Source organism: Burkholderia sp. USMB20, assembly GCF_000949135.2.
GTDB lineage: Bacteria > Pseudomonadota > Gammaproteobacteria > Burkholderiales > Burkholderiaceae > Burkholderia.
The window spans coordinates 971,158-1,086,500 of record NZ_JTAN02000019.1; the positions used below are offsets into that span (position 1 = coordinate 971,158).

Here is a 115,343-nt window from a genome sequence, read left to right on the forward strand (position 1 = left end):
ATCGACGGCGAGGTCGTCGAATTCGGCTCGCTCGGTCTCGACGCGCCTGGCCTCGACCTGCTCGCCGTGATGATCGGCAGCGAAGGGATGTTCGCGATCGTCACCGAAATCACGGTGAAGCTGATCCCGAAACCGCAGACCGCGCAGCTCGTGATGGCGAGCTTCGACGATGTCGTGAAGGGCGGCGAGGCGGTCGCCGCGATCATCGCGTCGGGCATCATCCCGGCGGGGCTGGAGATGATGGACAAGCCGGCCACCCAGGCCGTCGAGGCGTTCACGCACGCGGGCTACGACCTCGACGCGAAGGCGATCCTGCTGTGCGAATCGGACGGCACGCCCGAAGAAGTCGCGGAGGAAATCGTCCGCATGACGGCCGTGCTGCGCGAGCATGGCGCGACGCGCATCCAGGTGTCGCGCAACGAAAGCGAGCGGCTGCGCTTCTGGTCCGGCCGCAAGAACGCGTTCCCGGCCGCCGGGCGCATTTCCGCCGACTATTACTGCATGGACGGCACCGTGCCGCGCCGTGCGATCGGCCCGCTGCTCGCCCGCATCGAGCAGCTCGAGACGCGCTACGGGCTGCGCTGCATCAACGTGTTCCATGCCGGCGACGGCAACATGCATCCGCTGATCCTCTACAACGCGAACGATCCGGACGAGCTGCACCGCGCCGAGCAGTTCGGCGCGGAAATCCTCGAATGCTGCGTGGAATTCGGCGGCAGCGTGACGGGCGAGCACGGCGTCGGCATCGAAAAGCTGAATTCGATGTGCGTGCAGTTCTCGCCGCAGGAGCGCGATGCGTTCTTCGCGGTCAAGCGCGCGTTCGATCCGGCCGGGCTGCTGAACCCCGACAAGGGCATCCCGACCCGCGCGCGCTGCGCCGAATACGGCCGCCAGCACGTGCGCGGAGGGCTGCTGCCGCACCCCGACCTGCCGCGCTTCTGAGCGCCGCGCGGTGCGCGGCCCGTGCCGCCGCGCGGGCCGCGATGTGCCGCCCTGCCCGCGCCGGCCGTGCGCGCGGCGACGCCCGCATGCATTCGTCATGCGTGGCTTAGGGATAGTCGCGATGTGGATTCGCGCCACCCCGGTACAATCGACCGGACAACAACGAGGCAGCAATACAACATGGAAGAGGACGACATCGTCGCCGGATGGGCCGAACGCGTCCGCGCCGCCAGTGCCGACGGCCGGCCGCTGCGGATTCGCGGCGGCGGCACCAAGGACTGGTACGGCCAGGCGCTGGACGGCGAAATACTCGACACGCGCGCGTTTCAGGGCGTCGTGTCGTACGACCCGGCCGAACTCGTCGTCACGGTCCGCGCGGGCACGCCGCTCGCGCAGCTCGAGGCCGTCCTCGCCGAGTGCGGCCAGATGCTGCCGTTCGAGCCGCCTCACTTCGGCCGCGCGGCCACCGTCGGCGGCTGCGTCGCGGCGGGCCTCGCGGGGCCGCGCCGCGCGACCTGCGGCGCGCCGCGCGATTTCGTGCTCGGCGTCACGCTGATGAACGGCCGCGGCGAAGCGCTGCGCTTCGGCGGGCAGGTCGTGAAGAACGTCGCCGGCTACGACGTGTCGCGGCTGATGGCCGGCTCGCTCGGCACGCTCGGGCTGATGCTCGAGCTGTCGATCAAGGTGCTGCCGGTGCCCGTCGCCGAAGTCACGCTGAAGTTCGAGATGACCGCGACCGACGCGGTGCGCAAGCTCAACGAATGGGGCGGCCATCCGCTGCCCGTCAGCGCGAGCGCGTGGCGCAACGGCACGCTCGTGCTGCGGCTGTCGGGCGCCGAGGCGGCCGTGAAATCGGCGAAGACGCTGCTCGGCGGCGAAGTCGTCGACGCGGTCGAGGCCGAGCGCTTCTGGGCAGCCGTGCGCGAGCACACCGACCCGTTCTTCAACGGCATCCCGCCCGGCTATGCGCTGTGGCGGCTCGCGCTGCCGTCGATCACCGAACCGATGCACCTGCCCGGCACCCAGCTGATGGAATGGGGCGGCGCGCAGCGCTGGTGGATCACCGACGCCGACGCGCAGACGGTGCGCATGAGCGCGAAGCAGGCCGGCGGCCATGCGACGCTGTTCCGCGCGGGCGAGTCGTACGACCGCAGCGCGGGCGTGTTCACGCCGCTGCCCGCGCCGCTGATGAAGATTCACCGCGGGCTGAAGGCTGCGTTCGATCCCGCACGCATCTTCAACCGCGGCCGGCTTTACCCTGATCTCTGAGGGATCGATGCAAACGAACCTCGCCGATTTCATCCGCAATACGCCCGACGGCGACGAGGCCGACGCGATCCTGCGCAAGTGCGTGCATTGCGGCTTCTGCACCGCGACGTGCCCGACCTATCAGCTGCTCGGCGACGAACTCGACGGCCCGCGCGGCCGCATCTACCTGATCAAGCAGATGGTCGAAGGCGCGCCCGTCACGCGCAGCACGCAGCAGCACCTCGACCGCTGCCTCACCTGCCGCAGCTGCGAGACGACCTGCCCGTCGGGTGTCCAGTACGGCCGGCTCGTCGAAATCGGCCGCAAGCACGTCGAGGCTCAAGTGCAGCGCCCGGTGCAGCAACGACTCGTGCGTCGCGTGCTCGCCAGCCTCGTGCCGAACGCGGCGCTGTTCTCGCCGCTCATGCGGCTCGGCCAGCACATGCGGCCGCTCTTGCCGAAACGGCTGCGCGACAAGGTGCCGCCGCGCACGCGGCTGCTCGAATGGCCGCAGCGCCCCCATTCGCGCAAGATGCTGATGCTCGCCGGCTGCGTGCAGCCGTCGATGCTGCCGAACATCAACATCGCGACCGCGCGCGTGCTCGACGCGCTCGGGGTCGAGACGATCGTCGCGCCCGACGCGGGCTGCTGCGGCGCGATCCGCCTGCACCTGAACTATCACGACGAAGCGCTCGACGACGCGCGCCGCAACATCGACGCGTGGTGGCCGTACGTCGAGCAAGGCGCCGAGGCGATCGTGATGAACGCAACGGGCTGCGGCGCGACGGTGCTCGAATACGCGCACCTGCTGCGCGACGATCCGGCCTATGCGGAGAAGGCGCAGCGCATCGTCGCGCTGACGCGCGACATCTCCGACGTGCTGCTCGCGTTCGAGGCCGAGATCGCGACGCTCGCGCGGCGCCGCGCGATCCATACCGTCGCGTACCACCCGCCGTGCACGCTGCAGCACGGCCAGCAGTCGCGCGGCAAGGTCGAGCGCCTGCTCGAGACGCTCGGCATCGACGTGCGGCTGCCGGCCGACAGCCATCTGTGCTGCGGCTCGGCCGGCACCTATTCGCTGACGCAGCCGTCGCTGTCGTACCGGCTGCGCAAGCAGAAGCTGCTGAAGCTGCAGGCACTCGAGCCGCAGATGATCGTGTCCGGCAACGTCGGCTGCATCGCGCACCTGCAAAGCGGCACGCAGATTCCGGTCGCGCACTGGATCCAGCTCGTCGAACATCTGCTGTACGGCTGACGCGGATGGCCGGCCCCGCCGGCGCCCCGTCCGTATAATGGGCGAACCGATGCAGCGCGTGCCGTGCCGCATCCGCTGCCGCGTTCGTCACCGCGTTCGTCGCCGCATTCGTCATCATTCGCCGCCGTACTCGCTTCCCGTGCCTGCTTCCATGCCCGTCATGTCCGATTTCGCCGTCCGTCTCGATTCCGTTCACCGCCGCATCGCCGACGCCGCCCGCGCGGCCGGCCGCGATCCCGCCACCGTCTCGCTGCTCGCCGTGTCGAAGACGTTTCCCGCCGACGACGTGCGCGCCGCGCATGCGGCCGGCCAACGCGCGTTCGGCGAGAACTACGTGCAGGAATCGATCGACAAGATCGACGCGCTCGCGGATCTGCGCGCCGCGCTCGAATGGCATTTCATCGGGCCGCTGCAATCGAACAAGACGCGCCCGGTCGCCGAACGGTTCGACTGGGTCCATTCGGTCGACCGGCTGAAGATCGCGCAGCGCCTCGCCGAACAGCGCCCCGCGCACCTGCCGCCGCTCAACGTATGCGTGCAGGTGAACATCAGCGGCGAGGCATCGAAGAGCGGTGTCGCGCCGGCCGACGTGGCCGACGTCGCGCGCGCGGTCGCCGCGCTGCCGGCGCTGCGCCTGCGCGGCCTGATGGCGATTCCCGAGCCGGCCGACGATATCGATGCGCAACGCGTGCCGCATCGCACGCTGCGCGCGCTGTACGACGCATTGCGTGCCGACGGCCTGCCGCTCGACACGTTGTCGATGGGCATGTCCGCCGATCTCGAGGCCGCGGTGCTCGAAGGCGCGACCATCGTGCGCGTCGGCACCGCAATCTTCGGCGCCCGCGATTATTCGCACTGAGCGCCGCCCTTTTCCGCCTTCCCGTTCACTCACTTGCTCAATTCGACACCATGAAAATCGCATTCATCGGCGGCGGCAACATGGCCGCGGCCCTGATCGGCGGCCTGATCAAGCGCGGCGTCGCCGCTGACGGCCTGTATGCCATCGACGTCAACGAAGACGCCCGCGCGCGCACCGCGCAGCAGTTCGGCATCCGCACCGGCGCGGCCGTGGACGCGACGCTCGCGGACTACGACGCGATCGTGCTCGCGGTGAAACCGCAGGTGCTGAAGGACGTCGCGCAGGCGCTCGCGCCGCACCTGACGTCGCAGCTCGTGATCAGCATCGCGGCCGGCATCCGCGGCACCGACCTCGCCCGCTGGCTCGGCGACTACGCACGCGTCGTGCGCACGATGCCGAACACGCCGGCGCTGGTCGGCATGGGCGTGACGGGCCTCGCCGCGCTGCCGGGCGTCGACGCGGCCGGTCGCGAGCTCGCGTCGAACGTGCTCGGCGCGGTCGGCGAGATCGTCTGGTTCGACGATGAAGCGCAGCTCGACGCGGTCACGGCGATCTCGGGCAGCGGCCCGGCGTACGTGTTCTATTTCATCGAAGCGCTGCAGGAAGCCGCGCGCCGCCTCGGCATGAACGACGAACAGGGCCGCGCGCTGGCGGTCGCGACGTTCGCGGGCGCCGCGCAGCTCGCCGCGCAGTCGGGCGAACCGGCGAGCGTGCTGCGCGAGCGCGTGACGTCGAAGGGCGGCACGACGGCCGCCGCGCTCGCGTCGTTCGACGCGCAAGGCGTGAAGGAAGCGATCGTGCGCGGCGCGCTCGCGGCCGAGGCACGCGCGAAGGAAATGGGCGACGAGCTCGGTCGCGCGTAAGCGCCGCGTCGTCGGCGGGGCTTGCCCGGCCGCGCCAGCAAAAAAAGCGGCCGCGGCCGCTTTTTTGTTGGCATCGCGCGCCGGCGAGGCGCCCGTACCGCTTCAATTGGCAGCCGGCCCCGCCAGCAGGTAATGCACGGCGATCCCCGCGAACAGCACGCCGCCGAGCCAGTTGTTGTGCCGGAACGCCGCGAAGCACGGCATCCGCTCGCGATCCTTGATCAGCGTGTAGTGATACAGCGCGCAGCCGACCGCCGCGGCCCAGCCGGCCCAGTACGCGAGACCGAAGCCGAGCGTCACGCCGATCCACACGTAGATGCCGAGCGTCACCGCATAGCACGCCATCACGGCCGCGACGTCGAAGCGGCCGAACGTCAGCGCGGACGTGCGAATGCCGATCTTGATGTCGTCGTCGCGGTCGACCATCGCGTATTCGGTGTCGTACGCGACCGACCAGAAGATGTTCGCCACCAGCATCACCCACGCGAGCGTCGGCACCGTGTCCTGCACGGCCGCGAACGCCATCGGGATGCCGAAGCCGAACGCGATGCCGAGATACGCCTGCGGAATCGCGAAGAAACGCTTCATGAACGGGTACGAACCGGCGACGAACAGCGCGACGACCGACAGCTCCTTCGTCAGCGTGTTGAGCGGCTGGATCAGCAGGAACGCGATGAACGACAGCACCACCGCGATCGCGACGGCTTCCCATGCGCGGATCTTGCCCGACGTCAGCGGCCGGTCGGCCGTGCGCTTCACGTGACGGTCGAAATCGCGGTCCGCATAGTCGTTCATCGCGCAGCCGCCGAGCGCATCAGCAGCGTGCCGAGCGCGAAGATCACCAGCAGCGGCCAGCGCGGATGACCGTCCGACGCGATCCACAGCGCGTTGAGCGTCGGCCAGAGCAGCAGCAGGCTGCCGATCGGCTTGTCCATCCGGACGAGCCGCAGGTACAGGGGAAAGCGGGGGAGCATGGCGAACCACCGGGAAGAGAATCCCGGCATTTTAGAGCCGAGCGGCGGTTCGCGTCATGTCGGGACGGCCCGCAGCCGGGTGCGGCGGCGCGCGCGCAGGCTGCTCGGGCCCGCTGCACGCGGCCGAGCAGCCGCGTACGTCAATCAGGGGACAGATGCGTGGGCAGGGCGGGCCCGCCCTGCCCGACATTCGATGCCGATGCGGGCAATCCGACCCCGCTTCGACTTCGGGACACCGCCCAGTTGACACTGGCCGCACGACGCACGGCCGGTCACGCCGGATTCAGGCAAGCAGCGACCGCAGCATCCACGCGGTCTTTTCATGCGTCTGCAGGCGCTGCGTCAGCAGGTCGGCGGTCGGCTCGTCGCTCGCCGCATCGGCGATCGGGAAAATTTCGCGCGCGGTGCGCACGACCGTCTCGTGCCCTTCGACGAGCTGGCGGATCATCTCTTCGGCCGCCGGCACGCCGTTCGCTTCCGGCACCGACGACAGCTTCGCGAAATCCGCGAACGTGCCCGGCGCGACGACGCCGAGCGTGCGAATGCGCTCGGCGACCAGGTCGACCGCGAGCCACAGTTCGTTGTACTGCTCTTCGAACATCAGATGCAGCGTGTTGAACATCGGACCCGTGACGTTCCAGTGGAAGTTGTGGGTCTTCAGGTACAGCGAAAACGTATCGGCGAGCAGACGCGACAGGCCGTCCGCGATCTTCTTGCGGTCCTTGTCGCTGATGCCGATGTTGATCTGCGTGGCGTTGCCTTTCCTGGCCATCTTCGGGACTCCTCATTCGAAATGTTGAACCGGCGAAAACGCGTCGAGCAATCCGCATGCCGCGCCGTGCGGCATCCGTTCGCGACGTGCCAGTCTAGCGCGGCGCGCGATTCGCTGCGCTCAGCCGCCGAGCGCGTGCAGCGCCTGCGCGACCAGCTCGGCCGCCCCGCCGATGACGATCGCGAAACCGACGATACGGCGCGCCAGCTCGGCCGGCGTGAACGCGGCGCGCATGTTCAGCATCATTTGCGTCATGGTCGTCACTCCTTCGACAAGACCTTGAATCGGAAGAAAAAACGGCCGGTCGTGCGACCGGCCGTTTCACGTTACAGCATGACTGCGTCAGCACATCGCGACTTTCACGCGAGGTCGAAGCGGTCGAGGTTCATCACCTTGTTCCAGGCCGCGACGAAATCGCGCACGAACTTCTCGTGCGCGTCGGCGCTGCCGTACACCTCGGCCAGCGCCCGCAGCTGCGAGTGCGAACCGAAGATCAGGTCGACGCGCGTGCCGGTCCACTTGACCTGGCCCGTCGCCCGATCGCGCCCTTCGAACACGTCGTTCGCGGCCGACACCGGCTTCCACTCCGTGCCCATGTCGAGCAGGTTCACGAAGAAGTCGTTGGTCAGCGCGCCCGGACGATCGGTGAACACGCCGTGCTTTGCGTCACCGACGTTCGCGCCGAGCACCCGCAGGCCGCCGACGAGCACCGTCAGCTCCGGCCCGCTCAGCGTCAGCAGCTGGGCCTTGTCGACCAGCAGCGCCTCGGCCGGCGTCTTGTACGCGTGCTTCAGGTAGTTGCGGAAACCGTCCGCAACCGGCTCGAGCACGGCCATCGCCTCGATGTCGGTCTGCTCTTGCGACGCGTCCATCCGGCCCGGTGCGAACGGCACCGTCACCGCGACACCCGCGTTCTTCGCGGCCTGTTCGACGCCGGCTGCACCGGCGAGCACGATCAGGTCGGCGAGCGACACCTTCTTGCCGCCCGTCTGCGCATCGTTGAACGCCTTCTGCACGCCTTCGAGCGTCTCGAGCACCGCGGCAAGTGCCGCCGGCTGGTTCACTTCCCAGTCCTTCTGCGGGGCGAGGCGGATGCGCGCGCCGTTCGCGCCGCCGCGCTTGTCCGAACCGCGGAACGTGGAAGCCGACGCCCACGCGGTCGATACGAGCTGCGCGACCGACAGGCCCGACGCGAGCACCTTCGCCTTCAGCGCCGCGACGTCGGCGGCGTCGATCAGCGGGTGGTCGACGGCCGGGATCGGGTCTTGCCACAGCAGGTGCTCGGCCGGCACTTCCGGGCCCAGATAGCGCGCACGCGGACCCATGTCGCGGTGCGTGAGCTTGAACCAGGCGCGCGCGAACGCGTCGGCGAACTCGGCCGGGTTCTCGTAGAAGCGGCGCGAGATCTTCTCGTAGGCCGGGTCGAAACGCAGCGACAGGTCGGTCGTCAGCATCGTCGGGCGATGCTTCTTCGCCGGATCGAACGCATCGGGAATCACCTCGTCGGCGCCCTTCGCAACCCACTGGTGCGCGCCGGCCGGGCTCTTCGTCAGTTCCCATTCATAGCCGAACAGGTGCTTGAAGAAGTCGTTGCTCCACTTCGTCGGCGTCGACGTCCACGTGACTTCGAGGCCGCTCGTGATCGCGTCGCGGCCCTTGCCCGATGCGTACGTGCTCTTCCAGCCGAGGCCCTGCTGCTCGATGCCCGCCGCTTCCGGCTCGGGGCCGACGTTCGTGGCGGGGCCGGCGCCGTGCGTCTTGCCGAACGTGTGGCCGCCGGCGATCAGCGCGACCGTCTCTTCGTCGTTCATCGCCATCCGCGCGAACGTCTCGCGGATGTCGCGGGCCGCCGCGACCGGGTCGGGGTTGCCGTCCGGGCCTTCCGGGTTCACGTAGATGAGGCCCATCTGCACGGCCGCGAGCGGGTTCTCGAGATCACGGTCGCCCGAGTAGCGGCTGTTCGGGCCGCCGCTCAGTTCCAGCCAGATCTTTTCCGAACCCCAGTAGACGTCGTCCGGTTCCCACGTGTCGACGCGGCCGCCCGCGAAGCCGAAGGTCTTGAAGCCCATCGATTCGAGCGCGACGTTGCCGGTCAGGATCATCAGGTCGGCCCACGAGATGTTGCGGCCGTACTTCTGCTTGATCGGCCACAGCAGCCGGCGCGCCTTGTCGAGGTTGCCGTTGTCCGGCCAGCTGTTCAGCGGCGCGAAGCGCTGTTGCCCGCCGCCCGCGCCGCCGCGGCCGTCGGCGGTCCGGTACGTGCCGGCGCTGTGCCAGGCCATCCGGATGAACAGGCCGCCGTAGTGGCCGAAGTCGGCCGGCCACCAGTCCTGCGACGTGGTCATCAGCGCCTGCAGATCGCGCTTCACCGCCGCGAGGTCGAGCTTCTTGAACGCTTCCGCGTAGTCGAAATCCTTGTCCATCGGATCGGACAGCGCCGAGTGCCGGTGCAGGATGTTGAGATTGAGCTGGTTCGGCCACCAGTCCCTGTTCGACGTGCCGCCGGCCGCCGTATGGTTGAACGGACACTTCGATTCGGTCGACATGCTTTTTCTCCTTTGCTTGACTCGTAAGCCCCCACTTGCCGGGCGCGGTTCATGGAGCATTGCGGGGGGATGAAACGGAACAGGTTGATCCTGTCGTACTACGGGGTGTCAGGCCGCGCGGCCTTCGATGCGGGTTGCGGGACTTCGGACATGCAACGCTCCCTCATGGCTGAACGGCGGTGAGTCGGGGAACACCGAACCGGCATGCAACGGCACTCATCCGCCATACGTACGGTCCGCCAGGTACGCGAACGCAATCGGGCGCAGGCTCCGGGCCGCGGCCCTCGCACGATTGACGACCTCGTCGCGCGACGGGATGTTCCGCTGCGCGTGCTGCAGTACCGACCGCATCATGACATCCTCCTTTGACGCTTGCATTCAACGTGCGAATCGAACCGCCGATCCGACGCGATCCATGAGAATGATTCTAATTACATCTATCGATTATTTGAATTTAATAAATTTTATCTATTCAATAGGCAAAAATAAACGGGGTCGCCAGACCCCGTTCATCCGCCTGCTTCGGGAGCACTGCTCCCTGCTCAGTTCACTCAGTTCACTCAGTTCACTCAGTTCATCGTCGCCGGCATGTCGAGCTTCGCGACGCCCGGCAGCTCGCACGCGGCGATCGCCTCGCTGATCGCGTCGATCGCGGGCATCCGCGTGAAGCTCTTGCGCCACACCAGCACGACGCGGCGATCCGGCACCGGTTCGTTGAACGGCACGTACGACAGCAACTCGGCGTCGGGGCCGTTCGCGCGCGGACCAACCTCGGCGACCGACATCCGCGGCAGCACCGTGATGCCGACGCCGCTCGCGACCATGTGGCGAATGGTTTCAAGCGACGAGCCCTCGAAGGTCTTCTGGATGCCGTCGGCCGTCTGCGAGAAGCGCATCAGCTCCGGGCACACGCCGAGCACGTGATCGCGGAAGCAATGGCCGTTGCCGAGCAGCAGCATCGTTTCCTGCTTCAGGTCCTCGGCATCGATTTCCTCGCGCTTCTCCCACGGATGGCCGGCCGGCAGCGCGACGACGAACGGCTCGTCGTACAGCGGCCGCACCATCAGGCCGGTTTCGGGGAACGGCAGCGCCATGATCGCGGCGTCGATCTCGCCCTGCTTCAGCAGTTCGAGCAGCTTCAGCGTGTAGTTTTCCTGCAGCATCAGCGGCATCTGCGGCACGCGCTGGATCATCTGCTTGACGAGCGTCGGCAGCAGGTACGGCCCGATCGTGTAGATCACGCCGAGCCGGAACGGGCCGACGAGCGGGTCCTTGCCCTGCTTCGCGATCTCCTTGATCGCGAAGGTCTGCTCGAGCACGCGCTGCGCCTGCGTGACGATCTGGTCGCCGATCGGGGTCACGCTCACTTCGCTCGCGCCGCGCTCGAAAATCTGCACGTTGAGCTCGTCTTCGAGCTTCTTGATCGCCACCGACAGCGTCGGCTGGCTCACGAAGCACGCTTCGGCCGCGCGACCGAAGTGCCGTTCGCGCGCGACCGCGACGATGTATTTCAATTCAGTCAGGGTCATTGTGGGTCAATCAGGGATATACAGGCGATAGGTTTAATTTATACACCCGTTGGCACCGGTTCGCCAAGTTTCTCTGTATCGCAACACGCCGAATCAGCGCTGAATGGCGGTTTTAAATCCGACCCTGAATGCGCGAATCAGGCCTTCAGATATTGCTCGCGCGCGCCGAGCCAGCGGGCGAGATGCTGCGTGACCACGTCGGGATACGCGGCGATCAGCCGCGCCGCCGCGTCGCGGGCCGGATCGATCAGCCAGCCGTCGGTCTCGAGGTTCGCGAAGCGCAGCATCGCCGCGCCGGACTGGCGCGCGCCGAGGAATTCGCCGGGGCCGCGGATCTCGAGGTCGCGCCGCGCGATCTCGAAGCCGTCGGTCGTCTCGCGCATCGTCTTCAGCCGCTCGCGGCCGGTCAGCGACAGCGGGCCCGTGTACAGCAGCACGCACACCGACGCCGCGGTGCCGCGCCCGACGCGGCCGCGCAGCTGGTGCAACTGCGCGAGGCCGAAGCGCTCCGCGTGCTCGATCACCATCAGCGAGGCATTCGGCACGTCGACGCCGACTTCGATCACGGTCGTCGCGACGAGCAGCTGCACGTCGTTGCGCGTGAAGGCCTCCATCACGGCCGCCTTGTCGGCCGGCGACAGCCGCCCGTGCACGAGCCCGACCTTCAGCTCGGGCAGTGCCGCGGCCAGCGTTTCATAGGTTTCGACGGCCGTCTGCAACTGCAGCGTCTCGCTCTCCTCGATCAGCGGACACACCCAGTACACCTGGCGGCCGGTCAGCGCGGCCTCGCGCACGCGGGCGATCACCTCCTCGCGCCGCGCGTCGCCGACGAGGCGCGTCAGCACCGGCGTGCGGCCCGGCGGCAGCTCGTCGATCGTCGACACCTCGAGGTCCGCGTAATACGTCATCGCGAGCGTGCGCGGGATCGGCGTGGCCGACATCATCAGCTGGTGCGGCTGGAAATCGCGCGCGCCGTTGGCCGCGTTCGCGGCCTTCGCGCGCAGCGCGAGACGCTGCTCGACGCCGAAGCGGTGCTGCTCGTCGACGATCACGAGGCCGAGCCGCGCGAATTCGACGGTGTCCTGGATGATCGCGTGCGTGCCGATCACGAGCTGCGCGGTGCCGAGCGCCGCGGCCTCGATCGCCGCGCGCTTCTCCTTCGCCTTCAGGCTGCCCGCGAGCCATGCGACCGTGACGCCGAGCGGTTCGAGCCACGCGCGCAGCTTGCGCGCGTGCTGTTCCGCGAGGATTTCGGTCGGCGCCATCAGCGCGGCCTGGTAGCCGGCGTCGATCGCCTGCGCGGCCGCCAGCGCCGCGACGACCGTCTTGCCGCTGCCGACGTCGCCCTGCAGCAGCCGCTGCATCGGGTGCGCGAGCGTGAGGTCGTGCGCGATCTCGTCGACGACGCGCGACTGCGCGCCCGTCAGCGTGAACGGCAGCGCCGCGTAAAGGCGTGTGGTCAGCGCATCGGCATCGGTCGCGGCGCGGCGCGGCATCGCGGGCGCCGCGCGCGTGCGGCGCTCCTCGTGCGCGCGCTTGAGCGACAGCTGCTGCGCGAGCAGCTCCTCGAACTTGATGCGGGTCCACGCCGGATGCGAGCCGTCCATCAGCGCGGCTTCGTCGGAATCGATGGCCGGGTGGTGCAGGATGCGCACGGCCTGCGCGAGCGTCGGCACGCCGAGCGGCTTCAGGTAGTCGCGCTCGATCTCGGGCGGCAGCAGCTCGGGCAGCGGCGTGCGCTCGACCGCGTTCTCGATCGCCTTGCGCAGATACGCCTGCGACACGCCGGCCGTGCTCGGATAGACGGGCGTGAGCACCTGCGGCAGCGGCGCATCGGCCTCGACGACGCGCACGGCCGGATGCACCATCTCCATCCCGAAGAAGCCGCCGCGCACGTCGCCGCGCACGCGCAGCCGCTGGCCGACGGCCATCTGCTTGACCTGCGAGCCGTAGAAATTGAGGAAGCGCAGCACGAGCTGCTCGCCGTCGTCGTCCTGGATCTTCACGACGAGCTGCCGACGCGGCCGGTACGCGACCTCGTTGTCGAACACGACGCCTTCGGTCTGCGCGATGCCGCCCGGCAGCAGTTCGCCGATCGGCGTGAGCGTGGTTTCGTCCTCGTAGCGCATCGGCAGATGCAGCACGAGATCGATCGAGCGCGTGAGGCCGAGCTTCGCGAGCTTGTCGACGGTCTTCACGGGTTTGTCGGCGGCCGGCTTCTTCTTGCGTTTCGCACCGGATTGTCCCGCTGCGCCCGCCTCGTCGCTGCCCGCGCCCGGTTCGGCGTCGGGCGCGGCCGCGGCCGGCTGCGCGAGCCGGCCGTCGGCACCGCGCTTCGGGCCCGTGCGGCGCGGCGCGATACTGCGCGGCGGCTCGTGCTCCCCCGCGCTGCGCGCGGGCAACGCGGCATCGTCCGCGTCGAACGGATCGGCGGAATCGGCAACGGCGGCGGTGGAACGGCGTGGTGACACAGGCATCGGATCGTCTGGGTGCTTCGCAAGGCAAGTACAATAGCGGCTTTCACGTCGTCCGAACGAACGACGCCGGCCAGGCCGCGCATCCCGCCATCATAGCGGCTCGCGCGCCCCATTCATGCGTTTCCGCCCTGTCGGCGGCGCCCGCCGGCCGTTTCGAACCAGCCCGCATGTTCACGCTTTCCGATTTCGATTTCAATCTGCCTCCCGAGCTGATTGCGCAAACCGCGCTGCCAGACCGTACCGCGAGCCGCCTGCTCGAGGTCGACGGCACCGTCGAGCCCGCGCGCCTCGTCGATCGCCGCTTCGCCGAGCTGCCGTCGTGCATCGCGCCCGGCGACCTGCTCGTGTTCAACGATACCAAGGTCCTGAAGGCACGCTTCTTCGGCCAGAAGGCCAGCGGCGGCAAGATCGAGGTACTGATCGAGCGCGTGACCGGCACGCACACCGCGCTCGCGCAGATCCGCGCGAGCAAGTCGCCGGGCGCCGGCACGACGCTGCGCCTCGCCGACGCGTTCGACGTGACGGTCGGCGAGCGCGTCGAGCCGTTCTTCACGCTGATCTTCCCTGAGCCGTGCCTCGACCTGATCGAGCAGTTCGGCCGCCTGCCGCTGCCGCCCTATATCGAGCACGATCCGGACGCGACCGACGAAACGCGCTACCAGACCGTCTACGCGAGCAATCCGGGCGCGGTCGCCGCGCCCACGGCCGGGCTCCATTTCGACCAGCCGCTGCTCGAGCAGCTCGACGCGATGGGCGTCGAGCGCGCGACGCTGACGCTGCACGTCGGCGCCGGCACGTTCCAGCCGGTGCGCGTCGACAACATCGCCGAGCACAAGATGCACAGCGAGTGGTATGACCTGCCGCAGTCGCTCGTCGACAAGATCGCCGCGACCCGCGCGCGCGGCGGCAATGTGATCGCGGTCGGCACGACCTCGATGCGCGCGCTCGAAGCCGCGGCGCGCAGCGCCGACGAAGCCGGCCGCCCGCTCGCGGCGACGCAGGCCGAGACCGACATCTTCATCACGCCCGGCTACGCTTTCCGGATCGTCGACCGGCTCGTCACGAACTTCCACCTGCCGAAGTCGACACTGCTGATGCTGGTGTCGGCGTTCGCGGGCGTCGAGACGATCCGCGCCGCGTACCGGCACGCGATCGACGCACGCTACCGCTTCTTCAGCTACGGCGACGCGATGCTGCTCACGCGGCGCGATACGCCGGAGGCGCCGCGCGCGTAAGCGCGGCAGGTGCGACGACACGCCGGCCCGCGACCGCGCTGCGGCCGCTGCGCGTCGCGCCGTCGCGCCGTTGTCCCCGCGCTGTCGCCCCCGTTTTGCTGCGGTACGCGCTACGATGGCGCGCACCCGCTTTTCCCCGCCGCCGGTTGCCCGGCGGCGTTTCCAACGTGCGCCGGACTGTTTTCCGGTGGCAAGGAGAATGACGCGATGACCGAAGGTTCATCCCACGATACGCACGCTCATCCGCACGCCCCCGTGCAGGACCGCCCCGCGAACGGGCTCGAATTTGAACTGCTGACGACCGACGGCCATGCGCGCCGCGGCCGCGTGAAGCTCAACCACGGCGTGGTCGAGACGCCGATCTTCATGCCGGTCGGCACGTACGGCACCGTGAAGGCGATCCAGCCGCGCGAGCTGCACGAGATCAAGGCCCAGATCATCCTCGGCAACACGTTCCACCTGTGGCTGCGCCCCGGCCTCGACACGATCGACGCGCATGGCGGCCTGCACGGCTTCATGGGCTGGAACAAGCCGATCCTGACCGACTCGGGCGGCTTCCAGGTGTTCTCGCTCGGCGACCTGCGCAAGATCACCGAGGACGGCGTGACGTTCGCGTCGCCGATCAACGGCGACAAGCTGTTCCTGTCGCCGGAAGTGTCGATGCAGATCCAGAAGGTGCTGAACTCGGACATCGTGATGCAGTTCGACGAGTGCACGCCGTACGCGACCAACGGCGTGCCGACCACGCACAAGGAGGCGGCCGAGTCGATGCGCATGTCGCTGCGCTGGGCGAAGCGCTCGCTCGACGAGTTCGACCGGCTCGGCAACCCGAACGCGCTCTTCGGGATCGTCCAGGGCGGGATGTTCGAGGACCTGCGCGACGAATCGCTCGCGGGCCTGTCGGAGCTCGGCTTCCACGGCCTCGCGATCGGCGGGCTGTCGGTCGGCGAGCCGAAGGAAGACATGATGCGGGTGCTGCGGCACGTCGGCCCGAAGCTGCCGGCCCACAAGCCGCACTACCTGATGGGCGTCGGCACGCCGGAGGACCTGGTCGAGGGCGTCGCGAACGGCATCGACATGTTCGACTGCGTGATGCCGACCCGCAACGCGCGCAACGGCTGGCTGTTCACGCGCTTCGGCGACGTGAAGATCCGCAACGCGACGCACAAGAACTCGCTGAAGCCGCTCGATGCGAGCTGCACGTGCTACACGTGCCAGAACTTCTCGCGCGGGTACCTGCATCACCTGCACCGCGTCGGCGAAATCCTCGGCGCGCAGCTCAACACGATCCACAACCTGCACTACTACCTGCAGCTGATGAGCGAGATCCGCGACGCGATCGAGACCCATACGTTCGACGCATTCCGCCAGCGCTTCGCGGAGGATCGCGCGAGAGGGGTCGACTGACGGGCCGGCGGCCCGCAGCGCGCCCGTCACATAGGACGTGTACTAAATAATGCGTTCTGAGTGCCGGTCGCGACCGCCAAACATTACAATTGCCTTTCTAAACAAGTCGCAACGGTGTCGTTTCACGCTTAACAGCTTGATCCGAAAGCGCATTTGCCGAGCCGTTCGCGCATGGGGCCGGTGGTAGAATAACCGGCTTATTTTTCGATCTTCCCCTACGGAGAGACCAACGTGCCGTTCATTTCCAATGCCTTCGCGCAAGGCGCCGGTGGCGCCGAATCGAGCCTGATGAGCTTCCTGCCGCTCATCCTGATGTTCGCGGTGCTGTACTTCATCATGATCCGTCCGCAGATGAAGCGCCAGAAGGAACACCGCAACATGCTCGCGGCCATGGCGAAGGGCGACGAAGTCGTCACGAGCGGCGGCCTCGTCGGCAAGGTGACGAAGGTCACCGAAGGCTACATCGGCGTCGAGATCGCCGAAGGCACCGAAATCACCGTGCAGAAGGCTGCGGTCACGACCATTCTGCCGAAGGGCACGATCAAGTCGCTGTAAGGTTTTCACCGAGCGTCCGGCTCCCCGCGCCGTGCCCGCCTGACAGCGCGGGCCGCCGCGGCGCCGGACGCGACGCTTTCACGCCAACCACCCGTTCGGCCCCCTCATGAATCGTTATCCACTCTGGAAATATGTCGTGATGGTCGTGGCGCTCGCCATCGGCCTTCTGTACACATTGCCCAACTTCTTCGGCGAAGCGCCGGCGGTGCAGGTGTCGAGCGGCAAGGCCACGGTCAAGCTCGACTCGACCACGCTGACCCAGGTCGAATCCGCGCTCGCGTCCGCGCAGATCACGCCGGACGACGTCACCTTCGAGAACACGGCGTCCAACGCGAACATCCGCGTGCGCCTGAAGGACACCGATACGCAGCTGCGCGTCAAGGACCTGCTGCAGAAATCGCTGAACACCGACCCGAACGATCCGCAGTACGTCGTCGCACTGAACCTGCAGAGCGCGTCGCCGCGCTGGCTGACCGCGCTGCATGCCCTGCCGATGTATCTCGGCCTCGACCTGCGCGGCGGTGTGCATTTCCTGCTCCAGGTCGACATGACGGGCGCGCTCACCAAGAAGCTCGACTCCGACGCGTCCGACGCCCGTGCGCTGCTGCGTGACAAGAACATCCGCGACGGCGGCGTGAGCCGCGTCGACCAGTCCGTCGTCGTCAACTTCAGCGACGCGCAAACGGCCGAAGACGCCCGCAAGGTGCTCGCCGCGTCGGTCACCGAACTGCAATGGGCGACCCAGCCCGGCGGCGGCGGCACGCAAGTCGTCGGCACGTTCACGCCGGCCGTGCAGAAGGCCGTCGAGGACGCCGCGCTCAAGCAGAACCTGACCACGCTCCACAACCGCGTGAACGAACTCGGCGTGTCCGAGCCGATCCTGCAGCAGCAGGGCAGCGACCGTATCGTCGTCGAACTGCCGGGCGTGCAGGACACCGCGAAGGCGAAGGACATCATCGGCCGCACCGCGACGCTCGAGGCGCGCCTCGCCGATCCGCTCAACACGCACCCGAACCCGAACGACCCCGTGCCGCCGGGCGAGGAGCTGTTCACGCAGGGCAACCAGGCGCCCGTGCTGCTGAAGAAGGACGTGATCTTCACCGGCGACCGCATCATCGACGCGTCGGCCGGCTTCGACGAACACCAGCGTCCGTCGGTCAACATCCGCCTCGACTCGGCCGGCGGCCGCTCGGTGCGCGCGGTGTCGCGCGAGAACATCGGCAAGCCGATGGCGATGGTGCTGTTCGAGAAGGGCAAGGGCGAGGTGCTGACGGTCGCGACGATCCAGTCCGAACTCGGCGACCGCTTCCAGATCACGGGCCAGCCGACGCCGCAGGCGGCGGCCGATCTCGCGCTGCTGCTGCGCGCCGGTTCGCTCGCCGCACCGATGGACATCATCGAGGAACGCACGATCGGCCCGAGCCTCGGCGCGGACAACATCAAGATGGGCGTTCACTCGGTGATCTGGGGCTTCTGCGCGATCGCCGTGTTCATGATCGCGTACTACATGCTGTTCGGCGTGATCTCGGTGATCGGCCTGTCGGTGAACCTGCTGCTGCTCGTCGCGGTGCTGTCGCTGATGCAGGCGACGCTGACGCTGCCCGGTATCGCCGCTATCGCGCTCGCGCTCGGTATGGCGATCGACTCGAACGTGCTGATCAACGAGCGCGTGCGTGAAGAACTGCGCGCCGGCCAGCCGCCGCAGCTCGCGATCCAGGCCGGTTACGCGCATGCGTGGGCGACGATTCTCGACTCGAACGTCACGACGCTGATCGCCGGCCTCGCGCTGCTCGCGTTCGGCTCGGGCCCGGTTCGCGCATTCGCGATCGTGCACTGCCTCGGCATCCTGACGTCGATGTTCTCCGCGGTGTTCTTCTCGCGCGGGATCGTCAACCTCTGGTACGGCGGCCGCAAGAAGCTGAAGTCGCTCGCGATCGGCCAGGTGTGGAAGCCGGAAGGCGCCACGGCCGGTGCCGCAGGCGCAGCGTTCGGCGCGGCCGACGAATCGACCGACACCGCGCGCGCCGCGAAGCTCGCCGCACCCGCGAAGGGCGACGCACCGCGCGCCGGCAAGCCGCAGCTGCGCAACCGCGCGCAGCAGGGCGTGTCGCCGAAGAAACCGGGCTCGACCCAATAAGGCCCCGGAGACGAAGCCATGGAATTTTTCCGCATCCGTAAAGACATTCCGTTCATGCGGCACGCGCTGGTGTTCAACGTGATCTCGCTGGTCACGTTCCTCGCCGCCGTGTTCTTCCTGTTCCACCGCGGGCTGCACCTGTCCGTCGAATTCACCGGCGGCACGGTGATCGAGGTCCAGTACCAGCAGGCCGCGCAGCTCGAACCCGTGCGCGACACGCTCGGCAAGCTCGGCTATGCCGATGCGCAGGTGCAGAACTTCGGCACGTCGCGCAACGTGCTGATTCGCCTGCAGCTGAAGGAAGGCCTCACGTCCGCGCAGCAGAGCGACCAGGTGATGACCGCGCTGAAGGCGCAAAGCCCCGACGTGACGCTGCAGCGCGTCGAGTTCGTCGGCCCGCAGGTCGGCCGCGAGCTTGCGACCGACGGTCTCCTCGCGCTCGCGTGCGTGGTGATCGGCATCGTGATCTACCTGTCGATCCGCTTCGAATGGAAGTACGCGGTCGCCGGTATCATCGCGAACCTGCACGACGTCGTGATCATTCTCGGCTTCTTCGCGTTCTTCCAGTGGGAGTTCTCGCTGGCGGTGCTCGCGGCCATCCTCGCGGTGCTCGGCTACTCGGTCAACGAGTCGGTCGTCATCTTCGACCGGATCCGCGAAACGTTCCGCCGCGAACGCAAGATGAGCGTGCAGGAAGTGATCAACCACGCGATCACGACCACGATGTCGCGGACGATCATCACGCACACGTCGACGGAAATGATGGTGCTGTCGATGTTCTTCTTCGGCGGCCCGACGCTGCACTACTTCGCGCTCGCGCTGACGGTCGGCATCATGTTCGGCATCTACTCGTCGGTGTTCGTCGCGGGCTCGCTCGCGATGTGGCTCGGCATCAAGCGCGAAGACCTGATCAAGGAAAAGAAGACCGCGCACGATCCGGACGATCCGAACGCGGGCGCGCAGGTTTAAGCGCCGTACCGCTTCGGCTGATACCGGAAGGCCGGTCCCTCGTGGACCGGCCTTTTTTCATGGGCGAGCCGCCGCCCTCCTCGTCCGTCGCGACTGCACGGACCGTCGGCTACAATCGCGTCACCGTCCCGCCCCGCCACCCGCCGAAGCCGCGGTCCTCATGATGCCAGCCACGCGTGTCGTTCATCGCATCGTCGCCTGGAGTACCGGTGCAGCCGCCGCGGCTGCGTTCGTTGCATGCGCATCGGCCGCGCGCGCGCAATCCGCGTCCGCGCCGCCTGCCGTCCCGCCTGCCGTCCCGCCTGCGGCCCCGTCCGCGGCCGCGGCGGCCGCTGCTGCCGCCGCGTCGCAACCGTCACCCTGCCCGCCCGACTGGGAACCGCAGCTCTGCGAACTGAAGGCCGCGGTCGACGTGCTGAAGAAGCAGCACCTGACCGACGTCGACATCGGCGCGCTGCTCGACGCCACCGTGCACGAGGGGATCAAGACGCTGCCGCACGCGCGCTTCTTCAACGCGAAGGAGGAGCAGGAACGGCGCGACGACGAGCGCCGCGCGCGCGACGGCACGCCGGGCATCGGCATCGTGTTCGAGACACGGCCCGACGGGCTGCACATCCTCGACGTCATCCCCGACGCGCCCGCCGAACAGGCCGGCGTGCGGCCCGACGATCTCGTCGTCGCGATGAACGACCGGAGCGTCGTCGGCATCGACAGCAGCGAGGTCGTGAAACTCGCGAAGGGCGACGCGGGCGTGCCGCTCAAGCTCACGGTCCGGCGCGGTCCGAACCACGCGACGCTGACCTTCGCGCCGGTCCGCGCGATCGTCCGGCCACACCCGGCGACGACGAAGCGGCTCGCCGGCGACATCCTGTACACGCGGCTGTCGAGCTTTCCGGAGCCCGCGGTCGGCAATACGATCGATGCGGTGCAGGCCGCGCGCCGCGCGGGGCCGCCGGTGAAAGGCGTGATCCTCGACCTGCGCATCAACGGCGGCGGCGCGCTGAATGCGGCGATCGGCATCACCGCGCTGTTCGCCGGGCGCGACCGTACCGCGATGGTCACGCTCGAGCGCGACGGCACGAAGCGCCGCCGCTTCACGACCAACTGGCCCGACTACGAACTGCCGGTCATGCGCGGCCAGGATCCGCTCGCGCCGCTGCAGGCCGACGACTGGTGGCGCACCGTGCCGCTCGTGGTGCTCGTCGACGGACAGAGCGCGTCGGCCGCCGAAGCGACCGCGGCGGCACTGAAGGATCTCGGCCGCGCGCGGCTGCTCGGGATGCCGACCTACGGAAAGGGACTCGCGCAGACCGGCGTCGACCTGATCGACGGCACGCGCCTCGCTTTCACGTTCGCGCGCAACCTGCGGCCGAACGGCTGCCCGATGGACGGCTACGGCGTCGTGCCGGACTGGCTCGTGCCGCCGCGCCGCGACTCGGACGTCGACGGCGTGCTGCTGTGGTACCGCGAAGTCGATCTCGCCCGCGCGCCGTATGCGGACCGGGTCGCGCCCGACCCGTTCGCGCAGGTCCGCAAGGCGCGGCAGGCACTGCGTGAAGCCCGCGTGCGCGCGAAGATCGATACGGCGAAGAGCGCGGCGCTTCCGCAGCGCGAATTCGGCACGGCAAGTGACTGGCAGCTCCGGCAAGCGCTGAATGCGCTCGCGCAGCGCGCGGTCGCGACGATCGAGGCGAAACCATCGTTGATGCCGGCGAAGCCGACGTGCGAGCCGGAAGGCTGACCTGCCAATACGATTGCAGGCCCCGGCTCAATCCGGCCCGGTCATCAGGCACGACAAAACCACCGCACCCTCGGAAAGCGGCTGACGCACCGCCAGCGTCGCCGCGACCTCACCGGAACCCGAACCGCCGCCGCAACACCACCAGCGCCGCGAGGCTCAGCACGGCCGCGAACATCAGGTAGAAGCTCGGCGCGGTCTTCATCCCGGTCGCGCGGATCAGCCACGCGATGATGAACGGCCCGAAGCCGCCGAAGATCGTCACCGCGACGTTGTACGCGAGCGACATCCCGGTCGTGCGCGTCTGCACCGGAAACACTTCGGACAGCAGCCCCGGCAGCGCCGCGAAATAGCCGGTCATCAAAAACGCAAGCAGCACCTGCAGCGCGATCAGCGTGCCGAAGCCCGGATGCGCGACGAGATACGCGAACGCCGGATAGATCAGCACGAGAATGCCGACGGCCGGCGCGAGCATCACGCGTACGCGGCCGTAACGATCCGACCAGTGGCCGACGAGCGGCGCGAACGCCATCTGGATCACGCCGACGACGAGGATCGCCGCGAACGCGGCCGACGGCGCGAGGCCGAGCTGCTTCACGCCGTAGGTCGGCATGAACAGCACGAGATAGGTCGCGACGGTGCCGAGCACCACCACGCCCATCGCGGCGACGAGCCGCGCCTTGTGCGACGCGAACGTGTCGCGCAGCGGGTTCGCGGTGCTTTCCGCCGCGAGGAATTCGGGCGTCTCGTCGACCTTCGAGCGGATGTAGTACGCGACGGGCCCGAGCAGCAGTCCGAAGAAGAACGGGATGCGCCAGCCCCACGCGGCCATCTGCTCGGCCGTGAGCTGCGCGTTCAGCACGGTGCCGAAACCCGCCGCGAGCAGCGTCGTGAGCCCCTGGCTCGCGACCTGCCAGCTCGCGAAGAAACCGCGCCGCCCGGGCACATGCTCGGCCAGGAACGCGGTCGCGCTGCCGAATTCGCCGCCGGCCGAAAAGCCCTGCATCAATCGCGCGGCGACGAGGATCAGCGGCGCCGCGACGCCGATCGTCTGGTAGGTCGGCAGTACCGCGATGACCAGCGTGCCGGCCATCATCAGCAGGATCGACAGCGTGAGCGCGGCCTTGCGGCCCGCGCGGTCGGCGTACGCGCCGAGCACGATCGCGCCGAGCGGGCGCATGAAGAACGACACACCGAACGTGCCGAGCGTGAGCAGCAGCGACACGGTGTCGTTGCCGGCCGGAAAGAACAGCTTCGAGATCGTCACCGCGAAGAAGCCGTAGACGACGAGGTCGAACCATTCGAGCGCGTTGCCGATCGACGCGGCGACCACCGCGCGCCATACGCGCGACGACGAAGCAATGGAGCTGGACTGCGTGACGGCGTGCATCGGCGATCTCCTTGTCGTTGTACGTTCTGTCCGACGCGTCCGTTCTCGCGCCGCGAGCTGTGCGCACGATTATAGGCGCGCAAAAAAAACCGCCGCGCCCCCGAACAACGGGAGCGCGGCGGCTGGCACGCGACGGGCCGGCGAGCGTGACGCGGCGGCCGGCCCGGCCGGGCGCGTTACTGCTGCTTGACGGCTTCGGCCGTGATCAGCAGCTTCGTCTTCATCTTGAAGCCGTACTGCTTGCCGTAGTCGAGGCCGAAATCGTCGCGGCTGAATTCGCCGACCGCGTCGACACCGCACACTTCACGCTTGAGCATCGGATGCGGCATGCACTTGAACGAATCGATCTTCAGGGTGAGCGGCTTCGTGACGCCGTGCAGCGTCAGGTTGCCGACCACCGACACCGGCTTGTCGCCGTCGAACTTGATGGTGCCCTTGTAGTTCGCCTGCGGGAACTTGGAGACGTCGAAGAACTCGGCCGTCTGCAGGTGCTCGTCGAGCTTCGCGCTGCCCGTCTGGATCGACGCGACGTCGGTCGTCACGTCGACCGTGCCGGTCTTCGCCGCGCGGTCGAGCGTCACGCTGCCGCTCGACTTGTCGAACTTGCCGCGCCAGACCGACAGGCCGCCGAAGTGGTCGGCCTCGAAGCTCGGGTACGTGTGGCTCGGGTCGAACTGGTACGTCGCGCTGTCGGCGAATGCCGAGAACGACAGCGAGGCGGCCAGCGCGCCCGCGGCGATGATCAGATGCTTTTTCAAATGCTTTCTCCTTGGAACAGCGCCGCGCCCTCGCGCGGCATTCGGGGTGATGCGACAGCCCGCCGCTTACTTCGTGGCGACGAGATGGAACTTGATCTGCACTTCGTCGGCGACGATCGACGTGTCCTTCCACTCGCCGGTGCCGACGTTGAATGCCGAACGCTTGATCGGCAGCACGCCGTCGAAGGTCTGCGTCGCGCCGCTCTGCGTGACCGTGACGGGCACGGTGACGGTTTCGGACTTGCCCTTGATCGTCAGCTTGCCGGTCACGTTGTACTTGTTGCCGCCGGCCGGCGCGATTGCCGACGACGCGAAGGTCGCCTGCGGATACGCCTTCGCGTCGAACCAGTCCTTGCCCGCGACCTGGTCGTTGTACATCTTGTCGCCGAGGTCGAAGCTCGCGATGTCGATCGACATTTGCGCGCTGCCCTGCGCCGCCTTCGCGGGGTCGAACTTCACCTGCGCGGAGAACTTCTTGAACGCGCCTTCGGTCGGCACGTTCATCTGCTTCGACACGGCGGACACCTTGCTCTTCGAGAGATCGACGTCGGCATGCGCCGCGGCCGACGCGACAAGTGACACCGCGGCGAACGCGGTCAGCATGGAGCGGGAGAAAGACACTTTCATGGGATCCTTCATTTGGCGGAGGGAAGCATCCGCGACAGCAGGCCGTCGCGGTCCAACAACTGGTGCTTGAGCGCCGCGAGCACGTGCATGGCGACGAGCGCAAGCAGAATGTAATTCAAGGACACGTGCAGCGTCTTGAAGGTTTCCTTCAGCACCGGATCGGGATCGATCAGGCGCGGCAGCGGCACGATGCCGAGGTAGACGACCGGGATGTTCGACGCCGAGCTGTACAGGTAGCCCGTGACCGGAATCACGATCATCAGCACGTACAGCAGCATGTGCACGCCGTGCGACACCGCGCGCTGCCACGCCGGCGTGTCGCCCGGCAGCGGCGGCGGCACGTGGGTCGCGCGCCACAGCACGCGCACGACGGCCAGTGCGAACACCGTCACGCCGATCCACTTGTGCCACGAGAAGTACTTCAGCTTCGTCGGCGTGAAGCCGGGGATGTCGGTCATGACCCAGCCGAGTGCGAAGCCGCAGACGATCAGCAGCGCGATCAGCCAGTGCAGCGCGATCGCGGTGTGCGCGTAGCGTGCCGGCCCGGCCGGCGGCGATTTCGATGCCATCTTGGATTCCTCAGTTGAGCGAACGGCTGCGCCGGCCCATTCGTCCGACGCTTGTCAAGGCCGCCATGCTACCGCAACCTTTTGCCACGCGCGGACTCTGAGGACACGCGCGCCAGCCGGCTGACATGTTTACGCCATGTTACCGACCGGTCACGCGGCAACCGGGCGTTGACACGTCGAAAAAGCCGTTTTGGTAAGATTGGCGCGGGTTCCGGCCCCGTCGACGCGTCTCCCGCCCGTCGCACAACCGCTTTTCCCATGCAACGACACGACCTGATTGCCTGCCACGAATGCGACGCACTGTTGCATAAACCGCACCTCGCGCGCCGCGAAATCGCACGCTGCCCGCGGTGCGACGCGCTGCTCTATCGCGACAGCACCACGCAGATCGAGCGAATCAGCGCGCTGGCGGTCGCGGCGCTCGTCACGTTCATCATCGCGCAGGGGTTCCCGATCCTCGAAATGGACCTGAACGGCACCCGCGTTCAGACGACGCTGATCGGCGCGATCGACGCGCTGTGGCATCAGGACATGGAGATCGTCGGCGTGATGGTGTTCTGTTCGACCGTGCTGTTCCCGCTCGTCGAGATGGCCGCGCTGCTTTACGTACTGCTGCCGATCCGGCGTGGCGTCGTGCCGCCGGGCCTGAACTTCGTGCTGCGCATGATCCAGTTCGTGCGGCCGTGGGGGATGATCGAGGTGTTCATGCTCGGGATCCTCGTGACGATCGTGAAGATGGTGAGCCTCGCGCGCGTCGTGCCCGACGCGGCACTGTTCGCGTTCGCCGCACTCACGCTGATGACCGCCGTCGTGCTGATGTTCGATCCGCGCACGCTGTGGGACATGGCCGACGACCTGCGCGCCGGGCGCTCGCCCGTGCGGCCCGACACCACCCCGCCGCGACCGGAAGCCCCCCGCCGATGACGACGCCGACCGCCGCCCGCGAGGGCTACGCCAGCTGCCACGCATGCGGGCTCGTGCAGACGATCGACCAGCCGCACGCGCATTGCGCGCGCTGCGGCAGCGCGCTGCACATCCGCAAGCCGAACAGCATCATGCGTACGTGGGCGCTGCTGATCGCGGCCGCGATCCTCTATATTCCGGCGAACCTGCTGCCGATCCTGCACACGTCGTCGATCGTCGGCTCGCAGGAAGACACGATCATGAGCGGCGTCATCTATTTCTGGACGTCCGGCGACTGGCCGCTCGCGGTCGTCGTGTTCGTCGCGAGCATCCTCGTGCCGATGCTCAAGCTCGGCGTGCTGACGATCCTCGTCACCAGCGCGCAGCGGCGCGCCACGTGGCGGCCGCTGCAGCGCACGCGCCTGTTCCGGATCGTCGAGCGGATCGGCCGCTGGTCGATGCTCGACATCTTCGTCGTGACGCTCACCGTCGCGCTCGTCCATTTCCGTTCGCTCGCCGTCATCACGGCCGGCCCCGGCGCGCTCGCGTTCGGCTCGGTCGTGATCCTGACGATGCTCGCGTCGATGCAGTTCGATCCCCGCCTGATCTGGGATCCAGTCGAAACCTCAGGGAAACACCATGAATAGTCCGCAAGGCCCGCAGCACGATGCGTCCCGGCCGCCCGATCCCGCGATCTCGACGAAAAGCGGCTGGCTGCCGTCGCTCGTCTGGCTCGTGCCGCTGATCGCCGCGCTGATCGGCATCGGCCTCGTGATCAAGTCCGTGCGCGAGCGCGGCCCGGAAATCTCGATCAGCTTCCACAGCGCGGAAGGGCTCGAGCCGGGCAAGACGCAGGTCAGGTACAAGGACGTCGAGATCGGCACGGTCAAGACGATCAAGCTGTCGAAAGACCTGTCGCGCGTGCTGGTGCAGGTGCAGCTGAAGAAGGAAGCCGAGGACTTCGCGATCAAGGGCTCGCGCTTCTGGATCGTGCGTCCGCGCATCGGCGCGACCGGCGTGTCGGGGCTCGGCACGCTGCTGTCGGGCGCGTACATCGGCGTCGATGCCGGCCACGGGCAGGACACGCAGACCGACTTCACCGGCCTCGAGACGCCGCCGCCCGTGACCGGCGACCAGAAGGGCACGCAGTACGTGCTGCGCGGCGATTCGCTCGGCTCGGTCGACATCGGCTCGCCCGTCTACTACCGCCGCGTGCAGGTCGGCCAGGTGGTCGGCTTCTCGCTCGACAAGGACGGCACCGGCGTCACGTTCAACGTGTTCGTCAATGCGCCGTACAACCAGTACGTCGGCGTGAACTCGCGCTGGTGGCAGGCGAGCGGCGTCGACCTGCGGCTCGATTCGAGCGGCCTGAAGCTGAACACGCAGTCGCTCGCGACGGTGATCCTCGGCGGCATCGCGTTCCAGACGCCGCCGAACCAGGACAGCGGCGCGACGGCGCCGAACAACACGACCTTCCGCCTCGGCTCCGACGAGGCCGACGCGATGCGCGATCCGGACGGCCAGCCGCTGCAGGTCGTGATGAACTTCAACCAGTCGCTGCGCGGGCTCGCGGTCGGCGCGCCGGTCGACTTCCGCGGCATCGTGCTCGGCGAAGTCACGAACATCGGCATCGACTTCGATCCGAAGACCAAGAACTTCCTGATGCCGGTGACGATGAACGTGTATCCGGAGCGGCTCGGCCCGCGCTTCCGCGAAACGATCGAAAGCAAGGGCGAACCGGCCCGCCGCGAGATCGTCGAGCGCCTGGTCCAGCACGGGCTGCGCGGCCAGCTGCGCACGGGCAACCTGCTGACGAGCCAGCTGTACGTCGCGCTCGACTTCTTCCCGAAGGCGCCGGCCGTGAAGATCGACACAGCGCGCCAGCCGCTCGAGCTGCCGACCGTGCCGAACACGCTCGACGAACTGCAGCTGCAGGTCGCCGACATCGCGAAGAAGCTCGACAAGGTGCCGTTCGACCAGATCGGCGCGAACCTGAACAGCGCGCTGTCGAATGCCGACAAGCTGTTCAAGCAGCTCGACACGCAGGTCGCGCCGGAAGCGCGCGACACACTGTCGGCCGCGCGGCAGACCTTCTCGACCGCTGAGGTGACACTGCAGCAGGATTCACCGCTGCAGTCCGACGTGCGCGGTGCGCTGAAGGAACTCACGCGCACGCTGCAATCGCTGAACGCGCTCGCCGACTATCTGGAGCGCCATCCCGAATCGCTGCTCAAGGGCAAATCAGGAGATCGATAATGACGACGACACGCGTGAACGTCCTCGCGAGCGGCGCGGCGGCAGTGTTCGCCGCACTCGCGCTCGCCGCGTGCAGCTCGCCGCCCGCGCGGTTCTATACGCTGAGCCCGGCCGACGCCGCGGCGCCCGTGCGCACCGCGCCCGCCAACCCGCCGTTCCTGATCGAGGTGCCGTCCGTCGGCGTGCCCGAACAGGTCGCGAAGAACCAGCTCGTCGTGCAGAAGAACGCCGCGCAGGTCGACGTACTCGAGCAGGAACGCTGGGCCGCGCCGCCCGCTGACGAAATCCGCCGCGCGCTGTCCGATGACCTCGCCGCGCAGCTCGGCACGATCGACGTCGCGAATTCCGCGTATCCGGCCGGCGTGCCCGTCTATCGGATCAGCGTGAACGTGCAGCGCTTCGAGTCGTGGCCCGGCAAGCGTGCGGCGATCGATGCGGTGTGGAGCGTGCGCGCGGTCGGCACGCAGGCACTGATGACCTGCCGCACGAGCGTCGCGGAACCGGTCGCCGACGGCTACGACGCGCTCGTCGCCGGTCACCGGCGCGCGCTCGACGTGATTGCATCGCAGGCCGCGTCCGGCGTGCGCGCGCTCGCCGCGCGGCGCGGCTCGACGGCTGCCTCGACCCCGTCGACGACCGCGTCCGGCAAGGCAGCGGCCGCCGCGCCCGTCATACCCTGCCCGGCCAATCCGACGCCCGGCGGCGACGCGAGCGCGAGCGTCAAGTCCGGCGCGTAAGCGCGGCGCGCGGCCGGCGTCCGGTGCCTGTGCGCCCGCGACCGGATTCGGCACGCGCCGCCCGATAGTCCTCGTCGGCATCGATCCGCGTGCGCGCGCCGCCGCGCACGCGAACCCGCCGCCCTCGTCGCCACGGCCGACGCAGCACGGCATCCATCGGCCGGACGGCCTCTTTGCAGTGTTTGTCAAAATCCGCCGGAACCGGCGCCATGCAATGCGGTCGGCTTGCGTTTTCGCGCCCGATTGACGATCCTACGCACTTTCCGGCGCGTGCCGCGTGCCACCTGTCGCGCGCGCCAGCCGGCGGCGATCCGCCCGTTGTGGCCGGTCCGGCCGCCGCGTCTCCCGGAGCTCGCACGCGTGTTCGCGTGCACCGCATCGGGGCAGCCGCATCGCGGGTCGCCGCGCATCGCCCGGCATCCCGACCAGCTTCACCGTTCTCGCCGGCGCCGCGCCGTGTGTTCCCGGCCGGCATCCCGAACCCGCCCGTCCAGGGCTATCGCTATTCCGTTTATGTTTCGTTCCCTGACGACCCTGATCAAGAAGTGGCGCGCGTCGCGCAATGCGGGCCACCAGCTCGATGCGCTGCTCGCGCATGCCGACGCGGACGCGCCGTACGCCGAGCGCAGCGAATGGCTGATCGAGCTCGCGCACTGGCTGCGCCGCAACGGCGCGATGCAGGCCGCGCACGACACGCCGGCCGCACGCGATGCCGACGCACGCGCGTATCCGGCGCACGCGCGGCTGCGCTACCTGTTCCACGTGCTCGACCGCAACCCGGCATGGAAATCGCACGCGGCGCGCATCCTGCGCGGGATCCTGCGCGAATGCGACGGCATCTCGCTGCTGTGCGACGCCGGGATGCCCGTGCATTCCGGTTTCTTCGGCGCGCTGTTCGAGCGCATCGACTCGTCGCTGATCCCGCCGGCGCCGAACCGCCGCGAGCTGACGGCGCTGTTCACGCTGATGTTCCCGACGCCGGAAGACGCGCAATGGATCGACGCGCTGCCCGACGACCTGCTTGCCCGCCTCGCCGAGCTGATCTCGTTCGACGTCACCGACGAAGAACGCCACGAGCCCGGCTCGTTCTCGCGCGACCTGCTGGCCGCGCTGCACAACCTGACCTGCCAGATCAGCTCGACCGGCCTGTCGCAGACGGTGCGCAGCCGCCTGTCCGACGACGACGCGCGCAAGCCGCTCGAAACGCAGCCGTTCTATCGCCTGACGCGCGCGATGCTCGCGGTCGAGACCGCGCACGCGGCCGTCGAGGACGGCGGCGACCCGAGCAAGCTGCTGCACGAGGTGAATTACCTGCGCGTGCTGCTCGACGAATGCCGGATCGCGGTCGACGACGTGTTCGCGCACCTGTACCGCAACGGCGTGTCGGTCGACATCGTGTTCCAGGTCGAACGGATGCGCATGCGCATCCTGCGCGCGGAACTGCTGCTCAACGCGTGGATGGCACGCGACGACCTGCGCGGGATGGCGCGCCTGACGGCCGAGCTCGTCGACGCGAACCAGAACAGCCAGAGCGTGTCGCACCTCGTGCGCAGCAACTTCTCGCTGTTCGCGCGCAAGCTCGTCGAGACCAACGCGGACACCGGCGAGCACTACATCTCGCGCGGCCGCGCCGAGTATCTGAAGATGCTGCGGATGGCCGCGGGCGGCGGCCTCGTCACCGTCGCGACCGTGTGCGTGAAGTTCGCGATCACGGGCGCGCACCTGCAGTCGATGCTCGAAGGGCTGCTCGCGGGCGTCAACTACGCGGCGAGCTTCATGCTGATGCACTTCCTGCACTTCACGCTCGCGACCAAGCAGCCCGCGATGACCGCGCCGACGCTTGCGCGCGAGCTCGACGACACCGGTCACGAGGAAGGCGTGAAGGCGTTCGTCGCGTCGGTGATCGCGCTGATCCGCACGCAGGCCGCGGCGATCTCCGGCAACGTGCTCGTCGTGCTGCCCGTCTGTCTGCTCGTGCAGCTGTTCGCAGGCAACCTGCTGCACGCGAACCTGATCTCGCCGGAGAAGGCGCACGCGACGCTGCATTCGTTCTCGCTGCTGGGCCCGACGCCGTTCTATGCGGCGCTCACGGGCGTGCTGCTGTGGGCGTCGAGCCTGCTCGCGGGCTGGGCCGACAACTGGTTCGTGCTGCACCGGGTCGGCGACGCGCTCACGTACAACCGCCGGCTGCGGCTCACGCTCGGCGCGGCGGGCGCCGCGAAACTCGCGCACTTCTGCCGCTCGAACGTCGCGGGCGTGGTCGCCAACGTCGGCCTCGGCCTGATGCTCGGCCTGATCCCCGCGATCGTCACCGTGTTCCTGTTCCCGTTCGAAGTGCGGCACGTGACGCTGTCGGCCGGCTCGATCGGGATCGCGCTCGGCGTGCTCGGCAAGGGCGCGCTGAGCACGCCCGAACTCTGGTGGGCCGGCGCCGGCGTGCTGAGCATGGCGATCCTCAACGTGCTCGTGAGCTTCGCGCTCGCGTTCACGATGGCCGTGCGCTCGCGCAGCCTGCGCCGCACCAAGGTGCGCGCGCTGGTCGGCGCGATCGTCCGCACGGTGGCTCGCGAAGCCGTCCGCGCTGTTCTGGCCGGCCGGCGGAACGGCCGCGCGGCCGGCCAGCCGGGCTCGCACTGAGCGTTCGACGCGGCGCGCCCGCCCGGGCGGGCGCCGCCGCCGGCCCGGCGGCCGCCGTCACGGCCGCCGACCCGCGCCGGCGTCCCGAATCCGACGCAACGGCCGGCCCGGGCGCCGCGCCGCGTACAATAGTGGACTTTTGCACGTCCTCACCCGCCTTATGTCCTCGCCCACCCTGTACGAATTCTTCGCTCCCTGCCCGCGCGGCCTCGAAGCGGCGCTTGCCGCCGAGCTGGCCGAAATCGCCGGCCGCCATCTGGACGGCGCGCCGTTCACCGCGGGCGCGCAGGTGCCGGGCGGCGTCCACTTCCGTGGCGGCTGGGCCGCCGGCATGGCCGCGAACCTCCATTCGCGAATCGCGAGCCGGATCCTGCTGAAGATCGCGCACCGCCCGTACCGCAACGAACAGGACGTCTACGCGCTCGCGCTCGAGCAGCCGTGGGAACGCTGGTTCGCGTCGACGCAGACGCTGCGCGTCGACATCACCGCGATCAAGTCGCCGCTGAAGAGCCTCGAGTTCGCGACGCTGCGCGTGAAGGACGCGATCTGCGACCGGATGCGCGACAAGACCGGTTCGCGCCCGAGCATCGACACCGGCGCGCCGGACGTGCGCGTGTTCGCGTTCCTGACGGCCACCGAGTGCACGCTGTACCTCGATACGTCGGGCGAGCCGCTGTTCAAGCGCGGCTGGCGCCTCGACAAGGGCGCGGCGCCGCTGCGCGAGAACCTCGCGGCCGGCATCCTGCGCCTGACGGGCTGGACGCCCGGCACCGCGCTGTACGACCCGATGTGCGGCAGCGGCACGTTCCTCGCGGAAGCCGCGCAGATCGCGCTCGGCGTCGCGCCGGGCGTCGAGCGCCGGTTCGGCTTCGAGAAGCTCAAGCAGTACGACATCACCGCATGGCAGGGCCTGAAGGTCGCGGCGCTCGACGCGAAACGCGCGGCGCGCGGCAAGCGCGATTCGCTCGGCGTGTACGGCAGCGACATCTCGGGCGACATGCTCGAGAAGGCGCGCGCGAACCTCGAGCGCGCGGGCGTGCCGTCGGTGTGGCTCAAGCAGGTCGACGCGCGCGGCATGACGCCGCCGTGCGACGGCCCGGGCATCATCCTCGCGAACCCGCCGTACGGCGAGCGGATCGAGGTGCGCGGCCGCAGCGCGCGCGGCGAGGTGCGCGAGACGGGCCGCAACCGCGGCAACGACGACGCATTCCGCCGCACGCACACCGACGCGCCGGACAGCGAGTTCTTCAACGCGCTCGGCGATGCGCTCAAGCAGCGCTTCACCGGCTGGCAGGCGTTCCTGCTGACGTCGGACCGCTCGCTGCCGGGCCAGCTGCGCCTGCGCGAATCGGCGAAGACGCCGCTGTTCAACGGCGCGCTCGAATGCCGGCTGTTCCGCTTCGACCTGATCGCCGGCAGCGTGAAGGCACGCCCGGCCACGCCGGAAGGCGACGCCTGATACGCGAGGCGGCGGTTGCGGCCGCCTGCTGACACCGTGACGATGCCCGGCCAATCGGCCGGGCATTTTTCTTTCCGCCGCACCCAGGCGAGCGGCGCCACGCGCGCCGCCGAGGTTCCGCGCGGTCGGTGTGGGAGCGAAGCCGTCATTTGTCAGCGTCGCCGCGACTACTGACAGCACGCTGTCAGCAGCCCCCGGTCACACTGCAATCCCGGCGCAATGCAAGGCTGGTTTCCATCAAGAACCCGAACAACACGGAGCTCGTCATGACGTCCGCAACTGCAACCGACACCGCAACCCTGGAACGCGCGATCGCGTGGTTCGACATCCCGTCCCTCGATTTCGACCGGGCGATCCGTTTCTACGAAACCGTGCTGCAGACGACGCTGCAGCGCGAAGTCATCGGCGGCGTGCCGATGGCCATGTTCGATCACGAAGCGTCGAGCACGGGCGGCAGCATCGTGTTCGATCCGCAGCAGATGAAGCCGAGTGCGAACGGCGTGCTCGTCTACCTGAACGCCGGCGAGTCGGTCGTCGCGGCACTCGAACGCGCGAAGCGCGCGGGCGGCGTCGTGCAGGGTTCGGTCGTCGAGTTGCCGAACAACTACGGCTACATCGGCTACCTGATCGACACCGAAGGCAACCGCGTCGGCCTGCACGCGCCGAAATGCCACTGAGCGCGTCCACCCTCCGGCGGGCGCGGCGCTATCATCGCGAAGTCCCCGTAGCCGTTGGAGTCGAGGTGCAGCCATGACGCGCCGTGCCGACCGCCTGTTCCAGATCGCCGAGCTGCTGCGCGGGCGACGTCTCACGACCGCGCAGCAGCTCGCCGACTGGCTGTCGGTGTCGCCGCGCACGGTCTATCGCGACGTGCGCGACCTGCAGCTGTCGGGTGTGCCGATCGAAGGCGAAGCCGGCATCGGCTACCGGCTGAACCGCAACGCGAGCCTGCCGCCGCTCACGTTCACGGCCGAGGAGCTCGCGGCGCTCGCGGCCGGCGCGCGCATGCTCGAGACCTGGGGCGGCGCGCGCTTCGCGGGCGGCGCGCGTTCGGCGCTCGCGAAGATCGCGTCGGCGATGCCGGCCGACAAGCGCACCGCGCTCGATCGCCTGCCGGTGTTCGCGCCGTCGTTCCACATCGACGAGACGTTCTGCGCGAAGGTCGACGCGATCCACCAGGCGGTCGACACGCATCACGTCGTCAGCTTCGACTACCGCGACCGGCTCGGCGCGCACACGAAGCGCCGCGTGTGGCCGCTCGGGCTCGTCTACTGGGGCGGACGCTGGACGATCGGCGCATGGTGCGAGCTGCGCGACGACTTCCGCACCTTCGACATCGCGCGGATGGGTGATATCTCCGTGCACGAGCAGTTTCCGGACATGGAAGGCCGGCGGATCGCCGACTACATGCGGATCGCGGAAGCGCCGATGCGCTGAGGCGGGTAGGCTCGGGCCGCTGCCCGCTGAATGACGCGCCGCTGTTCGGCTGTTCGGCTGTTCGGCTACCTGGTTGTCCGGCGGTCTGTCTGGCTGTCCGGCCGCCCGACTGTCTGGTTGTCCGGCTGTCTGTCCGGCTGCCCGACTGTCAAGCCACCTCGCCGCCATTCGCACGCCGGGGCGTCCGCGCCCCGGTCGCACCCGTCACTCGCCGAACACCACCGACCGCTTCGGCCGCTCGTCGACGTGCAGCGAAAACACGTCCGGGCGCGCATAGTGCCCGACCACATCGAAGTCGTAACGCGCGCGCACGAGTTCATCGGTATCGATACGCGCGGTCACGAGCCCGGCCTCGCCGATCAGCGGCTCGGTCAGCAGGTCGCCGAGCGGCCCGACGATCACGCTGCCGCCGCGGATCAGCGGCCGCTCCGGATCCCAGCCCGGCACGTCGATGCCGAGCGCGCGCGGCGACGGCTGCACCTGGCAGGCGCTCACGACGAAGCAGCGTCCCTCGTGCGCGATGTGCCGCATCGAGCTTTGCCACAGGTCGCGCTCGTCGACGGTCGGCGCGCACCAGATCTGCACGCCTTTCGCATACATCGCGCAGCGCAGCAGCGGCATGTGGTTCTCCCAGCAGATCACGGCGCCCGCGCGGCCCGCGGCCGTGTCGACCACCGGCAGCGTCGAGCCGTCGCCCTGCCCCCAGATCAGCCGTTCGGTGCCGGTCGGCATCAGCTTGCGGTGCTTCGCGACGAGCCCGTCGCGCGGATCGAAGAACAGCGCCGTGCAGTACAGCGTGCTGCCGCCGCGCTCGATCACGCCGACCACGAGGCTCGCGCCCGTGCGCTGCGACAGCGCGGCCAGTTCGTCGGTTTCGGGGCCCGGCACGTCGATCGCCTGCGCGGCGTAGCGCGCATACGCGTCGCGGCCCTCGGGCAGCCGGTAGCCGAGCCGCGTGCCGAAGATCTCGCCTTTCGGATAGCCGCCGAGCACGGCTTCGGGCAGCACGACGAGCGACGCGCCGCTGTCGCGGATCGCGGTTTCGTAGCCGAGGATCGTGTCGAGCGTGGCGCGCGTGCCGGCGGGCGATGCGCCGATCTGCAGCGCGGCGATGACTGAGGTGGACATGACGACGTCTCCGGTGAATGGGGTGACGCCATCTTTATCGATATCATTTCATCGATCAAATCGATACAACGATAACTGACATGAATACGGATGATATCGCCCGGCTCGACCTGAACCTGCTGAAGGTATTCGAGGCGCTGTACGAGGAAGGCGGCGCGAGCCGCGCGGCGCTGCGGCTCGGCCTCACGCAGTCGGCCGTCAGCGCGGCGCTCGCGCGGCTGCGCGTGATCTACGCCGACCCGCTGTTCGTGCGCACCGGCCGCGGGCTCGCGCCGACGCCGCGCGCGGACGAGCTCAAGCCGATCCTGTCCGACGCGCTCGACCGCTGCCGCGCGAGCCTCGCGATCGCGGCCGACGGCGGCGAGCGGGTCGGCCGCACGATCTCGATCGGGCTGTCGGACGACTTCGAGATCGCGCTCGGCCGCGCGCTGATCGACGCGGTCGCGCGGGAAGCCGCGGGCATCCGGCTGATCTTCCGGCAGACCCACAGCGGCATCGCGGGCGACGCGCTGCTGCGGCACGGCGTCGATCTCGCGATCGCATCGGGCGGGTTCTCGGCGAACGGGCTCAGCCGGCGCGCGGTCGCGACGGGCGGCTACGCATGCCTGATCGATCCGGTCGGCCGGGCGCGCGCGCCGCGCACGCTCGCGCTCGCCGATTTCCTGCGGCGCGATCACCTGCTCGTGTCGTCGGGCGGCGTGATCGGGATCGTCGACGAGGCGCTGGCCGCGCTCGGCCACAAGCGGCGCGTGGCGGCGTCGACCACGCATTTCGCGGCGCTGCCGTACCTGCTCGCCGGCTCCGACGCGGTGGCGACGATACCGGCGCACGCGGCCCGCGCGATCGCGCAGTCGACGTCGCTGCGTGCGCTCGCGTGCCCGGTCGAGCTGCCGCGCTACCCGGTGGAAATCGGCTGGCGCACGAGCACGCAGCGCGACCCGGCGATCGTGCGCGTGCGGGACACGATCGCCGCCTGCGTCGCGACGATCGTCGCGCCATAAAAGGGCGCGATACGGCGTGCACTGGTGAGGCGAGGGCGCAAGACCGGGGTCGGATTCGTCTAACGTAATGGCCGGCAGCGTCCGGGCGCAACCGGTAAAATGCCGATCCATGAAACCCGAAATCTGGACCCCGCATGTGACCGTCGCGGCGCTCATCGAGCGCGCCGGTCGCTTTCTCGTGATCGAGGAAGAAACCTCGACGGGCCTGCGCATCAACCAGCCGGCCGGCCATCTCGAGGCCGGCGAGACGCTCGCCGACGCCGTGATCCGCGAGACGCTCGAGGAAACCGCGCATCCGTTCGTCCCCGATGCGCTCGTCGGCGTCTATCTCGCGCACTACGACCGCCCCGGCAGCGCCGGCGCGACCTACCTGCGCTTCACGTTCTGCGGCACGGCCGGCGAGCCGCTGCCGGGCCACGTGCTCGACGACGGCATCGTCCGCACGCTGTGGATGAGCGCCGACGAGCTGCGCGCGTGCAGCGAGCGTCACCGCTCGCCCGCGGTGATGCGCTGCGTCGACGACTATCTGGCCGGGCGGCGCATTCCGCTCGATTTCGTGCACACGCATTCGGTCGCGCCGCGCCCGGAAGCATTCGACCGTCAGGCGGTAAACAAATGAGCAAGCGCCGTGTAGTAGTGGGCATGTCGGGCGGCGTCGATTCGTCGGTGACCGCGTGGCTGCTGAAGGAACAGGGATACGACGTGGTCGGCCTGTTCATGAAGAACTGGGAAGACGACGACGACGGCGAATACTGCTCGACGCGCCAGGACTGGATCGACGTGGTGTCGGTGGCCGACCTGATCGGCATCGACGTGGAAGCCGTGAACTTCGCGGCCGAATACAAGGACCGCGTGTTCGCCGAATTCCTGCGCGAATATTCGGCCGGCCGCACGCCGAACCCGGACGTGCTGTGCAACGCCGAGATCAAGTTCAAGGCGTTCCTCGACCACGCGATGTCGCTCGACGCGGAAATGATCGCGACCGGCCACTACGCGCGCGTGCGCGAGCGCGACGGCCGCTTCGAACTGCTGAAGGCATTCGATCATACGAAAGACCAGTCGTACTTCCTGCACCGGCTGAACCAGGCGCAACTGTCGAAGACGATGTTCCCGCTCGGCGAGATCCCGAAGACGAAGGTGCGCGAGATCGCCGCGCAGATCGGCCTGCCGAACGCGAAGAAGAAGGACTCGACCGGTATCTGCTTTATCGGCGAACGGCCGTTCCGCGACTTCCTGAACCGCTATCTTCCGACGAAACCCGGCCCGATGAAGACGCCGGACGGCAAGGTGGTCGGCGAGCACATCGGCCTCGCGTTCTACACGTTCGGCCAGCGCAAGGGCATCGGCCTCGGCGGCAGCAAGAGCGGCAGCGGCGAGCCGTGGTTCGTCGCGGCGAAGGACATCGCGTCGAACACGCTGTACGTCGTGCAGGGCCACGACCATCCGTGGCTGCTGTCGCGCGAGCTCGTCGCCGGCAACGTGAGCTGGGTCGCGGGCGAACCGCCGGCCGACGGCTTCGCGTGCGGCGCGAAGACGCGCTACCGGCAGGCCGATGCGGCATGCGCGTTCGGCGCCGCCGCAACCGGCCCGGCCGGCGAAGCCCGCTTCTCGCTCGCCTTCGACGACGCGCAATGGGCGGTCACGCCCGGCCAGTCGGCCGTGCTGTACGACGGCGAGATCTGCCTCGGCGGCGGCATCATCGAGTTCGCGGCCACCGGCCAGCCCGGCCAGACGGCGCCGGCACCGGCGGCCGCCCGCGCGGGTGCGCTCGCCGAAGCACGCTGACATCCATTCGGTTTAGACTTGCGGCACGCCGCGCCCGGCGGAACACGATTCCGCCGCGGCCGGTGCGCCGCCGCGCAGCGTACGCATGGCGGCATTTCAAGATTCTTACGGAGTCCCCATGCTTTCCAGACGCTACCTCGCGATGTGGTGTGCCGTCCTGCTGCTCGTTGCCGCGGCCGCGCTCGCGTCGATCCACGTGCTTTCCTGGCTGTGGATCATCATCCCCGTCGCCCTCGTCGCCGTCGGCCTGTACGACCTGAACCAGGACCGCCACGCGATCCTGCGCAACTACCCGCTGTGGGGCCATTTCCGCTTCCTGTTCGAGTTCATCCGGCCTGAAATCCGCCAGTACTTCGTCGAGGACGATACCGACGAGAAGCCGTTCTCGCGCGCGCAGCGCAGCCTCGTCTACCAGCGCGCGAAGAACGTCGCCGACAACCGTCCGTACGGCACCGAACTGAACGTGAAGTCCGTCGCGCACGAATGGATCAGCCACTCGCTCGCGCCGACGAAGCTGCCGAACCACGACTTCCGCATCCGGGTCGGCGCGAATCGCGCGCAGCCGTACGACATCTCGATCTTCAACATCTCGGCGATGAGCTTCGGCTCGTTGTCCGCGAACGCGATCCGCTCACTGAACCTCGGCGCGAAGAAAGGCGGGTTCGCGCACGACACCGGCGAAGGCTCGCTGTCGAAGTACCACCGCGAGAACGGCGGCGACATCATCTGGGAAATCGCGTCCGGCTACTTCGGCTGCCGCAACGAGGACGGCACGTTCAACCCGGACAAGTTCGCGAAGCAGGCCGCCGATCCGCAGGTCAAGATGATCGAGATCAAGCTGTCGCAAGGCGCGAAGCCGGGCCACGGCGGCGTGCTGCCGGCCGCGAAGATCACGCCCGAGATCGCCGAGACGCGCGGCGTGCCGATGGGCAAGGACTGCATCTCGCCCGCGACGCACTCGCAATTCTCGACGCCGCGCGGGCTGCTCGAATTCGTCGAACGGCTGCGCACGCTGTCGGGCGGCAAGCCGACCGGCTTCAAGCTGTGCATCGGCCATCCGTGGGAATTCTTCGGGATCGCGAAGGCGATGCTCGAGACGGGCATCGTGCCCGACTTCATCGTCGTCGACGGCGCGGAAGGCGGCACCGGCGCGGCGCCGCTCGAATTCACCGACCATGTCGGCGTGCCGCTGCAGGAGGGCCTGCTGCTGGTGCACAACACGCTCGTCGGGATCGGCGTGCGCGATCGCGTGAAAATCGGCGCGAGCGGCAAGATCATCAGCGCGTTCGACATCGCACGCACGCTCGCGATCGGCGCGGACTGGGTGAACTCGGCACGCGGCTTCATGTTCGCGGTCGGCTGCATCCAGGCGCAGCACTGCCACACCGACCGCTGCCCGACCGGCGTCGCCACGCAGGACCCGGTGCGCCAGCGCGCCCTCGTCGTGCCCGACAAGGCCGAGCGCGTGTTCAACTTCCACCGCAATACGCTGCACGCACTGCAGGAACTCGTGCAGGCGGCCGGCCTCGGCCATCCGTCCGAGCTGCGCGCGCATCACATCGTGCAGCGCGTCGCGCCGCACGAGGTGCGGCTGATGTCGCAGCTGCTGAAGTACCTGAAGCCCGGCGCGCTGCTCGACGGCCAGACCTGCGGCTATACGCTGTACGACAAGTGGTGGCCGATCGCGCGCAGCGATTCGTTCGTGCTCGGCGAAACCGTTTACACGTCGATCGAGTAACGCGCGAGCGCCCGCCGCCGGGCGGCTCGCCAAAAAGAAAAGCGCCCCGCGGGGCGCTTTTCTCTTGTCTGCCCGATCCGCCGGCGGCGGCAGGTCAGCCTTGCGGCAGCGTGTCGACGAACGTCTGCCGCTGCGACAGCTTCACGAAATGCTTGTCGAGGTTCGGATGGCGGTCGCGCCAGTTGAGTTCGGACATCCGGAAGTCGAGGTAGCCGAGCGCGCAGCCGAGTGCGATGTCGGCGAGCGTGTAATGATTACCGACGCACCACGTCTTGCCGCCGAGGCCCTGCGACATCGCGACGAGCGCGTCGTCGATCTTGCGCTGCTGGCGCGCGATCCAGCTCGCGCTGCGCTGCGCTTCGTCGCGCAGCGTGTGTTCGAGACGGATCGCCACGGCCGCGTCGAGCACGCCATCGCCCAGCGCTTCCCAGCACCGCACTTCGAGCCGTTCGCGCCCCGACGGCGGAATCAGCTTGCCGACCGGCGACAGCGTGTCGACGTATTCGCAGATCACGCGGGAATCGAACACCGCGGCACCATCCTCCATCACGAGACACGGGACCTTGCCGAGCGGATTCGATGCATGAATGTCCGTCTCCGGCGCCCATACGTTCTCGAGCTCCAGCTTGTAGTCGATCTTCTTTTCAGCAAGCACGATCCGCGCCTTGCGGACGTACGGGCTGCTGAGCGAACCGATTAATTTCATCATCTGCCTTTTCAAGGGAACTGCCGAGAGTATACGTTGTCGCCGATCATAACCGGCCGGCGCGGCCCGATAGAAAATCGCCCGTCCGGCCTGTGGATGGTTTGCAACAGCCGCCGCCGAGCCCCGTCCGGCGCGGCTTGCGGCCGTGTCTCTCACGCGCCGCGTCCGGCGGCGCTACAATCGCACGATGAATGCGCCCCTCGATACCGCCATCGCCGTCGACGTCTACCGCCAGCGCCGTGAACGCGTGCTTGCCGCACTGCGCGCCGCCGGCGGCGGCGTCGCCATCGTTCCCACCGCGCCGGAAATGCTGCGCAACCGCGATACGGCCTTTCCGTACCGGCATGACAGCTACTTCCACTACCTGACGGGCTTCACCGAGCCGGACGCCGTGCTCGTGCTGAACGCGGCCGGGTCGCACGGCGCGCCGGAATCGATCCTGTTCTGCCGCGCGAAGAATGCCGACCGCGAGATCTGGGAAGGTTTCCATTACGGGCCCGAGGCCGCGCGCGATGCGTTCGGCTTCGACGCGGCCTACGCGGTCGACGTGATCGACACCGAAATGCCGCGCCTGCTCGCCGATGCGGGCACCGTGCACTACCGGTTCGGCGCGTCGGCCGAGTTCGAGCGCCAGCTCGCCGGCTGGATCGATGCGGTGCGCGCGCAGGCGCGCAGCGGCGTCGCCGCACCGGACGCGCTGCTCGACCTCACGCCCCTGCTCGACGACATGCGGCTCGTGAAGGACGAACACGAACTCGCGATCATGATGCGTGCCGCACACATCTCCGCGCTCGCGCACCGTCGCGCGATGCAGGTGTGCCGCCCGGGGATCCGCGAGTACGAACTCGAGGCCGAGCTGCTGTACACGTTCCGCAAGCATGGCGCGCAGGCGCCCGCGTACGGCTCGATCGTCGCGGCCGGCGCGAACGCGTGCGTGCTGCACTACCCGGCCGGCAACGCGGCCGCGCGGGACGGCGACCTGATCCTGATCGATGCCGCGTGCGAACTCGACGGCTACGCGTCGGACATCACGCGCACGTTCCCGGCCAACGGGCGCTTCTCGCCCGCGCAGCGCACGCTGTACGACATCGTGCTCGCCGCGCAGCAGGCCGCGATCGACGCGACGCGCGCGGGCGTGCCGTTCGAGGCGCCGCACGACGCGGCCGTGCGGGTGCTGGCACAAGGGCTGCTCGATACGGGCATCATCCCGAAGACGCGCTTCTCGAGCGTCGACGACGTGCTCGCCGAGCGCGCGTACGCACGCTTCTACATGCACCGCACCGGCCACTGGATCGGCATGGACGTGCACGATTGCGGCGACTACCGCGAGCGGCTCGCCGCGCGCGACGCCAACGGCGCGCTGCCGTGGCGCACGCTGAAACCCGGTATGACGCTCACCGTCGAGCCGGGCCTGTACGTGCGCGCCGCCGACGACGTGCCGTCCGAATACTGGAACATCGGCATCCGCATCGAGGACGACGCGATCGTGCGCGAGCACGGTTGCGAGCTGATCACGCGCGACGTGCCGGTGGCGGCCGACGAGATCGAGGCGCTGATGCGTGCGGGCGCGGCGCACGGCGCTTGAGCGTGCCGCAGGTTGCCATCGCGCCGGTGCCGGGTCGCCGTTGGCCCGGTGTTGATCTGCCGTTGACCCGCAGTTGACCGTTACCCCGTTTCACGAACACAAGATGACGACGCTTTCCTCCCCGCCACAGCCGGACATGACCTCGCCATCGTCGGGCGCCCCCGTCGGGCTCGCCGCTCGCCGGCTGGTCGCCCGACGCCAGGCGACGCACACGCGTCGATCGGCCTGATCGACGCGCGCGAGCGGCCGCGACGCGAACGAACCCGCGCGCGATCGCCGTGTCGCACGGCAGCCGCGTGCTGCTCGACACGCTCGGATGCCGGCCGACGCAACGCCGATCGAACACATCCACGTGTCGCAGCGCGGCCATTTCGGCCGCACGCTGATCGATCGCGACGAGCACGACCTCGCCGCGCTCGGCTACGTCGTGCGCTACGGCTCGATCGTGCAGGCGCTCGCGCAGGCCGTGCGCGGCACGCGCGTCGACTGGCTCACGTCGACCACCGCACACACGCCGCAACAGGACGCCGACGGCGTCACGCTGACGCTCGACGGCCCGCAAGGCGAGCGCACGCTGCGCGCGCGCATCGTCATCAACGCGGAAGGAGGGCTGTTCCACGAACAGCAGGCCGATACCGGCAAGCAACGCCGCGACTATGGCCAGACCGCGATCGTCGGCACGGTCACCGTCTCGGCGCCGCGCCCGAACGTCGCCTGGGAGCGCTTCACGCACGAAGGCCCGCTCGCGCTGCTGCCGCTTGGCGGTGCCGACTATTCGCTCGTGTGGTGCTGCACGCCCGACGAGGCGGCCCGCCGCGCCGCCCTTCCCGACGACGCGTTCCTGCGCGAACTCGGCGCTGCATTCGGCGAGCGGATGGGCCGATTCGTCGCGATCGCGGGGCGCGCATCGTTCCCGCTCGGATTGAACGCGGCGCAGACGCTCGTCAACGGGCGCATCGCGATCGTCGGCAACGCCGCGCAAACGCTGCATCCGGTCGCCGGCCAGGGGCTGAACCTCGGACTGCGCGATGCGCACACGCTCGTCGACGCGCTGTCCACGCAGGGCTTCGAAGCGACCGCGCTCGCCACCTTCAACGCACGGCGCGCGCTCGACCGGCGCTTCACGATCGGCGCGACGGACACGCTCGCGCGCCTGTTTACCGTCGACGCCGGCCCTCTTCCGCTGCTGCGCGGCGCGGCGCTCACCGCGCTCGAATTCGTGCCGCCGCTCAAGAAGGCGATCGCACGCCAGATGATGTTCGGCCAGCGCAACTGACACGCCGCGCGTTGCGCGCCGTCAGGCCGCGCAAACCGGGTCAAATCGGCGGGGCATGGGAATACGGTAAAATACCCGTTTTCCCTCTGCCCTTTTTTGTCCGCGACGCCCGGCGCTCGCGGGCGGTGCCATTGCGATGCCCGTTATCGGCTCTCACGTATTGCGTAACAACCTGTTCGTCGCCCCGATGGCCGGCGTGACGGATCGTCCGTTCCGCCAGCTGTGCAAGCGGCTGGGGGCCGGGTACGCCGTGTCCGAGATGGTCGCGTCCAATGCGCAGCTGTGGAAGAGCGCGAAGACGATGCGACGGGCGAACCACGAAGGCGAGGTCGAGCCGATCGCGGTGCAGATCGCCGGCGCCGATCCGGCGATGATGGCCGAAGCGGCCCGCTACAACGTCGACAACGGCGCGCAGATCATCGACATCAACATGGGTTGCCCGGCGAAGAAGGTCTGCAACGTCGCGGCCGGCTCCGCACTGCTGCAGAACGAGCCGCTCGTGCAGCGGATCGTCGAGGCCGTCGTCGCGGCGGTCGGCACGGGGCCGGATGCGGTGCCCGTCACGCTGAAGATCCGCACCGGCTGGGATCGCGAGCACAAGAACGCGATCACGGTCGCGCGCCTCGCCGAGGCGGCCGGCATCTCGATGCTGACCGTGCACGGCCGCACGCGCGCCGACCTCTACCGCGGCGACGCGGAATACGACACCATCGCGGCCGTGAAGGCGGCCGTGCGCATCCCGGTCGTCGCGAACGGCGACATCACGTCGCCGGCAAAAGCGAAGGCCGTGCTCGACGCCACCGGCGCCGACGCACTGATGATCGGTCGCGCCGCGCAAGGCCGGCCGTGGCTGTTCCGTGAAATCGATCATTTCCTGCAAACCGGCGAGCTGCTGCCCCCGCCGCGGATCGACGAGATCCAGCACGTGATGAACGAACACCTGGAAGACCACTACGCGTTCTATGGTGAATTCACGGGCGTCCGTACTGCGCGCAAGCACATCGGCTGGTACACTCGCGGCCTTTCCGGTGCCAACGGGTTCCGGCACAGGATGAACACGCTCGATTCCACCCGCGAGCAACTCGCCGCCGTCAATGCATTCTTCGAGGCGCAAAAGGCGCTGTCGGACCACCTCGTCTACGTCGATGACGAAGAGGAAAACGGCCAGGGCGAGTCGGACGACCATAACCAGTTAGCAGCATGAGCAAGCACAACATCGAACAATGTGTCCGCGAGAGCCTGGACGTGTATTTCCGGGATCTAGACGGCTCCAATCCGCACGACGTCTATGAAATGGTGATGTCCTGCGTCGAAAAGCCGATGCTCGAGGTCGTGCTCGTACAGGCCGGCGGCAACCAGTCGCTCGCCGCGGAGTACCTCGGCATCAATCGCAATACGCTGCGCAAGAAGCTGCAGCAGCACGGCCTGCTGTAGGCGGCCGTCCCGTCCCCGTTTCCCTGGCTATTGGTGGTTCCATCATGATCAAGCAAGCGCTCATTTCCGTTTCCGACAAGACCGGCATCGTCGACTTCGCGAAGTCGCTGTCCGACCTCGGCGTCAAACTCCTGTCGACCGGCGGCACCGCGAAACTCCTCGCCGACGCGGGCCTGCCCGTGACCGAAGTCGCTGACTACACGGGCTTCCCGGAAATGCTCGATGGGCGCGTGAAGACGCTCCACCCGAAGGTGCACGGCGGCATCCTCGCCCGCCGCGACCTGCCCGAGCACATGCAGGCGCTGGAGCAGCACGGCATCCCGACGATCGACCTGCTGGTCGTGAACCTGTACCCGTTCGTCGCGACGATCGCGAAGGACGACTGCACGCTCGCCGACGCGATCGAGAACATCGACATCGGCGGCCCGACGATGCTGCGCTCGGCCGCGAAGAACCACCGCGACGTGACGGTCGTCGTCGACCCGGCCGACTACGCGGTCGTGCTCGACGAAATGAAGGCGAACGGCAACGCGATCGGCTATGCGACCAACTTCCGCCTCGCGACCAAGGTGTTCGCGCACACCGCGCAATACGACGGCGCGATCACGAACTACCTGACGAGCCTGACCGACGAGCTGCAGCACGCATCGCGCAGCGCATACCCGGCCACGCTGAACATGGCGTTCGACAAGGTGCAGGACCTGCGCTACGGCGAGAACCCGCACCAGAGCGCGGCGTTCTACCGCGACCTCGCGGCGCCGGCCGGCGCACTGGCGAACTACCGCCAGCTGCAGGGCAAGGAACTGTCGTACAACAACATCGCGGATTCGGACGCGGCGTGGGAATGCGTGAAGACGTTCGACGCGCCGGCCTGCGTGATCATCAAGCACGCGAACCCGTGCGGCGTCGCGGTCGGCAACGATTCGGCCGACGCGTACGCGAAGGCATTCCAGACCGACCCGACGTCGGCGTTCGGCGGCATCATCGCGTTCAACCGCGAAGTCGACGAGACGGCCGCGCAGGCGGTGGCCAAGCAGTTCGTCGAAGTGCTGATCGCGCCGTCGTTCACGGACGCCGCGAAGCAGGTGTTCGCCGCGAAGCAGAACGTGCGCCTGCTCGAAATCGCGCTCGGCGACGGCCATAACGCGTTCGACCTGAAGCGCGTGGGCGGCGGCCTGCTCGTGCAGTCGCTCGATTCGAAGAACGTGCAGCCGAGCGAGCTGCGCGTCGTCACGAAGCGTCAACCGACCGCGAAGGAAATGGACGACCTGCTGTTCGCATGGCGCGTCGCGAAGTACGTGAAGTCGAACGCGATCGTGTTCTGCGGCAACGGCATGACGCTCGGCGTCGGCGCAGGCCAGATGAGCCGCGTCGATTCGGCACGCATCGCGAGCATCAAGGCGCAGAACGCGGGCCTCACGCTGGCCGGTTCGGCCGTCGCGTCGGATGCATTCTTCCCGTTCCGCGACGGTCTCGACGTCGTCGTGGCGGCAGGCGCGACCTGCGTGATCCAGCCGGGCGGCTCGATGCGCGACGACGAAGTGATCGCCGCGGCCGACGAGCACGGCATCGCGATGATCCTGACGGGCGTGCGCCACTTCCGTCACTGATCGCACGCGGCCCGCGCGGCCGCCGCACGAAAACCCGGCGGCATCATACCCGCCGGGTTTTTTATTGCGCGGCGCCGGCGCACGCAGCCGCACCGCCGGCCTCGCGCACCATTCGTTGTAGTATCGCGGCATCAGGTTTTTCTCCTCACTCATGCGAATTCTCGGCATCGACCCCGGCCTGCGCGTCACCGGCTTCGGCGTCATCGACGTCAGCGGCCACCGGCTCGCCTATGTCGCAAGCGGCGTGATCCGCACGCCCACGGCCGACCTGGCTACCCGGCTCGGCACGATCTTCCAGGGCGTATCGACGCTCGTGCGCGAACACGCGCCCGACCAGGCCGCGATCGAACAGGTGTTCGTGAACGTGAACCCGCAGTCGACGCTGCTGCTCGGCCAGGCGCGCGGCGCCGCGATCTGCGGGCTCGTCTCCGGCGGCCTGCCGGTGGCGGAGTACACCGCGCTGCAACTGAAGCAGGCGGTCGTCGGTTACGGCCGCGCGACCAAGTCGCAGATGCAGGAGATGGTCACGAGACTGCTCAACCTGACCGGCCAGCCTGGCAGCGACGCGGCCGACGCGCTCGGGATGGCGATCTGCCACGCGCACAGCGGCAATACGCTCGGCACGATCGGTGGCCTCGCGCCGGCGCTCGCGAAAAGGGGGCTGCGCGTGCGGCGCGGACGGCTCGTCGGCTGACGCGACGGCACGCATCCCCTCGGCGCGGCGCGCGGCTACCCGCATCGCGCGTATTGCGCCTGCCACCGTCCTGCCTACCCGCCCGCCTGATCGCCTGATCGCCTGATCGCCCCGCGTCGCGCGGCGCCCCGACCTGACGGCCAACCCATCGGCATCGCGCCGCAGCTGCGCTACACTCGCGCTTTCTTCCTCGCATCCCGCCATCCATGATCGGTCGCATCGCCGGCATCCTGCTCGAAAAGAATCCGCCTCACCTGCTCGTCGACTGCAACGGCGTCGGTTACGAAATCGACGTGCCGATGAGCACCTTCTACAACCTGCCGCAAACGGGCGAGCGCGTCGTGCTGCTCACGCAGCAGATCGTGCGCGAGGACGCGCACCTGCTGTACGGCTTCCTGACGCCGCAGGAGCGCACGACCTTCCGCGAACTGCTGAAGATCACCGGCATCGGCGCGCGCATGGCGCTGGCCGTGCTGTCCGGCATGAGCGTGCAGGAGCTCGCCCAGGCGGTGACGATGCAGGACGCCGCGCGCCTCACGCGCTTGCCCGGCATCGGCAAGAAGACCGCCGAGCGCCTGCTGCTCGAGCTGAAGGGCAAGCTCGGCGCGGACCTCGGCGCACTCGCCGGCGCCGCGTCCCAGTCCGACCACGCGACCGACATCCTCAACGCGCTGCTCGCGCTCGGCTATTCGGAAAAGGAAGGCCTCGCCGCGATCAAGAACGTGCCGGCCGGCACCGGCGTGTCCGAAGGCATCAAACTCGCGCTCAAGGCACTGTCGAAGGTGTAACGGCCGCCGGAGCCGGCTGTCGGAGCCAGTGTCGCGCCGTCGCGCGGCACGCGCCAGTCGGCCGTTCGGCCAGTTCGGCCGCGCGACGGCGCGCGGTACAATGGCCGCATGATTGAAACCGACAAACTCGCCGCCGAGCGGATCATCGCCGCTACGCCCGCCTCGTCGCACGAGGAGGTGTTCGAACGCGCGCTGCGCCCGCGCCAGCTCGACGACTACGTCGGCCAGGAAAAGGTGCGCGGCCAGCTCGAGATCTTCATCGAGGCCGCGAAGCGCCGCGCCGAGCCGCTCGACCACGTGCTGCTGTTCGGGCCGCCCGGCCTCGGCAAGACCACCCTCGCGCACATCATCGCGCGCGAGATGGGCGTGAACCTGCGCCAGACGTCGGGCCCCGTGCTCGAACGCGCGGGCGATCTCGCCGCGCTGCTGACCAACCTCGAAGCGAACGACGTGCTGTTCATCGACGAGATCCACCGGCTGTCGCCGGTCGTCGAGGAAATCCTGTATCCGGCGCTCGAGGATTACCAGATCGACATCATGATCGGCGAAGGGCCGGCTGCGCGCAGCGTGAAGCTCGACCTGCAGCCGTTCACGCTGGTCGGCGCGACCACGCGCGCGGGGATGCTGACCAACCCGCTGCGCGATCGCTTCGGGATCGTCGCGCGCCTCGAGTTCTACGATGCCGAGCAATTGTCGCGCATCGTGCGGCGCTCGGCGTCGCTGCTGAACGCGCAGATCGATCCGAACGGCGCGCTGGAGATCGCGAAGCGCTCGCGCGGCACGCCGCGGATCGCGAACCGGCTGCTGCGCCGCGTGCGCGACTATGCGGAAGTGAAGGCCGACGGCCAGATCACCGCGGCCGTCGCCGACGCCGCGCTCGCGATGCTCGACGTCGACCCGGTCGGCTTCGACCTGATGGACCGCAAGCTGCTCGAGGCGATCCTGCACAAGTTCGACGGCGGCCCGGTCGGCATCGACAACCTCGCGGCTGCGATCGGCGAGGAGCGCGACACGATCGAGGACGTGCTCGAACCGTACCTGATCCAGCAGGGCTTCCTGCAGCGCACGCCGCGCGGGCGCGTCGCGACGCTGCTCACGTACCGCCACTTCGGGCTCTCCGCGCCCGACGCCGGCAACCCCGAACGCGGGATGTGGGATACCGCCGACGGGAAGTAACCCGCTGCCCGCGCCAAGCTCGCCATGACCACGCCGCCCAGCCCGCACCCCGCCCCGCCCACACCGGGCCCGCGCTGGGTCGAACCGATCCGCAAGCGGCTCGTGGCCGGCATCACGCACCTGACGACGGGCGGCGGCGGTCCGTCGATCGATCTCTCGTCGCCGCCCGGAGACCCGGGGCTGTTCGGCCCCGACGCGATCTGCTGGCGCGTGCATGCCGATTTCACGTCGATGATGACGGGCGGCATTGCCGCGCTGCTGCTGCAGGCGCTCCATCCGCTCGCGCTCGCGGGCGTCTGGGATCACTCGTCGTTTCGCACCGACATCCTCGGCCGCTTGCGGCGCACCGCCACGTTCATCACGGGCACGACGTTCGGCAGCCGCGCGGACGCACTCGCGCTCATCGAGCGCGTGAAAACGATCCACGCGCGCATATCGGGCACGGCGCCCGACGGCCGGCCGTATCGAGCCGACGATCCGGCGTTGCTGACGTGGGTGCATGTCGCGGAAGTTTCGAGCTTCCTCGCCGCGCATTTGCGCTATGTGAATCCGTCGCTGTCGGGCGAGCTGCAGGACGGCTACTACGCGGAAACGGCATTGATCGCGGAGTTGCTCGGCGCCCGGGATGTGCCCCGTTCACGCGCCGAGGTAGCGGCCTATTTCGCGCGCATGCAGCCCGAACTCGAAGCCGGGCCGCACACCTTCGAGGTCATGGACATCCTGCTGAATGTGCCGGTCGCAACGCCCGCGCTGCGGCCAGCCGCGTCGCTGATCATGCATGCGGGAATCGACCTGCTGCCGCCCTGGGCGCAGCGCATGCTCGACGTGTCGACGTTCGCGCCGCTGCGACGCGCGGTGGTCCGGCCCGGTGTGCGGGCAGTCGCGCCCGTGCTGCGCTGGGCGCTCGTCAACGGCGCGTCGAAGCGCGCACGCCGCCGCGCAACCGCGACACCGCCCGACGGCACCCCGCCCGCCTGACGATCTGCTTCTTCCGCCGGGCGAAGCCGGTACGACCGGATCAAAGTACCTTGCGATACCCGTCGTCGTCGTCGCTCGCGGCGTCCAGGTGCGACACGTCGGCCCATTGCACGACCTGTGCGCGACCATCGACGTAATCGACGACGTTGATGCTCGTGTTGAGCAGCTGATAGCTGCGCGGCGCCGACAGGTCGATACCGTTGGCGAAGCGGTACACGCAGTCGAGCACGCCGCCGTGTGCGACACACGCGATCCGGCCGCCCGGATGCGCGGCGACGATCGGCTCGAGCGCATGCAGCACGCGATGATAGAACTCGCGCTGCGACTCGCCGCCGTCGGGCGCGAAGCCCGGGTCGCGCGTCTGCCACGCGGCGTAGGCGTCCGGAAACAGCGTCTCGATCTCGGTGCTGTCATGCCCCTGGAACACGCCGTACGCGCGTTCGCGCAGCCCTTCGCGCAACTGCAGCGGCAGCCCGAGCGCATCGGCAAAGGGTTGCGCGGTTTGTTGCGCGCGCATCAGGTCGCTCGAATAGATCGCGTCGATCCGCTGCCCTTCGCGCGCGTCCCGCGCGAGCCGGACGGCCAGCCGCTGCGCCTGCGCGAGCCCCGTGTCGGCCAGCGGAATGTCGATATGGCCCTGGATGCGCTTGACGCGGTTCCAGGCCGTCTCGCCATGGCGAATGAAGAGAATCTGCGTGGTGGCCATCGCGGCGCGTCTCCGGGAATGAATCAGGGCCGCACTTGCAGCCAGAACGTCACGGGGCCGTCGTTGACGAGCGACACCTGCATGTCGGCGCCGAACTCGCCCGTCTCGACGACCGGATGACGCTCGCGCGCGGCCGCGACGAAATAGTCGAACAGGCGCGCGCCTTCGTCGGGCGGCGCGGCCGGCGTGAAGCTCGGCCGCAGCCCGCTGTTGGTATCGGCCGCGAGCGTGAACTGCGACACGAGCAGCAGGCCGCCGGCGCCGCCCGCGCCGTCGATGTTCGACACCGGCAGGTTCATCTTGCCCGCCGCATCGCTGAACACGCGATAGCCGAGCAGCTTCGCGAGCAGCTTGTCGGCCGCGGCCTCGGTGTCGCCACGCTCCGCGCAGACGAGCGCGAGCAGCCCAGCGCCGATCTCGCCCGTCGTGCGGTCGCCGACGCGCACGTCGGCGCGCTTCACGCGCTGGATCAGCGCGATCATGCGGTCAGCGTGACGCGCGCGAAGCGGCGCTTGCCGACCTGGACGACGAACTCGCCGGCCTCGACCTTCAGCCCCTTGTCGGAGACGGTCGCGCCGTCGATCTTCACGCCGCCCTGCTCGATGTTGCGCAGCGCTTCGCTCGTCGACGGCACGAGGCCCGCCTGCTTCAGCAGCTGGCCGATCGCGAGCGGCGCGCCCGCGAGCGTGACCGACGGGATGTCGTCCGGCACGCCGCCCTTCGCGCGGTGGTTGAAGTCCTCCAGCGCACGCTCGGCATCGGCCTGCGAGTGGAAGCGCGCGACGATTTCCTGCGCGAGCAGCACCTTGAAGTCGCGTGGGTTGCGGCCGCCTTCGGCGTCGCGCTTGAAGCCCGCGATTTCTTCGATGCTGCGGAACGACAGCAGCTCGAAGTAACGCCACATCAGCGTGTCCGAGATGCTCATCAGCTTGCCGAACATGTCGGTCGGCTTCTCGCTGATGCCGACGTAGTTGCCCTTCGACTTCGACATCTTCTCGACGCCGTCGAGGCCTTCGAGCAGCGGCATCGTGAGAATGCACTGCTGTTCCTGGCCGTACTGCTTCTGCAGTTCGCGGCCGACCAGCAGGTTGAACTTCTGGTCGGTGCCACCGAGCTCGAGGTCGGCGTTCAGCGCGACCGAGTCATAGCCCTGCATCAGCGGGTACAGGAATTCGTGGATCGAGATCGGCACGCCGCCCTGGAAGCGCTTCGTGAAATCCTCGCGCTCGAGGATCCGCGCGACCGTGTAGCGCGACGCGAGCTTGATCATCCCGTCCGCGCCGAGCGGCATCGACCATTCGCTGTTGTAGCGGATCTCGGTCTTCGCGCGGTCGAGCACGAGCGCAGCCTGCTCGAAGTAGGTTTTCGCGTTCGATTCGATCTGCTCGCGCGTGAGCGGCGGGCGCGTCGCGTTGCGGCCCGACGGGTCGCCGATCAGCGACGTGAAATCGCCGATCAGGAAGATCACCGTGTGGCCGAGGTCCTGCAGCTGACGCATCTTGTTCAGCACGACCGTATGGCCGATGTGGATGTCGGGTGCGGTCGGGTCGAGGCCGAGCTTGATGCGCAACGGCGTGCCGGTGGCCGCGCTGCGCGCGAGCTTCTGCGCGAACTCTTCCTCGATCAGCAGTTCGTCGACGCCGCGCTTCGTGACGGCGAGCGCATGGCGGACTTCGTCGGTGATCGGGAAAACAGGCTTGGAACTGGGTTCGGTGCTCATCGGGGCCAGGAAGAATGTCGCAAAGACAGGGATTTTCCCATAACTTGCGCGTGCATCGCTTAACGACGCGTCAGGTTGCGCGGATAATCGGGCGCAAGGCGCGTGGCACCGGCCCGCGCCGCTCGATCCAGGAGGACCCAACGTGCCGCAACGACATCCGCAACCCGCCCATCCGGCCGACGGCATCTACTTCGGGCTGATGTCGGGAACCAGCATGGACGGCGTCGACGGCGTCGCCGTGCGTTTCGAGACCGGCCGCGCGCCGGTCGTGCTCGCGGAAGCGTTCGTCGGCTTCGCCCAATCGCTGCGCGACGCGCTGTTCGCGCTGCAGCAGCCCGGCGACAACGAGATCGACCGCGAATCGGTCGCGGCGAATGCGCTCGTCGCGCGCTACGCGGTGTGCTGTCACGAGCTGCAGCGCACGGCCGGCCTGTCGCGCGACGAGATCCGCGCGATCGGCGTGCACGGCCAGACGGTCCGGCACCGTCCCGAGCGCGGCTACACGCGCCAGCTCAACAATCCGGCGCTGCTCGCCGAACTCACCCATCTCGACGTGATCGCCGATTTCCGCAGCCGCGACGTCGCGGCCGGCGGCCACGGCGCGCCGCTCGCGCCGGCGTTCCACGCGACGGTGTTCGGCGCGCCGGGCGAGACGCGGGTCGTCTGCAACCTCGGCGGCATCAGCAACATCACGATCCTGCCCGGCGAAGGCGGCGACGTGCGCGGCTTCGACTGCGGGCCCGCGAACGCGTTGCTCGACGAATGGGCGACGCGCCATCTCGGCAAGCCCTACGACGACGGCGGCAAGTTCGCCGCGCGCGGTACCGTGCACGCGGCGCTGCTCGACGCGCTGCTCGACGAACCCTACTTCGTCGCGCCGCCGCCGAAAAGCACCGGCCGCGACCTGTTCAATCCCGCGTGGCTCGACGCGAAGCTCGCCGCGTTCGCGCAGGTCGCACCGGAAGACGTGCAGGCGACGCTGACGGCACTCACCGCCGTCTCGGTCGCGCGCGAGATCGCCCGGCACGCGGCCGGCTGCAAGGCCGTGTTCGTCTGCGGCGGCGGCGCCCGCAACCCGGTGCTGCTCGATGCGCTCCGGCATGCACTGCACGAGGCCGGCGTGCCGGCGACGGTAGAGACGACGGCCGCGCTCGGCGTGCCGCCGCAGCAGGTCGAGGCGCTCGCGTTCGCGTGGCTCGCGTACCGCTTCACCGCGCGCCAGCCCGGCAATCTCGCGAGCGTGACGGGGGCCGCGGGCGAGCGCGTGCTCGGCGCACTTTATCCGCGCTGATACGAGAAAACGACGAAACGAGCGGGAGCCCCGATGCGGCGCGTCCGGGACGCGCCGACAGGCCACCCGCGCGGTTCGTCGCGTACAACGGACGCAAAAAAAACGGGGCATCAAGCCCCGTTTTTCATTCCGGCGAACCGGACAGGATCCGTCGTGCGTTCAGACCGAGAACGACGAGCCGCACCCGCAGGTGGTCGTGGCGTTCGGGTTCTTGATCACGAACTGGGCACCGTTGAGGTCGTCCTTGTAGTCGATCTCGGCGCCGACCAGGTACTGGTAGCTCATCGAGTCGATCAGGAGCTGGACGCCGTTCTTGTTCATCACGGTGTCGTCCTCGTTGACTTCCTCGTCGAACGTGAAGCCATACTGGAAGCCCGAGCAGCCGCCACCCTGCACGAACACGCGCAGCTTCAGGTCGGGATTGCCCTCTTCGTCGATCAGTTGCTTGACCTTGTCGGCCGCGGCGTCGGTGAAGACGAACGGTGCCGGCATTTCGGTGGTCGTTGCTGCGGATTCGGTAACAGCGTTCATGCGAACTCTCCAAAAAGCTTTAGCCGCTATTGTAGGGCCGATCAGAAGATCGTGCTGATGTCCATGAAATCAATAGGTTCTTGTTGATTTCAGTAAAGGAAACCGCCCGCGGGGCGCCGCCGCGCGGGCATAAAAAAACCGCCAGCGCGAAAACTGGCGGTTTTTCCGGCGGACGCCGCCCGGAAGCGGCGCGGCCATGAAGCGGAATTAACGCTTCGAGAACTGCTTTGCGCGACGTGCCTTGCGCAGACCAACCTTCTTACGCTCGACTTCACGTGCATCGCGCGTGACGAAGCCTGCGTTCGACAGCGACGGCTTCAGCGTTGCATCGTAGTCGATCAGCGCGCGGGTGATGCCGTGACGCACTGCGCCTGCCTGACCCGTTTCGCCGCCGCCGTTGACGTTGACCTTGATGTCGAACGTCTGGCCGTGGTTCGTGAGTTCCAGCGGTTGACGCACGATCATCAGCGACGTTTCACGCGAGAAGTAGTCGGCGATGGGCTTGCCGTTGACGATGATGTCGCCCTTGCCAGCCTTGATGAAGACACGTGCGACTGCGCTCTTGCGGCGGCCCGTACCGTAGTTCCAGTTACCGATCATGTGGGCTCCCCTTAGATCTCGAGCGCCTTCGGCTGTTGAGCCGAATGCGGATGCGTAGCTTCAGCGTAGACCTTCAGCTTCTTGATCATCGCGTAGCCGAGCGGGCCCTTCGGCAGCATGCCCTTGACCGCCTTCTCGAGCGCACGGCCCGGGAAGCGTTCTTGCATCTTGCCGAACGTCGTTTCATAGATACCGCCCGGGTAGCCCGAGTGACGGTAGTACTTCTTGTCCAGAGTCTTGTTGCCCGTGACCTTCAACTTGCTCGCGTTGATGATGATGATGAAATCACCAGTGTCGACGTGCGGGGTGAACTCAGGCTTGTGCTTGCCGCGCAGACGGCGTGCCACTTCGCTGGCAACACGGCCGAGAACCTTATCCGTCGCGTCAATCACGTACCATTCGCGCGTCACCTCATGGGCTTTTGCGGAAAACGTCTTCATGATCGATCCAAAAAAAATGCTTTGCCCGATGTGTTCTTCCTGCTTGTCTGTGTGCGCTTCGAGGCGCGGTGCAGGCTCTCCCTGTTCTTTTTCCGTGGGCATGAATGCGGAAAAGCCCTGAATTATAAAGGAAATACCGCAGCGCGGTCAAAGAGAATCCACGCCCCGTGCCGGCGGCGCCCGAAATGGGCCAAAATCCGGTCGTGCCCCGATACACCAGGCGAACCGAGCGCCTGGGGCGGCACCCATCGACGCGCGGCACCTGACCTGGCCGCGCCAGACCGGCCGATCACGGAAAACAACAAACAAGCATGATGAAACAACGACTTACGCCCTTTCTCGCGGCCGCGTTGCTGGCCGCCGCGGCGCCCGCCGTCGCCGCCCGGGCCGGCTGCGAGGCCAAGCTCGACGCTCTCGACGCCCGCATCGCCGACGCCCGCCACGCCCATGCCGAAGATCGCATCGCCCGCCTGCGCGCGGTGCGCGAACGCGTGCGCCACTTCTGCGCGCGCGGTCATGGCCATGCATCGGCCGCACACGTTCCGCCCCCTGCCGCCCGTTCGACGGACACGCCGCCCGGCGCGGCATCGCAGCCAGCCGCGCGGCGGCCGGCGTAAACGGGAGTCAATGACGGATATCGACGCGCGCAAACTGCGCGCCGATGCTTGCATGGGACGAAAAAAAGCCCGAACGGCTGGTTCGGGCTTAATCCACCTTAGGAGGAGGGTGGAGGAGACATGCGGAGGTTGCCGCAGCGCGACAACCAATGAGGCTGATTATACGAACGCGTCGCCGACTTCACAAGAAAATTTGCATTACGAAATGCAACACCATAATGCGGAATCCGGTGAGCCTCACGCGATGAATGGATTTTCCCTTTTAAAATCAATCGACTGGGAAGAAAGCGCGCAGCAGGAAGCCCGCCACGCCTAGAGTAAAACCCCTAAAGACAGCAGGGAAATCGCCGTTCGGCGCCCCGCCGGGCGCCGCACGCGGCGGCATGGCGTGGCGCGTCGTGCAGCGCATCAGCCGAGCGAAGCGCTGCGGGCTACAATGCCGGATCGAATCCGAATCAGGCAACGCTGGAGTGCAAGCATGGAATGCAAAGTAAGCTGGATGGGTCAGGACGGCATGGCGTTTTCCGCCCAGACCGGAAGCGGGCACCTCGTCGCGATGGACGGCGCGCCGGAAGGCGGCGGCCACAACCTCGCGCCGCGCCCGATGGAAATGGTGCTGGTCGGCACCGGCGGCTGCACCGCGTACGACGTCGTGCTGATCCTGAAGAAGAGCCGCCAGGAAGTCACCGGCTGCTCGGTCACGCTGAAGGCCGAACGCGCGAGCGAAGATCCGAAAGTGTTCACGAAGGTCCACTTCCACTTCACCGTCACCGGCCGCAACCTGAACCCGGCCACGGTCGAGCGCGCGATCAACCTGTCGCACGACAAGTACTGCTCCGCGTCGATCATGATCGCGAAGACCGCCGAACTCACGCATTCGTTCGACATCGTCGCCGACTGAACGCACGGCAGCCACGCATGAAAAAAGGGCCGGCGCTCCTGACGGAGCGCCGGCCCTTTCGCATTCGAACGGCAAAGCAGGCCGATAAGCCGGATTCTGTGCACGCTGCACGCCGAAGCGCGCGGCGCGTGGCAGCCATTCCTCTAGGCGCGCCATTGCTGACGCGCTCAAGCTTCCTACCCGCAGACGAGACGGGGGCCCCGTCCTGCATCCGAAAATGCGCGCCTGCCTACTTGGAATTGCTCCGGGTGGAGGTTACCGTGCCGGCGAACGTCGCCGTCGCCGCGGTGCGCTCTTACCGCACCGTTTCACCCTTACCTGATCCCGGCTTGCGCCGGGCCATCGGCGGTTTGCTTTCTGTTGCCCTGTTCCGCGTGTCGCCACGGATGGCCGTTAGCCATCACCCTGCCCTGTGGAGTCCGGACTTTCCTCGCCCCCGCCAGCCCGAAGGCGGCGAGGCCGCGACTGCCTGGCCTGCTTTGCGTCGCGCATTCTAGCACTGTGCGCCGCCGCCGGCAGCGCGCGAGCGGCGGCCGCTGCGGAAAACCGCCGGATCGTCGTAGAACGCGGGCGCGGCATTCGCTTCGCACCAGCCCGGCACGCCGAGCACCGGCAGCGGCGCGAAATCGCGGCTCGTCAGGTCGCGGGTCGCCAGTTCACCGGCGATCCGCGCATCGACATGCGCGGCACGCTGCACGTCGGGCCACGAAAAATAGTCGTCGCCCACTTCGACGATCCATGCGTGCGCGGTGCACGACTTGTAGGGCGCAACGAGCTTCTCGAGTAGCGCATGGCCGACGAGCCGCGCCTCGCAGCGCGTGCCCCACGCGTCGCGCGCCGCCACCAGCAGCTGCTGCCAGCTGAAGCCGCGCAGCGCGTCGGCGAGCGTGCGGTCGGCCGTCACGAACAGCGCGGCATTTTCGTCGAACAGCGTCAGCGCATCGCGCAGCGTGCCGCGCACCGGCCCGACGCCGCCCGCGGCATCGATCGCCACGGCCTGGCGTGCGTTCAGCGCGGCCTTGGTGCGCGGATACGCGAACCAGACGAGCGCATTGAAGAAGTCGTGAAGATTGTGGCGGGTCGGGACGCCGCCGGTCGCGGCGATATGGGTTTCGTATGCGATGCCGGGCGGCAGCTCGGCCTGCGGCACGAAGCGCAGCGGCTTGCCGCGGCCGCTGACTCGGGCATCACCGCGCATTGCGCCGTTCAGTGCGTCGAGCAGCGCGGCCTCGCCGGCGAGCGCGGCCGCCTGAAGCGTGCGGCCCGGTGCCGCGTAACGCGCGAGCCACGGCGCGGACCAGTCGATCCGCGCGAACGCCGCCGCGCCGCCGCCGGCCGCGTGGCCGGCCGCGCGCGGCGGCGTGCCGGTCACGCGAACTTCCAGCCGATCGATTCGCCGGCGCGCAGCGGCACGACCGGCGTATCGCCCGCGAACACCTCGCGCGGCAGTTCCCAGGTCTCGCGGCGCAGCGTGATCGTCTCGGTGCTGTGCGGCAGCCCGTAGAAATCGGCGCCGAAGCGGCTGGCGAAATTTTCCAGCTTGTCGAGCGCGCCCGCCTTGTCGAACGCTTCCGCATACAGCTCGAGCGCGTGCAGCGCCGTGTAGCAGCCCGCGCAGCCGCACGCGGTTTCCTTCGCGTCGCGCGCGTGCGGCGCGCTGTCGGTGCCGAGGAAGAAGCGCGGGTTGCCCGACGTCGCGGCTTCGACGAGCGCGACGCGGTGCGTTTCACGCTTCAGCACCGGCAGGCAGTAGTAATGCGGGCGGATCCCGCCGACGAACAGCGCGTTGCGGCTGTACAGCATGTGCTGCGGCGTGATCGTCGCGCCGAGCAGGCCCGGCGCCGCATCGGCGTCGCGCACGTAGTCGGCCGCGTCCTTCGTGGTGATGTGCTCGAACACCACCTTCAGGCCGGGGAAATCGCGGCGCAGCGGCGTCATCACGCGGTCGATGAACACCTTCTCGCGATCGAACATGTCGATCGCCGGATCGGTCACCTCGCCGTGCACGAGCAGCGGCATGCCGGTTTCCTGCATGACCTCGAGCGTCTTCGCGCACTTCGCGAGATCGCTGACGCCGTGGTCGGAGTTCGTCGTCGCGCCGGCCGGATACAGCTTCACGCCGTGCACGAAGCCGCTGTCGCGCGCGCGGCGGATTTCGTCGGGCGACGTGTTGTCAGTCAGGTACAGCGTCATCAGCGGCTCGAACGCCATGCCCGCCGGCAGCGCGGCCAGGATTCGCTCGCGATAGGCCTGCGCTTGCGCGGTGGTCGTGACGGGCGGCTTCAGGTTCGGCATGACGATCGCGCGGGCGAACTGGCGCGCCGTGTGCGGCAGCACCGCGGCCAGCATGTCGCCGTCGCGCAGGTGCAGGTGCAGGTCGTCGGGACGGGCGAGCGTGAGCGTCGCCGGAGAGGAAGCGTTCGAGGCAGTCATAGGAGGCGTCGTGAGGAACGGGCTGGCCATCTGCGGGGCCGGAACGCGCGTGTGCGGGCCGACTGACGGCAAACCGCAACACGGGGCCTTCGGCCGGCGGAATCCGCTTTTTACCGCTCAAGGCTCGGTGATATGCTAGAAGCCACATTGTACCGGGGTTCACCCGGTTGGTTACCCTGCTTCCGCCCCCGCCCCAAGTAAAATGTGCCAACTCCTAGGAATGAACTGCGCCGCGCCGACGGACGTCACATTCTCCTTCACAGGTTTCGCGGCCCGGGGCGGCCTCACCGATCACCATGCCGACGGCTGGGGGATCGCGTTCTTCGAGGACAAGGCCTGTCGCCTCTTCGTCGACCACCAGGCGTCGGCCACGTCGCCGCTCGCCGAAATGGTCAAGCGCTACCCGATCAAGTCCAAGAACACGATCGCGCACATCCGCAAGGCCACGCAAGGCCACATCCTGCTCGAGAACAGCCACCCGTTCATGCGCGAGCTGTGGGGGCGGCACTGGATCTTCGCGCATAACGGCGATCTGCAGGAGTACGAACCCGATCTCGACGGCAGCGTCTACCACCCGGTCGGCACCACCGACAGCGAGAAGGCGTTCTGCGTGCTGATGCAGGGGCTGCGCGAAGCGTTCCCCGGCGCGCAGCCGCCGTTGCCGGAGCTGTTCGAGCGCGTCGGCGAGCTGACGCGCGACATCACCGATCACGGCGTGTTCAACTTCCTGATGTCGAACGGCCAGGCCCTCTTCGCGCACTGCTCGACGCGGCTGCACTACCTCGTGCGGCGCTGGCCGTTCTCGACCGCGCATCTGGTCGACGAAGACCTGTCGATCGACTTCGCGAAATACACGACGCCCGAGGATCGCGTCGCGGTGATCGCCACGCAGCCGCTGACCGACAACGAAATCTGGACCTCGTTCGAACCGGGCGAGCTGATCATGTTCCAGTGCGGCGACGTCGCCGCGCGGATGCAGATTCCGGTGCCCGAGTGCGTGCTCGAGAAACTGCGCAACCCGGCGCTCGACGCGTCGGCGTCCGCGCCGTGCGGTACGCAGCACGCCGCACTCGCGGCCGGCGCCGACGGCGATTCCGAGGACTCGATCGATTTCTGAGCGCGCCGCGCCGCCGCCGGGCGCGCCCTTCGTGCGTTGCGCTGTTCCGCCAGCGTCGCGGCCCGGCGAACCCGCGTCATGGTCGGATCGTCGAACCACGCATCCGGCGCCCGGCATCCGCCGATGATTGCCCGCATTGAAAATCTCCCCCGACAACTCCATTCAGGCTGCCCTTTCAAGCACGCGTGCGTCGCCACACGACATTCACTTTTATTTAATTAATTTTCAAGTGAAAATGATTAACCGTCGAAACAAATAAAACAAGACATTCTAAACCGGACAATCCGCAAGCCTCAGCTTAAAGCAAAATCCCCACGCCTATCGTGCGCCAGCCTACCGAACCGGCGCTTCCACCTGTTCTATAAAAAATCCACCAAGCCCTTACCCACAAAGGCTTTCAGTTCGATTACCCACACAACTCAGAAATACCACTCAATACCGTTACCATCCCCACATTTCCTGATTTTTTTGAAAATCGCCCGCCCCGCCAATTAGTAGACTCGCTCCATCTTCGGTGTAACGAAACCCGACCGGCGCGTCATGCAGCCACGGCTGCCGCATGTCCATTCGCGTCACGCGGCACCGTGGAATGCGCATTCGCCGCATGCGGCGAATAACACGTCAAAACAAGAAAGAGGGCATGTCGTGAATCACTCATTTCGATCGATCTGGAGCGACGCCGCCGGCTGCTGGGTCGCGGTCGCGGAAACGACACGGGCGCGCGGCAAGCGTTCAGGCCGCGAATCGGGCGCAAGCACCCGCGCCGGCCGCACGGCGATCCGCCGCTCGCCGCTGCGCGTCGCCGCGCTCGGTGCCGCGCTGGTCGCGCTGTCGGCCGGCTCCGCGTACGGGTCGAGCTGCGGCGACGGTTCGGCAGTCGCGAGCGGCGGCAGCTGCGCGCTGGGCAGCGTCAGCCCGACCGTGAACGACAACCTGGCCGGCGCCGCGACCGTGTCCGGCGGCGACGCGGTCGGCGTGACGGGCGCATGGACGGCGCAGAACAGCGGCGACGCAGGCTACACGCGCATCCCGTTCGGCACGACGACGATCGTGTCGGGAAATCCGGATCAGCCGCTGGTGTCGCTCGGCGGCAAGACGCAAAACATCGGCACGCCCGACACGATCACGGGCACCCATACGTCGGTCGCCACCTACGACTCGTCCGCGTTCTCCGCGTCGACGGTCGGCACGACCGACGTGCCCGTCTACCGCGACGTCAACGGCGACCAGTACGTGAACACGCGGATCGGCACCGTCGACCGTTCCGGCGGCACGCTGAACGTGTCGATCGGCAATCCCGCCAACGCGCCCGGCTCGGCCGGCAACGCAATCACGATGGCCGCGAAGCAGACGGACCTCACCGTCGCGGACGGGACGGGCGCCACCCCGAGCGTCGTCAACTGGAATTCACGCAACCAGGTCTGGTTCACCACCGGCGACTACCTCGCGAGCGGCGGCTCCGTCGGCAACCTCCAGCTCGACGTGCCGGCCTATGCGGGCACCTTCACCGCGTTCGACGGCAGCACGTGGACCGTCAGCGACGCCGCGTCGCTCGCCGCCTACAACGACTTCCTCGTGCGTTCGGTCCGGAGCGGCGCGCTCGGCTCGCAGGCCGCGTACGACACCGCGTTCGGCCAGGCCGTCACGTTCTCGAAGGAGACCTTCCAGTACGCGAACAGCGTGTCCGCCGGCGACAAGAACACGCTGCCGATCGATCACCTGTCGGCAATGCACGGCACCGGCGCGAACGCGACGCTGCAGATCGGCAAGGACGGCCAGATCGACTTCCGCGGCACCAACACGATCGCATCGAGTTCGGCCGTCCTCGCGGAAAACGGCGCGCACTTCGTCAACGACGGCAGCCTGTCGGGTGATTTCACGCTGGTGCGCCTGCTGAGCGGCGCGAGCGGCGTCAACAATGGCGTGATCTCGTCCGGCTACGCGTCCGGCGACAATTTCGACACGAGCAGCGGCACGCCGCCCGACAACTTCGGGTTCCATGCGTACACCGAGGGCAACGGCGTGTACGCGAACGGCTCGGGCACCTCGTTCGTCAACCACGGCGTGATGAACGTCGGCGCATGGACGCTCGCCGGCGACCGCCCCGACCTGCAGAACTACGCGGTGGCCGTGACGGGCGGCGCGAACGCGTCGAACGCCGGTACGATCAACGTCGGCGTCAACGCGACGACGCTCGACAGCCAGGTGATCGGCGGCTTCGCGGCGGGCGGCACCTTCACGAACGCGGCCGGCGGCACGATCTATCTCGGCCGCGCGGCCCAGTACGGGCCGGGGGCGGCGGCGAACGACGTCGCGCTGTCCGCGCATGCGTACGGGATCCTGCTCGGCGCGTCGGGCACCGCCAGCAACCTCGGCTCGATCGTGATCGGCTCGCAGACGCAGAACGGCGCCGGGATGGCGAGCATCGGCTCGTCGTCCGGCACGCTGCGCAACGCGGGCACGATCGTCGTGAACGGCGCGGCGCCCGGCACGCCGTTCGCCAACGTCGGCATGCTCGCGGCCAACACGGCCGCGACCGTGACCAACACCGGCACGATCACGCTGAACGGCGTGAACGGCATCGGCATCATGGTGGTCGGCACCGGCTCGACCCCGACGGCCGCAACGTCGACCGGCACGATCAACGTGGCCGGCGGGCTCGATCCGGCATCGGACACGCGCAACTACGGCGTGTGGGCCGAAGGGCCGCGCGCGAAGGCCACGGTCGACGGCGCGCTCAACCTGACGGGTACTGGCGCGATCGGCGTCCATGCGCGCTCGGGCGCGACGATCAACGTCGACGCGAACGCGGTGCCCCACTTCATGTCGGGTACGAACCAGATCGGCTTCTATGCGTATGGCGCAGGCTCGAAGATCAATGTCGCCGCGCAGCACCTGAGCGTCGATACCGACGATTCGACCCTGTTCCGCATGGCGGGCGGCGCGGCCTATACGGGAGCATCGGCCGCCGGCACGCTGACGACGGACGTCAACGGCCAGCGCGCGCGCGGCGTGCTCGCGACCGGTGCCGGCACGACGCTGTCCACCGGCCACGCCACCTACAACGTCAACGGCGCGAACGGCATCGCGGTAGCAGTCGAAGGCGGCGCGAAGGGCACGATCGACTCGGGCGCGACCATCAACCTGAATGCGGCCGGCGCGATCGCGGGCGTCGTCGACGGCCAGGCGCACGACCTCGCCAGCGCGAATGCCGGCGCGCCGGTCGCGACGACGCTGACCAACGATGCCGCGGTCACCTCGTCGACCGCTGGCGTGACGGGTTTCGTCGCGCAGAACCTCGGCACGCTCGATAACCGCGACACGGTGCTGCTGAGCGGCGCAGGCTCGACGGGCGTCGTGGTCGGCACGCTCGGCACCGTGAACAACGCGTCGGCGATCCGCGTGGCCAACGGCACCGGCGCGCTCGTGCAGGGCGCGTCGGCGACGCTCGCCAACGCGGGCACGATCGAGGCCGACGACGGCGTCGCGGGCGTGCACCTGACCGGCACGGGTGCGTCGGTCGCGCTGTCGGGCGCGGGCACCGTCGTCGCGAACGGCAGCGCCGACGGCGTGCTGATCGACTCGACCGTCTCGAACGGCGGGATCGCGGCCGGCGCGACGTCGATCGCGGCGGGCGGAGCCGGCAAGGGTATCGACAACCTCGGCACGAACACGACGATCGCGCTGTCGGGCACGCAGATCGGCACGACCGGCAATGGCGCCGACGGGCTGTCGTCGACGGGCACGGGCGCGCGCATCGCGACCGACGCGGCGACCGTCGTACGCACCGCCGGCGACAACGCACGCGGCCTCTTCGTGACGGGCGCGGATTCGACGCTCGCGGCCGACGGCACGACCGTCGCGACGACCGGCGCCGGCGCGCATGCGATCGTCGCGGGCAGCGGCGCGACCGTGTGGCTGTCGGGCACGAAGGTCTCTGCGGCGGGCGCGGCAGCCGACGGTCTCGTCGCCCACAACGGCGGCCGTATCGGCGACACGGGTTCGTCGCTCGCGAGCGCGGCCGGCAACGGCGCGACCGTCGACGGCGGCGGCGTGCTCGCGCTGACGGGCACGACGCTCAAGGGCGCGACGGCCGGCGTCATGAGCACGGACACGCTCGCGACCGGCGCGACGAGCTCGGTGCGCGTCGACGGCGGCAGCGTCGCGTCCGTCGCCGGGCCGGCGTTCGCCGCACGCGGCGGCAGCGTCGACATCGCGGTGCGCAACGGCACCGTCGTGACGGCCGGCAACGGCACGCTGCTTGACCTCGCGAACGGCAGCACCGCGACCTTCAACGCATCGGCCGTGAATCTCGCCGGCGACATCGTGTCGGACGCGTCGAGCACCGGCAACGTGTTCCTGACGAACGGCACGACCCTGACCGGCACGATCGACCCGGTCGCGCTGAGCGTCGACGGCTCGAGCACGTGGCACATGACCGGCAGCTCCGTGCTGAGCAGCCTGAACAACGCGGGCCTGGTCGCGTTCGCCGCGCCGTCCGGTTCACCGACGGCCGCCGGCAGCTACCGGACGCTGACGACCGGCAGTTACGTCGGCAACGGCGGCACGATCGCGCTGAACACCTACCTCGGCGCCGACGCATCGCCGACCGACCGGCTGATCGTGAACGGCGGCACCGCGAGCGGCACGACCGGGCTGAAAATCGCGAACACGGCCGGCACCGGCGCGCAGACGACGGGCGACGGGATTCCGGTGGTCGTCACGGCCAATGGCGGCACGACGACCGCGTCGGCGTTCCATCTCGCGGGCCCCGTACAGGCCGGCGCGTACGAATACCGTCTCTACCGCGGCGGACAGGGCGATGCGAACGGCTGGTACCTGCGCTCGCAACTGGACCCGACGGACCCCGGCGATCCGGTCGGCCCGTCCGTCATCGAGGGCGGCGACAACGGCGGCAATCTCGCGTACCGTCCTGGCGTCGCGGGTTATGCGATGACGCCGCTGCTGAACGCCGACTACGGCTTCTCGACGCTTGGCAAGCTGCACGAGCGCGTCGGCGACATCTACAACCTCGAGAAGCAGGCGCCGGGCAACCGCGACGGCGTGTGGGGCCGCATCGGCGGACAGAGCCTCGACGCGAACGCGGGCCGCTTCGCGGCCGACGAGCGCACGTTCTTCGCGCAGTTCGGCAAGGACTGGACGCTCGACCAGGCGCCCGCCGGCGGCAGCACGCATGCGGGCGTGACGGCGAGCATCGGCGTCGCGAACGCGAGCTTCAGCGACACGGCACGCGCCGACGCGGCCGGGCTGTCGACGTCGACGGGCTCGGTCGAGATGCACGCGCAGAGCGTCGGCGGCTACTGGACGCGCTACCTGTCCGACGGCACCTACTTCGACAGCGTCGGCCAGGTCACGCACTACGGCAACCGCTATCGCGACAGCTACGGCAACGAGGCCTCGCAGAACGGCTTCGGCATCGCGCTGTCGCAGGAGGTCGGCAAGTCGTTCGGGATCGGCGGCACGCCGATCGCGGTCGAGCCGCAGGCGCAGCTGATGTACCAGTACCTGAAGCTGAACGGGTTCAACGACAACGTATCGGCCGTGTCGGGCACGACGACCCACGCGCTGCGCGGACGCGTCGGCGTGCGCGTCTTCCGGCCGAACCTCGACGCGAACGCGGGCGGCGGCGCCGCGACACCGTACTTCACGGCCGACGTGCTGCACGACTTCCTGTCGCCGGGCCAGACCGTCGTCGGCGGCACGCCGTTCGCGACACACCTGGGCCGCACCTGGTACGAGCTCGGCCTCGGCGTGACCGCGGGCTTCGGCAAGTCGGGCGCGTTGTACGCGAACGTGAAATATGCGCGCAACATCGGCGGCGATTACCGGCGCGGCGTGACCGGGCAGGTCGGCTACCGCTACAGCTGGTAACGCCCGACGCGACGCCCCGTCCACTGCCATCGGCGGGCGACGGGCAGCCCGCGAAAAAAACCGCCCGGTGTTCAGCCGGGCGGTTTTTTTCATCGGCGTGCATGCGGCACACGCGCTGCACGAACGCTCAGTGCAGGATTTTCGCGAGGAAGTCCTTCGCGCGATCCGACTTCGGATTCGAGAAGAAATCGTCCTTGCGGTCGTCCTCGACGATCGCGCCCTTGTCCATGAAGATCACGCGATGCGCGACCTTCTTCGCGAAGCCCATCTCGTGCGTGACGACCATCATCGTCATGCCTTCCTGCGCGAGTTCGACCATCACGTCGAGCACTTCGTTGATCATCTCGGGATCGAGCGCGGACGTCGGCTCGTCGAACAGCATCGCGATCGGGTCCATCGACAGCGCGCGCGCGATCGCGACCCGCTGCTGCTGGCCGCCCGACAGCTGGCCCGGAAACTTGTGCGCATGCGCCTTCAGGCCGACGCGATCGAGCAGCTTCATGCCCTTCTCGGCCGCTTCGTCCTTGCCGCGGCCGAGCACCTTGACCTGCGCGAGCGTCAGGTTCTCGGTGATCGACAGGTGCGGGAACAGCTCGAAATGCTGGAACACCATCCCGACCTTCGAGCGCAGCTTCGACAGGTTCGTCTTCTTGTCGCCGACCGACTGGCCGTTCACGAGGATCTCGCCCTGCTGGAACGGCTCGAGGCCGTTCACGGTCTTGATCAGCGTCGACTTGCCCGAGCCGGACGGGCCGCACACGACCACCACCTCACCCTTCTTGACCTCGGTCGTGCAATCGGTGAGGACCTGAAACTGGCCGTACCACTTGGAAACGTTCTTGATGGAAATCATCTTGTGACCTTTTTCTGGAGACCTTTGACGAGGGCAGACGCCACCGAGCAAACCACGAAATAGCATGCGCCCGCGAACAGGACCATCTCGACGGTCGTGCCGTCGCGATCGCCGACGTTGGCGGCCGTGCGGAAGAAGTCCGCGAGACTGATCACGTACACGAGCGACGTATCCTGGAACAGGACGATCGCCTGCGTGAGCAGCAGCGGCACCATCGCGCGGAACGCCTGCGGCAGGATCACGAGGCGCATCGCCTGCGCGTAGTTCATGCCGAGCGCGAACGCGGCGTTGACCTGCCCGCGCGGCACCGCCTGGATGCCGGCGCGGATGATCTCGGAATAATACGCGGCTTCGAACAGCGAGAACGCGACCATCGCCGACGCGAGGCGAATGTCGATCGTCGGCGACAGCCCGAGCACGCCCTGCAGCACCTGCGGCACGATCAGGAAGAACCACAGCAGCACCATCACGAGCGGGATCGAGCGGAACACCGTCACGTACGCCTTCGCGAACCACGCGAGCGGCTTCACGCCCGACAGCCGCAGCAGCGCGAGCAACGTGCCCCAGACGATGCCGACGACGATCGCGATCAGCGTGATCTTGAACGTGACGATCGCCCCCGTCCACAGCGTCGGTATTGCGCCGGGAATACTACTCCAGTCGAACTGATGCATCACTTGCCTCCGATGTAGCCGGGCAGCCGCGTGCGGCCTTCGATCCAGCGCATGAACGCCATCACGACGAGGTTGATGATCACGTACGCGAGCGTGACCGCGATGAACGACTCGTAGGTCTGCGCGGTGTAGTCGACGAGCTGGCGCGCCTGCGCGGACAGGTCGAGCAGGCCGATCGTCGACGCGACCGCCGAGTTCTTGAAGATGTTCAGGAACTCGGACGTGAGCGGCGGCACGATGATCCGGTACGCAACCGGCAGCAGCACGTAGCGGTACGTCTGCCATTGCGTGAAGCCCATCGCGAGGCCGGCCGCGCGCTGGCCCTTCGGCAGCGCGTTGATCCCCGAGCGCACCTGTTCGCACACGCGCGCGCCCGTAAACAGGCCGAGACAGATGATCGACGAGGTGAAGAACTGCGTGGTCGGCGGCAACTGCTTGATCCAGGTGCCGATCGATGCGGGCAGCAACTCGGGCACGACGAGGTACCAGATGAAGAACTGCACGATCAGCGGGATGTTCCGGAAGATCGACACGTACACGGTGCCGATCGCGGACAGCCATTTGTTCGGCACCGTGCGCAGCACGCCGAACAGCGAGCCGACGATCAGCGCGATGACCCAGGCGACGAGCGACACCTCGATCGTCACCCAGAAGCCGGACATCAGCCATCCGAAATAAGTCGTCGGCTCGCCGGTCGAGACGGGGCTCAGGAAGACGCCCCAGTTCCAGTGGTAAGACATGGGCAAGACTCCAGCAAAAAGAAACGGAAGAAGCGTGGCCTCTTCCGTTTCAGTAGCGTCATTTCTGCGTCAACGGCCGCGTGGTCAGTCGAGCGCCTTGTCGTTCGGGTTCGCGTACAGCTTCTTCATCGAATCGGACAGCGGGAAGTTCAGGTTCAGCCCCTTCGGCGGGATCGGGTTCTCGAACCACTTCGCGTAGATCTTCGCGGCTTCGCCCGACTTCTCGACTTGCGAGATCGCGTCGTCGACGACCTTCTTGAAGTCCGCATCGCCCTTGCGCATCATGCAGCCGTACGCCTCTTCCGACTGCGGCGTGCCGACGATCACCCATTCGCCCGGCTGCTTCGCCTTCGCGCGCTCGCCCGCGAGCAGCGCGTCGTCCATCATGAACGCGACCGCGCGGCCCGACTCGAGCGTGTTGAACGAGTCGCCGTGATCCTTCGCGCTGATGATGTTCATGCCCAGCTGCTTGTCGTTGTTCATCTTGCGCAGCAGGCGCTCGGACGTCGTGCCGGCGGTGGTCACGACCGTCTTGCCCTTCAGGTCGGCGAAGTCCTTCACGCCCGAATCCTTCTTCGTCATCAGGCGCGTGCCGATCACGAAGATCGTGTCGGAGAATGCGGCCTGCTGCTGACGCTCCAGGTTGTTGGTCGTCGAGCCGCACTCGATGTCGACCGTGCCGTTCTGCACGAGCGGGATGCGGTTCTGCGACGTGACCGGGATGTTCTTGACCTGCAGGTTCGGCAGGTTCAGCTTTTTCTTCACCGCGTCCACGACCTTCAACTGGAATTCGCGCGAATAGCCGACGACCTGCTGGTTCTGGTCATAGTAGGAGAACGGAATCGACGATTCGCGGTGGCCCAGCGCGATCACGCCCGTGTCCTTGATCTTCTTCAGCGTGCCGGTCTCCTGTGCGTGCGCGCCGCTCGCGAACGCGCACAGCGCCGCGACCATCAGGACTGCCTTGTGGTATTTCATTTTGGTCATCTCCTTGGCTAAAACCCGCGCCAGTGTATCAAAGTAATATTTTTGAAAGTACTGGTTGTTAACCGCACTACGAATCGCGCTGTGCGAAGCCGTCCTCCCGGCTCCGGGCGCCCGTTTCGGCACCTGAATGCGCGCGCGGGCGATGCCGGATTCGGCATCGCCCGCGAGGGTTCATGCACGCAATCGGGTGGATTGCGTCATGCTTTGATCGTAGTCAACCGATCGGCGATCGGCAACGACCGATCAGGGGTACAGGCCGCGCATTTCGCGCGCCATCAGGATGCGCTTGCACGCGACGATGAACGCCGCCGTACGCACCGTCACCTTGTGCTCTTCCGCGACCGCCCACACGCCGGCGAACGCTTCGCGCATCACGCGCTCGAGACGGTGGTTGATCTCGTCTTCCGTCCAGAAGAAGCTCGAGAAGTCCTGCACCCACTCGAAGTACGACACGGTCACGCCGCCCGCGTTCGCGATCACGTCGGGGATCACGAGCACGCCGTTCGCGCTCAGGATGTCGTCCGCCGCCGTCGTCGTCGGGCCGTTCGCGCCTTCGACGATGATCTTCGTGCGGATCTTCGCCGCGTTCTTTTCGGTGATCTGGTTTTCCAGTGCCGCCGGGATCAGGATGTCGGTCTCGACCGTCCAGAACTCGTCGTTCGGCATCGGCTCGGCGCCTTCGAAGCCCGCGACGCCGCCCGTGCGTGCGACGTGGTCGAGCAGCTTGTTCGAATCGAGGCCGGCCGGCTGGTAGATCGTGCCCGTGTGATCCTGCACCGCGATCACCTTCGAGCCCGCTTCCTGGAACAGCTTCGCCGCGATGCCGCCGACGTTGCCGAAGCCCTGCACCGCGATGCGCGCGCCTTCGATTTCCAGGCCCTTCTTCTTCGCCGCTTCGGAGCCGACGACGAACACGCCGCGGCCCGTTGCTTCCTTGCGGCCGAGCGAACCGCCGAGCGCGATCGGCTTGCCGGTCACGACGCCGGTCGACGTCTGGCCCTGGTTCATCGAGTACGTGTCCATCATCCACGCCATCACCTGTTCGTTGGTGTTGACGTCCGGTGCCGGAATGTCGGTGTTCGGCCCGATGATGATGCCGATTTCGCTGGTGTAGCGGCGCGTCACGCGCTCGAGCTCACCACGCGACAGCTTGCGCGGGTCGACGCGGATGCCGCCCTTCGCACCGCCGTACGGCACGTTCACGGCCGCGTTCTTCACCGACATCCATGCCGACAGCGCCATCACTTCCGACAGCGTCACGTCCTGGTGGTAGCGCACGCCGCCCTTGCCCGGGCCGCGCGACACGTTGTGCTGCACGCGATAGCCTTCGAAGTGCGCGACGGTGCCGTTGTCGAGCTCGATGGGGCAGTCGACGATCAGGATGCGCTTCGGACGCTTCAGCGTCTCGAGCCAGCGCGACAGCGAGCCGAGGTACGGCGCGACGCGATCGACCTGCTGAAGGTAGTTGCCCCACGGGCCGAGATCGTCGGCGTGAAGGTAGGACGGGATGGACTGCAGTTGCGAAGACATGGACACTCCAACGTTCAACGGATTGCGCACATTGTCGAAAAACCCGTTTTTTTTATCCAATGCCGTTTGCTTATTCGATTATGCGTTTCTTGCATGATCGTGATTTTTCGCAAATCCGCGGTCGATTTGCGCAAGAACGCCCGCGATCGGCCATGCATCGCGTGCGTGAAAAATCGTCGGTGAAAGTCGCGGGATGCCCGCCGGGCGGGCGTTCGACAGGCGTCGAAAGCGGCTCGTCAGTCGGTCGCGCCCGACCGGCACGGTTAACCGCCCACGGTTAACCGGTGGTTTCGCGCAGTTCGTCGCGCACGACGTCCCACAGCGCGCGCACGAGTTTCTGGTGCGGATCGTCGCCCTGCAGCGCGAGCTTGTCGCAGTACAGGCGGATCTCCATCGTCAGCGTGAACGGATGGGTGCCGCCGCGCGCGGAACGGTCGAGCCGGATCAGGCGGCCGCTCGCCACCGCATCCTCGACCGCGCTGTGCGGCAGGAACGCGACGCCGTGGCCCGCGAGCGCCATCGCCTTCAGCCCCTCCGCCATGTCGGTTTCGTAAACACGATCGAGGAACAGCGACGTCGGTGCATTCGCCACGATGACTTCGGTCATCCGGCCGAGATACGCGTTCGGCGTATACGACAGGTACGGCACGCGCGCCTCGGCCGTGCCCGGCAGCGTATAGCGCGGCCGGCCCGCGCGGCCCGGCGCCGAAAACGCGCTGATCGGCTCGCTGCCGAGCACCAGCATGTCGTAGCGGGCCGGGTCGAGCGCGACCGGGTGGCTCGGGTGGTGGTAGCCCATCACGAGATCGCAGCCGCCCTCGACGAGCGACAGCACGGCATCGTGCACGTTCAGCGCGCGCAGCCGCGTGTGAACCTGCCCCATCTTCGCCTCGATCCGCTGCAGCCAGCGCGGAAAATACGTGAGCGACAGCGTGTGCGGCACCGCGAACTCGATCGTCGGCACCGGCGCGCCGACGTGGCCGCGCAGCAGCGTGCGCGCCTCGTGCGCCTGCGACAGCATCGTCAGCGCCTGCTCGTAGAAGATCTGGCCGGCCTGCGTGAGCCGCGTCGGATAGACCGAACGATCGATCAATTCGGTCGCGAGCCACGCCTCGAGCGCCTGGATACGCCGCGAGAACGCGGGCTGCGACACGTGCCGCAGTTCGGCGGAGCGGCTAAAGCTGCGCGTTTCCGCGAGCGAGACGAAGTCTTCGAGCCATTTCAGTTCCATGCAGGCGGGCGCGGCGGGCGGCGGTCGGGGAGAAGCCTGCATTCTACCGGCGGGCGGGCCGGCCGGCGCGTGGCGGGCGCCCCGGCGAGCCGGCGCGGGCGCTGCGGCAGGCGTCGGCGCGCCGCCGGCGCCGGCGCGTGCCGATCGCCCGCGCCGGCGCCGGCCGGACCGGTTCGGCCGGGATCGCCCCGCGCCAATGGTAAAATGCCGGATTCTTCCCCCCCTCGCTCGACCCGGCCCCAAGGCCCGCCCGATCATGTCCGACACTCGTCCCGATACGCTTTTCGCCCTCACCGCGCTCTCGCCCATCGACGGCCGCTACGCCAGCAAGACCGAAGCGCTGCGCGACTGGCTCTCCGAAGCCGCCTTCATGCGCCACCGCGTCACCGTCGAGGTGCACTGGCTGATCGCGCTGTCGCGCGCCGGCTTCGCGGAAGTCCCGCGCTTCTCCGACGCGTCCGAACAATTCCTGCTGCAGCTCGCCGAGCGCTTCACCGCGCACGACGCCGCCCGCATCAAGGAAATCGAGCGCGTGACGAACCACGACGTGAAGGCCGTCGAATACTGGCTGAAGGAATCGGTCAAGGGCCAGGCCGAACTCGAGAAGGCCAGCGAATTCATCCACTTCGCGTGCACGTCCGAAGACATCAACAACACGTCGCACGGGATGATGCTCGCCGGCGCGCGCGAGCACGTGATCGTGCCGGCGCTGCGCACGGTCCACCAGCGCCTCGTCGCGCTGTCGCACGCGCTCGCCGAGCAGCCGATGCTGTCGCGCACGCACGGCCAGCCGGCCAGCCCGACGACGCTCGGCAAGGAACTCGCGAACGTCGCCGCGCGCCTCGCACGCGCGATTACGCGCATCGAGAAGGTCGAGATCCTCGGCAAGATGAACGGCGCGGTCGGCAACTTCAACGCGCACCTGTCCGCGTATCCGGAATTCGACTGGGAAGCGTTCTCGCGCGACGTGATCGAGAACCGCCTGAAGCTCACGTTCAACCCGTACACGATCCAGATCGAACCGCACGACTACATGGCCGAGCTGTTCGACGCGGTTGCGCGCGCGAACACGATCCTGCTCGACCTCGATCGCGACGTGTGGGGCTACATCTCGGTCGGCTACTTCAAGCAGAAGACGAAGGCCGGCGAAATCGGCTCGTCGACGATGCCGCACAAGGTCAACCCAATCGACTTCGAGAACTCGGAAGGCAACCTCGGCCTCGCGAACGCGACGCTGCGCCACCTCGCCGACAAGCTGCCGGTGTCGCGCTGGCAGCGTGACCTGACCGACTCGACGGTGCTGCGCAACATGGGCGTCGCGCTCGGCTATTCGCTGCTCGCGTACGACTCGCTGATCCGCGGCCTCGACAAGCTCGAGGTCAACCCGCAGCGCCTGAACGAAGATCTCGACAACTGCTGGGAAGTGCTCGCGGAGCCGGTGCAGACGGTGATGCGCCGCTACGGCATCGAGAACCCGTACGAACAGCTGAAGGAACTGACGCGCGGCAAGGGCATCACGCGCGAAGCGCTGCAGGAATTCGTCGCCACGCTGGCGATCCCGCAGGATGCGAAGGACCGCCTGCTCGCGATGACGCCGGCGTCGTACATCGGCAAGGCCGTCGAACTCGCGAAGCGGATCGCGTAAGCGCCGCCGTCGCCGGACGGAAAAAAAGCCCGATGCGAAATTGCTCGCATCGGGCTTTTTCTTTGGCGGCTCGCGCGCGCTCGACGAAAAAAGGCGCCCCGAGGGGCGCCTGTCTCACTGCGGCATCACGATTGCCGCGAACCGCGCTCAGTGCGCGTGGCCGATCTTCGCCATCACCTGATCGACGATCTGTTCGGGCGTCAGCTCGATGCTGACCTCGATCGCCTCGTCCGGGCCCGGCTCCTCGAGCGTATCGAGCTGGCTCTTCAGCAGCGACGGATCGAAGAAATGGCCGGTGCGGCTTTTCAGGCGCTCGTGCAACACCTCGAACGAGCCCTTCAGATACACGAACCGCACGTCGGTGTCGGTGCCGCGCAGCACGTCGCGGTACGACCGCTTCAGCGAAGAGCACGTGAACACGGCCGTCTCGCCGGCACGCTGCTTTTCCTCGATGGCCGCGCGGATCGTGCGCAGCCACGGCCAGCGGTCGTCGTCGGTCAGCGGAATGCCGTTGTGCATCTTTTCCTTGTTCGCCGCGCTGTGAAACGCGTCGCCGTCGGTATAGCTGCACGACAGGCGTTCTGCCAGCATTTCGCCGATTCGCGATTTGCCCGCGCCCGACACGCCCATTGCGATCAGAATCATTGACTACCCCTTGTTACAAAACCACGCTCAGCAGCAGCGTAAAGCTCAGACCGAGCACCGAGATGATGGTTTCAAGCAGCGACCAGGTCTTGAACGTCTGGCCGACCGTCATCCCGAAGTATTCCTTGATCAGCCAGAAGCCGCCGTCGTTCACGTGCGAGAAGATCAGCGAGCCCGAGCCCGTCGCGAGCACCAGCAGCTCCGGACGAACCGCCGCGCCCGACGCCGCCGCGATCGGCGCGACGATGCCGCAGGCCGTCGTCATCGCGACCGTCGCCGAACCCGTCGCGAGACGCATCAGCGCCGCGACGAACCAGCCGAGCAGCAGCGGCGACAGGTGCGCGTGCTTCGCGGTCTCGACGATCTGCTGCGAGATCCCGCTGTCGCGCAGGACGCCGCCGAAGCCGCCGCCCGCACCGACGATCAGCGTGATGCCGGCGATCGGTGCCAGGCACTCGCCGCAGAACTTCTGGATCTGGTCGCGGTTGAAACCCTGCAGCTTGCCGAACGTGAAGAAGCTCACCAGCACGGCGATCAGCAGCGCGACGTCGGAGTTGCCGGCAAAGCGCAGCAGGCTGTTCGGCAGCGACTTCGGCGTGAAGATCAGGTCGGCCCAGCTGCCGACCAGCATCAGGATCACCGGCAGCAGGATCGTGAACAGCGTGATGCCGAAGCTCGGCAGTTCGCGCTGCTTGCCTTCCGTGTGCGATTCGACGAACTGCGCGGCGAGCGGATTGTTCTCCGGCAGCTTGACGAATTTCGAGATCATCAGCGCGAACAGCGGGCCCGCGACGATCGCGGTCGGCACGCCGACGATCAGGCCGAACGCGATCGTCTTGCCGATGTCGGCACCGTATTGCTGGACGGCCAGCAGCGCGGCCGGGTGCGGCGGAATCAGCCCGTGCACGACGGACAGGCCCGCGACCATCGGCAGGCCGACGACGAGCAGCGACTTGCCGGTGCGCTTCGCGACGTTGAACGCGATCGGGATCAGCAGCACGAAGCCGACTTCGAAGAACACCGGCAGGCCGACGATGATCGCGACGAACATCATCGCCCAATGGATGTTCTTCTCGCCGAACCAGTCGATCAGCGTGGTCGCGATCCGCTCCGCGCCGCCCGATTCGGCCATCATCTTGCCGAGCATCGTGCCGAGGCCGACGACCACCGCGATGTGGCCGAGCGTGTTGCCGTTGCCGGTCTCGAACGACTTGACGATCTTGTCCATCGGCATCCCGACCACGAGGCCGAGGCCGAGCGAGACGATGATGAGCACCAGGAACGGATAGATCTTGAACCGCGCGATCATCACGATCAGCGCGACGATCGCGATCACGGTATAAATGAGCAGCATGCTGCCTTGGACAGCCCCCATGTGGCACTCCTCCTAGGATTGTTCGAACCGGGCGAGTTGTTGCGAGTATGCCCGGCTATGCAGGTCTCCGAAACACGGGGGTTCCCACCCCGCGAGGACGCTGAATTTTACTTATCTTTACGGTCCGCGGATAGAACCGGTTCCATCAGCAAAAACCCTCGGTAAAACAAGCACTAAGCGCTCGCTTACCGAGGGTCAAACGTTCGTTTCGTACAAGTCTTAACGGGGCAGCTGGCTCGCGGCTTGCGCGAGGCGCGTGACTTCGGCCCAGTCCTGCGCGGCGAGCGCGGCCTTCGGCGTGAGCCACGAACCGCCGACGCACACGACGTTCGGCAGCTTCAGGAAATTCGGCGCGGTGTCGACCGTGATGCCGCCCGTCGGGCAGAACTTCAGCGCCGGGAACGGACCGTGGAACGCCTGCAGCATCGGCACGCCGCCGGCTTGCTGCGCGGGGAAGAACTTGACGATCTCGTAGCCGAACTCGAGCGCCTGGATGATGTCGCTCGGCGTCATCACGCCCGGCAGCAGCGGTAGGCCGGCGTCGAGGGACGCGAGGTGCAGGTCCTTCGTCAGGCCCGGCGACACGCCGAACTTCGCACCCGCGCGCTTCGCCTGCTCGCAGTGCTCGGGCTTCGTGATCGTGCCGACGCCGACGACGATGTCGTCCGCGAGCTGGCTCGCGCGCTGGATCGCCTCCAGGCCGGCCGGCGTGCGCAGCGTGATCTCGAGCACCTTGACGCCGCCCGCGTGCAACGCGCGCGACACGTGTTCGCCCTGCTCGACCGAGTCGAATGCGAGCACCGGAATCACCGGGCCCAGCTTCACGATTTCAGCAATCGTCTTCATCTGGAACACTCCTTGAAATTCATGCAGCGACGCTGACGGCCGTTTCGCCGACCAGCGTCCCGAAAACCGATGCGCCCTGCTCGGCCGGCGCGGCCGCCGCGCGGAACACGCCGAACAGTTCGCGCCCGAAACCGACCTCGTTCTCGGCCTGGTGCAGCGGCTGCGCGACCGGGCGCGCCTGCCACTCGGCGTCGTCGACCTCGATGTCGAGGATGCCGGCTTCCGCGTCGATCACGAGCGTGTCGCCCGTCTTCACCTTGCCGAGCGGGCCGGCCAGCAGCGCTTCCGGCGACACGTGGATCACGGCCGGCACCTTGCCCGACGCGCCCGACATGCGGCCGTCGGTCACCAGCGCGACGTGGAAGCCCTGATCCTGCAGCACGCCGAGCAGCGGCGTCAAACGGTGCAGCTCGGGCATCCCGTTCGCGCGCGCGCCCTGGAAGCGCACGACCGCGACGAAATCGCGCTTCAGCTCGCCGCGATCGAAGGCCTCCTGCACGGCTTCCTGCGAATCGAACACGATCGCGGGCGCCGTCACCTTGCGGTGCTCGGGCGCGACCGCCGAGATCTTGATCACGCCGCGGCCGAGCCGGCCCTGCATCAGGCGCAGGCCGCCGTCCGGCTGGAACGGGTCGCGAATGCCGCGCAGCACCTTCGTGTCGTGGCTCTCGGCCGTGCCGTCGACCCACGTCAGCTTGCCGTCGATCAGCTTCGGCTCCTTCGTGTAGTGCGACAGGCCCTTGCCCGCCACGGTCGTCACGTCTTCGTGCAGCAGCCCGCCCTCGAGCAGGTTGCGCACCAGGAACGCGACGCCGCCCGCCGCGTGGAAGTGGTTCACGTCGGCCTTGCCGTTCGGGTAGATCTTCGCGAGCAGCGGCACGACGGCCGACAGCTCGTCGAAATCGTTCCAGTCGATCAGGATGCCGGCCGCGCGCGCGATCGCGACGAGGTGCAGCGTGTGGTTGGTCGAGCCGCCCGTCGCGAGCAGCGCGACGATCCCGTTGACGATCGCCTTCTCGTCGATCACGTGGCCGATCGGCGTGTAGTGGCCGCGCTCGACCGTCAGGTCGAGCACGCGGCGCGCGGCTTCGGCGGTCAACGCGTCGCGCAGCGGCGTGTGCGGATGGACGAACGCCGAACCCGGCAGGTGCAGGCCCATCAGTTCCATCAGCATCTGGTTGCTGTTCGCGGTGCCGTAGAACGTGCAGGTGCCGTGGCCGTGATACGCGGCCGATTCCGCTTCGAGCAGCGCGTCGCGGCCGACCTGGCCGGTCGCGAACTGCTGGCGGATCTTCGCCTTGTCGTCGTTCGACAGGCCGCTCGTCATCGGGCCGGCCGGCACGAAGATGGTCGGCAGATGGCCGAACTGCAGCGCGCCGATCAGGAGGCCCGGCACGATCTTGTCGCAGATGCCGAGGCAGAGCGCCGCGTCGAACATGTTGTGGGTGAGCGCGATCGCGGTGCCCATCGCGATCGCCTCGCGCGAGAACAGCGACAGCTCCATGCCCGGGTTGCCCTGCGTGACGCCGTCGCACATCGCCGGCACGCCGCCCGCGAACTGCGCGACGCCGCCGTTCTCGCGCGCGGCGGCCTTGATGATGTCGGGGAAATCCTTGTACGGCGCGTGCGCGGACAGCATCTCGTTGTACGAGGACACGATGCCGATGTTCGGCTCGCGGATCGCCTTGATCTGGAACTTGTCGCTGCCTTCGAGACCCGCGAAGCCGTGCGCGAGGTTCGCGCACGACAGCGCGCCGCGCGCCGGGAACTTGCCTTGCGCGCCGTCGATGCGCTGCAGATAGGCGGAACGGGTCGATTGGCTGCGGGCGATCACGCGATCGGTGACTTTCGCCAGGGTGGGGTGCAGCGACGTCATGCTGGGCGCTCCTGTATGCCGGACGGACACCGGCGGTTGGAATCGTGGGGACGGTCGAGTGCATCGAACGAACGAAGTCATTCTAGTAGAAAAACTACAAGCGCGCAATGCGGATCAGCATACGCGCAACTCATACCGCCGCCACCAGCAAGGCTTTCCTAGTGAAAACCCTAATCAACGGCATCGTCCACTGCAGAAATTGCCGACGATAGAGCTAGCATTTTCATGTAGATTTTCTACAATTCGATTGCGATACACTCGCTCATCCGAACCCGATTTCCATCCGCCGTCCCATGCTGCCTCGCATTGAAGCGATCCGCGCCGACCTGCGCCCGTCCGAGCGCAAGCTCGCCGACTACATCCTCGCCGCGCCGCGCGAGGTGCTCGACCTCGCGATGACCGAGCTGTCGACCCGCGCGGGCGTCAGCCAGCCGACCATCGCGCGCTTCTGCCAGGCGCTCGGCTGCAGCGGCTTTCGCGAATTCAAGATCCGGCTCGCGCAGAGCGTCGCGCCGGGCGTGTCGTCGGTGTATCGCGACGTCGAGCCCGACGAGCCCGCGCCCGGCATCATCGGCAAGGTGTTCGACCGCACGATCGGCGCGCTGATCGAGGTGCGCAACAGCCTGTCGGCCGGCAGCGTCGCCGACGCGATCGCGCTGCTGTCGAACGCGTCGCGCATCGAGTTCTACGGCGCCGGCGGCTCCGGCATCGCCGCGCAGGACATCCAGCACAAGTTCTTCCGGCTCGGCGTGCCGAGCGTCGCGTATTCGGACCCGCACACGTTTTCGATGTCGTCGGCGCTGCTCGGGCCGCACGACGTCGTCGTCGCGATCTCGAACACCGGCCGCACGCGCGACATCGTCGAGGCCGCGCGCTCCGCGCTCGCGTGCGGCGCGAAGGTCGTCGCGATCACGCAGAGCCATTCGCCCCTCGCGAAGCTCGCGACGGTGAGCCTCGCGTCGAACGTCGCGGAGGAAACCGACGTGTTCTCGCCGATGACGTCGCGCATGTCCCATCTCGCGATCGGGGATATCCTCGCGGTCGGCGTCGCGCTGTCGCGCGGGCCCGCATTGATGGAGCGCGTCGGCCGCGCGAAGGAAGCGATCACGCGCCGCCGGATCGACGACGGCACGAAGGATTGACCGACGCACGGCGCCCCGCCGGCGCATGAGCGATGCAGAACCGACGCGCGGTCCGGCGCGTCAGCCAACACCCGACGCGCACGTAAACGAAGAACGGCGCCCCGAGGGGCGCCGTTGCGCATGGGTCGGTGCAGCCAACCGGCCGCTCAGCTCAAAACGGCTTGATCACGACCAGCGCGACCGCCACGAGCATGCCGAGCACCGGCAGTTCGTTGAACACGCGATACCACTTGTCGGTGCGACGGTTCTCGCCGCGCTCGAACACCTTCAGCAGATGCCCGCAATACGCGTGGTAGATGACGAGCAGCAGCACCACCGTCACCTTCGCATGGATCCAGCCCTGCCCCTGGCCGATGCCGATCACGAGCCACAGCCACAGCCCGCATGCGAGCGCCGGCACGGCGATCATCGTCATGAAGCGGAACAGCTTGCGCGCCATCAGCAGCAGGCGCCGCACCGCGGCCGGATCGGTCTCCATGGCCAGGTTCACGTAGATGCGCGGCAGGTAGAACAGTCCCGCGAACCACGCGGCGATCAGAACGATATGGAACGTCTTGACCCAGAGCATTGCCATCGGTTGTGCGCCTCGCTTTACTGGCGGCCTTCGCCGTGCCCGAGCACGACGTACTTCAGCGACGTGAGCCCTTCCAGGCCGACGGGGCCGCGTGCGTGCAGCTTGTCGTTCGAGATGCCGATTTCCGCGCCGAGGCCGAATTCGAAGCCGTCCGCGAAGCGCGTCGACGCATTGACCATCACGCTCGCCGAATCGACTTCGCGCAGGAAGCGCATTGCGCGGTCGTGATCCTCGGTGACGATCGCATCGGTGTGGTGCGAGCCGTAATGGTTGATGTGCTCGATCGCGGCGTCGAGGCCGTCGACGACCTTGATCGCCAGCACCGGCGCGAGATATTCGGTGTGCCAGTCTTCGTCGGTCGCGTCGACGAGCGGACCGACGCCCGCCTCGGCGAGCACCGCGCGCGCGGCTGCATCGACGCGCAGCTCGACCTGCTTGTCGCGATACAGCTTGCCGAGCGGCGGCAGCAGCGCGGCTGCGATGCCGCCCGACACGAGCAGCGTTTCCATCGTGTTGCAGGTGCCGTAGCGGTGCGTCTTCGCGTTGTCGCACACCGTCAGTGCCTTGGCGAGATCGGCGCGATCGTCGACGTACACGTGGCAGATGCCGTCGAGGTGCTTGATCATCGGCACGCGCGCCTCGTTGATCAGCCGCTCGATCAGGCTCTTGCCGCCGCGCGGCACGATCACGTCGACGTATTCGGTCATCGTGATCAGCTTGCCGACCGCCGCGCGATCGGCGGTCGCGACGACCTGCACCGCGTCCTGCGGCAGGCCGGCCGCCTCGAGCCCTTCGCCGATCAGCTTCGCGAGCGCCGCGTTCGATTCGAGCGCCTCGGAGCCGCCGCGCAGGATCGTCGCGTTGCCCGACTTCAGGCACAGCGCGGCCGCGTCGATCGTCACGTTCGGGCGCGACTCGTAGATGATGCCGATCACGCCGAGCGGCACGCGCATCTGGCCGACCTGGATCCCGCTCGGGCGGTACTTGAGATTGCCGATCTCGCCGATCGGATCGGCCAGCGACGCGACCTGGCGCAGACCCTCGACCATCGTGTTCAGCGCCTTGTCCGACAGCGTCAGGCGGTCGATGAACGCCGCATCGAGCCCCTTTTCGCGGGCACGGGCGACGTCGCGCGCATTCGCGTCCTTCAGCGCCTGCGCGTCGCGCTCGATCGCGCGGGCCACGGCGTCGAGCGCCGCGTTCTTCGCCGCCGTGCTGGCGCGCGCCATCGCGCGGGAAGCGTGCCGGGCACGGCGGCCCAGGTCCGTCATGTACTGGTCGATATCCATCGTGTGACTCGAGAAGCGAGCCGCTTCGCGCGGCATGAATTCGTGGAGAAGCGTGAGGCGCGGCGGCAGGAAGGCCGCGCCGGCTATCGAAATATTGTAAGCGGGTTGCGATGCGTGCGCTGAAGGCCCGGACGGGGCTTAACGCCGCACACGACCCGCGGTCGGCGGTCGTTCGCCGCGCGCGCCCGCCACCGTCATCGCGAGCTGGAACAGGCCGTCCCACGGATCGGGCGGCGGCTCGTCCTGCGTGCGGCGGCCCGGCGTGACGGCCGACAGCCCCTTCACCTGCCGGTCGAGCTTCGCGGCAAACGCGAGCGCCTTCTCGAGCACGGCTTCCGACACGCGGTTCAGCGCGGGGCCGATCAGCCGCTCGCGCGGCCCCCACACGCGGTTCTCGCGCAGCAGCGTGGCCAGCGGCTTGCCGGCCGTCGTGCCGCGCTTGATCCGCAGCAGCGTGCGCAGTTCCTCGACGACGGCCCACATCACGAGCACGATCGCCTCGCCCTCGCCCTTCAGCCCGTCGATCATCCGCGCGAGCCGCGCGGCGTCGCCCGCGAGCATCGCCTCGTTCAGCTTGAACACGTCGTAGCGCGCGACGTTCAACACCGCGTCGTGCACCTGCTCGAACGTCAGCACGCCCTGCGGATAGAGCAGCCCGAGCTTCTGGATTTCCTGGTGCGCGGCGAGCAGGTTGCCCTCGACGCGCTCCGCGATGAACTGCAGCGCGCGCCGGCCGTCGTCGCCGGGCGCGACGCGCTGGCCCTGCATCGACAGACGCTGGCCGATCCAGTTCGGCAGCTGCGCGCGGTCGACCGGATCGATCTTCAGCGCGACGCCGCCGTTCTGCAGCGCGGTAAACCACGCGGATTTCTGCGTGGCCGCGTCGAGGCGCGGCAACGTGACGAGCATCAGCGCATCGGGATTCGGTGCGGCCGCGAGCGTCTTCAGCGCGTCGGCGCCTTCCTTGCCGGGCTTGCCCGACGGAATGCGCAGCTCGATCAGCTGACGCTCGCCGAACAGCGACATCGCCTGGGTCGCGCCGAGCAGCACGCTCCAGTCGAAACCGCGCTCGACCGTGTGCACCGAACGCTCGGTGAAGCCGGCCGCGCGCGCGGCCGCACGAATGCGGTCGCACGCTTCCTGCGCGAGCAGCGGCTCGTCGCCGTAGACGGTGTAGAGCCCGGCCATCCCCTTCGCGAGGTGCGGCTCCAGCGCATCAAGTCGCAATTGCATCGATACGTGCGCCGGCGATCAGAGCGGCGGCGGCGGCAGCGGTGCGCCCGGTGCAACGCCCGGCACCACGTCCTCCGGCGCCGGCGTCAGCGAGTGGACGATCGCGAGACGCCGCATCAGCTGGTCGACCGCGTCGTTCTCCATGTCGCCGTACAGGATCTCGGCTTCCTGCGCCTTCGCGTTCGTGTACTGGTCGCTGTACGTCATCGCGCGGTTCAGCGCGATCGCGCTCGGCGGGATCAGCACGGTGCCGTCCTTGCTCGTCAGCGTGTAGTTCAGCGTATAGAACAGCGCGTATTCCTGCGCCGAGCCGTACTTGTTGAGCGTCAGCGTGTTCTGCCCACGCGACTCCCACATGCGCAGCACGGCATCGGCGTCGTCCGCCGACTTGACGATCTTCGTGTCGCTGCCGGCCTCGACGAGGCGCACCAGGCGCGCCTCGACGGGCGCCGGCGCGCCGGCCACCAGCAGGCGCTTGAACGCGTAGTCCTGCTGGCCGCGCAACTGGAAACCGCATGCCGACAGCGCGAGCGCGCTGCCGACGGCGAGCATCAAAAACGATCTGCGGATCACCTTCGCTCCTTCTGTGTGCGCCCGGCGGCCAACGGCCGTCAGACGACGATGTTCACGAGGCGGCCCGGCACGACGACGATCTTCTTCGCCGGCTTGCCGTCGCTGAACTTCGCGAATGCTTCGTCGGCCACCGCCGCCGCTTCGATCGCCTCGCGGCTCGCGTCCTTCGCGACCTTCAGCGCGCCGCGCACCTTGCCGTTCACCTGCAGCACGAGTTCGATCTCGGCCTGCTCGAGCGCGGCCTCGTCGACCTTCGGCCACGGGGCGTCGAGCAGCGGGCCGAATTCGTCCGCATAGCCGAGCGCCTTCCACAGTTCGAACGTGACGTGCGGCACGACCGGGTACAGCACGCGCAGCAGCACGCCGTACGTCTCGCGCAGCACGCCGGGCGTCGCGCCCTTCGCGCCGTCGATCGCGTTCAGCATCTTCATCGCGGCCGACACGACCGTGTTGTACTGCAGACGCTGGTAGTCGAAATCGGCCTGCTTCAGCACGCTGTAGATCTCGCGGCGCAGCGCCTTGTCGGCATCGCCGAGCGCGGCCGCGTCGAAGCCCGCGCGCGCGGCGAGCGCTTCGCGGTTCGTCGCGCCGAAGCTCCACACGCGGCGCAGGAAGCGGCTCGCGCCTTCGACGCCCGCGCCCGACCATTCGAGCTGCTGCTCGGGCGGTGCGGCGAACATCGTGAACAGACGCGCGGTATCGGCGCCGTACTGGTCGATCAGCACCTGAGGATCGACGCCGTTGTTCTTCGACTTCGACATCTTCTCGATGCCGCCGAGCACGACCGGCTGGCCGTCGGCGTTCAGCGTCGCGCCGACCGGGCGGCCCTTCTCGTCGAACGCGACGGTCACGTCGGCCGGGTTGTACCAGGTCTTCTTGCCCGATGCGTCTTCGCGGTAGAACGTCTCGTTCAGCACCATGCCCTGCGTCAGCAGGTTCTTCGCCGGCTCGCCGAACTTCACGAGGCCGAGGTCGCGCATCACCTTGGTCCAGAAGCGCGAATACAGCAAGTGCAGGATCGCGTGCTCGATGCCGCCGATGTATTGATCCATCGGCATCCAGTAATCGGTGCGCGCGTCGACCATCGTCTCGGCGTCCGGCGCCGTGTAGCGCGAGAAGTACCACGACGAATCGACGAAGGTGTCCATCGTGTCGGTTTCACGCTTCGCGGCCGCGCCGCACTTCGGGCACGAACAGTTCAGGAATGCTTCCGACTTCGCGAGCGGGTTGCCCGAGCCGTCCGGCACGAGATCTTCCGGCAGCACGACCGGCAGGTCCTGCTCCGGCACCGGCACGTCGCCGCACGACGGGCAGTGGATGATCGGGATCGGCGTGCCCCAGTAGCGCTGGCGCGACACGCCCCAGTCGCGCAGGCGCCACGTGACCTGCTTGTCGCCGAAGCCGCCGGCCTTCAGGTCGGCCGCGATCGCGTCGACCGCCGCGCCGTACGCGAGGCCGTCGTACTTGCCGCTGTTGATGCAGGTCGCGACTTCCTTGTCGCCGTACCACTCCTGCCATGCGTCGAGCGAGTACGTCTGGCCTTCGGCCGCGATCACCTGCTTGATCGGCAGGTCGTATTTCTTCGCGAACGCGAAATCGCGCTCGTCGTGCGCCGGCACGCCCATCACCGCGCCTTCGCCATAGCTCATCAGCACGTAGTTGCCGATCCACACCTCGACCGGCTCGCCCGTCAGCGGGTGCTTGACCGAGAAGCCCGTCGCGACGCCCTTCTTCTCCATCGTCGCGACATCGGCCTCGGCGACGCCGCCGCGCTTGCATTCGTCGATGAACGCCTGCAGTTCCGGCTTGCCCTGCGCGAGGCGCGTGGCGAGCGGGTGCTCGGCCGCGATCGCGCAGAACGTGACGCCCATGATCGTGTCGGCACGCGTCGTGAACACGCGCAGCAGCTTCTGCTCGCCGTCGAGTTCGTACGGGAAGCCGAAGTTCACGCCGAAGCTCTTGCCGATCCAGTTCTGCTGCATGATCTTCACGCGCTCGGGCCAGCCGAGGCCGTCGAGGTCGTTCAGCAGCTCATCCGCGTACTGCGTGATCCGCAGGTAGTACATCGGGATCTCGCGCTTCTCGACGAGCGCGCCCGAACGCCAGCCGCGGCCGTCGATCACCTGCTCGTTCGCGAGCACGGTCTGGTCGACCGGGTCCCAGTTCACGGTGCCCGTCTTCTTGTACGCGATGCCCTTCTCGAGCATCTTCAGGAACAGCCACTGGTTCCACTTGTAGTAGTCGGGCTTGCACGTCGCGATCTCGCGCGACCAGTCGATCGCGAGGCCCATCGACTGCATCTGGCCCTTCATGTAGTCGATGTTGTCGTAGGTCCACTTCGCGGGCGGCACGCCGTTCGCCATCGCGGCGTTCTCGGCCGGCATCCCGAACGCGTCCCAGCCCATCGGCATCAGCGTGTTGTAGCCGTTCATCCGCAGATAGCGGTACATCACGTCGTTGATCGTGTAGTTGCGCACGTGACCCATGTGCAGCTTGCCGGACGGGTACGGCAGCATCGACACGCAGTAGAACTTCGGCTTCTGCGAATCTTCCTTCGTCTTGTAGGCATCGGCTGCGCGCCAGTCGCCCTGAGCGGCGGCTTCGACGTCGGCGGGTACGTATCTCTCGTGCATGGTGTGGTTCGGACTAGGCTTTAAGCGGCGCGCCACGAGGCGGGCACGCGGAAGTGGACGAAATCGGGCAGCCCGGCGGCGGGGGCAGGCTCACGGTTCTCGTGCCTGCCTCATGATCCGGATATTCGCCGGATAACCCGGAGGGTCTCCAGGTTACCCGGCGAAACCCTGCCAACCGGGCGAAAACGACGATTATACCGTTCGTGGCGGGCGGTACGGCCGGTCTCGCCGGCCGGCCCGCATTCTTGCCTGCGGGACGACACGGATGGCGCGGATGGCGCGAGCGCCCGGTGCGTCAGCCGGTCAGCCGGTCAGCGGGTCGCGCCCGGGCGGCCGGCGCGGCGGCGCCCGCCGGCGGCACGTCGGTCACGAAGCCGATCCGCGTGAGCCCGGCGCCTGCGCGGCGCCCATCACCTGCCGCGATCACGTCGTAGCGGGTCGCGCGCGAGGCGCGCAGCGCAGCTCGGCGGCGCGGCGCCCGCGGCGGCGGCCCGGAAGCGCGCCGGCAGCGCGTCGAGTGCGACGGGCGCGTCGTCCCAGTAGAGCTTGCCGGCGTCGTCGATCGACAGCGTGACCGACTGTGGCGTGTCGCGCGCGACGCCAGCCGCGACCTTCGGCAGGTCGAGCCGGATCGCGTGCGTCATCAGCGGCGCGGTGATGATGAAGATGACGAGCAGCACGAGCATCACGTCGATCAGCGGCGTCATGTTGATCTCCGCCATCGGCGCGGACGTCTTGTGGTGCTCCAGCCCGCCGAATGCCATGATCGTTCCTCCCGGCCGCGCGTCAGGCGCCCTGCGCGCACACGAATACGTGCAGGTCGCGCGCGAAGCCGTCGAGTTCCTCGGCGAGCTGGCGCACGAGCCGCCCGAGGATGTTGTAGGCAAGCACCGCGGGGATCGCGACGACGAGCCCGAACGCGGTCATGATCAGCGCCTCGCCGACCGGCCCCGCGACGTTCTCGATCTGCGCCTGCCCGCTCGCGGCGATGCTGCCGAGCGCGTGGTAGATGCCCCAGACGGTGCCGAGCAGCCCGACGAACGGCGCGGTGCTGCCGATCGACGCCAGCAGCACCTGGCCGAACTCGAGACGCCGCTGCGAGCGCAGCATCGCGTGACGCAGCGCGCGCAGCACGCGTTCGCTGCGCTCGACACGCGCGGCGAGCGCGGCCGGATCGTGTTCGTCGGCCGCATCGCGCGCGGCTTCGGCGAGCGGCACGAACACGCGCTCGCGATCGGTGCCGGCGAGCGCGGCGATGCCCGCATCGAGCGACGGCGCGCGCCAGAACGCGGCAAGCGCGCGCGGCCCCTGCCGCTTCGCGCGGACCAGCAGCCAGGCTTTCATGAGGAGGAAGCACCAGCTGGCGACGGACATCGCCAGCAGCACGTAGGCGACGGCGTGCGTGATCGCATCGCCGCTTTCGAGGTAGTGGACAACGCCGGTGGGAATCGCCATCGGAGTTTCCCCGTGAGGGTCAGCGCAGGCCGAGCACGTCCTGCATGTCGAACAGGCCGGCGCCGCGCGCCGACAGGAAGCGGACCGCACGCAGCGCGCCCTGCGCGTACGACACGCGGCTCGACGACTTGTGCGTGATCTCGATCCGTTCGCCGATCCCGGCGAACAGCACGGTGTGATCGCCGACGATGTCGCCGCCGCGCACGGCCGCGAAGCCGATCGTCGACGGGTCGCGTTCGCCCGTCACGCCCTGGCGGCCGTACACCGCGCAGTCGTCGAGCGAGCGCCCGAGCGCGCCGGCCACGGCCTCGCCCATCATCAGCGCGGTGCCCGACGGCGCGTCGACCTTGTGACGGTGGTGCGCCTCGATGATCTCGATGTCGTAGCCGTGTGAGAAATGCTTCGCCGCGAATTCGAGCAGCTTCAGCGTGACGTTCACGCCGACGCTCATGTTCGCCGCGAACACGATGCCGATCTTGCCTGCCGCGGCCTGCAGCTCGGCCTTCTGCTCGGCGGTGAAGCCGGTCGTGCCGATCACGAGCTTCACGTCGTGGCGCAGCGCGGCCGCGACGTGCGCGATCGTGCCTTCCGGCCGCGTGAAGTCGATCAGGTAGTCGGCCTGCGCGAACACGGCGTCGAGGTCGTCGGTCAGCTTGATCCCGGTTTCCTTGCCGAGAAACGCGCCCGCGTCCTGGCCGAGGAACGGCGAATCGGCGCGGTCGAGCGCGCCGACGAGCTGCGCGTCGGAATCGTTGAGAACGGCTTCGATCAGCATCCGGCCCATACGGCCCGATGCACCGGCAATCGCAATCTTCATGGCTTTCTACACGACAGGTCTAAAGGCGGGCGGCGCATGCCGCCCTGTTTCCGCACGCCGGCCGCTTACTGGGCCGGCGCGGTGAGCGGCTGGTTCTGCAGGTTGTCCGAGCCTTGCGGGCCGACCGGCGGCGACGCCTCGTTCGACGCGTTCGGCTGCGGCGGGCGATGGAACTGGAACTGCGGCTGGATCGCCGGCGCGGCGCCCGGCGGCTGGCCGCCCGGCACCGGCGCGCCGCCCGAGGCCTGCGCCGACGGCGTGAAGCGGCGGGCGGTCGTGCCCTGCCCCGACACCTGGTTGGTCGCGCGGTTCGCCGCGCGCGCCGCCTGGGCGTTCGCATCCTGGTCGACCGCCGCGCCGGAAACCGGCTCGACGGACGGGCTCGCGGCAGCGGTCGCCTGCGCGGCGCTCGCCGCAGCAGCGGCAGCGGCGGCTTCGGACGCCTTCTTCGCCGCGGCCGCGGCCTTCGCCTTCTTGCCGCCGCGATCGCCGTCGATATCGGCCAGCAGGTCGAGTTCGGACGGCAGGTTGTCGGCGCCCGTCCAGCTCGCGAGGCGATCGCCCGAGAACGTCAGCACGAGGTCGCGCTGCTGGACGACGGACGTCGAGCCGCGCTTGAAGTAAAAGAGGTAATCCCAGCGGTCGGCATGGAACATGTCCGACAGCAGCGGCGTGCCGAGCAACGCGCGCACCTGCTCGCGCGTCATTCCGGCCTGCAGCTGCGCGGCCTTCTCCTGCGACACGAAGTTGCCCTGCACGACAGTGATCCGATAGGGCGTGATGCTCTGCGCGATGCGCTGCGTCACGCTGTCGTACGACGAACAACCAGCCAGCGCGGCAACGGCGGCGGCAGCGATGATGGCACTCCGCATGCGACTCCTCTGATAGTGCGAAAGGGATTCCGGGAACATTTCCGTCACCGAGCTGGCCCGCGTCGCGGGTCGCGCGTGTTTCTGGAACGGCGAAAAGCCGGTAACATTGAAGCCCTGCATTGTACTCTAGGGATGCCTAGCCATGACCAATCCGACGGATCTCAAGAATATCGGGCTAAAGGCCACCCTACCGCGCCTCAAGATTCTCGAGATCTTCCAGCAAAGCCCGGTGCGTCACCTGACGGCCGAAGATGTCTACCGCAACCTGCTCAACGAGCAGCTCGACATCGGGCTCGCCACCGTTTACCGCGTGCTGACGCAGTTCGAGCAGGCCGGCCTGCTCACGCGCAGCAACTTCGAATCCGGCAAGGCCGTGTTCGAGCTCAATGAAGGTTCGCACCACGATCACCTCGTCTGCCTCGATTGCGGCCGCGTCGAGGAATTCTTCGATGCCGAGATCGAAGGCCGCCAGCAAGCGATCGCCAAGGAACGCGGCTTCCGGCTCCAGGAACACTCGCTCGCGATGTACGGCTCCTGCACGACCGAGAACTGCCCGCACCGCAAGCACTGATCCGCACCCTGCGCGCACGCGCGACGGCCCGGCCGGCATCCCGCCGCCCGGGCCGTGTTGTTTTCGGGATGGAAAAACGGCCCGCACGTCGCGTGCGGGCCGGGTCGGGAACGTTTTCGGTCGATCGTGCGGGACGAGGCGCCGCGTGTCGCCGGCGCGCGGCGCTCGATCCACTCGAATCCGCTCAACCCCTGACCCTACCTTCGCGCGTCAGGCCGTGCTCGCGCACGCGGGCTCGAACTCGAGCGCCCACGCGTCGTCGAGCGGAATCTCGTCGCAGTTCGGCTGCGGGCCGCCACGGTCGACGATCACGAAGTCGCTGACCGCGTCGAGCGCGAGCAGCGGATGGTGCCAGACGCCCTTCGCGTAGTTCACGCCCTGCCAGCCTTCGGCGAGGAACGCGCGCATCGCGTCGGGCCGGAACTCGCCGGCCGGCGCGACGACGATCGCATAGCGCGACACGGCCGCCAGCGGGATGAACGCCTGGCTGCCGTGCGGATGGCGCTCCATCAGCGTGATCGCCACCGGCAGCGCGCGCGGCTGCGCACGAAACACGCTGACGAGCGGCCGGCCGCCGTCCGCGCAGACGTCGATCGTCGCGAGATCGTGGAAGCGCTCGGTCGTGCCGCCGTTGATCGGGAAATGCCGCGCGCCTTCGAGCGCGATCACGTCGCCGAACGGCGCGAAGGCCTCGCGGGTCAGGCGCTCGACGCGCAGGATGTGTGGTCCGCTCATGCCGATGCCCTCCTTCAAGCCGGCTCGCCCCACAGACGCAGGCGCGACACGCCGCCATCCGGGAAGATGTTGAAGCGCACGTGCGTGACGGGGCCGAGCGCCGCGAGCTGGTCGAACGTATGCACGTGGTCCATCTGCAGCCTCTGCTCGCCGAGCAGTTCGGCCCAGAACATCGCCTGCGTGACGAGCGAATCGTCGGTGCCGCCGGCAACATGCGCGGCCTGCAGCGAACAGCGGTCGGGGAAGTTGCCCTTGAAGAACGCCGTATCGACCTCGACGCGCCGGATGATGCCCGGCCGCGCCAGCGCGACGATCGCCCAGTCGTTGCCGGGCTCGCGGCGGCGCCGCGTTTCCCAGCCGTCACCCATGTTCGCGCCGCGCCCCGGCATCAGCATCTGCGAGGCCGGACCGAAGTGCTGGTTGTTCGCGGCCACCAGGTAGCCGCCGTTCTCGATCGCCGCGAGATCGACGAGTTCGCCCGCCGGCACGTGGCGCCAGTCGCGCTGCGGCTGGCCGTACACGCGCAGCCGCGCGAGCCCGCCGTCCGGATACAGGTTCACGCGCAGGTGCGTGACCGGCTGCGCATCGTCGACGCTCACGTAGTGATGCGAATTGCCCTGCAGCGTCGTCGCGGGGACGATCGTGCGCCATTCGGTGTCGTCCGGCGGCGTGTCGCCGTCCACCGCACAGGCCTCGATCGACGCGGCCGGCGGAAAGTTGCCGGTGAAGTGGCTCGTATCGAGATCGACGCCGTAGATCACGCCCGGCCGCGCGAGCCGGACCACGCAGAAGTCGTGGCCGGTGGTGCGCTTGCGGCGCGTTTCCCAGCCGTCCATCCACTTGCCGTGGTCGTCGTACTTGCCGGGAATGAACACGGCCGGCTCGGGATTCAGCATGCGCTCCTTCGGCGCGAAGAATTCGTCGCTGGCGAAGAGCGCCTGCGCGCCCAGGCGCGGGTCGGCGAGGTTCATGTAGCGCCGCGTGAAAGCCGGCGCGTTCGGGTCGAGGATGGGGGCTGCCATGTCGTCTCCATTATTTTGGCAAGGACCGGCGCATCGTCGCGCCGGCCACGGGACATTCGTTCGCGCGAAGCAGCCCGGGAGGCCGCTTCGCGCGCGGGTGCGCTCAGAGCGCGTGGGCCTGGTCGCCGGCGACCGGCGCGGCGCTGCCGGTTTCGTCGGCCACGTAGCGCAGTTCGCGGTTCAGCACGCGCTTCGCACGGGCCCGGTCGATGTCGTTCTCCCACACGGCGACGACCACCGTCGCGACGCAGTTGCCGATCAGGTTGGTCAGCGCGCGGGCAATGCCGACGAACCAGTCGACCGGCAGGATCAGCACGAGGCCGAGCACCGGAATCGCGGGAATCGCCGACAGCGTCGCCGCGAGGATCACGATCGCCGACCCGGGAATCCCGTGCGCGCCCTTAGACGTGACGAGCGACACGAGCAGCACGACGATCAGGTCGTGCGTGGACAGCGGCGTGTTGGTGGCCTGCGCGATGAACAGCACGGCGAGCGTCAGGTAGATCGAGAAGCCGTCGAGGTTGAACGAATAGCCGGTCGGGATCACGAGGCCGACCGTCGAATCCTTGATGCCCATGTATTCGAGCTTGCTCATCACCTGCGGCAGCACCGCGTCCGACGACGCCGTGCCGAGCACGATCGACAGTTCCTCGCGCAGGTAGCGGATCAGCTTGAACACCGAGAAGCCCGCGAGACGCATCACCGCGCCGAGCACGACCGTGACGAACACGAAGCAGCTCAGGTAGAACACCGCGACGAGGTAGCCGAGCTGCTTGAGCGACGCGACGCCGTACTTGCCGGTCGTGAACGCGATCGCGCCGAGCACGCCGAGCGGCGCGAGCTTGATGATGAAGCCGATGATGCGGAAGAACACGTGCGACAGTTCCTCGATCAGCGAATTGACGCGCTGCGCCTTGTCGCCGAGCAGCGACAGCGCCGAGCCGAACAGCACCGCGAACACGAGGATCTGCAGGATGTCGCCCTTCGCGAACGCGTCGATCGCGGTCTCGGGGATGATCTTCATCAGGTAGCCGGCCGTGTCCTTCAGGCTTTCGGCGTTCTTCGCGTACGTCGAGAGCGAGGCCGCGTCGAGCGAGCGCAGGTCGATGTTCATGCCGACGCCGGGGCGCGTGAGCCACGCGAGGACGAGCCCGATGCCGAGCGCGAGCGTCGTCATGATCTCGAAGTAGACGACCGCCTTCAGGCCGACCCGGCCGACCTTCTTCAGGTCGCCCGCATTGGCCATCCCGCTGACCACGACGCAGAACACGATCGGGCCGATGACCATCTTGATGAGCTTCAGGAAGCCGTCGCCGAGCGGCCTGAGCGACTCGGCGAAATGCGGGAAGAACGCGCCGAGCGCGACCCCCAGGATCAATGCGACGACTACCCGGCCAAACAGCGAATTGAGGAATTTCGACACGGCGCTCTCCCGATCCAACGGTTGCAGTTTCGTCTGTTCATACTGGTAAGACCAGTGATGTTATGGTGGATAGTAGGAAGCCGATATAGTCGAGTCAAGGACGGACAAAATAGGGATTTCCCGCCCCTGTGCCCCGCACCGTGCGGGGGCGGATCGTGGCTTTCCCGTAGGCCGGTCGTGCACCGCGCGCGTGCGGATTACAATGCCGGTCAGACCGGCCATCGTTCACATCATGAAAAACGTTCCGCACACCGTGACCGACGCCGCCATCGCGACGATCCGCGACCGGATCGAGGCAGGCGTGTATCCGGTCGGCAGCCTGCTGCCGGCCCAGCGCCAGCTCTCCGAGGAGCTGGAGATCAGCCGCGCGTCGCTGCGCGAGGCGCTGTCGACGCTCGAGGCGCTCGGGATGCTGCGCATCCGCGCCGGCAAGGGCGTGTACGTCGAAAGCGCGCAGGCGTCGGCCGCGCATCCGTGGCAATTCGCCGAGCAGTCGTCGCCGCCCGATACGTACCAGATGCGCTATGCGCTCGAAGGGTTCGCCGCGCGGATGGCGGCGCACGTCGTCACCGACGACGACATCGCGTGGTTCGAGGACAACCTCGCCGACCTGCACGTCGCGCTGACCGACAGCGCGCTCGACGAAGCGTCGCAGCTCGACTTCGACTTCCACATGCGGATCATCCATCTCGCGGGCAACGCGGCGATCGAGTCGGTGCTGCGCAGCAGCGCCGACATCATGAAGGAAAGCCAGCGCATGCCGTTCTACCGGCGCGAGCTGCTGCTGTCGACGTGGCACGAGCACCGCGCGATCGTCGACGCGCTGATCGCCCGCGATGCGGCCGCGGCCGGCACCGCGATCGAGACGCACATCGCGAACGCCGCGCAGCGCGCGGGCATCTTCTTCCCGACGCCGGGCACCTGACGCAGCCGCCGGCCTACGGTCGCGGCCGGCGCGGCAGCCGTTCGCCGGTCGTACCGGTCATCCCCCCGAAGGATCGCGATACGCGAGCGCGCGCTCGATGAACGCGCGCGCCGCGACGCTGCGGTATGCGCCCTTGCGCGTGAGCAGCGCGGCCGTGCGCGACGGCAGCGGCGGATCGAGTTCCAGCGCGCACAAGTCGCCGCGCTCGCGCGCGATCGCGTCGGGCAGCACCGTCGCGAGCCGCCCGCGGCGCACGAGTTCGAGCACCGCGCTCACCGTATTCGTCTCGATCGCGATCCTCGGCTGCACACCCTGCTCGATGAAATACCGGTCGATGCTCGCGCGCGTCGCGAACGCGCGGCTCAGCAGCACCAGCGGCTCGCCGGCGAGTTCGGCCGGGCTCAGCGCGCGGCGGTGACGGGCGAGGCGGTGCGCGCGGCCCGTCACCAGGGCGAGCGGTTCGTCCCACAGCGGCAGCGCGTCGATGTCGGGCGCGCGCGGCGGCATGAACGCGAAGCCCGCATCGAGACGGTCGTCGGCAAGCTGCGCCTCGATGCGCTCCTGCGACATCGCGTCGATCGTCAGCGCGACGTTCGGGAAATCCGCATGGAACGCATCGATCAGCGAGCCGCCCAGGTAGGCCGCGAAGGTCGGCATCATCGCGAGCCGCAGCGAGCCGCTGCCGAGATCGGCAACGTCGTGCAGCGCTCGCTGCCCGGTGTCGAGCTCGTGCAGCGCCGCGCGCGCGTGGCGCGCATAGACCTCGCCGAATTCGGTGAGCCGCACCGTGCGGCCCGAGCGGTCGAACAACGGCACGCCGAGCGTGTCCTCGAGCTGGCGGACCTGCTGCGACAGCGTCGGCTGCGACACGTGCAGCGCATCGGCCGCGCGCGTGAAGCTGCGCTGCTCGGCGACGGCCAGGAAATAGCGGATGTGGCGGAGTAGCATGGCGGCCCGGGTATTGGTAGAGCCAATGAATACCATAAGGATCCAGTCTTGGACGCTATGGTTCGGTTCCCGCATCATACGCACATCCGCTCCCGCGCACGCCGACTGGCCGCCGCACCGGAGCGGCCGCCGGGCCGCCCTCCCGCCCGCGCACGACGTTGCGCCGCCGCCCGACCGGGTGCCGGCCACGCGCCCACGGCGCGCATCGTCGATCCGCTGACGCCGGCCCCGATTTCCGCAACCCCGCGTTGCCGACGGCCCGTGCCGCCGGCCGGCACCGCTGTTTCTTTCGCGACCATGGAACCGCATCAAGACAACCATCCTCCCCTGACCCGCGCGATGACGCTGCTGTTCGCCTGCGCGTGCGGCATCGTCATCGGCAACATCTACTACGCGCAGCCGCTGCTCGCCGCGATCGCGCACAGCTTCGGCCGCCCGCCCGCCGAACTCGGCTATCTCGTCACGCTGACGCAGCTCGGCTATGCGGCGAGCCTGCTGCTGATCGTCCCGCTCGGCGACGCGGTCAACCGCCACACGCTGATCGTGCGGCTGCTCGTGCTCAACGTGATCGCGCTGGCCGCCGTCGCGTTCAGCACGAACTTCACGATGTTCGTCGTCGCGAACATCGCGCTCGGCTTCGTCACGTGCTCGACGCAGCTGCTCGTGCCGTTCGCCGCGTCGCTCGCCGACGCGCGCACGCGCGGCCGCGCGGTCGGCACCGTGATGAGCGGGCTGCTGCTCGGCATCCTGCTCGCGCGCGTCGCCGCCGGCGCGATCGCCGACGGGTTCGGCTGGCGCGCGGTGTACGGCATCGCCGCGGCGATGATCCTCGCGCTGACCGGCGTGCTCGCGGTGAAGCTGCCGAAGGATCGCCGCCACGCGCGGCTCGACTACGCGGCGCTGATGCGCTCGCTCGTCGCGCTGGTGCGCGCGCAGCCGCTGATCGCGCTGCGCTCGGCCTACGGCGCGCTCGTGTTCGCGTGCTTCAGCCTGCTGTGGACCGGCCTCACGTTCCTGTTGAGCCAGCCGCCGTACAGCTATTCCGAAGGGCAGATCGGCCTGTTCGGGATCGTCGGCGCGGTGGGCGCGCTCGCGGCGACGTCGGCCGGCCGGCTCGTCGATCGCGGCCACGGCAACGCGGCGACCGGCCTGTTCGCGGCGGCCGTGCTCGCGTCGTTCGCGCTGATCGCGGCCGGCGCGCATTCGCTCGTCGCGCTGATCGCGGGGATCCTGCTGCTCGACGTCGGCGTGCAGGGCATGCACATCTCGAACCAGAGCGTGATCTATGCACTCGCGGGCCACGCGCGCAGCCGCGTGACGACCATCTACCTGACGAGCTACTTCGTCGGCGGCGCATGCGGATCGTTCGCGGCGAGCGTCGCGTACGGCATCGACGGCTGGCGCGGCGTGTGCATCGCGGGCGCCGCGCTCGCGGGCGTGCTGATCGCCCTGTGGCTCGCGTCGCAGCGGATCGGCGCGCGGCAAGTCACGCAATGATCCGGTTTCGCTCCAGCCGATGAAAAAGGCACGCTCCGCCAATCGCGAGCGTGCCTTCTTTGCCTTGCACGCCGTCGCACGCCATCAGCGGACGATCAAGCCGCCGCGTCCGCGAAATCGATCAGCACCTTCATCGCGCGCTGCCGGTCGCCGGCCAGCTCGAACGCGCGGTTCGCGTCGCGCATCGGGAACACGCCCGTCACGGCCGGGCGCAGGTCGACGCGCTCGGCATTGATCAGCTGCACCGCGAGCGCGAATTCCGCATGGAAGCGGAACGAGCCGCAGATCGACAGCTCCTTCGCGACCACGACGTTCTGCGGCAGGCTGACGTCGCCGCCGAGCCCGAGCTGCACGACGACGCCGCGCGGCCGCATCACGTCGAGACCGTCGCGCAGCGCACGCGCATTGCCCGAACACTCGATCATCACGTCGAACGTGCCCTTGTCGGCACCGTAGCGCGTGACCCAGCCGGTGTCGGCCGCCGCGTTGATCGTATGGTCGGCGCCGAGCGCGCGGGCGACCTCGAGCGGCGCATCGACCACGTCGGTCGCGACGATCTCCGCCGCGCCGTGCACCCGCGCCGCCGCGACCGCCAGCACACCGATCGGACCGCACCCCGACACGAGCACGCGCCGCCCGATCAACGGGCCCGCGCGCGACACCGCATGCAGCCCGACCGCGAACGGCTCGGCGAGCGCCGCGAGCGACAGCGGCACATGGTCCGCCACCTTCACGCACTGCGCGGCATCGCACACGAGCGCGTTGCGAAACGCGCCCTGCACGTGCGGCATGCGCATCGCGCTGCCGTAGAAGCGCATGTCGAGACACTGGTTCGGCAGCCCTTCGAGGCAATAGCGGCACGCGCCGCACGGGCGGCTCGGATTCACCGCGACGCGATCGCCGACCTTCACCGACGTCACGTCCGGTGCGACCGCCGCCACCGTGCCGGCAACTTCATGGCCGAGCACCATCGGCTGCTGCAGCCGGATCGCGCCGAAGCCGCCGTGCCGGAAGTAATGGAGATCGGAGCCGCAGATGCCGCCCATCGCGACCTCGACGCACACCTGGCCCGGGCCGATCTCGCCCGCGTCCTGCTCTTCGAGCCGCAGGTCGTTCGGCCCGTGGATCACGAGACACATGCAACGCATACGCATGACAGCCCCCTCAGACGACCGGCGTGAGCAACGGCGCGCCGGCGAAGTGCGCGGCGAGGTTGTCGCGCACGAGCCAGCCCATCGCCTGGCGCGTCTCGACGGTGCCGCTCGCATGATGCGGCTGCAGCAGCACGTTCGGCAACGCGAGGAAACGCGGGTCGATGCGCGGCTCGTTCCAGAACACGTCGAGCGCCGCGCCGGCGATCGCGCCGCGTTCGAGCGCGTCGAGCAGCGCGGGCTCGTCGACGGTCGTGCCGCGCGACACGTTCACCAGATAGCCGCGCGGGCCGAGCGCGTCGAGCACGCCCGCGTCGACGAGGTGGCGGGTCGACGCGCCGCCCGCCAGCGTGACGATCAGCACGTCGCACCAGCCGGCCAGTTCCGCCAGCCGGCCGAAGAAGCGATGCTGGCTGTCGTCGCGCGGCGCGACGTCGAAGTAGCCGAGTTCGACGTCGAAGCCCGACAGCCGGCGCGCGAGCGTCGAACCGATCCGGCCGAAGCCGACGATGCCGACGCGCTTGCCGTACAGGCGCGTGACGAGCGGCATGTCGCCGTCGGACCATGCGCCGGAGCGGACGTACGCGTCGCCGGCGCCGATCCGGCGCAGCAGCGCGAGCGTGAGGCCGACGCCGAGATCGGCGACGTCGCCGGTCAGCACGTCGGGCGTGTTGGTCACGCGGATCCCGCGCTCGCGGGCGGCCGCGAGATCGATCGCATCGGTGCCGACGCCGTAGCACGCGATGATCTCGAGCTTCGGCAGCGCGGCGATCAACGCCGCGTCGGCGCCGAGGTCGCCGCGCGTCGCGATCGCGCGCACGCCGGCGCCGCGTTCGGCGAGGCATGCCGCGCGATCGGCGGCCTCCCACAACCGATGGACGTCGTAGCCGGTCGACAACCATGCGTCGTCCCACGGCTGGTAAGGGCCCGTCATCAGCAGCTCGGGCCGCCGGTTCGATTCGTGCGCCATCTGCGCTTGCTCCTGTCGAAAAGCGTTGAAAGTCGAATGCGTGCCGGGCCGCGTCGGCCGCCCCCCGGCCCGTTCATGCATGCCGTGCGAGCGATTCGGCGTCCGGGGCCGATTGCGCCTGCGCGGCGTCGAGCGGATCGTCGAGATCGCGGTTCAGCGTCTCCGGCATCCGCGCGGTGGTGAACAGCGTGATCAGCGTCAGCAGCACCAGGTACGCGGCGATCGGTACCCACGCATGCACGCCCGCCGCATGGTCGCCGCCGTGCCGCGCGATCACGGTCGCGATGAGCGTCGCGCCGACGAGCGGGGCAATCCCGCCCGCGAGCACGGCCGACACTTCGCGCGAGAACGACACACCCATGTAGCGATGCCGCGCGCCGAACAGTTCGGGCAGCAGCGCGGCCTGCGCGCCGAGCATCCCCCAGTTCGCGAAGCCCTGCGCGATCGAGATCGCGATCACGCTCGCCACCACGTTCCCCTGGCTGAAGATCCACCACACCGGAAACGCGAGCGCGAGCTGCAGCCACGCGAACGTACGGTACACGCGCACGCGGCCGTAGCGATCGCTCAACCGCCCGGCCAGCGGCACCGTGCACGCGCCGACGGTCGCCGCGCACACCAGCGCGAGCGCGCCGATCGGCCCCTTCATCCCGATCACGCCGGCGAGATAGCTGACCGCGAGCGCCTGGTAGATCGACGAGCCGCCGTTCTCGGCCATCCGCAGGCCGATGCCGATCAGCAGCGTGCGCTTCGAATGCCGGACCGCGCTCTTCAGCGGATTCGCCGACACCTTCGCGCGCTTCTCGAGCCGCACGAAGGTCGGCGACTCGTGCAGCCGCACGCGCATGTAGAGTCCGACCGCGACGATCACCGCGCTGAACAGGAACGGCACGCGCCAGCCCCAGCCGTCCGTCACGCGCTCGAGGTTCGCGAGCAGCAGGAAATAGACGGCCGCCGCGAGCAGCGTGCCGAGCTGGATCCCGAGAAACGGCAGCGACGCATAGAAGCCGCGTTTGCCGGGCGGCGCGTATTCGGTCATCAGCACGGCCGCGCCGGCCTGCTCCGCGCCGGCACCCAGGCCCTGCAGGATGCGCAGCAGCACCAGCAGCGCCGGCGCCCAGTAGCCGGCGCTCGCATAGGTCGGCAGCACGCCGATCAGCGTGCTCGCGACGCCCATCAGCAGCACCGTCGCGGTCAGCACGAACTTGCGGCCGACGCGATCGCCGAGCACGCCGAACACGACGCCGCCGAGCGGGCGCACCGCGAAGCCGACGAAGTAGGTGCCGAAGCTCGCGATCAACCGCATCTCGGCGGTTTGCGCGGGAAAGAACAGCGGTCCGAAGACCAGCGCCGACGCGAGCGTGTACAGCGCGAAATCGTAGTATTCGAGCGCGCTGCCGAGCGAGCAGGTCCATGCCGCGCGGTTCAGCTGCTGCGTGTCGACGCCGCGACGCTCGACGGCATCGGCCGGCGCGTCCGTGCCGGGCATTGCATCGCGCCGCGCGGGCGGCGGGGAAGTGCGATCCATCGTTGTCTCCTGTCTCCTGCGTTCCGTTCCGGAACCCGGCGCGAGACGCACCGGGATATCGGCCCGCTCGTGCGGCGGGCTCTTCTGGGCATTCGGATGCCGGCGCGCGCCGGCATTAGCCGGCACTAGCCGGCATTGGCCGGCATCGGCCGGCGCTCACCGGCGCAACGACGCTGCGCTCACGGCGCAAGCGCCGTCGCTCAGACGGCGCTGGTCAGCCCGCCGTCGACGAACAGCGTCTGGCCGTTCACGAAATCGGATGCGGCTGACGCGAGGAAGATCGCCGCGCCGCACAGCTCGTCGACCTGCCCCCAGCGGCCGGCCGGCGTGCGCTTGCACAGCCAGTCGGAGAACGCCGCGTCGTCGACCAGCGCGCGATTCAGTTCGGTCTCGAAATAGCCGGGCGCGAGGCCGTTCGCCTGGATGCCGTGGCGCGCCCAGTCGGCGCACATCCCTTTCGTCAGCATCCGCACCGCGCCCTTCGTCGCCGCATACGGCGCGATCGTCGGCCGCGCGAGCTCGCTCTGCACCGAGCAGATGTTGATGATCTTGCCGCGGCCGCGCGCGATCATGTGGCGCGCCACCGCCTGCGCGACGTTGAACACGCCGTCGAGGTTCACGCGCATCAGTGCGTGCCAGTCGTCCGGGTCGAATGCGTCGAGCGGCGCGCGGCGCTGGATGCCCGCGTTGTTCACGAGGATGTCGATCGCGCCGACGCGCGCCTCGAAATCGTCGATCGCCGCGCGCACCTGCGCGTGCTCGGCGACGTCGAACACTGCGTAGTCGGCCGCGAAGCCTTCCTCGCGGAAATGGCGCGCGAGCATCGCGGCCTTCTCCTCATTGCGATCGTTGATCACGATCGCCGCACCGGCCTCCGCGAGCCCGCGGGCGAGCGTCAGGCCGATCCCGCGTCCGGAACCCGTGATCAGTGCGCGGCGGCCATCCAGGCGGAACCGGTCAAGCGCGTTGTTCATGCATGTCTCCTCGTGCCATCGAGCCGACCGCCGGTCGCGGCCGGTCTCGCGTCGAGGGTATCTTCGGCGCTCGGCCGGGCGTCGCGCCAATGGTCTTTTTTGATCCGGTTATCATGAAATCCGATCACCGTTCTCTTCACCGTTCGCTACCGCCCGCCCACCATGGAACTCAAGCAATTGCGCGCCTTCGTCACGCTCGCGGAAGAACTGCATTTCGGGCGTGCCGCGCAGCGCCTGTTCATCGTGCAGTCCGCGCTGAGCATGCAGATCAAGGCGCTCGAGGAGGATCTGGGCGCACGCCTGTTCGAGCGCGACCGTCACAAGGTCGAGCTCAGCGATACGGGGCGCGTGTTCCTGCCCGAAGCGCGGGCGACGCTGCAGCAGGCCGCGCGCGCGGAGCAGATGGCGCGGCTGTCGAGCCGCGGCGAGATCGGCGCGCTGCGCATCGCGTTCGTGTCGTCGGTGCTGCCGGCGCTGCTGCCGGCCGTGCTGCGCACGATGCGCGAGCGTTATCCGCTGATCGCGCTCGAACTGAAGGATTTGCCGACGCCCGACCAGATCGCCGCGCTGCGCGACCGGCGCATCGATTTCGGGATGATCCGGCTGCCGGCCGCGTATGCGGGCATCGACACGCGCGTGGTGCTCGAGGAAGGCTTCGTGGTCGCGCTGCCGCTCGACCACCCGCTCGCCGCGCACGACACGATTTCACCGTCCGCGTTGCGCGGCCAGCCCGCGTTCGTGCTCGCGCGCCGCTACGCGCCCGGCTTTCACGACGACATGCTGCTGGCACTGAGCCGCGCGGGCACGACACTCGAGATCGCGCAGGAGTTCGGGGAATTCACGACGATGCTCGCGCTCGTCGCGGCCGGCATGGGGATCGGGCTGATCCCGGCGGAAGCCGCGAGCGCGCTGCCGCCGAACGTGCTCGCGCGGCCGCTCGACCTGGCCGGCCACCGGACCGGCATCGGCCTCGCGTGGACCGACCTCGACAGCCCGCTGAAGCGCGCGTTCGTCGACGCGCTCGAGCAGGTGACGGCGAACGCCGCGCAATAAAAAACCCGGCCGGGAAAAATTCCGGGCCGGGCTCGTTCGCCACGCAGGCCGCCGTGCGGCGGCCGCGCGACGTGCGGGATTACTTCGCGTTCGCGAATGCGACTGCCGTATCCAGCATGCGGTTCGAGAAACCCCACTCGTTGTCGTACCAGCTCGACACCTTGACGAGGCGGCCCGACACCTTGGTCAGCGTTGCGTCGAACGTCGACGAAGCCGGGTTGTGGTTGAAGTCGATCGACACCAGCGGTGCGTCGTTGTAGCCGAGGATGCCCTTCAGCGCGCCTTCCGATGCTTCCTTCATGATCGCGTTGACTTCCTCGACCGTCGTGTCGCGCTTCGCGATGAACGACAGGTCGACGATCGACACGTTGATCGTCGGGACGCGGATCGCGTAGCCGTCGAGCTTGCCGTTCAGTTCCGGCAGCACGAGGCCGACGGCCGACGCAGCGCCCGTCTTGGTTGGGATCTGGCTGTGGGTGGCCGAACGCGCGCGACGCAGGTCTTCGTGGTAGACGTCCGTCAGCACCTGGTCGTTCGTGTACGCGTGGATCGTCGTCATCAGGCCGGTTTCGAGGCCGATCTTGTCGTTCAGCGGCTTGACGAGCGGCGCGAGGCAGTTCGTCGTGCACGATGCGTTCGAGATGACGGTGTGCTCGGCCTTCAGCACGTCGTGGTTCACGCCGTAGACGATCGTCGCGTCGACGTCCTTGCCGCCCGGCGCCGAGATGATGACCTTCTTCGCGCCGCCCTTCAGGTGCGCGCTCGCCTTTTCCTTCGTCGTGAAGAAGCCCGTGCATTCCATCACGACGTCGACGCCCAGCTCGCCCCACGGCAGTTCTGCCGGGTTGCGGTTCGCGAGCACGCGGATCTTGTCGCCGTTCACGACGAGGAAGTCGCCGTCGACCGACACTTCGCCCGGGAACTTGCCGTGCGCGGTGTCGTACTGGGTCAGGTGCGCGTTGGTCTTCGCATCGCCCAGGTCGTTGATCGCGACGATCTCGAGATCGTGCTTCTTGCCGTTTTCATAGAACGCGCGCAGCGTGTTGCGGCCGATACGGCCGTAGCCGTTGATTGCGACGCGAATCGTCATGGTCTATCTCCTGATGGCTGAAAAAATTCGTTTCGTGCAGCTTCACGGTGCGACGCGCGCGAGGGGTGGCGCGCGTCGCGAATGCTTTTAGGCCAGCACGGCCTTGGCGGTCTCGACGACGTGCTCGACGGTGAAGCCGAAGTACTTGAACAGCACGCCGGCCGGCGCCGATTCGCCGAACGTGTCGATCCCGACGACGCCGCCTTCGAGGCCGACGTACTTGTGCCAGAACGCGGTCACGCCCGCTTCGATCGCGACGCGGCGCACGCCGTGCGGCAGCACGCGTTCGCGGTATTCGGCGTCCTGGCGGTCGAACACGTTGGTCGACGGCATCGACACGACGCGGGCCGCGATGCCCTGCTGCGCGAGCGGCTCGACGGCCTTCATCGCGAGTTCGACTTCCGAGCCCGTCGCGATCAGGATGATCTTGCGCGCGACGATCTCTTCGTCCCAGTCCTTCAGCACGTAGCCGCCCTTCTCGATGTTCGCGATCTGCGCGTCGGTGCGCGGGTTGAACGCGAGGTTCTGGCGGCTGAAGATCAGGCTCGACGGACGGTCGGCGGCAACCGCGTGGGTCCAGGCGACGGCCGTCTCGACCGTGTCGGCCGGACGCCAGACGTCGTGGTTCGGGATCAGGCGCAGGCTCGACACGTGCTCGATCGACTGGTGCGTCGGGCCGTCTTCGCCAAGGCCGATCGAGTCGTGCGTGAACACGAAGATCGACGGGACCTTCATCAGCGACGCGACGCGCAGCGCGTTGCGGCTGTAGTCGGAGAACGTCAGGAACGTGCCGCCGAACGGCTTGTGGCCGCCGTGCAGCGCGAGGCCGTTGATCGCGGCGCTCATGCCGAATTCGCGCACGCCGTAGTTGATGTGGTTGCCGAGCAGCACGCCCGCGCCTTCCGGATTCGCGCGGACCGCCTTCGATGCCTTCCAGTTGGTCAGGTTCGAGCCGGTCAGGTCGGCCGAGCCGCCGAGCAGCTCCGGCAGTGCGGCGGCGAGCCCTTCGATCGCCTGCTGCGACGCCTTGCGGGTCGCGACCGTCTCGGCGCGCTCGTTCGCACCGGCGATGATCGCCGCAGCCTTCTCGGCCCAGTCGGCCGGCAGCTTGTTGGCCATCCGGCGCTCGAATTCGGCGGCTTCTGCCGGGAACTTCGCGCGATAGGCGGCGAACGTCGCGTCCCATTCGGTCTCGGCGCGCTTGCCGGCTTCCTTCGCGTCCCACGCTGCGTAGACTTCCTGCGGAATCACGAACGGCTCCCAGGTCCAGCCGAGGGCCGCGCGCGTCTTCGCGATTTCTTCCGCGCCGAGCGCCGCGCCGTGCACGTCGTGGCCGCCCGCCTTGGTCGCGGCGCCCTTGCCGATCACCGTCTTGCAGCAGATCAGCGTCGGCTTGTCCGACAGCTTCGCCTTCGCGATCGCCGCGTCGACCGCGTCGACGTCATGGCCGTTCACGTTCGGGATCACGTTCCAGCCGTACGCTTCGAAGCGCTTCGGCGTGTCGTCGTGGAACCAGTTCACGACGTCGCCGTCGATCGAGATGCCGTTGTCGTCGTACAGCGCGATCAGCTTGTTCAGCTTCAGCGTGCCCGCGAGCGAGCAGGCTTCGTGCGAGATGCCTTCCATCAGGCAGCCGTCGCCGAGGAACACGTACGTGTGGTGATCGACGATCTTCGCGCCGTCACGGTTGAACTCGTCGGCCATCAGCGCTTCGCCGAGCGCCATGCCGACCGCGTTCGCGAGACCCTGGCCGAGCGGGCCGGTGGTCGTCTCGACGCCCGGCGTGATGCCGTATTCCGGGTGGCCCGGCGTCTTCGAGTGCAGCTGGCGGAAGTTCTTCAGCTCTTCCATCGGCAGGTCGTAGCCGGTCAGGTGCAGCAGCGAGTACAGCAGCATCGAGCCATGGCCGTTCGACAGCACGAAGCGGTCGCGGTCCGCCCAGTGCGGGTTCGTCGGGTTGTGCTTCAGGTGGCGCGACCAGAGCGCGACGCCGATTTCGGCCATGCCCATCGGCATGCCGGGGTGGCCGGAGTTCGCTTGCTGGACGGCGTCCATCGCGAGCGCACGGATCGCATTGGCCATCAGGGTGGTGGAGGCGGGAGACGAAGTCGTCATGTCGAGTCCGGAGAACGAGTCGAGGAAACGGGGGCACGGCGGCATCCGGAAGCTCGAGCGTCAATCGTTCCCGGCGCGCAGTGCGGCGCCTGACGGACGCGAAGCGGACGGAGCCTACGGACGGGGCTGCAAAGCTCGTCATTTTAACAGATGGGCTGACATTTCCCTTGTCGGCGCGTAGTGTTCCGGCACGGTTTTCCGCCAAACCGCCCGCCTCCTATAATTCAGACGTCGGAACTGTCTGCCCGAGCGGCCCGCCCGTGAACACGACCCTTCTCTTCCATCCCACGCCCGACGTCGCGTACGGCTTCCCGAACGCACGCCGGCTCGCGCACGTCGCGTCGCCGCACCAGCACATCGAGGTCTGGGAAACCCCGCAGCTCGGCCGCCTGTTCACGCTGGACGGCCGGCCGATGACGTCGGTCGGCGACGAATACGTGTACCACGAGTGCATGACGCACCCGGCCGCGCTTGCGCATCCGTGCCCGAGGAAGGCGCTCGTGCTCGGCGGGGGCGACGGCGGCGCCGCGCGCCAGCTGCTCAAGCACGCGTGCATCGAGCGGATCGTCGTCGCGGAGCTCGACGACGAGGTGGTCGGCATGGCGCGCCGCTATCTCGACGACGTGCACCAGGGCGCGCTCGACGACCCGCGCGTCGCGATCGTGATCGGCGACGCCGCGCATTTCGTCGCGTCGACCGTCGAGCATTTCGATCTCGTCGTGTTCGACCTCACGCCGCCCGACTCGCCGGCAGCCGGCCTCTATACACGCGAGTTCTACGCGCGGCTCAAGCGGATCCTCACGCCGTGCGGCGCGATCTCGATGCATCTCGGCTCGCCGGTGTTCCACACGGCGCGCATCGCCGCGCTGCTCGACGATCTGCGCGCGAGCTTCGCGGTCGTCGATCCACTGTCCGCGCACGTGCCGCTGTACGGATCCCAGTGGCTGATGGCGATCGCGAGCGACACGCTCGACGCGGCCGCGCTGTTCGCGCACGACATCGACGAACGGCTCGCCGCACGCCGCGTGCAGGGCTTGCGCTACTACGACGCGCGACTCCATGCGGCCCTCTTTGCCCTGCCGCGCGCGCTGCGCGATACACTGGGCGTTCGTCGCTGAGCTGCCCGGCGGAGCATCGCTTCGCGGGCGGGCCACGCTTTCTGCCGCGCCCGACCCGCCACGCGCGTGCCCGGCGCGACGCAGGCGGCCCGCCTGCGTATCCTCTGCACAGCGCGGTGCCGCCCCGGGCACCCGCGCGCCAATATCCGTTGGACTGCAAAGCATGGGACCGGAGTCACCGCTCAAGCGCCAACCCCGTTCGACAGGAGATTTCATGACCGATCCACGTCCGGCCAACGTGCCTTGGTTGACGCCTTACCTGGCCGTGCGCAATGCGCACGCGACCATCGAGTTCTTCAAGGCCGCTTTCGGTTTCGAATTGCGCGACGTCCTCGACGAGGACGGCGCGATCATGCACGTCGAGATGACCTACCGCGGGCAGCTGATCGTGATGTTCGCGCCCGAAGGCGCCTTCGGCTCGATCGCGCTCACGCCGAAGAGTGCGCACGCAACCGCTCCGCAGTCTTTCTACCTGTATGTCGACGACGTCGACGCAACCTGGCAGCGCGCGCTCGACGCGGGCGCGCAATCGCTGACCTCGCCGCAAGATCAGTTCTGGGGCGACCGCTTCGCCCAGATCGAGGATCTCGACGGCTACCGCTGGGCGCTCGCGCGCCGCCTGGCTGCATGAACGGAGCCGCGATACGCATGAGTGAAGCCACCACCACCGCGGCCGTGCCGCGTTTCTTCGTCGAAGCGGCGCTGCGCGCCGATACGACGCTCGCGTTGCCGGCCGACGTCGCGCGGCACGCGCAAGTGCTGCGGCTGCAGCCCGGCGACGCGCTCGCGCTGTTCGACGGCAGCGGCGGCCAGTACCGCGCGCGGCTCGTCGAGATCGACAAGCGCGGCGCGCTCGCGCAGCTCGAAGCGTTCGATCCGGCCGAGGCCGAGCCGCCCTATCGCGTGACGCTGGCGCAAGGCATCGCCGGCGGCGACAAGATGGACTGGGTGATCGAGAAGGCCGTCGAGCTTGGCGTCGCGGCGGTCGTGCCGCTGTCGACGGCGCGCGGCGTCGTGAAACTGTCCGGCGAGCGCGCGGACAAGCGCGTCGCGCACTGGCGCGGCGTCGTGCGCGCATCGTGCGAACAATGCGGGCGCAACCGCGTGCCCGACGTCGCGCCGGTACGCGGCTTCGGCGCGTGGCTCGATACGCTGCCGGCCGCGCCGGCCGACGGCGAGCTGCGGCTGCTGCTGTCGCCGCGCGCGAGCATCCCGTTTGCGTCGCTGCCCGACGCGCCGCCCGCGGCGGCCGTCACGCTGCTGATCGGGCCCGAAGGCGGGCTGTCGCCGGACGAGGAACACGCGGCCCGCGCGCACGGGTTCACCGCGTTGTCGCTCGGCCCGCGCGTGCTGCGCACCGAGACGGCCGGCGCGGCCGTGCTGGCGGCGCTGGCCGCGCGCTGGGGCGGATGGTGATGCGTCGGGGCGCGGCCGGCGTGGCATGCGCCCGAAATGACCGACGCCGGCCCGATGCCTGACGCACGTTCGGACCGACGCCGCGCGTGACTTCCCGGCGCCCATCGGCCGGAACGCAGACGCAAAAAAGCCCGCGCGATGCGGGCTTTTTGCCGAATCGGCCGCGCTCGGGCGGCCAGCGGATCCGCGCTTTACGCGAACGAATAGAACACGCGGAACGCGACCTTGCGCTCGGCCCAGAACTCGGCGGCTTCGCGGAACACGTCGAGCAGCGTCTCGCGCCCTTCCTTGTCGAATTTCTGCGCGATCGGCAACCCTTCGAGAACGATCACGAAACCGGGCTGCGCGCCGGCCTTCGCGACGAGGTCGGTCAGGCAGTCGTACAGCGCGTCGTAGTTCTTGCCGAAATGCTTCGGAAACAGGAACGACGTCGCGATCGTCTCCATCACTTCCTGCTTCGACTGCGCGGCACCGCAATACGCGTACAGGAAATGCTGGCCGAGCCGGCCGGCTTCGTCGGCGAGATCCTGCACGCGGAACGCGCGGATCGACTGCACGAGATTGGGTCGCACGGTCGTGAAAAGGCTCATAGGCTCCTCGTTCGATGAAAGCCCGGGCTCGGCTTCCTGTTGCTCCGCCGCGACGCCAGCCTGTGCCGCCGCGTGAAGTTGGATCACGCGCTGAAACAGGTTGCCGTCGCCGGCCGCGAACAGTTCCGCCGCCGCCGTATCGTGCGCGTAGATGGAGTCGCTCATGCCGTTCATCCCGAAGTCATTCAACAATACGTTTAAAACTGTTGTAGTGGTCGTCCGTGTAATAACAGTTGTCGATCCGGCGCAATGGCCCGCCACAGACGATCCGGCGCGCGCCGCGATTGCGCGCGCGCGGCGTCGGCACCGTGTACTCGTGGTAGTAGCCGCGCTTCGCCTTCGGCAGGATCCGCTCGCGGTTGCCGAAGACGACGCCGTCCTTCTCGTACGGATAGGGGCCACCGGCGCCGATCAGGCCAAGCGTGGTCACGGCCTCGCGCGGCAGACGGGCGGTCGGGATCGTATCGACCCCGCCGACGGCCAGGTCGGCCGAAACGGCCTGCCGTGCGTAAGCGGCGGAAACCAGACTGCCCGTCGGTGTACCGACGATACCCATCGCGAACATCGCGAAGACGGACGCGAGCGCGCCGTTGCGGAGCCACTTGCGTGCCATGAACCAGGGTTCCCGCTGTTAAATCAAGTAGTTGACGACCAACCAAAGGCGTTAGCGTAGCGCTATTGTCCGCGCGAATCAATGTTCGTTTGGGAACCGAAAGGCTGGCTCCGCCCCGAATCGCGCATTTTTTACCGAAATAAGACTACATTTATCTTACGTGAGATAAAATATCCGCGGCATCTCTCGCATGGCAAGACCTGCCTCCTTGCCACGCCCGCTAACCTGGGTGGAGAGATGCCGCTGTTGCTTATGGGAAGCGCGTTTGCGCCCTGCCCGCGGCGTGCCCATTGCGGGCACGCCTCTTTTTGCTTTTGTTTACAATTTCGCCCGCCGCGCGGCAGCGGTTCGACCGACGCCGCGCGTTCATTCCGCTCAGCGTGCGGCGTTCACGTCGGCGACCAGCAGCGCCGCCATGTTGACGATGCGGCGAACGGTCGCCGATTCGGTCAGCACGTGCACCGGCTGGGCCGCGCCCAGCAGGATCGGCCCGATCGCGATGTTGTTGCCGGCCGCCGTCTTCAGCAGGTTGTACGCGATGTTCGCGGCATCGATGTTCGGCAGGATCAGCAGGTTCGCGTCGCCTTCCAGCGTCGATTCCGGCAGGATTTCCTTGCGCAGCGCCGCGTCGAGCGCGACGTCGCCGTGCATTTCGCCGTCGACCTTCAATTCCGGCGCACGTTCTTGCAGGATCGGCGAGCGTATCGCGCATCTTCTTGCGCCGAAGGCGCGTTGCTCGTGCCGAAGTTGGAATGCGACAGCAGCGCGACCTTCGGTTCGATGCCGAAGCGGCGCACTTCCTCGGCAGCCATGATCGTGATCTCGGCGAGTTGCTCCGGGGTCGGATCCACGTTCACGTGCGTGTCGACCAGGAAGATCTGGCGGCCCGGCAGCACGAGGCCGTTCATCGCCGCGTACACGCTGCAGCCCGGGCGCTTGCCGATCACCTGGTCGATGAAGTGCAGGTGGCGGTGCGTGGTGCTGATCGTGCCGCAGATCATCCCGTCCGCCTCGCCCTTCTTCACCAGCATCGAGCCGATCAGCGTCGTGCGGCGGCGCATCTCGACACGGGCCAGCTGCTCGCTGATGCCCTTGCGCGCCATCATCTTGTGGTACGTCTGCCAGAAATCGCGGTAGCGCTCGTCGTGCTCGGTGTTGACGACCGTGAAGTCGGTGCCCGGCGTGAGGCGCAGGCCGTAACGCTGGATACGGTGCTCGATCACCGACGGACGGCCGATCAGGATCGGCTTCGCGAGTTTCTCGTCGACGATGATCTGGACGGCGCGCAGCACGCGCTCTTCCTCGCCTTCCGCGAACACGACGCGCTTCTTCTCCGCCGGCGCGCTGCGCGCGAGCTGGAAGATCGGCTTCATCGTCGTGCCGCTGTGATACACGAATTGCTGCAGGTGCTGCTTGTACGCTTCCATGTCCTCGATCGGGCGCGTCGCGACGCCGCCGTCCATCGCGGCCTGCGCGACGGCCGGCGCGATCTTGACGATCAGGCGCGGATCGAACGGCTTCGGAATCAGGTATTCGGGCCCGAACGACAGGTCCTGGATCCCGTAGGCGGTCGCGACGATGTCGCTCTGCTCGTGCTGCGCGAGTTCGGCGATCGCGTTGACGACCGCGATTTCCATTTCACGCGTGATCGTCGTCGCGCCGACGTCGAGCGCGCCGCGGAAGATGAACGGGAAGCACAGGACGTTGTTGACCTGGTTCGGGTAGTCGGTGCGGCCGGTCGCGAGAATCGCGTCGGGGCGCACTTCGAGCGCCAGTTCCGGCAGGATTTCCGGCGTCGGGTTCGCGAGCGCGAGGATCAGCGGGCGCTCGGCCATGCCCTTCACCATCTCCTGCTTCAGCACGCCGGCGGCCGACAGGCCGAGGAAGATGTCCGCGCCGTCGATCACCTCGGCCAGCGTGCGGGCTTCGGTTTCGCGGGCAAAACGCTCCTTGTCCGGATCCATCAGCTCGGTGCGGCCCTTGTAGACCACGCCGGCCAGGTCGGTCACCGTGATGTTCTCGAGCGGCAGGCCGATGTCGACCAGCAGGTCCAGGCACGCCAGCGCGGCCGCGCCCGCGCCCGACGCGACGAGCTTCACCTTCTTGATGTCCTTGCCGACGACCTTCAGGCCGTTCGTGACGGCCGCGGCCACGACGATCGCGGTGCCGTGCTGGTCGTCGTGGAACACCGGGATCTTCATCCGCTTGCGCGCTTCGCGCTCGACGATGAAGCAGTCCGGCGCCTTGATGTCTTCCAGGTTGATGCCGCCGAAGGTCGGCTCCAGCGCGGCGATCACGTCGACCAGCTTGTGCGGGTCCGACTCGTTCAGCTCGATGTCGAACACGTCGATGCCGGCGAACTTCTTGAACAGTACCGCCTTGCCTTCCATCACCGGCTTCGACGCGAGCGGGCCGATGTTGCCGAGCCCCAGCACCGCCGTGCCGTTCGTGACGACGCCGACCAGGTTGCTGCGCGCGGTGAAGCGCGCGGCGTTCAGCGGGTTCTCGACGATCTCCTCGCACGCATACGCGACACCCGGCGAATACGCGAGCGCGAGGTCGCGCTGGTTGATCATCTGCTTGGTCGGTGCGATCGCGATCTTCCCCGGGGTCGGGAATTCGTGATAGTCGAGAGCGGCTTCGCGGAGCTTGGCTTTGGAGGAGGCTTGGGTCGACATGTGTCTCGTGGCGGGCGGATTAGAATGACTGTTCGACGGCATTGTAGCGCCAATCGAAGGCCGTCAGACCTGCGATTCGGGTGCGACAGCCGCGACATAAATGTACTGAACGGTGCAGGAACGGCACCGCTCGCTGCGTACAATGCCATTCCTTTCACCGCTTCCGGGTTCCTCCGCCGTGCCAGCCGCCCTGTCCGAGTTTTCGCTGATCGATCGCTTCTTCGCGCGCCGCGCGGCCCGGGGGGCGCGTGCGTCGACGCTCGGCATCGGTGACGATTGCGCGCTGATCGCGCCGCGATCCGGAAAATTGCTGGCCATTTCGACGGACATGCTGGTCGAGGGCCGCCATTTCTTCCCCGATGTCGCGCCCGACGCGCTCGGCCACAAGACGCTCGCGGTCAACCTGTCGGATCTCGCGGCGATGGGCGCCGAGCCGCGCGCGTTCACGCTCGCGTGCGCGCTGCCGCGCGCCGACGCGGCGTGGCTCGAGGCATTCAGCAACGGCCTGTTCGCGCTCGCCGAGCGGTTCGGCTGCGAGCTGATCGGCGGCGACACGACGAGCGGGCCGCTGAACCTGTGCGTGACCGTGTTCGGCGAAGTCGCGCCGGATGCGGCGCTGCGGCGCGACGCCGCGCGCGACGGCGACGACGTCTGGGTGTCCGGCACGCTCGGCGACGCGCGCGCGGGGCTCGGGCTCGCGCGCGGCGAATGGAGCGCCGGCGCGGCCGAAGCCGCCGCGTTCCGGCACGCACTCGAGCGCCCGGAGCCGCGCATTGCGCTCGGGCTCGCGCTCGCGGGCGTCGCGCATGCGGCGCTCGACATCTCGGACGGCCTCGCCGGCGACCTGCGGCACATCCTGGCCCGCTCGAACGTGCGCGCCGAGATCGACGCCGACGCGGTGCCGCGCTCGGCCGCGCTCGCGACGCTGCCGCCCGACGTGCAGCGACGCTGCACGCTGGCCGGCGGCGACGACTACGAGCTGTGCTTCACCGCGCCGGCCGCGGCCCGCGCGGCGATCGAGGCAGCGGGCGCGAGCGCCGGGGTTCCGGTCACACGAGTCGGTACAATACATGCGTTGTCCTCGCCGTCGGAGCAGCCCGCGATCGCGTGGCGCGACGCCGCCGGCGCGCCCCTGACTCTCACGTTGCACGGTTTCGACCACTTCCATGCAGACTGACCCGACGACCGCGCAATCCGCGGCCGCGCCCGGCGCCGCCCGGAACGCGCCGCGGCGCGCCACCGCGCGCTTCATGCTGTCGCACCCGGCGCACATCGTGTCGCTCGGCTTCGGCAGCGGGCTCGCGCCGTTCATGCCCGGCACGTTCGGCACGCTGTTCGGCTGGCTCGCGTTCGTCGTGCTCAACCGCTACCTGACGGTGCCCGAATGGTGGGCGCTGATCGCGGTCGGTTTCGCGGCGGGCACGTGGGTCACCGGTTTCACCGCACGCAGGATGGGCACGAGCGATCCGGGCGCCGTCGTCTGGGACGAGATCGTCGCGATCTGGCTCGTGATGCTGTTCGTCACGCCCGCGACCTTCATCGGCCAGTTGTGGGCGTTCGTCGTGTTCCGCTGCTTCGACATGCTCAAGCCGCCGCCGATCCGCTATTTCGACCGTCGCGTGAAAGGCGGGCTCGGCATCATGGTCGACGACCTGATCGCCGCGTTCATGACGCTGCTCGTGATCGCCTTCTGGCGCTCCGTCGTCGGCTGACCGATTTCCCGACTCCCGTTTCCCGACGCGCATGCCAACCGATTCCGTCGTCCATCAGCTTGCGATCCGCGCAGGCAACAAGCTGCGTGACGAGCACCTGTCGCTCGCCACCGCCGAATCCTGCACGGGCGGCATGATCGCCGCCGCGATCACCGACATCTCCGGCAGCAGCCAGTGGTTCGAGCGCGGCTTCGTCACCTACTCGAACCAGGCCAAGATCGAGATGATCGGCGTGCCGCCCGACCTGATCGAGAAACACGGCGCCGTCAGCGAGCCGGTCGCGCGCGCGATGGCCGAGGGCGCGCTGCGCAACAGCCGCGCGCAGGTCGCGCTGTCGGTCACCGGCATCGCCGGCCCGGCGGGCGGCAGCGAGAAGAAGCCGGTCGGCACCGTGTCGTTCGCGTGGAGCAACCGGCTGCATACCGACGTCGAAACCCTCGTGTTCAAGGGCGACCGCGAGCAGATCCGCACGCAGGCGGCCGCGCATGCGCTGCGCGGCCTGCTGAAGCTGCTCGACGAACGCGAAGGCTGATTCCCCCGCGCGACGGCAGCGGCGGCCGCCGCCCCTCGCCGCTTACTGGATCGCGTCGGGCTTCACGACGATCCAGTTCTTGTCCGCCGTGACCGGCTGGCCGAGCGCCTTCTGCTGCGCGGCCGATTCGTCCGACCATGCGCGGATCTGCGCCATCTGCTTGTCCTTCTTGTTCACCCACACGCGCACGCCGCCGCGCGCGACGTCGGTCGCGTTCAGCAGCATGTAGCCGTCGGATTTCGGCGTGTCGCCCGCGACGAGCACCGGCTTCTTCCACTGGTCGATCCAGCCGGCGATCGAGCCGAGCTTGCCTTCGTACCACGTCATCGGGTTCATCAGGAACGGCGTGATCACGAGGTTGCGGTTCGCGGCCTCGTCGTACTTGCCGGCCTTGATCTGCAGCCGCGACGTGGTCAGCGCGCCCGTCGCCGGGTCGCGCAGCAGCGTCGTCACGCCGATCACGTTCTGCGGCTTCACGTTGTAGCCGTATTTCGGATCGGACAGCACGAGCCGCGCGAGCTCCTCGTGCGCGGCGGTCATCACGTACACCTCGATCCCGTTCTCGCGCAGCGCGTTGTACAGCTCCTGCATGCCGCGGAAGAAGCGCGGCGGGTTCGCGGTGCCGTCGACGACCTTGTCGCCCTGCCAGTAGCGGATCGGCACCGGCTTGCCGTCGGCGAGCATCGCGTCGACGTGGCGCTTCAGGTCGGCCAGCGACAGCCCCGCGAACGCCTGCGCGATCCACGGGTAGCAGACCAGGTCGTCGATCTCGCAGAGCCGGTAGTAGTAGCTCGTCAGCGATTCCTTGTAGTCGGCGGAATCCTTGAACGGGATCAGCTTCAGCGACGGATCGAGCGAGTCGCGCGTCAGCACGCCGCGGTTCTCGAGATACGGCAGCAGCGACTCCTCGAGGTCATAGCGATAGGTCGTGTTGTCGGCGTCGAACACCGCGTAGTCGCCGCGGTTCGCGTGCGCGGCGATCATCGCGTTCAGCGCCTTCGCGCTGTCCGCCGGCCAGTGCGACAGGTCCGCCGCGTGAGCGAACGACATGCACAACGACGCGGCAAGCGCGCTGAGAAGACGTCGGGACAGCTTGGGCATGGCGCCGCTCCTTTTATGACATTCTGGTGACGGATCGATGACAAGCGGCAGCATCGCGCGATTGTGGCGCGGGCATGCGGTGCGCAAGCGACGGGAAGTTGTTCGCGTGCGCCAGGACGGCAAACACGCGAGGCAGGCGCGCGGCCCGCGAATGCGGGTTCGGCA

The 115,343-nt window shown here is 68.2% G+C and carries 98 protein-coding genes, 1 other RNA gene and 5 pseudogenes (1 of these 104 running past the window's edge); 50 read left to right on the forward strand and 54 right to left on the reverse strand.

What is annotated here, in order from left to right:
- The 5 genes from PL79_RS28955 to proC all read left to right on the forward strand — a co-directional run.
- Positions 1–942, forward strand: partial view of an FAD-linked oxidase C-terminal domain-containing protein gene (locus PL79_RS28955; protein ID WP_044844032.1) — the 3' portion only. It extends 552 nt beyond the left edge of the window; the window shows 942 of its 1,494 coding nt (coding positions 553–1,494); the start codon falls outside the window, past its left edge; its stop codon occupies positions 940–942.
- Between the two features lie 180 nt (positions 943–1,122).
- Positions 1,123–2,211 carry a glycolate oxidase subunit GlcE gene (gene glcE / locus PL79_RS28960; RefSeq protein WP_044844031.1) on the forward strand — a complete coding sequence of 363 codons (1,089 nt, stop codon included), beginning with the start codon at positions 1,123–1,125 and terminating at the stop codon, positions 2,209–2,211.
- A gap of 7 nt (positions 2,212–2,218) precedes the next feature.
- Complete coding sequence (gene glcF, locus PL79_RS28965; RefSeq protein ID WP_044844030.1) at positions 2,219–3,445, forward strand: glycolate oxidase subunit GlcF; 1,227 nt, start codon at positions 2,219–2,221, stop codon at positions 3,443–3,445.
- Between the two features lie 160 nt (positions 3,446–3,605).
- Positions 3,606–4,304, forward strand: coding sequence for a YggS family pyridoxal phosphate-dependent enzyme (locus PL79_RS28970; protein ID WP_044844138.1), 699 nt, complete (start codon positions 3,606–3,608; stop codon positions 4,302–4,304).
- Positions 4,305–4,354: 50 nt separating this feature from the next.
- Entirely contained in the window at positions 4,355–5,167 is an 813-nt protein-coding gene (gene proC, locus PL79_RS28975) for a pyrroline-5-carboxylate reductase (RefSeq protein ID WP_044844029.1), read from the forward strand.
- Positions 5,168–5,269: 102 nt separating this feature from the next.
- Here the strand turns inward: proC and ubiA are convergent.
- The 6 genes and pseudogenes from ubiA to recG form a co-directional block, all read right to left on the reverse strand.
- Positions 5,270–6,141: pseudogene (gene ubiA / locus PL79_RS28980) on the reverse strand (4-hydroxybenzoate octaprenyltransferase).
- A 283-nt stretch (positions 6,142–6,424) separates the two neighbouring features.
- The gene (dpsA, locus tag PL79_RS28985) at positions 6,425–6,913 is read right to left on the reverse strand and encodes a non-specific DNA-binding protein DpsA (RefSeq protein WP_044844027.1); all 489 of its coding nucleotides are present in this window, start codon (positions 6,911–6,913) and stop codon (positions 6,425–6,427) included.
- Between the two features lie 120 nt (positions 6,914–7,033).
- Complete coding sequence (locus PL79_RS36950; protein ID WP_268906939.1) at positions 7,034–7,168, reverse strand: hypothetical protein; 135 nt, start codon at positions 7,166–7,168, stop codon at positions 7,034–7,036.
- A 104-nt stretch (positions 7,169–7,272) separates the two neighbouring features.
- Entirely contained in the window at positions 7,273–9,459 is a 2,187-nt protein-coding gene (gene katG, locus PL79_RS28990; RefSeq protein WP_044844026.1) for a catalase/peroxidase HPI, read from the reverse strand.
- 569 nt (positions 9,460–10,028) lie between these two features.
- The gene (locus PL79_RS28995) at positions 10,029–10,988 is read right to left on the reverse strand and encodes a hydrogen peroxide-inducible genes activator (protein WP_044844025.1); all 960 of its coding nucleotides are present in this window, start codon (positions 10,986–10,988) and stop codon (positions 10,029–10,031) included.
- A 137-nt stretch (positions 10,989–11,125) separates the two neighbouring features.
- On the reverse strand, positions 11,126–13,465 hold the full coding sequence (recG, locus tag PL79_RS29000; protein WP_044844024.1) for an ATP-dependent DNA helicase RecG: 2,340 nt from the start codon (positions 13,463–13,465) through the stop codon (positions 11,126–11,128).
- A gap of 167 nt (positions 13,466–13,632) precedes the next feature.
- Here recG and queA point away from each other — a divergent pair, with 167 nt between their 5' ends.
- The 6 genes from queA to PL79_RS29030 all read left to right on the forward strand — a co-directional run bounded on the left by queA (position 13,633) and on the right by PL79_RS29030 (position 21,509).
- Positions 13,633–14,700, forward strand: a complete 1,068-nt coding sequence (queA, locus tag PL79_RS29005; RefSeq protein WP_044844023.1) for a tRNA preQ1(34) S-adenosylmethionine ribosyltransferase-isomerase QueA — start codon at positions 13,633–13,635, stop codon at positions 14,698–14,700.
- Between the two features lie 207 nt (positions 14,701–14,907).
- On the forward strand, positions 14,908–16,107 hold the full coding sequence (gene tgt, locus PL79_RS29010) for a tRNA guanosine(34) transglycosylase Tgt (RefSeq protein ID WP_044844022.1): 1,200 nt from the start codon (positions 14,908–14,910) through the stop codon (positions 16,105–16,107).
- A 231-nt stretch (positions 16,108–16,338) separates the two neighbouring features.
- A complete protein-coding gene (yajC, locus tag PL79_RS29015; protein ID WP_006476868.1) occupies positions 16,339–16,662 on the forward strand; it encodes a preprotein translocase subunit YajC in 324 nt (107 codons plus the stop codon).
- A gap of 106 nt (positions 16,663–16,768) precedes the next feature.
- Positions 16,769–18,799, forward strand: coding sequence for a protein translocase subunit SecD (gene secD, locus PL79_RS29020; protein WP_044844021.1), 2,031 nt, complete (start codon positions 16,769–16,771; stop codon positions 18,797–18,799).
- An 18-nt stretch (positions 18,800–18,817) separates the two neighbouring features.
- Positions 18,818–19,768 carry a protein translocase subunit SecF gene (secF, locus tag PL79_RS29025; RefSeq protein ID WP_044844020.1) on the forward strand — a complete coding sequence of 317 codons (951 nt, stop codon included), beginning with the start codon at positions 18,818–18,820 and terminating at the stop codon, positions 19,766–19,768.
- A 160-nt stretch (positions 19,769–19,928) separates the two neighbouring features.
- Positions 19,929–21,509: a S41 family peptidase gene (locus PL79_RS29030; RefSeq protein ID WP_193759890.1), complete on the forward strand. Its 1,581-nt coding sequence runs from the start codon at positions 19,929–19,931 to the stop codon at positions 21,507–21,509.
- Positions 21,510–21,618: 109 nt separating this feature from the next.
- Here PL79_RS29030 and PL79_RS29035 read toward each other — a convergent pair whose 3' ends face one another.
- The 4 genes from PL79_RS29035 to PL79_RS29055 all read right to left on the reverse strand — a co-directional run bounded on the left by PL79_RS29035 (position 21,619) and on the right by PL79_RS29055 (position 24,850).
- Positions 21,619–22,896, reverse strand: a complete 1,278-nt coding sequence (locus PL79_RS29035) for an MFS transporter (protein ID WP_044844019.1) — start codon at positions 22,894–22,896, stop codon at positions 21,619–21,621.
- Positions 22,897–23,072: 176 nt separating this feature from the next.
- Positions 23,073–23,654: a YceI family protein gene (locus PL79_RS29045; protein WP_044844018.1), complete on the reverse strand. Its 582-nt coding sequence runs from the start codon at positions 23,652–23,654 to the stop codon at positions 23,073–23,075.
- 66 nt (positions 23,655–23,720) lie between these two features.
- Positions 23,721–24,281: a YceI family protein gene (locus PL79_RS29050; RefSeq protein WP_044844136.1), complete on the reverse strand. Its 561-nt coding sequence runs from the start codon at positions 24,279–24,281 to the stop codon at positions 23,721–23,723.
- Between the two features lie 8 nt (positions 24,282–24,289).
- On the reverse strand, positions 24,290–24,850 hold the full coding sequence (locus PL79_RS29055) for a cytochrome b (protein WP_044844017.1): 561 nt from the start codon (positions 24,848–24,850) through the stop codon (positions 24,290–24,292).
- Between the two features lie 258 nt (positions 24,851–25,108).
- Here PL79_RS29055 and PL79_RS29060 point away from each other — a divergent pair, with 258 nt between their 5' ends.
- From PL79_RS29060 to PL79_RS29100, 8 genes and pseudogenes are all read left to right on the forward strand, one after another.
- A complete protein-coding gene (locus tag PL79_RS29060) occupies positions 25,109–25,774 on the forward strand; it encodes a paraquat-inducible protein A (RefSeq protein WP_044844016.1) in 666 nt (221 codons plus the stop codon).
- Positions 25,771–26,400, forward strand: coding sequence for a paraquat-inducible protein A (locus PL79_RS29065; protein ID WP_044844015.1), 630 nt, complete (start codon positions 25,771–25,773; stop codon positions 26,398–26,400). Before PL79_RS29060 ends, PL79_RS29065 begins: the two co-directional genes overlap by 4 nt.
- Entirely contained in the window at positions 26,393–28,009 is a 1,617-nt protein-coding gene (locus tag PL79_RS29070) for a PqiB family protein (protein ID WP_044844014.1), read from the forward strand. Before PL79_RS29065 ends, PL79_RS29070 begins: the two co-directional genes overlap by 8 nt.
- Positions 28,009–28,746 (forward strand): PqiC family protein, encoded by a 738-nt coding sequence (locus PL79_RS29075; RefSeq protein ID WP_044844013.1) that lies wholly within the window; start codon positions 28,009–28,011, stop codon positions 28,744–28,746. The genes PL79_RS29070 and PL79_RS29075 overlap by 1 nt, the downstream gene beginning before the upstream one ends.
- A gap of 513 nt (positions 28,747–29,259) precedes the next feature.
- Positions 29,260–31,383, forward strand: a pseudogene (locus PL79_RS29085) (site-specific recombinase).
- Positions 31,384–31,543: 160 nt separating this feature from the next.
- Complete coding sequence (locus PL79_RS29090) at positions 31,544–32,842, forward strand: THUMP domain-containing class I SAM-dependent RNA methyltransferase (RefSeq protein ID WP_044848269.1); 1,299 nt, start codon at positions 31,544–31,546, stop codon at positions 32,840–32,842.
- Positions 32,843–33,108: 266 nt separating this feature from the next.
- Entirely contained in the window at positions 33,109–33,519 is a 411-nt protein-coding gene (locus tag PL79_RS29095; protein WP_044848270.1) for a VOC family protein, read from the forward strand.
- Between the two features lie 73 nt (positions 33,520–33,592).
- Complete coding sequence (locus PL79_RS29100; RefSeq protein WP_044848271.1) at positions 33,593–34,279, forward strand: helix-turn-helix transcriptional regulator; 687 nt, start codon at positions 33,593–33,595, stop codon at positions 34,277–34,279.
- A gap of 204 nt (positions 34,280–34,483) precedes the next feature.
- On the opposite strand, the gene PL79_RS29105 is transcribed toward PL79_RS29100, so the two are convergent.
- Positions 34,484–35,407 carry a carbon-nitrogen hydrolase family protein gene (locus PL79_RS29105; RefSeq protein ID WP_044848272.1) on the reverse strand — a complete coding sequence of 308 codons (924 nt, stop codon included), beginning with the start codon at positions 35,405–35,407 and terminating at the stop codon, positions 34,484–34,486.
- Between the two features lie 80 nt (positions 35,408–35,487).
- On the opposite strand from PL79_RS29105, the gene PL79_RS29110 reads away from it, so the two are divergent.
- The 4 genes from PL79_RS29110 to PL79_RS29125 all read left to right on the forward strand — a co-directional run bounded on the left by PL79_RS29110 (position 35,488) and on the right by PL79_RS29125 (position 39,931).
- A complete protein-coding gene (locus PL79_RS29110) occupies positions 35,488–36,408 on the forward strand; it encodes a LysR family transcriptional regulator (protein ID WP_044848273.1) in 921 nt (306 codons plus the stop codon).
- Positions 36,409–36,517: 109 nt separating this feature from the next.
- Positions 36,518–37,027, forward strand: a complete 510-nt coding sequence (locus PL79_RS29115; protein ID WP_044848274.1) for an NUDIX hydrolase — start codon at positions 36,518–36,520, stop codon at positions 37,025–37,027.
- On the forward strand, positions 37,024–38,193 hold the full coding sequence (gene mnmA / locus PL79_RS29120) for a tRNA 2-thiouridine(34) synthase MnmA (protein WP_044848275.1): 1,170 nt from the start codon (positions 37,024–37,026) through the stop codon (positions 38,191–38,193). The genes PL79_RS29115 and mnmA overlap by 4 nt, the downstream gene beginning before the upstream one ends.
- 118 nt (positions 38,194–38,311) lie before the next feature.
- Positions 38,312–39,931, forward strand: a complete 1,620-nt coding sequence (locus PL79_RS29125; protein WP_044848276.1) for an FMN-binding glutamate synthase family protein — start codon at positions 38,312–38,314, stop codon at positions 39,929–39,931.
- 94 nt (positions 39,932–40,025) lie between these two features.
- Here the strand turns inward: PL79_RS29125 and PL79_RS29130 are convergent, their stop codons facing one another.
- Positions 40,026–40,637 (reverse strand): glutathione S-transferase family protein, encoded by a 612-nt coding sequence (locus tag PL79_RS29130; protein ID WP_044848297.1) that lies wholly within the window; start codon positions 40,635–40,637, stop codon positions 40,026–40,028.
- A 187-nt stretch (positions 40,638–40,824) separates the two neighbouring features.
- Between PL79_RS29130 and PL79_RS29135 the strand changes: the two genes are divergently transcribed.
- The 9 genes and pseudogenes from PL79_RS29135 (at position 40,825) to PL79_RS29175 (ending at position 50,178) form a co-directional block, all read left to right on the forward strand.
- Entirely contained in the window at positions 40,825–42,222 is a 1,398-nt protein-coding gene (locus PL79_RS29135; protein ID WP_044848277.1) for an aminopeptidase P N-terminal domain-containing protein, read from the forward strand.
- Positions 42,223–42,325: 103 nt separating this feature from the next.
- Positions 42,326–43,498, forward strand: a pseudogene (locus PL79_RS29140) (UbiH/UbiF/VisC/COQ6 family ubiquinone biosynthesis hydroxylase).
- 136 nt (positions 43,499–43,634) lie between these two features.
- Positions 43,635–44,702 (forward strand): tRNA dihydrouridine synthase DusB, encoded by a 1,068-nt coding sequence (gene dusB / locus PL79_RS29145; protein ID WP_006751898.1) that lies wholly within the window; start codon positions 43,635–43,637, stop codon positions 44,700–44,702.
- On the forward strand, positions 44,699–44,932 hold the full coding sequence (locus PL79_RS29150) for a Fis family transcriptional regulator (protein WP_006476892.1): 234 nt from the start codon (positions 44,699–44,701) through the stop codon (positions 44,930–44,932). The genes dusB and PL79_RS29150 overlap by 4 nt, the downstream gene beginning before the upstream one ends.
- A gap of 44 nt (positions 44,933–44,976) precedes the next feature.
- Positions 44,977–46,542, forward strand: coding sequence for a bifunctional phosphoribosylaminoimidazolecarboxamide formyltransferase/IMP cyclohydrolase (gene purH, locus PL79_RS29155; RefSeq protein WP_044848279.1), 1,566 nt, complete (start codon positions 44,977–44,979; stop codon positions 46,540–46,542).
- 151 nt (positions 46,543–46,693) lie between these two features.
- Positions 46,694–47,236 carry a crossover junction endodeoxyribonuclease RuvC gene (gene ruvC, locus PL79_RS29160; RefSeq protein WP_044848280.1) on the forward strand — a complete coding sequence of 181 codons (543 nt, stop codon included), beginning with the start codon at positions 46,694–46,696 and terminating at the stop codon, positions 47,234–47,236.
- Positions 47,237–47,442: 206 nt separating this feature from the next.
- Complete coding sequence (ruvA, locus tag PL79_RS29165; protein ID WP_044848281.1) at positions 47,443–48,024, forward strand: Holliday junction branch migration protein RuvA; 582 nt, start codon at positions 47,443–47,445, stop codon at positions 48,022–48,024.
- 108 nt (positions 48,025–48,132) lie between these two features.
- A complete protein-coding gene (gene ruvB, locus PL79_RS29170; protein WP_044848282.1) occupies positions 48,133–49,200 on the forward strand; it encodes a Holliday junction branch migration DNA helicase RuvB in 1,068 nt (355 codons plus the stop codon).
- Positions 49,201–49,224: 24 nt separating this feature from the next.
- Positions 49,225–50,178 carry an oxygenase MpaB family protein gene (locus PL79_RS29175; protein ID WP_044848283.1) on the forward strand — a complete coding sequence of 318 codons (954 nt, stop codon included), beginning with the start codon at positions 49,225–49,227 and terminating at the stop codon, positions 50,176–50,178.
- 40 nt (positions 50,179–50,218) lie between these two features.
- Here PL79_RS29175 and PL79_RS29180 read toward each other — a convergent pair whose 3' ends face one another.
- From PL79_RS29180 to tyrS, 3 genes are read right to left on the reverse strand one after another with little or no spacing between them, the layout of a single operon-like run.
- Complete coding sequence (locus PL79_RS29180; protein WP_044848284.1) at positions 50,219–50,884, reverse strand: histidine phosphatase family protein; 666 nt, start codon at positions 50,882–50,884, stop codon at positions 50,219–50,221.
- A 23-nt stretch (positions 50,885–50,907) separates the two neighbouring features.
- Complete coding sequence (gene dtd / locus PL79_RS29185; protein WP_006751891.1) at positions 50,908–51,366, reverse strand: D-aminoacyl-tRNA deacylase; 459 nt, start codon at positions 51,364–51,366, stop codon at positions 50,908–50,910.
- Entirely contained in the window at positions 51,363–52,604 is a 1,242-nt protein-coding gene (gene tyrS, locus PL79_RS29190; protein WP_044848285.1) for a tyrosine--tRNA ligase, read from the reverse strand. Before tyrS ends, dtd begins: the two co-directional genes overlap by 4 nt.
- 142 nt (positions 52,605–52,746) lie before the next feature.
- Here tyrS and PL79_RS29195 point away from each other — a divergent pair, with 142 nt between their 5' ends.
- On the forward strand, positions 52,747–53,895 hold the full coding sequence (locus PL79_RS29195) for an anhydro-N-acetylmuramic acid kinase (RefSeq protein ID WP_044848286.1): 1,149 nt from the start codon (positions 52,747–52,749) through the stop codon (positions 53,893–53,895).
- A gap of 159 nt (positions 53,896–54,054) precedes the next feature.
- On the opposite strand, the gene erpA is transcribed toward PL79_RS29195, so the two are convergent.
- From erpA to rplM, 3 genes are all read right to left on the reverse strand, one after another.
- Positions 54,055–54,426 (reverse strand): iron-sulfur cluster insertion protein ErpA, encoded by a 372-nt coding sequence (erpA, locus tag PL79_RS29200; protein WP_006401687.1) that lies wholly within the window; start codon positions 54,424–54,426, stop codon positions 54,055–54,057.
- A 207-nt stretch (positions 54,427–54,633) separates the two neighbouring features.
- On the reverse strand, positions 54,634–55,026 hold the full coding sequence (rpsI, locus tag PL79_RS29205) for a 30S ribosomal protein S9 (RefSeq protein ID WP_011883283.1): 393 nt from the start codon (positions 55,024–55,026) through the stop codon (positions 54,634–54,636).
- Positions 55,027–55,037: 11 nt separating this feature from the next.
- A complete protein-coding gene (gene rplM / locus PL79_RS29210; RefSeq protein WP_009687896.1) occupies positions 55,038–55,466 on the reverse strand; it encodes a 50S ribosomal protein L13 in 429 nt (142 codons plus the stop codon).
- A 311-nt stretch (positions 55,467–55,777) separates the two neighbouring features.
- Here rplM and PL79_RS29215 point away from each other — a divergent pair, with 311 nt between their 5' ends.
- The 3 genes from PL79_RS29215 to PL79_RS29225 all read left to right on the forward strand — a co-directional run bounded on the left by PL79_RS29215 (position 55,778) and on the right by PL79_RS29225 (position 56,984).
- Positions 55,778–56,083, forward strand: coding sequence for a DUF1090 family protein (locus tag PL79_RS29215; protein WP_044848287.1), 306 nt, complete (start codon positions 55,778–55,780; stop codon positions 56,081–56,083).
- A 10-nt stretch (positions 56,084–56,093) separates the two neighbouring features.
- Positions 56,094–56,399, forward strand: a complete 306-nt coding sequence (locus PL79_RS29220; RefSeq protein ID WP_135801173.1) for a hypothetical protein — start codon at positions 56,094–56,096, stop codon at positions 56,397–56,399.
- A gap of 120 nt (positions 56,400–56,519) precedes the next feature.
- The gene (locus PL79_RS29225) at positions 56,520–56,984 is read left to right on the forward strand and encodes an OsmC family protein (protein ID WP_072465471.1); all 465 of its coding nucleotides are present in this window, start codon (positions 56,520–56,522) and stop codon (positions 56,982–56,984) included.
- Between the two features lie 69 nt (positions 56,985–57,053).
- On the opposite strand, the gene rnpB is transcribed toward PL79_RS29225, so the two are convergent.
- The 3 genes from rnpB to pyrC form a co-directional block, all read right to left on the reverse strand.
- Positions 57,054–57,465: RNase P RNA component class A (gene rnpB / locus PL79_RS29230), an RNA gene on the reverse strand.
- 12 nt (positions 57,466–57,477) lie between these two features.
- Entirely contained in the window at positions 57,478–58,356 is an 879-nt protein-coding gene (locus PL79_RS29235) for a DUF3025 domain-containing protein (RefSeq protein ID WP_044848288.1), read from the reverse strand.
- Positions 58,353–59,417, reverse strand: a complete 1,065-nt coding sequence (gene pyrC / locus PL79_RS29240) for a dihydroorotase (protein ID WP_044848289.1) — start codon at positions 59,415–59,417, stop codon at positions 58,353–58,355. Before pyrC ends, PL79_RS29235 begins: the two co-directional genes overlap by 4 nt.
- A gap of 202 nt (positions 59,418–59,619) precedes the next feature.
- Here pyrC and PL79_RS29245 point away from each other — a divergent pair, with 202 nt between their 5' ends.
- Both PL79_RS29245 and PL79_RS29250 read left to right on the forward strand, forming a co-directional pair.
- Positions 59,620–60,534, forward strand: a complete 915-nt coding sequence (locus tag PL79_RS29245) for a class II glutamine amidotransferase (protein WP_044848290.1) — start codon at positions 59,620–59,622, stop codon at positions 60,532–60,534.
- Positions 60,535–61,179: 645 nt separating this feature from the next.
- Positions 61,180–66,426: an autotransporter outer membrane beta-barrel domain-containing protein gene (locus tag PL79_RS29250; protein ID WP_044848291.1), complete on the forward strand. Its 5,247-nt coding sequence runs from the start codon at positions 61,180–61,182 to the stop codon at positions 66,424–66,426.
- A 127-nt stretch (positions 66,427–66,553) separates the two neighbouring features.
- On the opposite strand, the gene PL79_RS29255 is transcribed toward PL79_RS29250, so the two are convergent.
- From PL79_RS29255 to PL79_RS29285, 6 genes are all read right to left on the reverse strand, one after another.
- Positions 66,554–67,279, reverse strand: coding sequence for an amino acid ABC transporter ATP-binding protein (locus tag PL79_RS29255; RefSeq protein WP_044848292.1), 726 nt, complete (start codon positions 67,277–67,279; stop codon positions 66,554–66,556).
- Positions 67,276–67,953 (reverse strand): glutamate/aspartate ABC transporter permease GltK, encoded by a 678-nt coding sequence (gene gltK, locus PL79_RS29260; RefSeq protein ID WP_044848293.1) that lies wholly within the window; start codon positions 67,951–67,953, stop codon positions 67,276–67,278. Before gltK ends, PL79_RS29255 begins: the two co-directional genes overlap by 4 nt.
- A complete protein-coding gene (locus PL79_RS29265; protein ID WP_044848294.1) occupies positions 67,953–68,693 on the reverse strand; it encodes an amino acid ABC transporter permease in 741 nt (246 codons plus the stop codon). The genes gltK and PL79_RS29265 overlap by 1 nt, the downstream gene beginning before the upstream one ends.
- A gap of 84 nt (positions 68,694–68,777) precedes the next feature.
- Positions 68,778–69,671: a glutamate/aspartate ABC transporter substrate-binding protein gene (locus PL79_RS29270; protein ID WP_044848298.1), complete on the reverse strand. Its 894-nt coding sequence runs from the start codon at positions 69,669–69,671 to the stop codon at positions 68,778–68,780.
- Positions 69,672–69,923: 252 nt separating this feature from the next.
- Positions 69,924–71,210, reverse strand: coding sequence for a Glu/Leu/Phe/Val family dehydrogenase (locus PL79_RS29275; RefSeq protein WP_044848295.1), 1,287 nt, complete (start codon positions 71,208–71,210; stop codon positions 69,924–69,926).
- Positions 71,211–71,487: 277 nt separating this feature from the next.
- The gene (locus PL79_RS29285; RefSeq protein ID WP_044848296.1) at positions 71,488–72,441 is read right to left on the reverse strand and encodes a LysR substrate-binding domain-containing protein; all 954 of its coding nucleotides are present in this window, start codon (positions 72,439–72,441) and stop codon (positions 71,488–71,490) included.
- A 256-nt stretch (positions 72,442–72,697) separates the two neighbouring features.
- Between PL79_RS29285 and purB the strand changes: the two genes are divergently transcribed.
- Positions 72,698–74,086, forward strand: a complete 1,389-nt coding sequence (gene purB, locus PL79_RS29290; protein WP_044844148.1) for an adenylosuccinate lyase — start codon at positions 72,698–72,700, stop codon at positions 74,084–74,086.
- 147 nt (positions 74,087–74,233) lie between these two features.
- Here purB and PL79_RS29295 read toward each other — a convergent pair whose 3' ends face one another.
- The 4 genes from PL79_RS29295 to edd all read right to left on the reverse strand — a co-directional run bounded on the left by PL79_RS29295 (position 74,234) and on the right by edd (position 78,828).
- A complete protein-coding gene (locus PL79_RS29295; protein ID WP_044844149.1) occupies positions 74,234–74,731 on the reverse strand; it encodes a gluconokinase in 498 nt (165 codons plus the stop codon).
- Positions 74,732–74,744: 13 nt separating this feature from the next.
- Positions 74,745–76,106, reverse strand: a complete 1,362-nt coding sequence (locus tag PL79_RS29300; protein WP_044844150.1) for a GntP family permease — start codon at positions 76,104–76,106, stop codon at positions 74,745–74,747.
- Between the two features lie 219 nt (positions 76,107–76,325).
- Positions 76,326–76,952: a bifunctional 4-hydroxy-2-oxoglutarate aldolase/2-dehydro-3-deoxy-phosphogluconate aldolase gene (gene eda / locus PL79_RS29310; protein WP_044844151.1), complete on the reverse strand. Its 627-nt coding sequence runs from the start codon at positions 76,950–76,952 to the stop codon at positions 76,326–76,328.
- A gap of 19 nt (positions 76,953–76,971) precedes the next feature.
- Positions 76,972–78,828, reverse strand: a complete 1,857-nt coding sequence (gene edd / locus PL79_RS29315; RefSeq protein ID WP_044844152.1) for a phosphogluconate dehydratase — start codon at positions 78,826–78,828, stop codon at positions 76,972–76,974.
- A 293-nt stretch (positions 78,829–79,121) separates the two neighbouring features.
- Here edd and PL79_RS29320 point away from each other — a divergent pair, with 293 nt between their 5' ends.
- Positions 79,122–79,970 carry a MurR/RpiR family transcriptional regulator gene (locus PL79_RS29320; RefSeq protein ID WP_044844153.1) on the forward strand — a complete coding sequence of 283 codons (849 nt, stop codon included), beginning with the start codon at positions 79,122–79,124 and terminating at the stop codon, positions 79,968–79,970.
- 151 nt (positions 79,971–80,121) lie between these two features.
- On the opposite strand, the gene PL79_RS29325 is transcribed toward PL79_RS29320, so the two are convergent.
- The 9 genes and pseudogenes from PL79_RS29325 to PL79_RS29365 form a co-directional block, all read right to left on the reverse strand.
- Complete coding sequence (locus PL79_RS29325) at positions 80,122–80,544, reverse strand: CopD family protein (RefSeq protein WP_124488267.1); 423 nt, start codon at positions 80,542–80,544, stop codon at positions 80,122–80,124.
- Between the two features lie 17 nt (positions 80,545–80,561).
- Complete coding sequence (locus PL79_RS29330) at positions 80,562–81,833, reverse strand: glutamate-5-semialdehyde dehydrogenase (protein ID WP_044844155.1); 1,272 nt, start codon at positions 81,831–81,833, stop codon at positions 80,562–80,564.
- 138 nt (positions 81,834–81,971) lie between these two features.
- Positions 81,972–83,066 carry a DNA polymerase III subunit delta gene (gene holA, locus PL79_RS29335; protein ID WP_044844156.1) on the reverse strand — a complete coding sequence of 365 codons (1,095 nt, stop codon included), beginning with the start codon at positions 83,064–83,066 and terminating at the stop codon, positions 81,972–81,974.
- Between the two features lie 18 nt (positions 83,067–83,084).
- The gene (locus PL79_RS29340; protein WP_044844157.1) at positions 83,085–83,639 is read right to left on the reverse strand and encodes an LPS-assembly lipoprotein LptE; all 555 of its coding nucleotides are present in this window, start codon (positions 83,637–83,639) and stop codon (positions 83,085–83,087) included.
- Positions 83,640–83,677: 38 nt separating this feature from the next.
- Entirely contained in the window at positions 83,678–86,272 is a 2,595-nt protein-coding gene (gene leuS / locus PL79_RS29345) for a leucine--tRNA ligase (RefSeq protein WP_044844158.1), read from the reverse strand.
- Between the two features lie 295 nt (positions 86,273–86,567).
- Positions 86,568–87,036 (reverse strand): annotated as a pseudogene (locus PL79_RS29350) (ExbD/TolR family protein).
- Between the two features lie 22 nt (positions 87,037–87,058).
- Positions 87,059–87,727, reverse strand: a complete 669-nt coding sequence (locus tag PL79_RS29355) for a MotA/TolQ/ExbB proton channel family protein (RefSeq protein WP_044844160.1) — start codon at positions 87,725–87,727, stop codon at positions 87,059–87,061.
- Between the two features lie 19 nt (positions 87,728–87,746).
- Positions 87,747–88,544 carry a 4-hydroxy-tetrahydrodipicolinate reductase gene (gene dapB, locus PL79_RS29360; protein ID WP_044844161.1) on the reverse strand — a complete coding sequence of 266 codons (798 nt, stop codon included), beginning with the start codon at positions 88,542–88,544 and terminating at the stop codon, positions 87,747–87,749.
- A gap of 65 nt (positions 88,545–88,609) precedes the next feature.
- Positions 88,610–89,416: an outer membrane protein assembly factor BamE gene (locus PL79_RS29365; protein ID WP_044844162.1), complete on the reverse strand. Its 807-nt coding sequence runs from the start codon at positions 89,414–89,416 to the stop codon at positions 88,610–88,612.
- A 142-nt stretch (positions 89,417–89,558) separates the two neighbouring features.
- Between PL79_RS29365 and fur the strand changes: the two genes are divergently transcribed.
- The gene (gene fur, locus PL79_RS29370) at positions 89,559–89,987 is read left to right on the forward strand and encodes a ferric iron uptake transcriptional regulator (protein WP_011350926.1); all 429 of its coding nucleotides are present in this window, start codon (positions 89,559–89,561) and stop codon (positions 89,985–89,987) included.
- 210 nt (positions 89,988–90,197) lie between these two features.
- Here the strand turns inward: fur and PL79_RS29375 are convergent, their stop codons facing one another.
- From PL79_RS29375 to PL79_RS29385, 3 genes are all read right to left on the reverse strand, one after another.
- Positions 90,198–90,722 carry an ureidoglycolate lyase gene (locus tag PL79_RS29375; RefSeq protein ID WP_044844245.1) on the reverse strand — a complete coding sequence of 175 codons (525 nt, stop codon included), beginning with the start codon at positions 90,720–90,722 and terminating at the stop codon, positions 90,198–90,200.
- Positions 90,723–90,736: 14 nt separating this feature from the next.
- Entirely contained in the window at positions 90,737–91,744 is a 1,008-nt protein-coding gene (gene alc / locus PL79_RS29380; protein ID WP_044844163.1) for an allantoicase, read from the reverse strand.
- Positions 91,745–91,847: 103 nt separating this feature from the next.
- Entirely contained in the window at positions 91,848–93,167 is a 1,320-nt protein-coding gene (locus tag PL79_RS29385) for a C4-dicarboxylate transporter DctA (RefSeq protein WP_044844246.1), read from the reverse strand.
- Between the two features lie 202 nt (positions 93,168–93,369).
- Between PL79_RS29385 and PL79_RS29390 the strand changes: the two genes are divergently transcribed.
- A complete protein-coding gene (locus PL79_RS29390) occupies positions 93,370–94,092 on the forward strand; it encodes a FadR/GntR family transcriptional regulator (RefSeq protein ID WP_185735477.1) in 723 nt (240 codons plus the stop codon).
- A 57-nt stretch (positions 94,093–94,149) separates the two neighbouring features.
- Here PL79_RS29390 and cynR read toward each other — a convergent pair whose 3' ends face one another.
- Positions 94,150–95,040, reverse strand: a complete 891-nt coding sequence (gene cynR, locus PL79_RS29395) for a transcriptional regulator CynR (RefSeq protein WP_044844165.1) — start codon at positions 95,038–95,040, stop codon at positions 94,150–94,152.
- 297 nt (positions 95,041–95,337) lie between these two features.
- Between cynR and PL79_RS29400 the strand changes: the two genes are divergently transcribed.
- Entirely contained in the window at positions 95,338–96,537 is a 1,200-nt protein-coding gene (locus PL79_RS29400) for an MFS transporter (protein WP_044844166.1), read from the forward strand.
- Between the two features lie 95 nt (positions 96,538–96,632).
- Here PL79_RS29400 and PL79_RS29405 read toward each other — a convergent pair whose 3' ends face one another.
- The 4 genes from PL79_RS29405 to PL79_RS29420 all read right to left on the reverse strand — a co-directional run bounded on the left by PL79_RS29405 (position 96,633) and on the right by PL79_RS29420 (position 101,160).
- Entirely contained in the window at positions 96,633–97,691 is a 1,059-nt protein-coding gene (locus tag PL79_RS29405) for an L-idonate 5-dehydrogenase (protein ID WP_044844167.1), read from the reverse strand.
- A 10-nt stretch (positions 97,692–97,701) separates the two neighbouring features.
- Positions 97,702–98,658, reverse strand: coding sequence for a 2-hydroxyacid dehydrogenase (locus PL79_RS29410; protein ID WP_044844168.1), 957 nt, complete (start codon positions 98,656–98,658; stop codon positions 97,702–97,704).
- A gap of 73 nt (positions 98,659–98,731) precedes the next feature.
- Complete coding sequence (locus PL79_RS29415; RefSeq protein ID WP_082088466.1) at positions 98,732–100,186, reverse strand: MFS transporter; 1,455 nt, start codon at positions 100,184–100,186, stop codon at positions 98,732–98,734.
- 200 nt (positions 100,187–100,386) lie between these two features.
- Positions 100,387–101,160, reverse strand: coding sequence for an SDR family NAD(P)-dependent oxidoreductase (locus tag PL79_RS29420; protein WP_044844170.1), 774 nt, complete (start codon positions 101,158–101,160; stop codon positions 100,387–100,389).
- Between the two features lie 162 nt (positions 101,161–101,322).
- On the opposite strand from PL79_RS29420, the gene PL79_RS29425 reads away from it, so the two are divergent.
- Entirely contained in the window at positions 101,323–102,213 is an 891-nt protein-coding gene (locus PL79_RS29425) for a LysR family transcriptional regulator (protein WP_044844171.1), read from the forward strand.
- Positions 102,214–102,292: 79 nt separating this feature from the next.
- On the opposite strand, the gene gap is transcribed toward PL79_RS29425, so the two are convergent.
- Together gap and tkt are read right to left on the reverse strand one after the other, a co-directional pair.
- Positions 102,293–103,303, reverse strand: coding sequence for a type I glyceraldehyde-3-phosphate dehydrogenase (gene gap / locus PL79_RS29430; RefSeq protein ID WP_044844172.1), 1,011 nt, complete (start codon positions 103,301–103,303; stop codon positions 102,293–102,295).
- Positions 103,304–103,390: 87 nt separating this feature from the next.
- Positions 103,391–105,463 carry a transketolase gene (tkt, locus tag PL79_RS29435; protein ID WP_044844173.1) on the reverse strand — a complete coding sequence of 691 codons (2,073 nt, stop codon included), beginning with the start codon at positions 105,461–105,463 and terminating at the stop codon, positions 103,391–103,393.
- A 215-nt stretch (positions 105,464–105,678) separates the two neighbouring features.
- Here tkt and speE point away from each other — a divergent pair, with 215 nt between their 5' ends.
- The 3 genes from speE (at position 105,679) to PL79_RS29450 (ending at position 107,952) form a co-directional block, all read left to right on the forward strand.
- Complete coding sequence (gene speE / locus PL79_RS29440) at positions 105,679–106,536, forward strand: polyamine aminopropyltransferase (RefSeq protein WP_044844174.1); 858 nt, start codon at positions 105,679–105,681, stop codon at positions 106,534–106,536.
- Between the two features lie 214 nt (positions 106,537–106,750).
- Complete coding sequence (locus tag PL79_RS29445; RefSeq protein ID WP_044844175.1) at positions 106,751–107,167, forward strand: VOC family protein; 417 nt, start codon at positions 106,751–106,753, stop codon at positions 107,165–107,167.
- A 17-nt stretch (positions 107,168–107,184) separates the two neighbouring features.
- Positions 107,185–107,952, forward strand: coding sequence for a 16S rRNA (uracil(1498)-N(3))-methyltransferase (locus PL79_RS29450; RefSeq protein WP_044844176.1), 768 nt, complete (start codon positions 107,185–107,187; stop codon positions 107,950–107,952).
- A 191-nt stretch (positions 107,953–108,143) separates the two neighbouring features.
- Here PL79_RS29450 and PL79_RS29455 read toward each other — a convergent pair whose 3' ends face one another.
- From PL79_RS29455 to PL79_RS29465, 3 genes and pseudogenes are all read right to left on the reverse strand, one after another.
- Positions 108,144–108,707, reverse strand: coding sequence for a barstar family protein (locus tag PL79_RS29455; RefSeq protein ID WP_044844247.1), 564 nt, complete (start codon positions 108,705–108,707; stop codon positions 108,144–108,146).
- A 16-nt stretch (positions 108,708–108,723) separates the two neighbouring features.
- Positions 108,724–109,155 (reverse strand): ribonuclease, encoded by a 432-nt coding sequence (locus tag PL79_RS29460; protein WP_006760307.1) that lies wholly within the window; start codon positions 109,153–109,155, stop codon positions 108,724–108,726.
- Between the two features lie 375 nt (positions 109,156–109,530).
- Positions 109,531–111,875 (reverse strand): annotated as a pseudogene (locus PL79_RS29465) (NADP-dependent malic enzyme).
- Between the two features lie 136 nt (positions 111,876–112,011).
- On the opposite strand from PL79_RS29465, the gene thiL reads away from it, so the two are divergent.
- Genes thiL through PL79_RS29480 form a run of 3 tightly spaced genes read left to right on the forward strand, consistent with a single transcriptional unit; the run spans position 112,012 to position 114,077 of the window.
- Positions 112,012–113,010, forward strand: coding sequence for a thiamine-phosphate kinase (gene thiL / locus PL79_RS29470; protein WP_044844178.1), 999 nt, complete (start codon positions 112,012–112,014; stop codon positions 113,008–113,010).
- Positions 113,000–113,545, forward strand: a complete 546-nt coding sequence (locus tag PL79_RS29475; RefSeq protein WP_044844179.1) for a phosphatidylglycerophosphatase A family protein — start codon at positions 113,000–113,002, stop codon at positions 113,543–113,545. Before thiL ends, PL79_RS29475 begins: the two co-directional genes overlap by 11 nt.
- Positions 113,546–113,576: 31 nt before the next feature.
- A complete protein-coding gene (locus PL79_RS29480) occupies positions 113,577–114,077 on the forward strand; it encodes a CinA family protein (protein ID WP_044844180.1) in 501 nt (166 codons plus the stop codon).
- A 42-nt stretch (positions 114,078–114,119) separates the two neighbouring features.
- Here PL79_RS29480 and PL79_RS29485 read toward each other — a convergent pair whose 3' ends face one another.
- Complete coding sequence (locus PL79_RS29485) at positions 114,120–115,178, reverse strand: hypothetical protein (protein ID WP_044844181.1); 1,059 nt, start codon at positions 115,176–115,178, stop codon at positions 114,120–114,122.
- Positions 115,179–115,343: the final 165 nt, after the last annotated feature.

Bases quoted from the DNA above. Each gene is read 5' to 3' on its own strand.
- glcE (WP_044844031.1), top strand. From the start codon at position 1,123: ATGGAAGAGGACGACATCGTCGCCGGATGGGCCGAACGCGTCCGCGCC.
- glcF (WP_044844030.1), top strand. From the start codon at position 2,219: ATGCAAACGAACCTCGCCGATTTCATCCGCAATACGCCCGACGGCGAC.
- PL79_RS28970 (WP_044844138.1), top strand. From the start codon at position 3,606: ATGTCCGATTTCGCCGTCCGTCTCGATTCCGTTCACCGCCGCATCGCC.
- proC (WP_044844029.1), top strand. From the start codon at position 4,355: ATGAAAATCGCATTCATCGGCGGCGGCAACATGGCCGCGGCCCTGATC.
- dpsA (WP_044844027.1), bottom strand. From the start codon at position 6,913: ATGGCCAGGAAAGGCAACGCCACGCAGATCAACATCGGCATCAGCGAC.
- PL79_RS36950 (WP_268906939.1), bottom strand. From the start codon at position 7,168: ATGACGCAAATGATGCTGAACATGCGCGCCGCGTTCACGCCGGCCGAG.
- katG (WP_044844026.1), bottom strand. From the start codon at position 9,459: ATGTCGACCGAATCGAAGTGTCCGTTCAACCATACGGCGGCCGGCGGC.
- PL79_RS28995 (WP_044844025.1), bottom strand. From the start codon at position 10,988: ATGACCCTGACTGAATTGAAATACATCGTCGCGGTCGCGCGCGAACGG.
- recG (WP_044844024.1), bottom strand. From the start codon at position 13,465: ATGCCTGTGTCACCACGCCGTTCCACCGCCGCCGTTGCCGATTCCGCC.
- queA (WP_044844023.1), top strand. From the start codon at position 13,633: ATGTTCACGCTTTCCGATTTCGATTTCAATCTGCCTCCCGAGCTGATT.
- tgt (WP_044844022.1), top strand. From the start codon at position 14,908: ATGACCGAAGGTTCATCCCACGATACGCACGCTCATCCGCACGCCCCC.
- secD (WP_044844021.1), top strand. From the start codon at position 16,769: ATGAATCGTTATCCACTCTGGAAATATGTCGTGATGGTCGTGGCGCTC.
- secF (WP_044844020.1), top strand. From the start codon at position 18,818: ATGGAATTTTTCCGCATCCGTAAAGACATTCCGTTCATGCGGCACGCG.
- PL79_RS29030 (WP_193759890.1), top strand. From the start codon at position 19,929: ATGATGCCAGCCACGCGTGTCGTTCATCGCATCGTCGCCTGGAGTACC.
- PL79_RS29035 (WP_044844019.1), bottom strand. From the start codon at position 22,896: ATGCACGCCGTCACGCAGTCCAGCTCCATTGCTTCGTCGTCGCGCGTA.
- PL79_RS29050 (WP_044844136.1), bottom strand. From the start codon at position 24,281: ATGAAAGTGTCTTTCTCCCGCTCCATGCTGACCGCGTTCGCCGCGGTG.
- PL79_RS29055 (WP_044844017.1), bottom strand. From the start codon at position 24,850: ATGGCATCGAAATCGCCGCCGGCCGGGCCGGCACGCTACGCGCACACC.
- PL79_RS29060 (WP_044844016.1), top strand. From the start codon at position 25,109: ATGCAACGACACGACCTGATTGCCTGCCACGAATGCGACGCACTGTTG.
- PL79_RS29065 (WP_044844015.1), top strand. From the start codon at position 25,771: ATGACGACGCCGACCGCCGCCCGCGAGGGCTACGCCAGCTGCCACGCA.
- PL79_RS29070 (WP_044844014.1), top strand. From the start codon at position 26,393: ATGAATAGTCCGCAAGGCCCGCAGCACGATGCGTCCCGGCCGCCCGAT.
- PL79_RS29075 (WP_044844013.1), top strand. From the start codon at position 28,009: ATGACGACGACACGCGTGAACGTCCTCGCGAGCGGCGCGGCGGCAGTG.
- PL79_RS29090 (WP_044848269.1), top strand. From the start codon at position 31,544: ATGTCCTCGCCCACCCTGTACGAATTCTTCGCTCCCTGCCCGCGCGGC.
- PL79_RS29095 (WP_044848270.1), top strand. From the start codon at position 33,109: ATGACGTCCGCAACTGCAACCGACACCGCAACCCTGGAACGCGCGATC.
- PL79_RS29100 (WP_044848271.1), top strand. From the start codon at position 33,593: ATGACGCGCCGTGCCGACCGCCTGTTCCAGATCGCCGAGCTGCTGCGC.
- PL79_RS29105 (WP_044848272.1), bottom strand. From the start codon at position 35,407: ATGTCCACCTCAGTCATCGCCGCGCTGCAGATCGGCGCATCGCCCGCC.
- PL79_RS29110 (WP_044848273.1), top strand. From the start codon at position 35,488: ATGAATACGGATGATATCGCCCGGCTCGACCTGAACCTGCTGAAGGTA.
- PL79_RS29115 (WP_044848274.1), top strand. From the start codon at position 36,518: ATGAAACCCGAAATCTGGACCCCGCATGTGACCGTCGCGGCGCTCATC.
- mnmA (WP_044848275.1), top strand. From the start codon at position 37,024: ATGAGCAAGCGCCGTGTAGTAGTGGGCATGTCGGGCGGCGTCGATTCG.
- PL79_RS29125 (WP_044848276.1), top strand. From the start codon at position 38,312: ATGCTTTCCAGACGCTACCTCGCGATGTGGTGTGCCGTCCTGCTGCTC.
- PL79_RS29130 (WP_044848297.1), bottom strand. From the start codon at position 40,637: ATGAAATTAATCGGTTCGCTCAGCAGCCCGTACGTCCGCAAGGCGCGG.
- PL79_RS29135 (WP_044848277.1), top strand. From the start codon at position 40,825: ATGAATGCGCCCCTCGATACCGCCATCGCCGTCGACGTCTACCGCCAG.
- dusB (WP_006751898.1), top strand. From the start codon at position 43,635: ATGCCCGTTATCGGCTCTCACGTATTGCGTAACAACCTGTTCGTCGCC.
- PL79_RS29150 (WP_006476892.1), top strand. From the start codon at position 44,699: ATGAGCAAGCACAACATCGAACAATGTGTCCGCGAGAGCCTGGACGTG.
- purH (WP_044848279.1), top strand. From the start codon at position 44,977: ATGATCAAGCAAGCGCTCATTTCCGTTTCCGACAAGACCGGCATCGTC.
- ruvC (WP_044848280.1), top strand. From the start codon at position 46,694: ATGCGAATTCTCGGCATCGACCCCGGCCTGCGCGTCACCGGCTTCGGC.
- ruvA (WP_044848281.1), top strand. From the start codon at position 47,443: ATGATCGGTCGCATCGCCGGCATCCTGCTCGAAAAGAATCCGCCTCAC.
- ruvB (WP_044848282.1), top strand. From the start codon at position 48,133: ATGATTGAAACCGACAAACTCGCCGCCGAGCGGATCATCGCCGCTACG.
- PL79_RS29175 (WP_044848283.1), top strand. From the start codon at position 49,225: ATGACCACGCCGCCCAGCCCGCACCCCGCCCCGCCCACACCGGGCCCG.
- PL79_RS29180 (WP_044848284.1), bottom strand. From the start codon at position 50,884: ATGGCCACCACGCAGATTCTCTTCATTCGCCATGGCGAGACGGCCTGG.
- dtd (WP_006751891.1), bottom strand. From the start codon at position 51,366: ATGATCGCGCTGATCCAGCGCGTGAAGCGCGCCGACGTGCGCGTCGGC.
- tyrS (WP_044848285.1), bottom strand. From the start codon at position 52,604: ATGAGCACCGAACCCAGTTCCAAGCCTGTTTTCCCGATCACCGACGAA.
- erpA (WP_006401687.1), bottom strand. From the start codon at position 54,426: ATGAACGCTGTTACCGAATCCGCAGCAACGACCACCGAAATGCCGGCA.
- rpsI (WP_011883283.1), bottom strand. From the start codon at position 55,026: ATGATCGGTAACTGGAACTACGGTACGGGCCGCCGCAAGAGCGCAGTC.
- rplM (WP_009687896.1), bottom strand. From the start codon at position 55,466: ATGAAGACGTTTTCCGCAAAAGCCCATGAGGTGACGCGCGAATGGTAC.
- PL79_RS29215 (WP_044848287.1), top strand. From the start codon at position 55,778: ATGATGAAACAACGACTTACGCCCTTTCTCGCGGCCGCGTTGCTGGCC.
- PL79_RS29220 (WP_135801173.1), top strand. From the start codon at position 56,094: ATGACGGATATCGACGCGCGCAAACTGCGCGCCGATGCTTGCATGGGA.
- PL79_RS29225 (WP_072465471.1), top strand. From the start codon at position 56,520: ATGCCGGATCGAATCCGAATCAGGCAACGCTGGAGTGCAAGCATGGAA.
- pyrC (WP_044848289.1), bottom strand. From the start codon at position 59,417: ATGACTGCCTCGAACGCTTCCTCTCCGGCGACGCTCACGCTCGCCCGT.
- PL79_RS29245 (WP_044848290.1), top strand. From the start codon at position 59,620: ATGTGCCAACTCCTAGGAATGAACTGCGCCGCGCCGACGGACGTCACA.
- PL79_RS29255 (WP_044848292.1), bottom strand. From the start codon at position 67,279: ATGATTTCCATCAAGAACGTTTCCAAGTGGTACGGCCAGTTTCAGGTC.
- gltK (WP_044848293.1), bottom strand. From the start codon at position 67,953: ATGCATCAGTTCGACTGGAGTAGTATTCCCGGCGCAATACCGACGCTG.
- PL79_RS29265 (WP_044848294.1), bottom strand. From the start codon at position 68,693: ATGTCTTACCACTGGAACTGGGGCGTCTTCCTGAGCCCCGTCTCGACC.
- PL79_RS29270 (WP_044848298.1), bottom strand. From the start codon at position 69,671: ATGAAATACCACAAGGCAGTCCTGATGGTCGCGGCGCTGTGCGCGTTC.
- PL79_RS29275 (WP_044848295.1), bottom strand. From the start codon at position 71,210: ATGTCTTCGCAACTGCAGTCCATCCCGTCCTACCTTCACGCCGACGAT.
- PL79_RS29285 (WP_044848296.1), bottom strand. From the start codon at position 72,441: ATGGAACTGAAATGGCTCGAAGACTTCGTCTCGCTCGCGGAAACGCGC.
- purB (WP_044844148.1), top strand. From the start codon at position 72,698: ATGTCCGACACTCGTCCCGATACGCTTTTCGCCCTCACCGCGCTCTCG.
- PL79_RS29295 (WP_044844149.1), bottom strand. From the start codon at position 74,731: ATGATTCTGATCGCAATGGGCGTGTCGGGCGCGGGCAAATCGCGAATC.
- PL79_RS29300 (WP_044844150.1), bottom strand. From the start codon at position 76,106: ATGGGGGCTGTCCAAGGCAGCATGCTGCTCATTTATACCGTGATCGCG.
- eda (WP_044844151.1), bottom strand. From the start codon at position 76,952: ATGAAGACGATTGCTGAAATCGTGAAGCTGGGCCCGGTGATTCCGGTG.
- edd (WP_044844152.1), bottom strand. From the start codon at position 78,828: ATGACGTCGCTGCACCCCACCCTGGCGAAAGTCACCGATCGCGTGATC.
- PL79_RS29320 (WP_044844153.1), top strand. From the start codon at position 79,122: ATGCTGCCTCGCATTGAAGCGATCCGCGCCGACCTGCGCCCGTCCGAG.
- PL79_RS29325 (WP_124488267.1), bottom strand. From the start codon at position 80,544: ATGGCAATGCTCTGGGTCAAGACGTTCCATATCGTTCTGATCGCCGCG.
- PL79_RS29330 (WP_044844155.1), bottom strand. From the start codon at position 81,833: ATGGATATCGACCAGTACATGACGGACCTGGGCCGCCGTGCCCGGCAC.
- holA (WP_044844156.1), bottom strand. From the start codon at position 83,066: ATGCAATTGCGACTTGATGCGCTGGAGCCGCACCTCGCGAAGGGGATG.
- leuS (WP_044844158.1), bottom strand. From the start codon at position 86,272: ATGCACGAGAGATACGTACCCGCCGACGTCGAAGCCGCCGCTCAGGGC.
- PL79_RS29355 (WP_044844160.1), bottom strand. From the start codon at position 87,727: ATGGCGATTCCCACCGGCGTTGTCCACTACCTCGAAAGCGGCGATGCG.
- dapB (WP_044844161.1), bottom strand. From the start codon at position 88,544: ATGAAGATTGCGATTGCCGGTGCATCGGGCCGTATGGGCCGGATGCTG.
- PL79_RS29365 (WP_044844162.1), bottom strand. From the start codon at position 89,416: ATGCGGAGTGCCATCATCGCTGCCGCCGCCGTTGCCGCGCTGGCTGGT.
- fur (WP_011350926.1), top strand. From the start codon at position 89,559: ATGACCAATCCGACGGATCTCAAGAATATCGGGCTAAAGGCCACCCTA.
- PL79_RS29375 (WP_044844245.1), bottom strand. From the start codon at position 90,722: ATGAGCGGACCACACATCCTGCGCGTCGAGCGCCTGACCCGCGAGGCC.
- alc (WP_044844163.1), bottom strand. From the start codon at position 91,744: ATGGCAGCCCCCATCCTCGACCCGAACGCGCCGGCTTTCACGCGGCGC.
- PL79_RS29390 (WP_185735477.1), top strand. From the start codon at position 93,370: ATGCCGGTCAGACCGGCCATCGTTCACATCATGAAAAACGTTCCGCAC.
- cynR (WP_044844165.1), bottom strand. From the start codon at position 95,040: ATGCTACTCCGCCACATCCGCTATTTCCTGGCCGTCGCCGAGCAGCGC.
- PL79_RS29400 (WP_044844166.1), top strand. From the start codon at position 95,338: ATGGAACCGCATCAAGACAACCATCCTCCCCTGACCCGCGCGATGACG.
- PL79_RS29405 (WP_044844167.1), bottom strand. From the start codon at position 97,691: ATGCGTATGCGTTGCATGTGTCTCGTGATCCACGGGCCGAACGACCTG.
- PL79_RS29410 (WP_044844168.1), bottom strand. From the start codon at position 98,658: ATGGCGCACGAATCGAACCGGCGGCCCGAGCTGCTGATGACGGGCCCT.
- PL79_RS29415 (WP_082088466.1), bottom strand. From the start codon at position 100,186: ATGGATCGCACTTCCCCGCCGCCCGCGCGGCGCGATGCAATGCCCGGC.
- PL79_RS29420 (WP_044844170.1), bottom strand. From the start codon at position 101,160: ATGAACAACGCGCTTGACCGGTTCCGCCTGGATGGCCGCCGCGCACTG.
- PL79_RS29425 (WP_044844171.1), top strand. From the start codon at position 101,323: ATGGAACTCAAGCAATTGCGCGCCTTCGTCACGCTCGCGGAAGAACTG.
- gap (WP_044844172.1), bottom strand. From the start codon at position 103,303: ATGACGATTCGCGTCGCAATCAACGGCTACGGCCGTATCGGCCGCAAC.
- tkt (WP_044844173.1), bottom strand. From the start codon at position 105,463: ATGCCGCCGTGCCCCCGTTTCCTCGACTCGTTCTCCGGACTCGACATG.
- PL79_RS29445 (WP_044844175.1), top strand. From the start codon at position 106,751: ATGACCGATCCACGTCCGGCCAACGTGCCTTGGTTGACGCCTTACCTG.
- PL79_RS29450 (WP_044844176.1), top strand. From the start codon at position 107,185: ATGAGTGAAGCCACCACCACCGCGGCCGTGCCGCGTTTCTTCGTCGAA.
- PL79_RS29455 (WP_044844247.1), bottom strand. From the start codon at position 108,707: ATGAGCGACTCCATCTACGCGCACGATACGGCGGCGGCGGAACTGTTC.
- PL79_RS29460 (WP_006760307.1), bottom strand. From the start codon at position 109,155: ATGGCACGCAAGTGGCTCCGCAACGGCGCGCTCGCGTCCGTCTTCGCG.
- PL79_RS29475 (WP_044844179.1), top strand. From the start codon at position 113,000: ATGCAGACTGACCCGACGACCGCGCAATCCGCGGCCGCGCCCGGCGCC.
- PL79_RS29480 (WP_044844180.1), top strand. From the start codon at position 113,577: ATGCCAACCGATTCCGTCGTCCATCAGCTTGCGATCCGCGCAGGCAAC.
- PL79_RS29485 (WP_044844181.1), bottom strand. From the start codon at position 115,178: ATGCCCAAGCTGTCCCGACGTCTTCTCAGCGCGCTTGCCGCGTCGTTG.